Origin of the sequence: Sphingomonas sp. S2M10 (assembly GCF_012650175.1) — a bacterium.
Classification (GTDB): Bacteria; Pseudomonadota; Alphaproteobacteria; order Sphingomonadales; family Sphingomonadaceae; genus Sphingomonas.
Genome location: NZ_JAAILI010000080.1, coordinates 57,205 through 167,661, shown reverse-complemented (window position 1 = coordinate 167,661; position 110,457 = coordinate 57,205). Strand labels below are relative to the sequence as shown.

The 110,457-nt window shown below is 67.9% G+C and carries 118 protein-coding genes, 1 tRNA gene, 2 other RNA genes and 1 pseudogene (2 of these 122 cut by a window edge); 42 read left to right on the top strand and 80 right to left on the bottom strand.

Going from position 1 to position 110,457, the window contains the following annotated elements; genetic code table 11:
• Together S2M10_RS20775 and S2M10_RS22850 are read right to left on the bottom strand one after the other, a co-directional pair.
• On the bottom strand, positions 1-807 hold the 5' portion of the coding sequence (locus tag S2M10_RS20775) for a DUF3526 domain-containing protein (RefSeq protein WP_168847761.1). Its footprint begins 465 nt before the window's first position; only the first 807 of its 1,272 coding nucleotides appear in the window; its start codon is at positions 805-807; the stop codon falls past the left edge of the window.
• Between the two features lie 184 nt (positions 808-991).
• Positions 992-1,363: pseudogene (locus S2M10_RS22850) on the bottom strand (DUF3526 domain-containing protein); the annotation flags it as partial.
• Between S2M10_RS22850 and S2M10_RS22845 the strand changes: the two are divergent.
• Both S2M10_RS22845 and S2M10_RS20765 read left to right on the top strand, forming a co-directional pair.
• Positions 1,319-2,146, top strand: coding sequence for a TonB-dependent receptor (locus S2M10_RS22845; protein WP_247650932.1), 828 nt, complete (start codon positions 1,319-1,321; stop codon positions 2,144-2,146). The pseudogene S2M10_RS22850 and the gene S2M10_RS22845 overlap by 45 nt on opposite strands.
• Positions 2,143-4,059, top strand: coding sequence for a TonB-dependent receptor (locus tag S2M10_RS20765; protein ID WP_168847760.1), 1,917 nt, complete (start codon positions 2,143-2,145; stop codon positions 4,057-4,059). The genes S2M10_RS22845 and S2M10_RS20765 overlap by 4 nt, the downstream gene beginning before the upstream one ends.
• 39 nt (positions 4,060-4,098) lie before the next feature.
• Here the strand turns inward: S2M10_RS20765 and acpA are convergent, their stop codons facing one another.
• Positions 4,099-5,739, bottom strand: a complete 1,641-nt coding sequence (acpA, locus tag S2M10_RS20760; RefSeq protein WP_168847759.1) for an acid phosphatase — start codon at positions 5,737-5,739, stop codon at positions 4,099-4,101.
• 205 nt (positions 5,740-5,944) lie between these two features.
• On the opposite strand from acpA, the gene S2M10_RS20755 reads away from it, so the two are divergent.
• Genes S2M10_RS20755 through S2M10_RS20745 form a run of 3 tightly spaced genes read left to right on the top strand, consistent with a single transcriptional unit; the run spans position 5,945 to position 8,960 of the window.
• Positions 5,945-7,192, top strand: a complete 1,248-nt coding sequence (locus S2M10_RS20755) for a GTP-binding protein (protein WP_348770648.1) — start codon at positions 5,945-5,947, stop codon at positions 7,190-7,192.
• The gene (locus tag S2M10_RS20750; RefSeq protein ID WP_168847758.1) at positions 7,189-7,812 is read left to right on the top strand and encodes a DUF1826 domain-containing protein; all 624 of its coding nucleotides are present in this window, start codon (positions 7,189-7,191) and stop codon (positions 7,810-7,812) included. The genes S2M10_RS20755 and S2M10_RS20750 overlap by 4 nt, the downstream gene beginning before the upstream one ends.
• On the top strand, positions 7,809-8,960 hold the full coding sequence (locus S2M10_RS20745; RefSeq protein WP_168847757.1) for a GTP-binding protein: 1,152 nt from the start codon (positions 7,809-7,811) through the stop codon (positions 8,958-8,960). The genes S2M10_RS20750 and S2M10_RS20745 overlap by 4 nt, the downstream gene beginning before the upstream one ends.
• Before the next feature lie 401 nt (positions 8,961-9,361).
• Here the strand turns inward: S2M10_RS20745 and S2M10_RS20740 are convergent, their stop codons facing one another.
• The 5 genes from S2M10_RS20740 to S2M10_RS20720 form a co-directional block, all read right to left on the bottom strand.
• Complete coding sequence (locus S2M10_RS20740) at positions 9,362-11,518, bottom strand: TonB-dependent receptor (protein WP_168847806.1); 2,157 nt, start codon at positions 11,516-11,518, stop codon at positions 9,362-9,364.
• 229 nt (positions 11,519-11,747) lie between these two features.
• The gene (locus S2M10_RS20735) at positions 11,748-11,954 is read right to left on the bottom strand and encodes a hypothetical protein (RefSeq protein ID WP_168847756.1); all 207 of its coding nucleotides are present in this window, start codon (positions 11,952-11,954) and stop codon (positions 11,748-11,750) included.
• 176 nt (positions 11,955-12,130) lie between these two features.
• Positions 12,131-14,050: a S9 family peptidase gene (locus S2M10_RS20730; protein ID WP_168847755.1), complete on the bottom strand. Its 1,920-nt coding sequence runs from the start codon at positions 14,048-14,050 to the stop codon at positions 12,131-12,133.
• 85 nt (positions 14,051-14,135) lie between these two features.
• A complete protein-coding gene (locus tag S2M10_RS20725) occupies positions 14,136-16,736 on the bottom strand; it encodes a TonB-dependent receptor (protein WP_211091180.1) in 2,601 nt (866 codons plus the stop codon).
• Between the two features lie 311 nt (positions 16,737-17,047).
• Positions 17,048-17,137 (bottom strand) — tRNA-Ser (locus S2M10_RS20720).
• Between the two features lie 215 nt (positions 17,138-17,352).
• Between S2M10_RS20720 and hspQ the strand changes: the two genes are divergently transcribed.
• From hspQ to S2M10_RS20695, 5 genes are all read left to right on the top strand, one after another.
• Entirely contained in the window at positions 17,353-17,733 is a 381-nt protein-coding gene (hspQ, locus tag S2M10_RS20715) for a heat shock protein HspQ (protein WP_168847754.1), read from the top strand.
• Positions 17,734-17,869: 136 nt separating this feature from the next.
• Entirely contained in the window at positions 17,870-18,175 is a 306-nt protein-coding gene (gene rplU / locus S2M10_RS20710) for a 50S ribosomal protein L21 (protein ID WP_084580603.1), read from the top strand.
• A gap of 30 nt (positions 18,176-18,205) precedes the next feature.
• Entirely contained in the window at positions 18,206-18,475 is a 270-nt protein-coding gene (rpmA, locus tag S2M10_RS20705; protein WP_064313800.1) for a 50S ribosomal protein L27, read from the top strand.
• 174 nt (positions 18,476-18,649) lie between these two features.
• Positions 18,650-19,195 carry a GNAT family N-acetyltransferase gene (locus S2M10_RS20700; protein ID WP_168847753.1) on the top strand — a complete coding sequence of 182 codons (546 nt, stop codon included), beginning with the start codon at positions 18,650-18,652 and terminating at the stop codon, positions 19,193-19,195.
• A gap of 96 nt (positions 19,196-19,291) precedes the next feature.
• Positions 19,292-19,879: a helix-turn-helix domain-containing protein gene (locus S2M10_RS20695; RefSeq protein WP_168847752.1), complete on the top strand. Its 588-nt coding sequence runs from the start codon at positions 19,292-19,294 to the stop codon at positions 19,877-19,879.
• A gap of 106 nt (positions 19,880-19,985) precedes the next feature.
• Here S2M10_RS20695 and S2M10_RS20690 read toward each other — a convergent pair whose 3' ends face one another.
• The 9 genes from S2M10_RS20690 to obgE form a co-directional block, all read right to left on the bottom strand.
• Complete coding sequence (locus S2M10_RS20690; protein WP_168847751.1) at positions 19,986-20,843, bottom strand: flagellin; 858 nt, start codon at positions 20,841-20,843, stop codon at positions 19,986-19,988.
• A gap of 258 nt (positions 20,844-21,101) precedes the next feature.
• Positions 21,102-23,066 (bottom strand): ATP-binding protein, encoded by a 1,965-nt coding sequence (locus tag S2M10_RS20685; RefSeq protein WP_168847750.1) that lies wholly within the window; start codon positions 23,064-23,066, stop codon positions 21,102-21,104.
• Between the two features lie 45 nt (positions 23,067-23,111).
• On the bottom strand, positions 23,112-24,314 hold the full coding sequence (locus S2M10_RS20680; protein ID WP_211091179.1) for an aminotransferase class I/II-fold pyridoxal phosphate-dependent enzyme: 1,203 nt from the start codon (positions 24,312-24,314) through the stop codon (positions 23,112-23,114).
• Between the two features lie 5 nt (positions 24,315-24,319).
• On the bottom strand, positions 24,320-24,562 hold the full coding sequence (locus tag S2M10_RS20675) for an acyl carrier protein (RefSeq protein WP_066720263.1): 243 nt from the start codon (positions 24,560-24,562) through the stop codon (positions 24,320-24,322).
• A gap of 83 nt (positions 24,563-24,645) precedes the next feature.
• On the bottom strand, positions 24,646-26,196 hold the full coding sequence (locus tag S2M10_RS20670; RefSeq protein ID WP_168847749.1) for an HAD-IIIC family phosphatase: 1,551 nt from the start codon (positions 26,194-26,196) through the stop codon (positions 24,646-24,648).
• 35 nt (positions 26,197-26,231) lie between these two features.
• Positions 26,232-27,137, bottom strand: a complete 906-nt coding sequence (locus S2M10_RS20665; RefSeq protein WP_168847748.1) for an NAD(P)H-binding protein — start codon at positions 27,135-27,137, stop codon at positions 26,232-26,234.
• A complete protein-coding gene (proB, locus tag S2M10_RS20660) occupies positions 27,134-28,279 on the bottom strand; it encodes a glutamate 5-kinase (protein WP_168847747.1) in 1,146 nt (381 codons plus the stop codon). Before proB ends, S2M10_RS20665 begins: the two co-directional genes overlap by 4 nt.
• Positions 28,280-28,321: 42 nt before the next feature.
• Positions 28,322-29,062, bottom strand: coding sequence for a suppressor of fused domain protein (locus tag S2M10_RS20655; protein WP_168847746.1), 741 nt, complete (start codon positions 29,060-29,062; stop codon positions 28,322-28,324).
• A gap of 51 nt (positions 29,063-29,113) precedes the next feature.
• Positions 29,114-30,169 (bottom strand): GTPase ObgE, encoded by a 1,056-nt coding sequence (obgE, locus tag S2M10_RS20650; protein WP_168847745.1) that lies wholly within the window; start codon positions 30,167-30,169, stop codon positions 29,114-29,116.
• 191 nt (positions 30,170-30,360) lie between these two features.
• On the opposite strand from obgE, the gene lptF reads away from it, so the two are divergent.
• Complete coding sequence (gene lptF, locus S2M10_RS20645; protein ID WP_211091178.1) at positions 30,361-31,572, top strand: LPS export ABC transporter permease LptF; 1,212 nt, start codon at positions 30,361-30,363, stop codon at positions 31,570-31,572.
• Positions 31,569-32,666: an LPS export ABC transporter permease LptG gene (gene lptG / locus S2M10_RS20640; RefSeq protein WP_168847744.1), complete on the top strand. Its 1,098-nt coding sequence runs from the start codon at positions 31,569-31,571 to the stop codon at positions 32,664-32,666. Before lptF ends, lptG begins: the two co-directional genes overlap by 4 nt.
• Positions 32,667-32,720: 54 nt before the next feature.
• Here lptG and S2M10_RS20635 read toward each other — a convergent pair whose 3' ends face one another.
• Both S2M10_RS20635 and S2M10_RS20630 read right to left on the bottom strand, forming a co-directional pair.
• Positions 32,721-33,515, bottom strand: a complete 795-nt coding sequence (locus S2M10_RS20635; protein ID WP_168847743.1) for a polysaccharide deacetylase family protein — start codon at positions 33,513-33,515, stop codon at positions 32,721-32,723.
• Between the two features lie 126 nt (positions 33,516-33,641).
• Complete coding sequence (locus S2M10_RS20630) at positions 33,642-34,748, bottom strand: fatty acid desaturase (protein ID WP_168847742.1); 1,107 nt, start codon at positions 34,746-34,748, stop codon at positions 33,642-33,644.
• A 151-nt stretch (positions 34,749-34,899) separates the two neighbouring features.
• Here S2M10_RS20630 and S2M10_RS20625 point away from each other — a divergent pair, with 151 nt between their 5' ends.
• Positions 34,900-36,057, top strand: coding sequence for a GNAT family N-acetyltransferase (locus S2M10_RS20625; RefSeq protein ID WP_168847741.1), 1,158 nt, complete (start codon positions 34,900-34,902; stop codon positions 36,055-36,057).
• Positions 36,058-36,103: 46 nt separating this feature from the next.
• Here S2M10_RS20625 and S2M10_RS20620 read toward each other — a convergent pair whose 3' ends face one another.
• From S2M10_RS20620 to S2M10_RS20585, 8 genes are all read right to left on the bottom strand, one after another.
• Positions 36,104-36,367: a hypothetical protein gene (locus S2M10_RS20620; RefSeq protein ID WP_168847740.1), complete on the bottom strand. Its 264-nt coding sequence runs from the start codon at positions 36,365-36,367 to the stop codon at positions 36,104-36,106.
• A gap of 95 nt (positions 36,368-36,462) precedes the next feature.
• A complete protein-coding gene (locus tag S2M10_RS20615; protein ID WP_168847739.1) occupies positions 36,463-36,741 on the bottom strand; it encodes a hypothetical protein in 279 nt (92 codons plus the stop codon).
• A 215-nt stretch (positions 36,742-36,956) separates the two neighbouring features.
• Positions 36,957-37,727 (bottom strand): exodeoxyribonuclease III, encoded by a 771-nt coding sequence (xth, locus tag S2M10_RS20610; RefSeq protein ID WP_168847802.1) that lies wholly within the window; start codon positions 37,725-37,727, stop codon positions 36,957-36,959.
• Between the two features lie 10 nt (positions 37,728-37,737).
• Complete coding sequence (erpA, locus tag S2M10_RS20605; protein WP_168847738.1) at positions 37,738-38,082, bottom strand: iron-sulfur cluster insertion protein ErpA; 345 nt, start codon at positions 38,080-38,082, stop codon at positions 37,738-37,740.
• Between the two features lie 49 nt (positions 38,083-38,131).
• The gene (locus S2M10_RS20600) at positions 38,132-39,301 is read right to left on the bottom strand and encodes a M23 family metallopeptidase (RefSeq protein ID WP_168847737.1); all 1,170 of its coding nucleotides are present in this window, start codon (positions 39,299-39,301) and stop codon (positions 38,132-38,134) included.
• A 123-nt stretch (positions 39,302-39,424) separates the two neighbouring features.
• Positions 39,425-40,228, bottom strand: coding sequence for a ferritin-like domain-containing protein (locus S2M10_RS20595; protein ID WP_348770647.1), 804 nt, complete (start codon positions 40,226-40,228; stop codon positions 39,425-39,427).
• Entirely contained in the window at positions 40,225-40,695 is a 471-nt protein-coding gene (locus S2M10_RS20590) for a peroxiredoxin (RefSeq protein WP_168847736.1), read from the bottom strand. The genes S2M10_RS20595 and S2M10_RS20590 overlap by 4 nt, the downstream gene beginning before the upstream one ends.
• A 13-nt stretch (positions 40,696-40,708) precedes the next feature.
• Entirely contained in the window at positions 40,709-43,381 is a 2,673-nt protein-coding gene (locus S2M10_RS20585) for a bifunctional [glutamine synthetase] adenylyltransferase/[glutamine synthetase]-adenylyl-L-tyrosine phosphorylase (RefSeq protein ID WP_168847800.1), read from the bottom strand.
• A 91-nt stretch (positions 43,382-43,472) separates the two neighbouring features.
• Between S2M10_RS20585 and S2M10_RS20580 the strand changes: the two genes are divergently transcribed.
• Positions 43,473-43,664 carry a hypothetical protein gene (locus S2M10_RS20580; RefSeq protein WP_168847735.1) on the top strand — a complete coding sequence of 64 codons (192 nt, stop codon included), beginning with the start codon at positions 43,473-43,475 and terminating at the stop codon, positions 43,662-43,664.
• 3 nt (positions 43,665-43,667) lie between these two features.
• Here S2M10_RS20580 and S2M10_RS20575 read toward each other — a convergent pair whose 3' ends face one another.
• The 3 genes from S2M10_RS20575 to S2M10_RS20565 are packed head-to-tail and all read right to left on the bottom strand — an operon-like array spanning position 43,668 to position 46,272.
• Positions 43,668-44,003 (bottom strand): 2Fe-2S iron-sulfur cluster-binding protein, encoded by a 336-nt coding sequence (locus S2M10_RS20575; RefSeq protein WP_168847734.1) that lies wholly within the window; start codon positions 44,001-44,003, stop codon positions 43,668-43,670.
• A complete protein-coding gene (locus S2M10_RS20570) occupies positions 44,000-45,199 on the bottom strand; it encodes a cysteine desulfurase family protein (RefSeq protein WP_168847733.1) in 1,200 nt (399 codons plus the stop codon). The genes S2M10_RS20575 and S2M10_RS20570 overlap by 4 nt, the downstream gene beginning before the upstream one ends.
• On the bottom strand, positions 45,196-46,272 hold the full coding sequence (locus S2M10_RS20565) for an aminotransferase class V-fold PLP-dependent enzyme (protein ID WP_168847732.1): 1,077 nt from the start codon (positions 46,270-46,272) through the stop codon (positions 45,196-45,198). Before S2M10_RS20565 ends, S2M10_RS20570 begins: the two co-directional genes overlap by 4 nt.
• On the opposite strand from S2M10_RS20565, the gene S2M10_RS20560 reads away from it, so the two are divergent.
• Positions 46,272-47,021, top strand: a complete 750-nt coding sequence (locus S2M10_RS20560; RefSeq protein ID WP_282098069.1) for an alpha/beta hydrolase — start codon at positions 46,272-46,274, stop codon at positions 47,019-47,021. The two genes, S2M10_RS20565 and S2M10_RS20560, sit on opposite strands and share 1 nt — an antisense overlap.
• Before the next feature lie 13 nt (positions 47,022-47,034).
• On the opposite strand, the gene S2M10_RS20555 is transcribed toward S2M10_RS20560, so the two are convergent.
• From S2M10_RS20555 to S2M10_RS20540, 4 genes are all read right to left on the bottom strand, one after another.
• Positions 47,035-47,922: an alpha/beta hydrolase gene (locus S2M10_RS20555; RefSeq protein ID WP_168847731.1), complete on the bottom strand. Its 888-nt coding sequence runs from the start codon at positions 47,920-47,922 to the stop codon at positions 47,035-47,037.
• A gap of 117 nt (positions 47,923-48,039) precedes the next feature.
• The gene (locus tag S2M10_RS20550) at positions 48,040-48,228 is read right to left on the bottom strand and encodes a hypothetical protein (protein WP_168847730.1); all 189 of its coding nucleotides are present in this window, start codon (positions 48,226-48,228) and stop codon (positions 48,040-48,042) included.
• Positions 48,210-48,422, bottom strand: a complete 213-nt coding sequence (locus tag S2M10_RS20545) for a hypothetical protein (protein WP_168847729.1) — start codon at positions 48,420-48,422, stop codon at positions 48,210-48,212. Before S2M10_RS20545 ends, S2M10_RS20550 begins: the two co-directional genes overlap by 19 nt.
• On the bottom strand, positions 48,394-49,362 hold the full coding sequence (locus S2M10_RS20540) for a threonine/serine dehydratase (RefSeq protein ID WP_168847728.1): 969 nt from the start codon (positions 49,360-49,362) through the stop codon (positions 48,394-48,396). Before S2M10_RS20540 ends, S2M10_RS20545 begins: the two co-directional genes overlap by 29 nt.
• 153 nt (positions 49,363-49,515) lie before the next feature.
• Between S2M10_RS20540 and S2M10_RS20535 the strand changes: the two genes are divergently transcribed.
• On the top strand, positions 49,516-50,742 hold the full coding sequence (locus tag S2M10_RS20535; RefSeq protein ID WP_168847727.1) for a type III PLP-dependent enzyme: 1,227 nt from the start codon (positions 49,516-49,518) through the stop codon (positions 50,740-50,742).
• A gap of 197 nt (positions 50,743-50,939) precedes the next feature.
• On the top strand, positions 50,940-52,019 hold the full coding sequence (locus tag S2M10_RS20530) for a deoxyhypusine synthase (protein WP_116470192.1): 1,080 nt from the start codon (positions 50,940-50,942) through the stop codon (positions 52,017-52,019).
• 201 nt (positions 52,020-52,220) lie between these two features.
• Here S2M10_RS20530 and S2M10_RS20525 read toward each other — a convergent pair whose 3' ends face one another.
• The gene (locus S2M10_RS20525; protein WP_168847726.1) at positions 52,221-52,997 is read right to left on the bottom strand and encodes an SDR family oxidoreductase; all 777 of its coding nucleotides are present in this window, start codon (positions 52,995-52,997) and stop codon (positions 52,221-52,223) included.
• Positions 52,998-53,099: 102 nt separating this feature from the next.
• Here S2M10_RS20525 and S2M10_RS20520 point away from each other — a divergent pair, with 102 nt between their 5' ends.
• Positions 53,100-53,501 (top strand): helix-turn-helix domain-containing protein, encoded by a 402-nt coding sequence (locus tag S2M10_RS20520; RefSeq protein ID WP_168847725.1) that lies wholly within the window; start codon positions 53,100-53,102, stop codon positions 53,499-53,501.
• Positions 53,502-53,535: 34 nt separating this feature from the next.
• Here S2M10_RS20520 and S2M10_RS20515 read toward each other — a convergent pair whose 3' ends face one another.
• Entirely contained in the window at positions 53,536-54,555 is a 1,020-nt protein-coding gene (locus S2M10_RS20515) for a hypothetical protein (protein WP_168847724.1), read from the bottom strand.
• Positions 54,556-54,749: 194 nt separating this feature from the next.
• Between S2M10_RS20515 and S2M10_RS20510 the strand changes: the two genes are divergently transcribed.
• Positions 54,750-55,610: an alpha/beta hydrolase gene (locus S2M10_RS20510; RefSeq protein ID WP_168847723.1), complete on the top strand. Its 861-nt coding sequence runs from the start codon at positions 54,750-54,752 to the stop codon at positions 55,608-55,610.
• Positions 55,611-55,670: 60 nt separating this feature from the next.
• On the opposite strand, the gene pspF is transcribed toward S2M10_RS20510, so the two are convergent.
• Positions 55,671-56,717, bottom strand: a complete 1,047-nt coding sequence (gene pspF / locus S2M10_RS20505; RefSeq protein WP_168847722.1) for a phage shock protein operon transcriptional activator — start codon at positions 56,715-56,717, stop codon at positions 55,671-55,673.
• A 404-nt stretch (positions 56,718-57,121) separates the two neighbouring features.
• Between pspF and pspA the strand changes: the two genes are divergently transcribed.
• The 9 genes from pspA (at position 57,122) to S2M10_RS20460 (ending at position 60,681) form a co-directional block, all read left to right on the top strand.
• On the top strand, positions 57,122-57,790 hold the full coding sequence (gene pspA, locus S2M10_RS20500) for a phage shock protein PspA (RefSeq protein WP_168847721.1): 669 nt from the start codon (positions 57,122-57,124) through the stop codon (positions 57,788-57,790).
• 4 nt (positions 57,791-57,794) lie between these two features.
• Complete coding sequence (pspB, locus tag S2M10_RS20495) at positions 57,795-58,067, top strand: envelope stress response membrane protein PspB (RefSeq protein ID WP_168847720.1); 273 nt, start codon at positions 57,795-57,797, stop codon at positions 58,065-58,067.
• Position 58,068: 1 nt separating this feature from the next.
• Positions 58,069-58,440, top strand: coding sequence for an envelope stress response membrane protein PspC (pspC, locus tag S2M10_RS20490; RefSeq protein WP_168847719.1), 372 nt, complete (start codon positions 58,069-58,071; stop codon positions 58,438-58,440).
• A 30-nt stretch (positions 58,441-58,470) separates the two neighbouring features.
• On the top strand, positions 58,471-58,761 hold the full coding sequence (locus tag S2M10_RS20485) for a hypothetical protein (RefSeq protein WP_168847718.1): 291 nt from the start codon (positions 58,471-58,473) through the stop codon (positions 58,759-58,761).
• 11 nt (positions 58,762-58,772) lie between these two features.
• Positions 58,773-59,102, top strand: a complete 330-nt coding sequence (locus tag S2M10_RS20480; RefSeq protein ID WP_211091177.1) for a hypothetical protein — start codon at positions 58,773-58,775, stop codon at positions 59,100-59,102.
• Positions 59,103-59,116: 14 nt separating this feature from the next.
• Positions 59,117-59,383: a hypothetical protein gene (locus S2M10_RS20475; RefSeq protein WP_168847717.1), complete on the top strand. Its 267-nt coding sequence runs from the start codon at positions 59,117-59,119 to the stop codon at positions 59,381-59,383.
• A gap of 196 nt (positions 59,384-59,579) precedes the next feature.
• A complete protein-coding gene (locus tag S2M10_RS20470) occupies positions 59,580-59,855 on the top strand; it encodes a hypothetical protein (RefSeq protein ID WP_168847716.1) in 276 nt (91 codons plus the stop codon).
• Positions 59,856-59,879: 24 nt separating this feature from the next.
• Positions 59,880-60,125 carry a hypothetical protein gene (locus tag S2M10_RS20465; RefSeq protein WP_168847715.1) on the top strand — a complete coding sequence of 82 codons (246 nt, stop codon included), beginning with the start codon at positions 59,880-59,882 and terminating at the stop codon, positions 60,123-60,125.
• A gap of 151 nt (positions 60,126-60,276) precedes the next feature.
• Entirely contained in the window at positions 60,277-60,681 is a 405-nt protein-coding gene (locus S2M10_RS20460) for a SufE family protein (RefSeq protein WP_168847714.1), read from the top strand.
• Between the two features lie 187 nt (positions 60,682-60,868).
• Here the strand turns inward: S2M10_RS20460 and S2M10_RS20455 are convergent, their stop codons facing one another.
• The 10 genes from S2M10_RS20455 to S2M10_RS20410 all read right to left on the bottom strand — a co-directional run bounded on the left by S2M10_RS20455 (position 60,869) and on the right by S2M10_RS20410 (position 68,743).
• Positions 60,869-61,168 (bottom strand): (2Fe-2S) ferredoxin domain-containing protein, encoded by a 300-nt coding sequence (locus S2M10_RS20455; protein WP_168847713.1) that lies wholly within the window; start codon positions 61,166-61,168, stop codon positions 60,869-60,871.
• A complete protein-coding gene (locus S2M10_RS20450; protein WP_168847712.1) occupies positions 61,165-61,701 on the bottom strand; it encodes a J domain-containing protein in 537 nt (178 codons plus the stop codon). Before S2M10_RS20450 ends, S2M10_RS20455 begins: the two co-directional genes overlap by 4 nt.
• 70 nt (positions 61,702-61,771) lie before the next feature.
• Positions 61,772-62,152, bottom strand: an RNA gene (gene rnpB, locus S2M10_RS20445) — RNase P RNA component class A.
• Positions 62,153-62,193: 41 nt separating this feature from the next.
• Complete coding sequence (locus S2M10_RS22840) at positions 62,194-62,763, bottom strand: hypothetical protein (RefSeq protein WP_247650931.1); 570 nt, start codon at positions 62,761-62,763, stop codon at positions 62,194-62,196.
• 87 nt (positions 62,764-62,850) lie between these two features.
• Positions 62,851-63,552: an N-acetylmuramoyl-L-alanine amidase gene (locus S2M10_RS20435; RefSeq protein ID WP_168847711.1), complete on the bottom strand. Its 702-nt coding sequence runs from the start codon at positions 63,550-63,552 to the stop codon at positions 62,851-62,853.
• A 41-nt stretch (positions 63,553-63,593) separates the two neighbouring features.
• Positions 63,594-64,445, bottom strand: coding sequence for a protein-glutamate O-methyltransferase CheR (locus S2M10_RS20430; RefSeq protein WP_211091176.1), 852 nt, complete (start codon positions 64,443-64,445; stop codon positions 63,594-63,596).
• Positions 64,442-65,530, bottom strand: a complete 1,089-nt coding sequence (cheB, locus tag S2M10_RS20425; protein ID WP_348770646.1) for a chemotaxis-specific protein-glutamate methyltransferase CheB — start codon at positions 65,528-65,530, stop codon at positions 64,442-64,444. Before cheB ends, S2M10_RS20430 begins: the two co-directional genes overlap by 4 nt.
• 25 nt (positions 65,531-65,555) lie before the next feature.
• Positions 65,556-65,921: a response regulator gene (locus tag S2M10_RS20420; protein WP_168847710.1), complete on the bottom strand. Its 366-nt coding sequence runs from the start codon at positions 65,919-65,921 to the stop codon at positions 65,556-65,558.
• Positions 65,922-65,996: 75 nt separating this feature from the next.
• Positions 65,997-66,425, bottom strand: a complete 429-nt coding sequence (locus S2M10_RS20415) for a chemotaxis protein CheW (RefSeq protein WP_168847709.1) — start codon at positions 66,423-66,425, stop codon at positions 65,997-65,999.
• Positions 66,425-68,743: a chemotaxis protein CheW gene (locus tag S2M10_RS20410; protein ID WP_168847708.1), complete on the bottom strand. Its 2,319-nt coding sequence runs from the start codon at positions 68,741-68,743 to the stop codon at positions 66,425-66,427. The genes S2M10_RS20415 and S2M10_RS20410 overlap by 1 nt, the downstream gene beginning before the upstream one ends.
• 131 nt (positions 68,744-68,874) lie before the next feature.
• On the opposite strand from S2M10_RS20410, the gene S2M10_RS20405 reads away from it, so the two are divergent.
• The 3 genes from S2M10_RS20405 to arsB are packed head-to-tail and all read left to right on the top strand — an operon-like array spanning position 68,875 to position 70,701.
• Entirely contained in the window at positions 68,875-69,204 is a 330-nt protein-coding gene (locus S2M10_RS20405) for a helix-turn-helix transcriptional regulator (RefSeq protein ID WP_168847707.1), read from the top strand.
• 10 nt (positions 69,205-69,214) lie between these two features.
• Complete coding sequence (gene arsC / locus S2M10_RS20400; protein WP_168847706.1) at positions 69,215-69,643, top strand: arsenate reductase (glutaredoxin); 429 nt, start codon at positions 69,215-69,217, stop codon at positions 69,641-69,643.
• On the top strand, positions 69,643-70,701 hold the full coding sequence (arsB, locus tag S2M10_RS20395) for an ACR3 family arsenite efflux transporter (RefSeq protein ID WP_168847705.1): 1,059 nt from the start codon (positions 69,643-69,645) through the stop codon (positions 70,699-70,701). The genes arsC and arsB overlap by 1 nt, the downstream gene beginning before the upstream one ends.
• Positions 70,702-70,709: 8 nt before the next feature.
• Here arsB and S2M10_RS20390 read toward each other — a convergent pair whose 3' ends face one another.
• Together S2M10_RS20390 and S2M10_RS20385 are read right to left on the bottom strand one after the other, a co-directional pair.
• Positions 70,710-71,354, bottom strand: coding sequence for a histidine phosphotransferase family protein (locus tag S2M10_RS20390; RefSeq protein ID WP_168847704.1), 645 nt, complete (start codon positions 71,352-71,354; stop codon positions 70,710-70,712).
• 233 nt (positions 71,355-71,587) lie between these two features.
• Positions 71,588-71,731, bottom strand: a complete 144-nt coding sequence (locus S2M10_RS20385) for a lmo0937 family membrane protein (RefSeq protein WP_168847703.1) — start codon at positions 71,729-71,731, stop codon at positions 71,588-71,590.
• 139 nt (positions 71,732-71,870) lie between these two features.
• Here S2M10_RS20385 and S2M10_RS20380 point away from each other — a divergent pair, with 139 nt between their 5' ends.
• The 3 genes from S2M10_RS20380 (at position 71,871) to S2M10_RS20370 (ending at position 74,005) form a co-directional block, all read left to right on the top strand.
• Positions 71,871-72,299 carry a hypothetical protein gene (locus S2M10_RS20380; protein ID WP_168847702.1) on the top strand — a complete coding sequence of 143 codons (429 nt, stop codon included), beginning with the start codon at positions 71,871-71,873 and terminating at the stop codon, positions 72,297-72,299.
• A gap of 79 nt (positions 72,300-72,378) precedes the next feature.
• Entirely contained in the window at positions 72,379-73,029 is a 651-nt protein-coding gene (locus S2M10_RS20375) for a DsbA family oxidoreductase (protein WP_168847701.1), read from the top strand.
• Between the two features lie 67 nt (positions 73,030-73,096).
• Positions 73,097-74,005: a hypothetical protein gene (locus S2M10_RS20370; protein WP_168847700.1), complete on the top strand. Its 909-nt coding sequence runs from the start codon at positions 73,097-73,099 to the stop codon at positions 74,003-74,005.
• Positions 74,006-74,017: 12 nt separating this feature from the next.
• On the opposite strand, the gene S2M10_RS20365 is transcribed toward S2M10_RS20370, so the two are convergent.
• Positions 74,018-74,383 carry a M67 family metallopeptidase gene (locus S2M10_RS20365; protein WP_168847699.1) on the bottom strand — a complete coding sequence of 122 codons (366 nt, stop codon included), beginning with the start codon at positions 74,381-74,383 and terminating at the stop codon, positions 74,018-74,020.
• A gap of 54 nt (positions 74,384-74,437) precedes the next feature.
• Here S2M10_RS20365 and S2M10_RS20360 point away from each other — a divergent pair, with 54 nt between their 5' ends.
• The 3 genes from S2M10_RS20360 (at position 74,438) to mtgA (ending at position 77,178) form a co-directional block, all read left to right on the top strand.
• Positions 74,438-75,394: an RluA family pseudouridine synthase gene (locus S2M10_RS20360; protein WP_168847698.1), complete on the top strand. Its 957-nt coding sequence runs from the start codon at positions 74,438-74,440 to the stop codon at positions 75,392-75,394.
• A 60-nt stretch (positions 75,395-75,454) separates the two neighbouring features.
• On the top strand, positions 75,455-76,360 hold the full coding sequence (gene rpoH, locus S2M10_RS20355; RefSeq protein WP_084580488.1) for an RNA polymerase sigma factor RpoH: 906 nt from the start codon (positions 75,455-75,457) through the stop codon (positions 76,358-76,360).
• Positions 76,361-76,509: 149 nt separating this feature from the next.
• Positions 76,510-77,178 carry a monofunctional biosynthetic peptidoglycan transglycosylase gene (gene mtgA / locus S2M10_RS20350; RefSeq protein ID WP_247650942.1) on the top strand — a complete coding sequence of 223 codons (669 nt, stop codon included), beginning with the start codon at positions 76,510-76,512 and terminating at the stop codon, positions 77,176-77,178.
• A gap of 146 nt (positions 77,179-77,324) precedes the next feature.
• On the opposite strand, the gene S2M10_RS20345 is transcribed toward mtgA, so the two are convergent.
• From S2M10_RS20345 to S2M10_RS20315, 8 genes are all read right to left on the bottom strand, one after another.
• A complete protein-coding gene (locus tag S2M10_RS20345; RefSeq protein ID WP_168847696.1) occupies positions 77,325-77,585 on the bottom strand; it encodes a hypothetical protein in 261 nt (86 codons plus the stop codon).
• A gap of 71 nt (positions 77,586-77,656) precedes the next feature.
• A complete protein-coding gene (locus S2M10_RS20340; protein WP_168847695.1) occupies positions 77,657-77,980 on the bottom strand; it encodes a YbaB/EbfC family nucleoid-associated protein in 324 nt (107 codons plus the stop codon).
• Positions 77,977-79,638: a DNA polymerase III subunit gamma/tau gene (locus S2M10_RS20335; protein WP_168847694.1), complete on the bottom strand. Its 1,662-nt coding sequence runs from the start codon at positions 79,636-79,638 to the stop codon at positions 77,977-77,979. The genes S2M10_RS20340 and S2M10_RS20335 overlap by 4 nt, the downstream gene beginning before the upstream one ends.
• Positions 79,639-79,713: 75 nt before the next feature.
• An RNA gene (ffs, locus tag S2M10_RS20330) (signal recognition particle sRNA small type) lies at positions 79,714-79,811 on the bottom strand.
• 50 nt (positions 79,812-79,861) lie between these two features.
• Positions 79,862-79,990, bottom strand: a complete 129-nt coding sequence (locus tag S2M10_RS23035) for a hypothetical protein (RefSeq protein WP_282098068.1) — start codon at positions 79,988-79,990, stop codon at positions 79,862-79,864.
• Between the two features lie 90 nt (positions 79,991-80,080).
• The gene (locus tag S2M10_RS20325; RefSeq protein ID WP_168847693.1) at positions 80,081-80,731 is read right to left on the bottom strand and encodes a sigma-70 family RNA polymerase sigma factor; all 651 of its coding nucleotides are present in this window, start codon (positions 80,729-80,731) and stop codon (positions 80,081-80,083) included.
• A 96-nt stretch (positions 80,732-80,827) separates the two neighbouring features.
• Positions 80,828-80,965: a hypothetical protein gene (locus tag S2M10_RS20320; protein WP_168847692.1), complete on the bottom strand. Its 138-nt coding sequence runs from the start codon at positions 80,963-80,965 to the stop codon at positions 80,828-80,830.
• A 65-nt stretch (positions 80,966-81,030) separates the two neighbouring features.
• A complete protein-coding gene (locus S2M10_RS20315; protein ID WP_168847796.1) occupies positions 81,031-81,828 on the bottom strand; it encodes a response regulator in 798 nt (265 codons plus the stop codon).
• 272 nt (positions 81,829-82,100) lie between these two features.
• Between S2M10_RS20315 and S2M10_RS20310 the strand changes: the two genes are divergently transcribed.
• The 3 genes from S2M10_RS20310 to S2M10_RS20300 all read left to right on the top strand — a co-directional run bounded on the left by S2M10_RS20310 (position 82,101) and on the right by S2M10_RS20300 (position 84,254).
• Positions 82,101-82,271: a NepR family anti-sigma factor gene (locus S2M10_RS20310; RefSeq protein WP_168847795.1), complete on the top strand. Its 171-nt coding sequence runs from the start codon at positions 82,101-82,103 to the stop codon at positions 82,269-82,271.
• 12 nt (positions 82,272-82,283) lie between these two features.
• Positions 82,284-83,852, top strand: a complete 1,569-nt coding sequence (locus tag S2M10_RS20305; RefSeq protein ID WP_168847691.1) for a histidine kinase dimerization/phosphoacceptor domain -containing protein — start codon at positions 82,284-82,286, stop codon at positions 83,850-83,852.
• Positions 83,853-84,119: 267 nt separating this feature from the next.
• Positions 84,120-84,254, top strand: coding sequence for an entericidin A/B family lipoprotein (locus tag S2M10_RS20300; RefSeq protein ID WP_168847690.1), 135 nt, complete (start codon positions 84,120-84,122; stop codon positions 84,252-84,254).
• A 45-nt stretch (positions 84,255-84,299) separates the two neighbouring features.
• On the opposite strand, the gene tatC is transcribed toward S2M10_RS20300, so the two are convergent.
• The 11 genes from tatC to S2M10_RS20245 form a co-directional block, all read right to left on the bottom strand.
• The gene (tatC, locus tag S2M10_RS20295) at positions 84,300-85,082 is read right to left on the bottom strand and encodes a twin-arginine translocase subunit TatC (protein WP_168847689.1); all 783 of its coding nucleotides are present in this window, start codon (positions 85,080-85,082) and stop codon (positions 84,300-84,302) included.
• The gene (tatB, locus tag S2M10_RS20290) at positions 85,079-85,522 is read right to left on the bottom strand and encodes a Sec-independent protein translocase protein TatB (RefSeq protein ID WP_168847688.1); all 444 of its coding nucleotides are present in this window, start codon (positions 85,520-85,522) and stop codon (positions 85,079-85,081) included. Before tatB ends, tatC begins: the two co-directional genes overlap by 4 nt.
• A 112-nt stretch (positions 85,523-85,634) precedes the next feature.
• Complete coding sequence (locus S2M10_RS20285) at positions 85,635-85,868, bottom strand: twin-arginine translocase TatA/TatE family subunit (protein ID WP_168847687.1); 234 nt, start codon at positions 85,866-85,868, stop codon at positions 85,635-85,637.
• A 106-nt stretch (positions 85,869-85,974) separates the two neighbouring features.
• Positions 85,975-86,574, bottom strand: coding sequence for an SMC-Scp complex subunit ScpB (scpB, locus tag S2M10_RS20280; RefSeq protein WP_168847686.1), 600 nt, complete (start codon positions 86,572-86,574; stop codon positions 85,975-85,977).
• Positions 86,571-87,305, bottom strand: a complete 735-nt coding sequence (locus tag S2M10_RS20275; RefSeq protein ID WP_168847685.1) for a ScpA family protein — start codon at positions 87,303-87,305, stop codon at positions 86,571-86,573. Before S2M10_RS20275 ends, scpB begins: the two co-directional genes overlap by 4 nt.
• Before the next feature lie 164 nt (positions 87,306-87,469).
• A complete protein-coding gene (gene nagZ / locus S2M10_RS20270) occupies positions 87,470-88,471 on the bottom strand; it encodes a beta-N-acetylhexosaminidase (protein ID WP_168847684.1) in 1,002 nt (333 codons plus the stop codon).
• 41 nt (positions 88,472-88,512) lie between these two features.
• The gene (locus S2M10_RS20265) at positions 88,513-89,226 is read right to left on the bottom strand and encodes an SPOR domain-containing protein (RefSeq protein ID WP_168847683.1); all 714 of its coding nucleotides are present in this window, start codon (positions 89,224-89,226) and stop codon (positions 88,513-88,515) included.
• Positions 89,226-90,950 (bottom strand): arginine--tRNA ligase, encoded by a 1,725-nt coding sequence (gene argS / locus S2M10_RS20260; RefSeq protein ID WP_168847682.1) that lies wholly within the window; start codon positions 90,948-90,950, stop codon positions 89,226-89,228. The genes S2M10_RS20265 and argS overlap by 1 nt, the downstream gene beginning before the upstream one ends.
• A gap of 269 nt (positions 90,951-91,219) precedes the next feature.
• Positions 91,220-91,966 carry a DUF3658 domain-containing protein gene (locus S2M10_RS20255; RefSeq protein WP_168847681.1) on the bottom strand — a complete coding sequence of 249 codons (747 nt, stop codon included), beginning with the start codon at positions 91,964-91,966 and terminating at the stop codon, positions 91,220-91,222.
• A gap of 102 nt (positions 91,967-92,068) precedes the next feature.
• Positions 92,069-93,223 carry a DUF1501 domain-containing protein gene (locus tag S2M10_RS20250; RefSeq protein WP_211091174.1) on the bottom strand — a complete coding sequence of 385 codons (1,155 nt, stop codon included), beginning with the start codon at positions 93,221-93,223 and terminating at the stop codon, positions 92,069-92,071.
• Positions 93,224-93,227: 4 nt separating this feature from the next.
• Positions 93,228-94,730 carry a DUF1800 domain-containing protein gene (locus S2M10_RS20245; RefSeq protein WP_348770645.1) on the bottom strand — a complete coding sequence of 501 codons (1,503 nt, stop codon included), beginning with the start codon at positions 94,728-94,730 and terminating at the stop codon, positions 93,228-93,230.
• Between the two features lie 239 nt (positions 94,731-94,969).
• Here S2M10_RS20245 and S2M10_RS20240 point away from each other — a divergent pair, with 239 nt between their 5' ends.
• Together S2M10_RS20240 and S2M10_RS20235 are read left to right on the top strand one after the other, a co-directional pair.
• On the top strand, positions 94,970-95,251 hold the full coding sequence (locus S2M10_RS20240) for a hypothetical protein (protein ID WP_168847680.1): 282 nt from the start codon (positions 94,970-94,972) through the stop codon (positions 95,249-95,251).
• 525 nt (positions 95,252-95,776) lie between these two features.
• Positions 95,777-96,592, top strand: a complete 816-nt coding sequence (locus tag S2M10_RS20235) for a TorF family putative porin (protein WP_168847679.1) — start codon at positions 95,777-95,779, stop codon at positions 96,590-96,592.
• Between the two features lie 168 nt (positions 96,593-96,760).
• On the opposite strand, the gene S2M10_RS20230 is transcribed toward S2M10_RS20235, so the two are convergent.
• From S2M10_RS20230 to murD, 11 genes are all read right to left on the bottom strand, one after another.
• The gene (locus S2M10_RS20230; RefSeq protein ID WP_168847678.1) at positions 96,761-97,927 is read right to left on the bottom strand and encodes a deoxyguanosinetriphosphate triphosphohydrolase; all 1,167 of its coding nucleotides are present in this window, start codon (positions 97,925-97,927) and stop codon (positions 96,761-96,763) included.
• A 38-nt stretch (positions 97,928-97,965) separates the two neighbouring features.
• A complete protein-coding gene (locus S2M10_RS20225) occupies positions 97,966-99,642 on the bottom strand; it encodes an SPOR domain-containing protein (RefSeq protein ID WP_168847677.1) in 1,677 nt (558 codons plus the stop codon).
• A gap of 83 nt (positions 99,643-99,725) precedes the next feature.
• On the bottom strand, positions 99,726-101,213 hold the full coding sequence (ftsZ, locus tag S2M10_RS20220) for a cell division protein FtsZ (RefSeq protein ID WP_168847676.1): 1,488 nt from the start codon (positions 101,211-101,213) through the stop codon (positions 99,726-99,728).
• Positions 101,214-101,326: 113 nt separating this feature from the next.
• The gene (gene ftsA / locus S2M10_RS20215; protein WP_168847675.1) at positions 101,327-102,589 is read right to left on the bottom strand and encodes a cell division protein FtsA; all 1,263 of its coding nucleotides are present in this window, start codon (positions 102,587-102,589) and stop codon (positions 101,327-101,329) included.
• Positions 102,589-103,560, bottom strand: a complete 972-nt coding sequence (locus tag S2M10_RS20210) for an FtsQ-type POTRA domain-containing protein (protein WP_168847674.1) — start codon at positions 103,558-103,560, stop codon at positions 102,589-102,591. Before S2M10_RS20210 ends, ftsA begins: the two co-directional genes overlap by 1 nt.
• The gene (locus S2M10_RS20205) at positions 103,557-104,477 is read right to left on the bottom strand and encodes a D-alanine--D-alanine ligase (RefSeq protein ID WP_168847673.1); all 921 of its coding nucleotides are present in this window, start codon (positions 104,475-104,477) and stop codon (positions 103,557-103,559) included. The genes S2M10_RS20210 and S2M10_RS20205 overlap by 4 nt, the downstream gene beginning before the upstream one ends.
• A 169-nt stretch (positions 104,478-104,646) precedes the next feature.
• Entirely contained in the window at positions 104,647-105,528 is an 882-nt protein-coding gene (gene murB / locus S2M10_RS20200; protein ID WP_168847792.1) for a UDP-N-acetylmuramate dehydrogenase, read from the bottom strand.
• Between the two features lie 139 nt (positions 105,529-105,667).
• Positions 105,668-107,080 carry a UDP-N-acetylmuramate--L-alanine ligase gene (gene murC, locus S2M10_RS20195; RefSeq protein ID WP_168847672.1) on the bottom strand — a complete coding sequence of 471 codons (1,413 nt, stop codon included), beginning with the start codon at positions 107,078-107,080 and terminating at the stop codon, positions 105,668-105,670.
• Positions 107,077-108,231, bottom strand: coding sequence for an undecaprenyldiphospho-muramoylpentapeptide beta-N-acetylglucosaminyltransferase (gene murG, locus S2M10_RS20190; RefSeq protein WP_168847671.1), 1,155 nt, complete (start codon positions 108,229-108,231; stop codon positions 107,077-107,079). Before murG ends, murC begins: the two co-directional genes overlap by 4 nt.
• Positions 108,228-109,460: a putative peptidoglycan glycosyltransferase FtsW gene (locus tag S2M10_RS20185; protein ID WP_348770644.1), complete on the bottom strand. Its 1,233-nt coding sequence runs from the start codon at positions 109,458-109,460 to the stop codon at positions 108,228-108,230. The genes murG and S2M10_RS20185 overlap by 4 nt, the downstream gene beginning before the upstream one ends.
• Positions 109,457-110,457, bottom strand: the 3' portion of a protein-coding gene (gene murD, locus S2M10_RS20180; RefSeq protein WP_168847670.1) for a UDP-N-acetylmuramoyl-L-alanine--D-glutamate ligase. The gene runs 412 nt beyond the window's last position; the window shows 1,001 of its 1,413 coding nt (coding positions 413-1,413); its start codon lies off the right edge, out of view; it ends in the stop codon at positions 109,457-109,459. Before murD ends, S2M10_RS20185 begins: the two co-directional genes overlap by 4 nt.

Genomic DNA, 110,457 nt, shown 5'->3' with positions numbered 1-110,457 from the left:
GTTGACCGGGACCGCCTGGTTGATCAGCACATTGGCGAGCGTCGGCACGATCAGCACCAGCACCAGCCAGGCCGCCGCCAGCGTCGCCGCGTTGGCGACCGAGCTCCAGCGCAGCCGGCCGACCAGCGCCGCCAGCGCGATCCAGAACAGCAGATAGGCGGCGATCACCGCCAGCACGAGCAGGACCGTGAATGGTGCGACGCCCTCGATCGCCGCCGCGATCGCGAAGGGCAGCGCCAGCACCGCCCAGAGCAGCACCAGCCGCAACAGGGTCCGTCGGCGCCACAGCGCCGCCCCGCCCCCCGGCAGCGCCTCCAGCGTCCGCTGGCGCCCGGCCTCGCGCTCGCCCGAGACGAGATCGTGGAACAGCGCGATCACGAACAAGGGCGCCAGGAACACCAGCACGAAGGCGAAATCGAACCGGCCGGGCAGCGCCAGCTCGGGGTTGAAGGTGTCGCCGTCATAGATCTGCGCCTCCAGCCCCAGCGCGCGGACGCGCAGGATATAGGGCGCGACGTCGCGCATCCCGAGCGCCGCGAAGGCGAGCGGCGATGGCGCGTCCCAGGTGGGATGGAAGCTGTAATAGGCGGCGCTGCCGGCGTCCTTCTTCTGGTCCACCCAGGCGGCGATGGCGCCGATATCCTCGGCCTGGGCGGCGGGAATGGCGGCGATCGCGGCGCGCTGGCGGGCGACTTCCGCCAGGCCCGCCGCCAGCGCGGCGATGGTCAGCAGCGCGAGCAGCGCGAGGGCGAACAGGGTCAGCCGCTGGCGCAGCAGCAGGCGGAGTTCGTGGAGGAACAGGGTCATCGAAACGCTCCCAGGCGGCGCGTCGCCAGTGCCAGCAGCAGCATGGCGGCGGCGAGCCAGCCGAACAGCGCGGCCAGGCCCGGCAGCGCGGCGCGCGCCCCAGCACGGCGCCGGTCGGCGCGACGAAGGTGAAATCGGGCATCGCCTGCCAGTTGCGCGCGGACACGCGCTTGCGGCGATCGGCACCGGCATCCTCTGCAGTGTCGTCGGCATAGCGCACCGACTCCGCCTGCAGCTGGTTGAGCCGCTGCACCAGCGCATAGCGATAGGCCTCGGCCTGTTCGAGGAAACGGCGGTGCCCGGCGAAATCGGTGCCGGCGGCGGCCATCGACAGGCTGCGCAGCGCGATCGCGGGGCTGAGCACGGCGGCGGTCTCGACGATCGCGTTCTGGCGCGCCTGCGCGGCATAGCTCTGCCCCGCATAGCGATCGAACAGCTCGGAAGTCAGCCGTTCGCCTTCCACAACCTGCTGGAGAAACTGCGTGGCGAAAGCGTCTATGCGCAGGATCTGATGACGCTGGACGAGCGCTTCTCGCTGCTGCTGGGCATCCGCCACGACTGGATCCGGCAGGAGAACATCAACTATCGGTCGAATAGCACCGATCGGCAGTCGCCTTCGGTCATCAGCCCGCGCGCGGCGTTCACCTTCGTGCCGACCAAGGGGGCATCGCTCTATGTCAGCTGGGGGCGCTCGTTCCGCTTCAACCAGGGCGTCGATGCGGCGGCGCGTGCCTTCGCGCCGGAGCGCGGCGCAGCTTGGGAGGGCGGCGTCAAGCTAGCCCTGCTGGGCGACCGGCTGACCAGCACCGTCTCGCTGTTCCGCATCACCAAGGACAATGTGCTGGTGACCGATCCCGCCAATAGCGGCTTCAACATCGCCGCCGGGCGCGCGCGCAGCGAGGGCGTGGAAGGCGACGTGAATGTCGCGCTGGACGACCGGCTGACGCTTACCGCCGTCTATGCCTATACCGATGTCAAGGTGGTGCGCGACAGCCGCCCCGCACTGGTCGGCAGCGGGCTCAGCAACGTTCCGAAGCATAGCGGCGCGCTCTATGCCTTCTGGCAGTCGGACGGCCGCAAGCCGGGCTCGATCGGCATCGGCGGCGGCCTCACCTATGTCGGCGAACGACCGGGCGACGACGTCAACAGCGGCTTCCGGCTGGACAGCTATGTCACCGCCCGCGCCAACCTCTCCTATCAGGTGACCCGCGGCGTGCGAGTACAGCTGGATGCAGAGAACCTGTTCGACCAGGTCTATAGCGAGAGCAGCTACAGCAATGTCTGGATCACGCCGGGCGCGCCGCGCACGATCCGCGCGCGGGTCGTCCTCGGGCTGTGAAGCGTCTGAGGGCGGCGGTCGCCGCACTGGCCGGTGTCTGGGGGACACCGGCCGAGGCGCAGCGCACCGAAGAGAACACCACGCGCGAAGCCGAGGACGGCTTCGGCAAGAGCGTCGGCAGCGAATCGATCGGCATCTATGCCAGCGGCGAGGTGCGCGGGTTCAGCGCCACCGATGCGGGCAACAACCGGATCGAAGGGCTGTACTGGGATCGCCAGGCGACGATCACCTCGGTGATCCAGCGCGGCTCCACCGTACGGCTGGGGCTGGCCGCCTTCGGCTATCCGCTGCCCGCGCCGACGGGCATCGTCGATTATGATCTGCGCCGCACCGGCAAGGACCGGGTGGTGAGCGTACAGCTGAACAGCGGCGACTATCTGGGCACCGATCTCGTCGTCGATGCGGCGCTGCCGGTGACGGAGACGCTCAGCGTCAATGCCGATTTCGGGCTGTACGACGATGAATATGTCAACGGCACCGGCGGCTGGTATGTCAGCTATGGCGGGGTCGCGCGCTGGCGGCCGGCCAGGACCGTCGAGCTCACCGGCTTTTTCGGGCGCTACGACTATGGCGACGAGGAACAGGGGCCGGTGATCTTTCCCGCCGGTGCCGCGCTGCCGGGGCGGGTGGAACGCCGCCTCTATTGGGGCCAGGACTGGGCAGACTGGGCCGGCCATGCGCAGAATGGCGGGCTGATCGCCAAGGCGTCGCTCGGCAAGTGGCAGATCGCCGCCGGCGCATTTCAGAGCCGCTTCACCCGCGACACCTATCACGCGGCCTATTATCGCGACGTGGACGCGCGCGGGATCGGCCGCTCGGTGATGGTCGCCGGGCAGGATCAGGTCGCCGAATCCTGGTCGGGCGAAATCCGCGTCAGCCGCTCCTTCGACGAAGGCAGGCGGCGGCACCAGCTGCTCGGCTCGCTGCGCGGGCGCGACGTGCGGGTCGGCTATGGCGGCTATGCCACGGTCGAGCTCGGCACGGCGCCGATCGGCGTGTCCGATCCGCAGCCGCAGCCCGCCTTCGCCTTCGGCCCGCGCAGCCGGGATCAGGTGCGCCAGACCAGTGCGGCGATCGGCTATGAGCTGCGCTGGGCGGGGCTGGGCGAACTCAATCTCGGCCTGACCCGGAGCGATTATCGCAAGACGATCCGCGTCCCCGGCGCCCTGCCGGCGGGTCAGCACGACCAGCCCTGGCTATGGAACGCCGCGCTGGCGATTACCGCCACCGCGCGGCTCACGCTGTATGGCGCGGCGACGCGCGGGCTGGAGGAAAGCGGGGTCGCGCCCGCCAACGCAGAAAATCGCGGCCAGGCCTTGCCGGCACTCCGCACCCGCCAGATGGAAGCGGGGCTGCGCTACGCCCTTCCCGGCGGCTGGCGGCTCAATGCCGCCGCCTTCGAGATCGCCAAGCCCTATTTCGACATCGACCGCAGCGACGGCGCCTATCGCCAGCTCGGCGATGTGATGCATCGCGGCGTCGAAGGCTCGCTGTCCGGCGCGCCGTTCCCCGGCATGAGCCTCGTCGCGGGCGCGGTGTGGCTGCGCCCGCGCGTCTCGGGCCAGGCGGTGGCGGACGGTCGGCTGGGTGCCAAGCCGATCGGCCGGACCAGCCTGCTCGTCGATGCCAGCGCCGACTATCGCGTGGCGGCGCTGCCGGGCTTCTCGATCGACGGGCGCGTGACGGTGGAGGGCAAGCGCATCGCCAACGCCGCCAACACGCTGTCGCTGCCCGCCCGCGCCGTGATCGACCTGGGCGCGCGCTATCGCACCCGCGTTGCCCGCACCCCGGTGCTGGTCCGCGCGCAGATCCGCAATGTCACGGACAATTTCGCCTGGAAAGTGTCGAGCGGCGGCGGCTTCACGCTGCAGCCGGGGCGACGCGCTACCCTCTCGCTGACCGCGGACTTCTGAGCGGCAGGGGGCGCCCAGGACGCTCCCCTGCCCCTGCCTTCAGCCGAGGGTCAGCGCGCCCGTCAGGTCGCCGGGCGCCGGGCCGCCCGCCGCGACCATCGCCCGCTCGCGCTCGACCAGTCCGGGCAGCGGCACCAGGCCGAAGCGCCGGGTGAGGAACCGGGCGATCGATCCGGTGTCGTAGGTCGTATGATCGACATGGCCGCGCTTGGCGAAGGGCGAGACGATCACCGCCGGGATGCGGGTGCCGGGGCCCCAGCGATCGCCCTTGGGCGGCGGCACATGGTCCCACCAGCCGCCATTTTCGTCGAAGGTGATGACGACCAGCATCTTGTGCCATTGCGGGCTGCGGCGCAGCGCATCGACGATCACCGCGATATGCTGGTCGCCGGCCTCGACGTCCGAATAGCCGGCATGCATGTTGAGATTGCCCTGCGGCTTGTAGAAGCTGACCGCGGGCAGCGTGCCCGCCGCCGCATCGGCAAGGAAATGGTTGGTGCGCGGCGTCTCGCCTTCGCCCGCGTCGCGCAGATGCCTGGCGCGCGCGGCGGTGCCGGGGGCGAACTGCTCGAAATAGTTGAACGGCTGGTGGTGCGGCTGGAAGTTCGGGCGGCTGGGGAAGCTGCCGTCGTTGGCATGGCCGGCGAGCGCCGCCGCCCAGCCGCCGGCATACCAGGCCCAGGAGACGCCCTTGCCCGACAGCCGGTCGCCGATCGTCGCATGGCGCTGCGGCACCATCGTCTTGGCGTCGCTCCAGTCGGCATAGCCGGGCCGATCGGCGTCGAGCTGGTAGGTCGGCGCATAGGGCGGCAACATCGTGTTGACCGACCAGAAATCGGGGCTCAGCGAACTCGGCACGAAATCGGGCGGGCCGTCCATCGCGCTCTTGGGCGAAGTCGGCTCCAGCTTCAGCCGGATGCCCTTGGGATCCTCGACCTCTACTTGGGCGATCCGGCCCTTGGCCGGGCTCTTGTCGGCATTGGGATAATAGGCCGGTTGCGCCGCCACCAGATATTGATGGTTGAGATAGGAGCCGCCGAACGCGCCCATGAAGAAGCGGTCGCACAGCGTGAACTCGCGCGCGATCTGCCACAGGCGCAGCTTGGCCGAGGCCTCGCCATAATGGCCCATCACCAGCGCGCCGCTATCCCCCCAGGCGACGAAGCCATCGTTGCGGCCGCCGTTGATCTGCAGCTGGTTCTGGTAAAAGGCGTGGATCAGGTCGCGCGTCACCACGCCGTGCGGCAGCGGATCGCCCTCCGGCGTCGCCAGCGCGAACGGACCGTTGGCGATTGGCGGCAGATCGTCCGGGCCGATCTTGTAGCGGCGATGCTCGACCACCTGCTCGTCGGGCACCATGCCTTCCCACACCTTGGGCAGCGTCTTCAGCACCGATCCGTCGCGGTCGCGCTGGGCGGTGCGGGCGGGGTGCGCCGCGGCAAGCGGATCGGCGAGCCCGGGAAAGCCGGCGAACAGATTGTTGAAGCTGCGATTTTCGGCATAGATCACGACGACCGTCTCGATCTCCGCCAGCGCCCGCTGGCCGGCCTTGGCCGCGGCGGGTGCCGAGGCCAGCACCCCCGCCAGGCCAGCCGCGCCGAGCAGCGCGCGGCGCTCGGGGTTGTCGATCGCATCGGCGGCCGCGCTTCGCTCGGGCCGTTGGGTCTTGTCGTCACGCATCATCTGCCTCCCGCCATGCCCGCCCGAGCGGGGTTTCCCGCCGGTGGCATCCGTTTGTTACGCTCGTTTGTCGGCTGTCGGGCGCGAGGGTCGCGTGGGTCCCTCCCCGGATCGCGCCCCACCCGTTCCAGCGCCAATCGCCTTGAGCTTTCCCTTAGCCGGATATAGAGATGATACAACATCTCCTTCAATCGAGGACAATCGCGTGCCCAATCCCGTTCCGCCCGCGCCGGAGGCTGCCGCCAAGCTGCCGGTAACCGTGCTCTCCGGCTTCTTGGGTGCCGGCAAGACCACCCTGCTCAACCATATCCTCGCCAATCGCGAGGGGCGCCGGGTGGCGGTGATCGTCAACGACATGTCGGAGGTGAACATCGACGCCGATCTGGTCCGCGGCGGCGAGGCGGCATTGTCGCGCAGCGAGGAAGCGCTGGTCGAGATGACCAATGGCTGCATCTGCTGCACGCTGCGCGACGACCTGCTCCAGGAAGTCCGCGCGCTCGCCGATGCGGGGCGGTTCGACTATCTGGTGATCGAGAGCACCGGCATCTCGGAGCCGCTGCCGGTGGCGAGCACCTTCTCCTTCCGCGACGAGGCGGGCGTGTGCCTGGGCGATGTCGCGCGGCTCGATACCATGGTCACGGTGGTCGACGCGCTCAACCTGCTCAAGGATTATTCGAGCCAGGATTTCCTCGCCGATCGCGGCGAATCGCTGGGCGAAGGCGACACGCGCAGCCTGGTCGGCCTGCTGGTCGAGCAGATCGAGTTCGCCGATGTGGTGATCGTCAACAAGGCGAGCGCCGTCACGCCGGACCAGCTGGCGCTGGTGAAGAAGCTGGTCGCCAGCCTCAACGCCGATGCCCGCATTCTCACCTGCGACCATGGCAAGGTGCCGCTCGACGCGATCCTCGATACCGGCCTGTTCGACGAGGAAAAGGCCGCGCAGCACCCGCTCTGGGCCAAGGAGCTCTACGGCTATGCCAGCCATACGCCCGAGACCGAGCAATATGGCATCGAGAGCTTCGTCTATCGGGCGCGGGCGCCGTTCGATCCGGTGAAATTCTACGCCTTCCTCACCGAGGGCGGGCTGGACGGCGTGGTGCGCGCCAAGGGCCATTTCTGGCTGGCGACCCGCACCGACTGGGTCGGCGAGCTCGCCATCGCCGGCGCGCAGACGATGACCGCGCGGATGGGCCGCTGGTGGGCGGCAGTGCCCAAGCAGCACTGGCCCGACGACGATCGCTTCGAGCGCTTCGTCGCCGGGCATTGGGACCCGATCTGGGGCGATCGCCGCCAGGAACTGGTGTTCATCGGCATCGACATGGACGAGGGCCGCATCCGCCGCGCGCTAGACGCCTGCCTGCTGCCGGTGAAGGCGTTTACGCCCGCGCTGTGGATGGGCCTGCGCGATCCCTTCCCCGCCTGGGGCGAGGCCGTTCCCGAGGCGGCGGAATGATCGTCGCGGCTCCTTTTCGCACCGCAGCATCGGCCATTGCCGTCGAGCGCGGCGATCCCGGTGTGCTGGAGGCCGTGGCGCGGCCGGAGGTGCATCTGGCGGTCTGGAACCGCGCCCTGCCGGCCGCGCTTGCCTGGCTGGCGACGCTCGATTTCGCGAAGATCGACGATCTCGATTTCGAAACCACGCTCGACGCGGCCGAGGCGGAGATCGGGGAGGGGCTCGCCGAAGCCGGCTACCCCGCCGGTGATCGCGCCGAGGCGCTGCTGGACGAAATCCTCGGCCATGCCCGCCGCTTCGCCGCCATTCAGCGGCTCGACGCGGTCAGCATCCGGCTGGAAGTGATCGAAACCGATGCATGCCGGAAATTCCATGCAGACCATGTCACGGCGCGGCTGCTGACCACCTTGGTAGGATCCGGCACGCAGTGGACCCACGGCGCGGCCGATCCCGACCTGCCCGTCCGCCAGCTGCGTACCGGCGATGTCGGCATCTTCAAGGGGCGGCTGGGGGCCGATCCGGTCGGCATCCTGCATCGCTCGCCGCCGATCCTCGACACCGGCGAGACCCGGCTGCTGCTGGCGATCAATCCCGTGCCGGCACCGGGGATGGCGGCATGAACGGACTGGTCGCGGGCGAACAGGCGCTGATCCCGGTCAGCGTGCTCACCGGCTTTCTCGGCAGCGGCAAGACGACGCTGCTCAACCATCTCGTCCGGACGCCCGAATTTCGGCGCGCGCTGGTCATCATCAACGAGTTCGGCGCGGTGAGCCTCGATCATGACCTGATCGCGCGATCGAACGAGGACATGGTGGTGGAGATGATGGGCGGCTGCCTGTGCTGCACCATCCGCGGCGACCTGCGCGCCACGCTGCGCGACGCGCCCTGGCGGTTCGCACGCGAAGGCCGATGCTGGTTCGATCGGGTGGTGATCGAAACCACCGGACTCGCGGATCCTGCTCCGATCCTGCACACGCTGATGACCGATCCGCAGCTGCGCACGCTCTATCGGCTCGACGGGGTGGTGACCACGGTCGACGCGGTCAACGGCATGGCGACGCTCGACACGCAGGACGAGGCGATCCGCCAGGCCGCAGTCGCCGACCGCATCGTGCTGACCAAGATCGATCTACTGTCCGGGGACGCCCGGCGCGAGATCGAGACGCGGCTCCGCACGATCAACCCGGCCGCGCCGATCCTGCCCGTGCTGCAAGGCGTGGTGGAGGCCGATCGGCTTTTCGACGCGGGGCTCTACAATCCCGCGACCAAAGGGCCCGACGTGCAGCGGTGGCTGAACGCGGAAGCCTATGGCGACCGGCACGCCCATCATGGCCATGGGCATCGCCATGATCACGACCATGCGCACGACGTGAACCGCCACGACGACCGCATCCGCGCCACCTGCCTGACCTTCGACGAACCGCTGCGCGCCGAGGCGTTCGAGCGCTGGATCGACATCCTCACCAGCCTGAAGGGGCAGGATATCCTTCGCGTGAAGGGTATCGTGCATCTCGCCGATCATCCCAAGCCGATCGTCGTCCACGGCGTGCAGCACCTGTTCCATCCCCCGGTGGAACTGGACGACTGGCCCTCGGACGACCGGCGGACGCGGCTGGTGTTCATCACCCGCGACATCACCGCGGATCAGCTGCGCGGCACCCTGTCGCTGATGACGATCGGGCTTGAGCGCTTCGGGCTGGGGGGGCTGGTGGAAAGCGTGCCCGCACCTGGCATTCCGGGCGGAAGGATGGGGGTCGGCTGGGCCTGATCAGCGGCCTGCCGCCCCTCCCGCGTGTGCGTGCGGCGGCGAGCGGGATGCCCTGGCTCAAGCGATGCTGGGCACAGCCGCCGCATCCGTTTTCGTTTCTCGAACGACCGTCTCGTTTCCGCAGTCGGTGCACAGCCCCCGAGTTTCGACGATCAGCCGCGTCGGTGCGAAGCCGAGCTGCCGCGCCCGATCGACGAGCCTCGCGGCCAGCGCTGGATCGGGGAGCAGCAGAACGCCTGCCGGCACAGAGAGACGACCGACCGGGGCTGACCAAGGAAAGCGGCTGGGCGGAATATGCCAAGTCGGGCCGTGCGGCCCCCAAGGGTCCGGGATGGCAGCGTTGCGCCGCCGAACACGACGGGCGACAGCGACCGTGCCGCTGTCGCCCGTCACGGGCTTCGTCAGAAGCCGAAGCGCAGGCTTACCCGGATGTCGCGGCCCGCCAGCGGCGCGAAATCCTTGAGGAAGCTCGAATGGCGGCGGGCCGCCACATCGAAGATGTTGTTGGCGCTGACCAGCAGCGTGGTCGGGTTGCTCTTGCCCCACGGGCTGAACGCCACCGATGCGTTGACCATCGTATAGTCGTCGGTCGGCGTCTCGAACGCGGTGACGCGATCCTGCACGAAGACATGCTCCACCTCGGCGCGCGCGGTGAACTGCTCGCCCTGCGCTTCGAGGCCGCCGAGCACGCGCGCCGGCGGGATGCGCGGCACGGGACCCTGATCGACGATCGAGGCGTGCACATAGTCGCCGAGCAGATCGAGGTTCACCCGATAGCCGCGGATCTCGGCAAGCTGGACGGAGGCATCCGCCTCAAAGCCATAATAGCGCGCATCCGCCTGCTGGAACTGGAAGCAGGGCAGATCCGCCTCGCGTCCGCTGGGCGCCGCGGCGCTTTCGCATACCGACTGGTCGACCTGATTCTCGGAGATGTAGTTCGAGAACCAGTTGTAATAGGCCGAGGCATCGAGGTGGAAGCCTTCGCCAACGGCGTGCATCGTCGCTTCGACGCCCCACGACTTTTCCAGCCGGAAGTTCGGGCTGCCCAGCTCATAGGCCTGGGTGCCGGCGTGGGCGCCATTGGCGAACAGTTCCTCGGCCGACGGCGCACGCTCGGTCCGCGACACATTGATGCCGAAGCGGATGCCCGGGCGTACCGCGACGGACCCGCCCAGCGATCCCGAGATCGCATCATAGCTGCGCTTGCCGGAGAAGAAGCGGAGGTCGTCCGACAGGACATCCGAGGTCAGCTCGCTGCGTTCGTAGCGCAGGCCGCCTTCGGCCCGGAACGCGCCGAGATTGACCTGCTGCAGCGTGAACACGCCGAACTGGCCGGTGCGGTTCTTCGGCAGGAATGCCTCTTCGCCCTCCACATCGAAGCGGCGGTTATAATATTGCACACCCGAGGCGCCCTTCCAGCCGCCGCGATCGGCCTGGACGAGTTCGAGGCGGCCTTCCAGACCCTTGTTGTAGAAGGCGGTGCCGACCTCGCCGCTCTCCTCGAGTTCGAAATGGCGGTAGTCGGCATAGCCGGCGCGCAACCGGATGCGATCGAGAAAGCCGCCGCCGGTCTCGACCTCGGCGCGAAGGTCGACGCGGTCCTGCGCCAGATCGAGCCGGGGCGCTTCCTGTTCCTGGCCATATCGGGTCGCATAGCGGACCGGGACGCCATAGAGGCTGTCATAATGGCTGTAGGAAATGCCGAGACTGCCCGTCTCGGTGACGATCGACGCGCCGACGCCGGCGGTCCAGGTCTCGCTCGCCGAATTGGGCAGACGATTGCGGAGCGCGGCGTTGCCCGCGAAATCGATCGCCTCTTCACCTTCTTCGGCATCGGGCGGCGGCAGCTGGCTGGTGGCGAGCGCCTGTGCGCGCGCGCTGCGGGACAGGACGAAGCCCGGGATCTTCAGATCGTCGGTCTTGAGATAGGAGCCGTCGGCATGCAGCACCAGCTTGCCGCCCACCGCGACATCGGCCGCGCCGGCGATCGAGCGCTCGTTCGCGGCGGAGCCATAGTTCGCCATGCCGTTCAGACGATAGCCCTTCTCGGGAACGGACCGCGGAATGCGCGTGTCGATCACGTTGACGACACCGCCGATGGCGGACGATCCGAACAGCAGCGCCGCCGGCCCGCGCAGGATCTCGACGCGGTCGGCGAGCAGCGGATTGATGACCGGGGCATGATCGACCGAGGTATTCGACACGTCGATCGAGCCGATGCCGTCGGTCAGGATGCGGATGCGCTCGCCCTGGAAGCCACGCAGGATCGGCCGCGACGCGGTCGGGCCGAACGAGGTGGCCGAGACGCCCGGCTGGCGCGCGAGCGTTTCGCCGATGCTCGGGCGGAGCTGGCGCTGCAGTTCCTCGCCGGTCACGACCGAGGTGCCCTGCAGCACGTCTTCCTCGCTCTGCTGGAACGGCGCGGTGACGATGATCTCCGGCCCGCGCTGGCCCGCAGCGGCGGTTTCGACCTGCCGATCCCCCGAGGACTGGGCATAAGCCGGCGCGCACAGCGCTGCGGACGCCACGCTGGCGCTGAATAGGATGTTACGCACGATGTTCTCCCTGAAACTTGGGCGTCATCTAAATTTCATGTTGTATCATATCAAGAGCTATATTTATCCTGTGCGGGTGTTGCCGGCGATGTTGGAGCAATCTTTCCGACTGGCACCCCGTCGGCACGTCACGCTGCGACGCCTGGCCGCATCAGACCGTCCCTTTGTCAAAATATACTATCCTCGCATCCGGCATGCTCAGGGTTGGTTCGCATCCAATAGCCTTGAGGGGCTACAGCGGAAATGATGGTGTCGAAATCCGCAAGGCGATGTGGTCCGGCGTGTGCCCTGCCCTGCTTCTGATCTTTTGTTCGTCGGGCGCGTCGGCTCGACCGGACGATCGACCGGCAGCCATCGCCATTACGAGATCCGCCTGTCCAGCCAGGCTATCGATCCGCTGCCCTTTCCGGTGCCGGGTGACGAGCGGCTGGCGCTCCATCAGGCTGTCGGTCCTTGGGCTGGCACCGCAACGGCGATGGGCGGCCCGCTCCCGTCCCCGCCCTCCGACGAACGACGTTCACGACGCGGCGCCCATGATTGCGTCGCCCGATCGGGCGACGCACGCGGCTGGCTGGAGCGCTTACCCGCGCGTCGCCGACACGCGCGCTTGCACGGCTATTGCGCCACCTCCGGCCGAGCTGCGTTCAGATACTTGCCGAACCAGTCGAGCTGACGCTTGCTGATGTCCGCCGCCGCGGTCGGCGCGCAATGGCCCGCATCCGGATAGATCACCAGGCTCACCGGAACGCCCTGGCTTTTCAGCGCCTGATACCATTCCACCGACTGCGTCGGCGGAACCTCGATGTCGCGCTCGCCGACATAGATGAAGGTCGGCGTCTTCGCGCGCTTCACGTGATAGACGGCGGAGACATCCTCATAGGCCTTGTAATCATCGTACACCGACTTCCCGAAAAACGGGATCATCCAGGTGTTGATGCCGTTCGTCCCGTAATAGCTGACCCAGTTCGACAGACCCGCGCCCGCGACGATGGCCTTGAAGCGATCGGTCTGCGTGTTCGCCCACATCGCCATGAACCCGCCATAGGAGCAACCGGTCAGCCCCAGCCGCGCATCGTCGATCGGCGCCACCTTCTCCACGGCATCGATACCGGCGAGGATGTCGCGCAGGTCGCCGCCCCCGAAATCGCGCTTGTTCGCCGCGGTGAAGGCCTCGCCCTGCCCATAGGAACCGCGCGGATTGGGCAGGAAGACATAATAACCCGCATCGGGCAGCACGCTGGACAGACCCTTGGGAAGAAAGCGCGGGGTGCTCGCCGCAGCAGGGCCGCCATGCACGCTGACGATCATCGGTGCCTTGGTGCCGGGCGCCGGCGGCGTCAGCGGCGAGAGCAGCCAACCCTGTGCGGTGTACCCTTCGTTGGTCCAGGTAACGCTCTGCGCGCGGACCGCGGCGGGCTCGGCGTCATTGTCGTGCGTGATCTGCCGCGGCGCGGTTGCGGCGCCGGCATAGATGGCCGGCGCATGGGTGAAATCCTGCACCACGCTCGCCATCGTCGTGCCGCGCTCGTCCCAAGCGATGCGGCCGTCTCCCGCCGAAAGCGTCACCGGCAGGGCGAACAACACCCGCGCCGCGGCGTCCGGCTGCACCGCCACCGCGCCCATCCGGTCACCTTCCAGCATCGCCGCGCGCAGTCCGCCAAGCGTCCAATCCAGGGCGGTATAGGTCCGCCGGGCGCCCTTGGTGATGTCGACCGGATCGCCGCCCGCCATCGGCACGGTGTAGATATCGCCGCCGATCGAGCCGAAATCGCTCATCAACCCGCCGATAAAGGCGATGGTGCGTCCGTCGGGCGAAACACGCGGCATGTTGAGCTGCATCCTCGGCCGGGCGAGGTTGGTGACGGCACCCGTCGTCGCATCGATCCGGCCCAGCGTCGCCACCCACCAGTTCGCGTCGCCATTGCCGAGCGCGGAGGTGACCGCGAACCAGCGCCCGTCCGGCGCCCAGTCATATTCATAGATGTACCGACCGGCCGGTGACAGCGGGGTCACCGCCTGATCTGCGGCGCCGGCGACATCGACGATCGCCAGCTGCTGGGCATCGTCCTTCTCGCCGATTTCGCCGACCTGGCGCGCACCGGCCTGCGCCGCGCCGGTTTCCTTGGTGGCGCCCAGCGTGACGAGCAGCGCGATGCGGCGATCGTCGGGCGAGAAACGCGGGTTCGCCGCAAGGCCCCCGATCGCCGCCACCACGCGCGTCGATGCGCCGCTCGCCACCATCAGGGTCGCGCCCTGCCGGCTGCGATCGCGCGTCACGAAGGCGAGCATGCCGCCGGCATGCGACCAGCTCAGGCCTGAAATGCCGCAGGCCTTGCACGGGTGGTAGGTGCGGAGCACCGCACCGTCGCGAGCCGCGCGGACCACGATCCGCGCTTCCCCCGATGTGTCGCGTTCGACGGCGGCGATCTGCCGCCCCTTCGGGTCGAGTGTCAGGCTGTCATAGCCATGCACCGCCGCCGCCGCCGGGGCGACGCTTGCGAGCAGAGAGACGAGGGCGAGAGGGAGGCGTTTCATGATGTGACCGTATCGCTGACGTGGAAGAAATGGCGCAAGAACAAAGTACGGGTGCGGGCACCGGACCCTGCCGGTCGACTGCGGCTCAGAAGCCGAGACCGAGCCGCACGAATATCGTCCGCCCGTTGAAGCCGAACGGCGAGATCGCGTTATAGGGCTGCGTACCCGCATTGTCGGCACCATTGGTCCCCACCGCCACCGACGCGACCGAGGAGGCGATGTTCTCGTCGGGATAGACATCGAACAGATTCTGGGCACCGGCGCTGAGCCGCAGCGTCCGCGTCGCCTGCCAGGAGAGCTCGAGATCGGTCAGCAGCTCTGCGCCGAAACGCTGGATGATATCCGCATTGGCGCTGGTGGACGAAACCGGCACCAGCCGCACGTCATAGCCGGGGACCAGCGCCGCGATCTGGGCAGGCGTACGATTGGTCAGCGCCACGGTGGAAACCTCGCCATAGCGTGTGTTGGTGAGCGAGACGGCGAACGGGCCGCGCGTATAGGTGAGATCGAGCGTCGCCTTGGTCCGCGGAAGGCTGTCCGAGAAGCGCAGCTGCTGCGTCAGGTCGAACAGCGGCGTGGTCAGGCCCAGCGCGGCGAGCGGCGCGGGGGTGCCGGCAATCCGGTCGAAGCTCGTCTTGTTGTAGTTGCCGGCCAGCGTGCCGCTGAGCACGCCCCCGGCGAGCCGGGTGCGATAGTGCAGCACCACATCCACCCCGCGGGTCTTGGTATCGACGGCATTGGTCAGAAACGAAATTGCGCTGAAATTGCCCTGCCCGCCGGCAGCGAGGAACGCGGTCAGCCGCGCGTCCTGGAACGTCGACGAGATCGCGATCCGGTCGCGCACCTGGATCTGGTAGGCGTCGAGAGTCGCGGTCAGCGCGCCGGCTTCCAGCACCAGCCCCGCGGAGAGATTGCGCGACGTCTCCGGCTTGAGATCGGTCGCACCCGCCAGGCGGGCGGCCGCGCTGTCGACCGCGGCGACGCGAACGATCGCCTGTTGCCCGTTTAGGATCAGCGTGTTGGACGCATTGTACCCCGCCTGGGCGAGCGCCGGGGCACGGAAACCGGTATTGTACGAGGCGCGCGCCGCCAGCCCGCCGACCAGCCCCAGCCGCCCGGCGACCTTGAAGTTGGTCGTGTCGCCGAAATCGGAATAGCGTTCGTGGCGCACGGTGCCCTGGAGAAGCAGCCGGCCGAACAGCGTCTTCTCGGCATCGCCGTAGATCGCCCAGCTATGCCGGCCGAGCGACGCCCGATCGTCGGGGCCGTTGCTGGGGCCCGGCTGCGCGCCGATGATCGCGGGGCGGCCGGCATTGGGCCCGTCGAGGATCGGCACCCCGCCATTGCTGTACCCGGCAGGGTCTCCGGAGAACAGGCGATAGGTCTCCTCGCGATATTCCAGTCCGCCCGCGAGCTTCAGGGGATCGGCGTCGCCGAGCGGGATCTCGCGGGTAAGGTCAAGGTTGCTGGTCCACTGGTAGAAATCCGAGCCCAGGCGGTAGAAGCGGCGCGGCGTGGCAGCACCATAGGAGACGTTGACGCTGTTGTCGTAGTACAGGTCCTGCGTGTTCACGCCGTAGACGGTGGAGAGATCCCAGCCGAAGCCGGCGAGCGCCTCGCTGCGCAGCCCCATCGCCACCGAGAGATTCTCGATCCCGGAATCGAGGGCCGGGCGATATCCGTCGGGGTTGAGCGCGCGGATCGTCTCGTCCTGCCCTGCCCGGCGGAAGAAATATTCGATGTCGCCGTCCAGCCGGCTATAGCCCCCGAACGCATAGACCTCGACCTGATCCGACGCCGGCGCGGCGAAATTGGCGAAGAGCTGGACATTGGTGCTGGGCTGGTCGCCGAAGCGGAACACGTCGCGGTCGATCGTCGCTTCGCGTGGGTCCAGCGTGCCGCTCGACGGGGTCAGCCCGGTCCCCGAGCCATAGTTCCCCGAAATCACGGTCGGCCGACCGGCGGCATTCGTACCGAAATATTGTTGCCGCGTATCCGGCCGGGCGCGGCTGGTGCCTTCGCGCTGCTGGTACGAAGCGGTCAGCCGCAACACGCCCGTATCGGCGACGCGGATGCCGGACGAGATGCTCGCCTCGCCATAGGCGCCGTCCCCGCGCGTCGTGATCCCGCCCGTCGCCTGCGCGCGGGTGCCCACCGAGCGATCGAGGATCAGGTTGATCACCCCCGAGATCGCATCGGATCCATATTGCGCCGAGGCACCGTCCCGCAGCACCTCGGCCCGGGCCAGCGCAAAGGACGGAATGGCGTTGAAGTCGACCGACACGTCACCCCGCCCGATGCCGTTGCTGGTGTTGAGGTCACTCGCGGTATGCCGGCGCTTGCCGTTGACCAGCACCAGCACCTCGCCCGGCCCCAGCCCGCGCAGCGATGGCGGGACGAGATAGTCGCCCACGCCCGATCCCAGCGGGCGCGGCGTGGTGAGGCTGGGCACCGTCACCTTCAGCTGCTGAATCAGGTCGACACGGCCGCTCTGCTGCAACTGCTCGCGCCCGATCGCATCGACCGGGGTCGCCGATCGGGTCGCGCTGCGCCCGCCAAAGCGGCTGCCGGTGACGATGATCGCGTCGCCTTCGGCTTCCTCGGCCGCTGCGCGCTCCTGCGCGAAGGCCGGCATGGAGAGTGCCGCGGGAATCAGGAAGGCCGCACGACGCGCAGAAAGATTCACCAAGGACCCCCTTCAACGTATGATGATATGTTGTATCACCGCGCCTGTGAAGCGCCGAGGGGGGTACGTCAAGTCCGGGGCTATGTATTGAGCGGACGTCGGGAATTTCGGAGATTGGCGGGAAGCGCCGCTATCGGGCGGATCGCATCGGCGACGTGCCTCGGCTGGTGCTGCGGGTCACGCCATCCCCGTTCGCTACCGATGGCGAGTTGGACCGGCGCGTACGCGCGATAGAGGAAGTGCGCGACCTGTTCCGCTGAGCCATGTTTGGCGTTCTTGCGAGGCGCTGGGGCGTGGCCTCGGAAGCCCAATGGCGGAGAGGGAGGGATTCGAACCCTCGGTACGGTTACCCGCACAACGGTTTTCGAGACCGCCCCGATCGACCACTCCGGCACCTCTCCGCATGGGAGGATACGCACCTTCGGGATGGCCCGAACCGCGTACCGGTCGCTGTGAGGCGCGGCCACTAGCGCAAAGCTTTGGGGCCCGCAAGCGGCAAGCTTCAAGTTTTTTCGGGGTGCCGGCATCGCCCTGCTGCAGGACGCGACTTCCCGTATCGGGATCGCGGCGGCGCGGCACCGTTGCCGTACCGACGCCGCACCCCTAGATTGATGCCATGTCAGAAACCAACGGCTCGCTTCTTTCCATCGACTCCGGCACCCCGGTGCCGCCGATCGCCAGCGCGCGCTTCGCCATCGGCGACGTCGTCCGCCACCGCCTGCTCGATTTCCGCGGCGTGATCTTCGACGTAGACCCGGTCTTTGCGAACACCGACGAATGGTATGATTCGATCCCCGTCGACATGCGGCCGGCCAAGGACCAGCCCTTCTACCATCTGCTCGCCGAAAATGCCGAGTCGACCTATATCGCCTATGTCAGCCAGCAGAATCTGGTGGCCGACGACAGCGACGAGCCGGTCGACCATCCCGGAATCAGCGGGCTTTTCGACAGCTTCGCGGCGGGTCGCTACCGGTTGAAGCCGAATCATCGCCACTGAGCGCGGGTGACTCGGAAAATCGCAGTTTCGTCTTGCGGAACGGTTGACAATCCCGCCCCCATCGCATAGCTGCGCCCTTCCTCCTGCCGAGGTGCAACCTTGGCGGGCACATGCATTTGAACCAGAGAAGAGACCGATGTTCGCTATCGTGCGCACGGGCGGCAAGCAGTATCGCGTTGCCGCGGGAGACAAGATCGTCGTCGAGAAGCTCGACGGCGAAGCCGGTTCGTCGGTGACGCTGGGCGACGTCCTGCTGGCCGGCGAAGGCGGCGAGCTGAAGGCTACCGACGGCCTGACCGTTTCTGCCGAAATCGTCGCGCAGGCGAAGGGCGAGAAGGTCATCGTCTTCAAGAAGCGTCGTCGTCACAACTATCGCCGCAAGAACGGCCATCGCCAGCAGCACACGATCCTCAAGATCACTGCCATCGGCGCGGCCCAGTAAGCGACTGACGAGACTCGAGGAGTATAGACAATGGCACATAAGAAGGCAGGCGGCTCGTCCCGCAACGGTCGCGACTCTGCTGGCCGCCGTCTTGGCGTAAAGAAGTTCGGCGGCGAGACGGTTCTCGCCGGCAACATCCTCGTGCGTCAGCGCGGCACCAAATTCTACCCGGGCGTGAACGTGGGCATGGGCAAGGACCATACCCTTTTCGCGCTCGTCGAAGGCCGCGTGTCGTTCAAGGAAGGCAAGCTTGGTCGCAAGTTCTGCTCCGTAGACATGATTGCCGAGGCGGCCGAGTAACATCGGGCGACCGTACGGGTTGCCCACCAGGGCGACCCGGGTTCGGATGAACCAACGCAAAAAGGGAGACGGGTCGCCCCGGTCTCCCTTTTTTATTGCTCCCCTGACACCGCGGCGAAACAGCCATGCCATAGTGGCGTGCGCAGAGAAGCCGCAGGACCGAGGAGAGTGGTCATGTTCGTGCGGACCCAAAGACTCACGTTACGTCCCGGCTGGCCCGAGGACGCCCCCGCCCTTGCCCGGGCGATCGACCATGAGGCCGTCGTGCGCAACCTGTCGCGCGCGCCCTGGCCCTATTCGATCGAAGCGGCCGAGACCTTCCTTGCGCATTGGACCGACACGCGCTTCCTGGTGTTCGAGCATCAGGCGGGCGCGGTGGCACTGATCGGCTGCGTCGGTATCGATCCGGCCGGCAACGAGACGCATGAGCTCGGCTACTGGTTCACACCCGGCGCCTGGGGCAAGGGCTATGCGACCGAGGCGGCGCGCGGCGTGCTGGCCGCGGCCCGCGCGGCAGGCATCCGGCGCGTCACCTCCGGCCACTTTGTCGACAATCCCGCTTCCGGCCGTGTGCTGCGCAAGCTCGGCTTTCGGCCGACCGGACGGGTGGAGCCGATGTGGTCCAAGGGTCGCAACGGCGAAGTCGCCTGCGCGCGGTTCGAGCTGGAACTGGAAGCCGAGGATTGCAGACAGGGTCCGGAGCCCCGGCTCGCGGCGTAAATCGGCTCTCCACCTCCCCGGCATGGCCGGGGAGGCCGCTTCCCCCGCCCGCCAAGCTCGACTAAGCCGTCAACCAATGGACACAAGGCCCACACGTTGACGAGCACGGCGGCGCGCCGGCGCCTCTCCCCGGAAGAATCGCGCGATGCCGCGTTGGAAGCCGCGCGAACGCTGCTGATCGAGGACGGCCCGCAGGCGGTCACGCTCAAGGCGGTGGCCGCGCGGATCGGCCGCACCCATGCCAATCTGCTTCACCATTTCGGCTCGGCCGCCGGCCTGCAAAAGGCGCTGGCGGCGAGCATGGCGGATGCGGTGACCGCCAAGATCGGCGAGGCCGTGCTGCGCGCCCGCAGCGGGGATCATAATCTGCGCGAGGTCGTGGACCTGACCTTCGATGCCTTTGGTCGTGAGGGCGCGGGCGCGCTGGCCAGCTGGATGCTGCTCACCGGCAACCGGGACGCGCTGGACCCCATTCTCGAGGCGATCCATCGCCTGGTCGACCGGATCAGCGAGGGCCAGGACGCGCGCGCGCCGCTGCGCGAGGAGACGCTGCAGCTGACGCTGATGGCGCTGGGCGACGCGCTGCTCGGGGCGCCGATGGCGCGGGCGCTCGGCCTGCCGCGCGACCAGGCGCGCGCGCTGGCGGCGGCGATGCTGCGTCAGCGGATCGACTCCGCCACATAGCGGCGCGGTCGCGGCACGCGCCCGCCAAACGAAAAGAGGCCGGGATGGCATACCATCCCGACCTCCTTGCAAGCCTTTGGCCCCCCAGGGTTGGGGCCTTGGGCTATTAGCGGAACAGCGACGTGATCGTCTGCGGCGCCTGGTTGGCGATCGACAGAGCCTGAACACCGAGCTGCTGCTTGACCTGCAGGGCCTGCAGGCGCGCAGATTCCTTCGCCAGGTCGGCGTCGACAAGGTTGCCGATGCCGCCGTCGATCACGTCCGACAGCTTGCTGGTGAAGGTCGACTGCGCGTCGATCTTGCGCGAAGCCGCACCGAGCGTGCTGAGCGTGGTCTTCAGGTTCGACTGGGTGGTGGTCAGCGTGTCGACCATCGCCTGCGCATCGGCCTGCGAGCTGATGTTGCCGGTCGAAGCGACGGTGATCGTCGAGCCGCCAAGGTCGAGGCCCTGGTTCGCAACGCTGAGCGAGTCCGGGTTCCAGGTGGTGGCCGAGGTCGTGTCCGAGTCCTGCAGCGACTGCAGCGCGGTCACGGTGCCGCCCGAAGCCTTCAGCAGGTTCGTGCCGTTGAAGTCCGACGCGTTGACGATCGTGGTGATCTGGTCGCGCAGCGCGGTGAAGTCCTTGTTCAGCGCGTCACGGGTCGAGGTGTCGATGCCCGCGTCGGCCGCCTGCGTGGCCTTCGCCTTCATCTGGTTCACGATGTCGGAGATCTGCTCGGCGCCGGCAACGGCGACGTCGGTCACGCTCTTGGCGCGGCTGAGCGACGACGAAACCGCCTTGAGGCCGCCCAGGTCGCCACGGAGGCCCTGCGCGATCGTGTACTGTGCCGAGTCGTCCTTGGTCGAGGACACCGCCATGCCGGTGTTGATGCGGCTCTGGGTGGTGGCCAGGTCCTTCTGGGTCGAGGTCAGGCTCTGGAGAGCCGCCATTGCGCCGACGTTCGTGTTAACCGAAAATGCCATTGGAACTTCCTTCTTGGAACTATAGCCGCTTCTGCGGCCAAGGTCGAAACTGCCGATCATAGACAAGGCGCTGTTGCGTCCTGCCCGCCCCCTTTGGACGATCAATCCTTATCATGTTCTTTATGCCAAGATTTTTACTTGGTTACTTTTGCCTTAACGGAGCCCGGCCACGATGACCCGGATCGGACGGCGGCGACATCGCTCGACCACGGCGCCGCGGCCGCAATGCTGCACCCGCGCGGATATTTACCGTCGCTGTTATTCTGCTGCCTGCGCCACCCGCTTCGCCTCGCCGGCCACCGCTTCGCGCACCGCCCGGGACAAGGCCGCCACGGTGAACGGCTTGCGCAGCACCGGGCGGTCGCGCAGTTGCTCGGGACTGGCCTCGCCCGTGAAGCCGGTAACGAACAGCACCGCCGCACCGCGCAGCTGCGCCTCGACCGCCGCGATCATCTCCGGTCCGGTCTGGCCCGGCATCAGCACGTCGGTCATGATCAGATCGAGCGCGGCCATCGCCTCGATCGCGGTCGGCGCGGTCAACGGATCGGCGCAGCCGACTGCGCGGTGCCCGAGTTCGTGCAATGCCGCCAGGGTTGCCGCGAGAACGCGGGGATCGTCCTCGACGACAAGGATGTCATAGGCATCGCCGTTCTTGTCCTCGGCCAGGTCGATCTTCGCCGGCGCCGACGGCGCGCCGGTGACCGCGCCCTTGTAGCGCGGCAGGTAGAGAGTCACGGTGGTCCCCTCGTCCGGCGCCGTCTCGATGGCGATGCCTCCGCCGGACTGGCGAACGAAGCCGAAAATCTGGCTGAGCCCCAACCCGGTCCCCTTGCCCACCGGCTTGGTGGTGAAGAAGGGTTCGAACACGCGCTCCAGCACCTGGGGCGTCATCCCGCAGCCGGTATCGCGCACCGCGACCGAAACATAGTCACCGGCCGCGCACTGCCCAACTTCGTTGGCCTCCAGCCGCGCTTCGCCGGTGACGATCACCAGCGCGCCGCGTCCGTTCATCGCGTCGCGCGCGTTGACCGCGAGGTTCAGCACCGCATTCTCCAGCTGGTGCCGATCGACCCAGATTCGCCACCCCATCCCGCGATCCTGCGCCTCGACGCGAATCGCGTCGCCCAGCGTACGATCGAGCAGATCGCGCATGCCGCGAATCAAGGCTCCGGCATCCACCGCCTCGGGCGCGAGCGATTCGGAGCGCGAAAAGGCGAGCAACTGGCGGGTGAGCGCGGCGGCGCGGTGGGCGCCCTCCATCGCATTGTCGAGGTGACGCGCCGCCTCCTGGGGGTCGCTATGGATCTGGCGGCGCGCCAGTTCCACGCCGCCCAGCACGACCGCCAGCATATTGTTGAAATCATGCGCAATGCCGCCGGTCAGCTGGCCCACCGCGTCCATCTTCTGCGCCTGGCGCAGCTTGGCCTCGGCGCCCTCGCGCTCCCGCGCTTCCTCGCGCAGCTGGGCGGTGGCGGCGGCGACCGCCTCCCGCAGCTGACCGGCGCGCTCGCGTTCCCAGGCGGCATCGGCATCCGCGAGCGCGCGGTCGCCCTGCGCCTCGATCGCCAGCCAGCCGAAGATGACCGCGCCCAGCGCGATCACCAGACCGAAGCCGCTGAGCACGCGCGAGGCATAGCTGCTGTTCTCGATCAATTGCGCCGCAGCCAGGGTGCGGTTGCGCAACAGGCGGCGTTCCTGCTCGACGATATCGTCGAGGATCGCCTCCACCTGCTTGCGCGCCGGGCTTTCGCGGACCTGATAATAGGCGCCGAACGCGTCGCTGTTGCGCTTGAAGGTGGTATAGAGCGCAGTGGCGTCCAGCTCCTTGCCGCGCTCGGCAAAGGCCCGCTGGAGCTGCCGGACCTGCGCGAACAGCGTCGGATTGTCGCCGGTCAGCTGGCGCAGGCGCTGGAGCTGTTCGCCCGCCTTGCCCCATTGATCGGCATATTGCTGGCCGAGATTGCGGTCCGCGCTGACCACGTATCGGCCAAGCGCCGCCTCTGCCGAAGCGATGCCGCCCGACAGCTGGTTGGCACGCAGGATCACTTCGAAACTGTGCTGCTGGAGTGCAATGGCGCGATCGCGCTCCAGATCGGTGCGCTGCTGGATCAGGATCAGCGCGCCGAGCACGAGCACGCCGGCGACCGCCAGTGCACCCAGCAGCACGAGGCGCCAGTTCTTGGCGCGAACCGAACGGTCCAGAGACGGGATCGCTTCGCTCATCCAGCCCCGACTCTAGGCGCTTGGATCGACCGTGAAAAGGGCCGCTTAGGCAATCACCCCGACGGCCTGGCCGGCCGCGCGGAACATGCCCAGCACCCGCTCGATCTGCTCGGGGCGGTGCTCGGCGCAGAGCGAGCAACGCAGCAGGAAAGTGCCGGCCGGAGTCGCCGGCGGGCGCGCCATGTTGACGTACAGGCCGTTCTCCAGCAGCGCCTGCCACATCATTACCGCCTGTTCCTGGTCCTCCAGGATTACCGCGACGATCGCGCTTTCCGGCTTTTCGGTGCCGAGCTTGAAGCCCATTTCGGTGAGGCCGCCGTGCAGCGCGCGGGCGTTTTCCCACAGCCGGGCGCGCTTCTCGTGCGCGGTCATCAGCTTGCGGATAGAGGTCGCCGCGGTCGCCACCACGCTGGGGGGCAGCGAGGCGGTGAAGATATAGGGGCGGCAGGCCAGCCGGATCGCCTCGAACTTGGGGTGATTCGAGATGCAGAAGCCGCCGACGGTGCCGACCGATTTGGAGAAGGTGCCGACGACGAAATCGACGTCCGCTTCGAGCCCCTGGTCCTCGTACACGCCGCGGCCATTGGGGCCGAAAAAGCCCATCGAATGCGCTTCGTCGACCAGCACCATCGCGCCGTGCTTCTTGGCGACGGCGACCATCTCTTTCAGCGGCGCGATGTCGCCGAGCATCGAATAGACGCCCTCCAGCACCACCAGCTTGCCCGCTTCGGCCGGCAGGCGGCCGAGGCGCTTGTCGAGATCGGTCACGTCATTGTGGCGGAAACGGACGATCTCGGCATTGCCCTGCTTGCAGCCGTCATAGATCGAGGCGTGGCTGTCGGCGTCGAGGATGATATACTCGCCCTTGCCGGCCAGCGTCGAGAGCATGCCCAGATTGGCCATATAGCCGGTGGAGAACACGATCGCGCCCGACACGCCGTAGAAGTCGCGCAGCGCCTGCTCGACTTCCATATGGTCGCGGAAAGTGCCGTTGAGCATGCGGCTGCCATTGGTGCCCGAGCCGAACTGGTCGAGCGCGTCCTTGCCGGCCTGGATCACGTCCGGATCGAACGTCATGCCCATATAGTTGTAGGTGCCGAGCAGGATGGTGTCCTTGCCCTTGATCACCGCCTCGGTCGGCGATTTGACCTGCTCCATCACGATCGCGAACGGATCGATCACGCCGCTGTCGAGCAGCGCCTGGCGCTCGGCGATCAGGCCGTCGAACTTGCTCATCAGGTCGGTCATGGCGGTCAGCCCTTGAGCTTCTGCACGGCATCGACCAGCTGGCCGACATTCTCGATCTCGGCCTGCATGTTCATGGTGATGACGATGTCGAACTCGTCCTCGATCGCGGCGACGAAATCCATCACCGTCAGGCTGTCCCATTCGAGATCGCCGGCGAAGGTGGTGGTTTCGGAAAGCGCGACGCCCTTCTTGTTGAAGGGTTCGATCTGCGCGGCGACGATGTCGAAGATTTCTGCACGGTCAGTCATGCGGCCGGTCCTTAGTGGTATCGGTTGCAGGTGCCAAGCGAATGCGGCGAAACCGGGCCCGTGGCGGGGCAGTGCCCCAAAGGTCAGGCGGCCGCCGCTTCGCCGATGCCACCGGTGAGCACGCCATGGACCCACATGTCCATCTGCCCGGCGATCTTCTGCAGCAGGCCGGGGTGGAAATGGGTCACATCAGCCATCTCGTCCTCGCCGTCGAGCAGATCGGCAATGTCGAGGAGGAAGATGCGACCCGGGTTTTCGCGTGCCACCTGCCGCCAGATCGCGTTGAACAGCCGGCAGCGCTCGGGCGAATGATTGAGGCCCAGCCGGTACTTCTCGATCGGCGCATCCTCGGGTGGCAGCACCACCAGCATGCGCAGGTCGTTCTCGATCAGGTGGATGCACAACCGCAGCACGCATTTCTGATAGACGCCGCGTTCCAGCAGGTGCCACTTCCCCGGCCAGCGATTGTCCAGATAATCGATAGTGGCGCCATAGACGAGGAAGGGCGGGAAATGCTGCGCCCTGTAGCTGTCGTCCTCCATCATCGGCAGCGCGAACAGCCGCGGATTATTGTCGAAATCGATGGCGGGTCGATAGCGGCTGTAATGCGCGATCCCGCCCGACTGACAATCGAACATGATGCGGATGCCGGGATCGATCGCGGGCTGGGCCGACAGTTCGGCGCGGATCGCGGCGCGCACCGCGGCCTCGTCGAAGCCGTGATCCTCGATCCAGTCGGGCGTCACCCGGCTGAACCGGCCATCGAGCGCGCTGAAATCGGCGCCGGGCCAGTACACCCGGATCTTGTTCAGCGCAAATTCCTCCAGCCCCATGTGCATCGCGCGGCACGAGAAGGTGAAATGCACGAGGCGCTGCTCGACCCTGTCGTACATGACGAAGCCGACCAGCCCGTAACGGCCATATTTGTCCCAGGCGAAGACCGACCAGCTGTCGTGCCGGGTGACGTTGATGATGTCGCGCTCAAGCTGGGCGGGGTCGACCCGCGACTGGGTATAGTTGAGCTGGTTGGCCCGGTTGATCAGTTCGGCGATGCGCGGCACGAACTCGAGATTGTCCATCAGAAACGGGGCGCAGGCGCAAAGCCCCGAGGCGCGCAGGAACGCCTCGTTGGACTGGCCCGACAAAGCACTGCGGTCACGCTTCTTGGCTTCCAGGATGCGGTACTCGCCGACGCGGCTGCGCGCGCCGGTCTGGAGCGCGAGCAGGCCGGCAAGCTGGTCGTCGGCGTCGGCGGCGGTCGCATCCAGCGTCTGGATCTCCGGCAGCGCGTGGCGCACTTCGGCGAGATTGTGCGGGTTGTCGTCGATGAAAAGGACGTTGACGGGCCGCAACTGCATGTCGGCGATGATTCCGCGGATCGCCTCGGCCTTGGGCGTGAAGGCGATGTGCGGAAAGACGAACTCGTCCCAAAGCCCGAACGCTTCCAGCTGCGCCCGCGCCGCATCGAAATCGTTCTTCGAGCAGATCGAAGAGACCACGCCGCGCGCGTTGAAGGCGCGCAGCATCTCCGCGCGCTGCTCGAACAGCGCGACGGCATCGCCATCGGCGAGCGTGCCCCGCCACAGCGTATCGTCGAGGTCCCAGAGGATGAGCTTGATCGGGGCGGTCCACATGCCCCTTTTATAGGATGGTTAAGCGGCGGCCGGACTCAGAGCAGGCCCTTGGCGCGATACCAGCGCGCGGTCTCCGCCAGCCCGGCCTCGGTCTCCACCTGCGGCGTCCAGAGATTTGCGGGCGCCCGGTGCGCCGGATCGGCCACCCAGTCGGGGTGGCAGAAATAGGACACGCGATCCGGCGTGAGCTTCGCGCGCTTGCCGCGCAGCGCCCGGTCGACATAGGCACCCGCCATCAGCACCGCCCTGGGCAGCGACAGCGCCAGCACGCGCCGCCCAACCGCCCGGCCGATGGCGTGGGCGAAATCCGGATGCGTCCAGCCCCCTCCCCGCCCGTCATCCGGGTCGATCTCGCCGGGGAAACGATCCGCGGCGGCAAGCGCGAGCAGCAGACGGCCGAGATCGCTTACCTCGATCACCGAGATGCGGCCGCCCGGCGGCAGCAGCGCCAACCCGAAACGGGCGACGCGGAACAGCTCCAGCATCTCCAGGTCGCCCGGGCCGTAGATCGCGGGCGGACGGACGATCGTCCAGTCGAGCCCGGATGCCCGAACCAGCTTGTCCGCCTCTCCCTTCGACCAGCCATAGGCGGAAAGCTGCGGCTCGCGGCTGGCGAGCGAGGAAACATGGACGTAGCGCCGCACCCCCGCGCTTTTGGTCGCGGCGAGCATGTTGGCGGTGCCGGTGATGTTGCCGTGCGCGAAGCCCGCGCGATCGGGCGCATTGACCACGCCCGCGACGTGGATCACCGCATCGGCGCCGTTGCACAGCTCCACCAGTGCGGCCGTCGCGTCGAGATCGCCGCGCACCCAGGTCACGCCGCCGCGCGCCGGCTGATCGCGACGGGTGAGCGCGCGGACCTGATGCCCTGCTTCCAGCGCAAGGTCGATCAGCCGCGATCCGACGAAGCCGGTGCCCCCGGTAACAGCAAACACGCTCACAGCAGCGCCATGTGGCTGCGATGGACCAACGCCGACCGGGGGGCATAGCCGAGGATCTCGACCAGTTCCTCGCTCCGCCGACCGACGATGCGGGAGGCGTCGACATGGCCATATTCGGCCAGCCCGCGGGCGAGATGCCTGCCGTCCGGACCCACGACCACGACGAGATCTCCGCGCGCGAAGCGCCCCTCGACGCGGGTGGCACCGGCGGCCAGCAGGCTGCGACCTTCCTTCAGTGCCTGCGCGGCGCCCTCGTCGATGTGAATCGCGCCCTTGGCGGTGAGCCCGCCGCGCAGCCAGGCCTTGCGCGCTGCCGCGCCCTTCTGGCCGAGGAACAGCGTTCCCCGTCGCGTCGCCGCCAGCCGCGCCAGCGGATGGTCGACCCGCCCATCGGCGATGGCGAGGTGCGCGCCCGCGCTCGTCGCGATTCGCGCCGCCTCGATCTTCGAGACCATGCCCCCCGAGCCCATGCCCGAGCCGGACCCGCGATCGGCCATCGCCTCGATCCGCTCGTCGATCACATCGACCAGCTCGATCAGTTGCGCATCGGCATTGGTGTTCGGGTTGGCGGTGTACAGACCGTCCACGTCCGACAGCAGCACCACGCCGTCGGCATTGGCGGCGCTGGCCACGCGCGCGGCCAGCCGGTCGTTGTCGCCGAAGCGGATTTCCTCGGTGGCGACCGAATCATTCTCGTTGATCACCGGCACCACGCCCAGCCGCAGCAGCCGATCGAGCGTCGCGGAGACGTTGAGGTAGCGCCGCCGGTCCTCGAGATCGTCCAGCGTCACCAGCATCTGCGCGGCGGTCATGCCCTGATCGTGGAGCAGCTCGGCCCAGATGCTGGAGAGCGCGATCTGGCCGGTGGCCGCCGCTGCCTGCGCATCCTCCAGGCTCGCCCGGCCGCCCTTGGGCAGCTTGAGCCGCCGTGCGCCGAGCGCGATCGCGCCCGAGGAGACGATGACGAGCTGCTGTCCCTCGCGCGCCCGGGCGCCGAGATCGGCGGCAAGCGCCGCCAGCCAATCGCGGCGGATCTGCCCCTCGGAGTCGACGAGCAGCGAGGATCCCACCTTCACGACCAGCCGGCCGCAGGTCGAAGGGCGGAAACCGATGGCGTCGGCATGGCGGGCGGGCGCGGACATGGCCGCGCTCTTAGCGATCCGGTCCTGCATCTGCCAAGCGGGTCAGACGATGGATTCGCGGTGCAGGTCGCTGCAATGGCCGACCCCGCTCGCCTTGAGCCGCGCCAGCACCGCATCGCGCGTGTCGCTGTCGCCGGCGCGGATCTCGCCCAGCTCGGCCGCCGTGAGCAGCACCACCGGCACCGCCCGCACCGGGCTGAGCGGCATGTCGCCGATCCGGGTGTCGAAATCGGGCTCTGGCGCGCCGATCATCACGCCCAGCACATCATCGGCGGTAAGGAAGTGCGCCGGAAGTCGCGCGGCGATCGCCGCCGAGGCGGAGACATTGGTGAGTTCCAGCGGAATCGGTCCGTGGCGTTCCAGCGGGCGGAGGATGCCACGCTCCTCGGCGACAATCGCGGCGACCCGGCGCAGCACCTCCAGCATCCAGCCGTCGCCGGCGACCTGGGCGGGCGCGCCCTCGCCCGGCCCCTCGACAAAGAGCTCGATTTCGAAGCCGTTGGTGCTGGCGCTTTCGTCGAACGGGTCGGAAAGGCCGTCGGTCGCGAGCAGGATCGCGTTGCCGCGATGGATCAGCCGATAGGCCTCGTGCCCGCCAGGCCATAGCGATCCTGCGGGCGCCGAGGAGAGAATGCGATCGCTGGCCGGCCCGAGCGCGGACCAGAACAGGCCGCGCGCCTCGGCCGAGCGCTCGGCAACGCTGGCGATTTGGCGTGGCGCAGGCCCGTCAACCGCCTGCGCCTTCGCACCAAACAGCCCACGTAACCAGCCGAACGCACCCATCCGCGTCTCTCCCACAAGGAATCAGACGCGAAGCGTTGCCCTAGAAATGCGTCAGAGCGGCGACCATTGAACAGGTTCTTCACCATCTTCGAAGCTTTCGTCGGCCGCACGGTTCTCGTTCGGGCCGATTGCCTCGAGCAACTGGTCCAGCACCCAGTCTACGCCGGTGCCGGACGCGCCGGACAACGGAATGACTTGCGCGCCGCTCGCTTCTTCGAGCTCGGCCGACAATGCGGCGACCAGTTCGTCGTCGAGCGTGTCGATCTTGTTGAGCGCGATCACCACCGGCTTTTCGGACAGGCCGGCGCCATAGGCTTCCAGCTCGTCACGGACGATGCGGTAGCTGGTCGCCACGTCCTCGTCGTTCGCATCGATCAGGTGGAGCAGCACGCGGCACCGCTCGATATGGCCGAGGAAGCGATCGCCGATGCCTGCGCCTTCCGCCGCGCCCGCGATCAGGCCGGGAATGTCGGCCACGACGAACTCGCGCTGCTTGTGCCGCACCACGCCCAGCTGCGGCCGGGTGGTGGTGAAGGCGTAGGCACCCACCTTGGCCTGGGCGTTGGTCACCGCGTTGATGAAGGTCGACTTGCCGGCATTGGGCAGCCCGACCAGCCCGGCATCCGCGAGCAGCTTGAGCCGCAGCCAGACCCAGGCCTCCTCGCTCGGCCAGCCGGTGCCGTGCTGGCGCGGCGCGCGGTTGGTCGAGGTCTTGTAGGTTGCGTTGCCGCGGCCGCCGTCGCCGCCGCGCAGGAAGACGATGCGCTCCCCTTCCTTGGTGAGATCGGCCAGCAGCGTGCGCTCGTCGTCGTCGGCGAGGATCTGGGTGCCGATCGGCACCTTGATCACCAGATCGTCACCGCCGGGACCCGTGCGGTTCGAGCCCGCTCCGCCGCCGCCGCGGGGCGCGCGGAAGTGCTGGGTGTAGCGGAAGTCGATCAGGGTATTCAGGCCGGCGACCGCCTCGAAGACGATGTCGCCGCCCTTGCCGCCGTTGCCGCCATCGGGACCGCCATATTCGATGAACTTCTCGCGGCGGAAGCTCACGGCACCGGGTCCGCCGGCACCCGAACGGACGAAAATCTTGGCTTGATCGAGGAAATGCATCGCGGGCCCATATACGTTCGCCGCGATTCCGTCACCCCCGGCGGTATCGGACCCGCAAAAGCCGTTCTCCGCATGCCACTTTCCGGGTGGCATCGGCGTTCAGCACGGCTATACGCGAGCGGATCGGTTCCGCCCGTTTCCCGTTACGTGAGCGCAAGGATCCAGGCTCTGAAGGACGTTCAGCGAACAGCATGAATTCGATCGATCGCTACATGGCGCGGCTGATCGCGGTGCCGCTGGTCTCCACTCTGATCATCTCCGCGATGCTGCTCGTGCTCGATCGCATGCTGCGGCTCTTCGAGTTCGTCGCGACCGAGGGTGGGCCGGTGAGCGTGGTGTGGCGCATGCTCGCCAACCTGCTGCCCGAATATCTCGGCCTCGGCATCCCGATCGGGCTGATGCTCGGCGTGCTGCTCGCCTTCCGCCGGCTCGCCACCTCGTCGGAGCTCGACGTGCTGCGCGCAGTCGGCGTCAGCTACACCCGCCTGCTGCGCGTGCCGTACATGTACGCGATCGTGCTGGCGGCGGTGAACTTCGCGATCGTCGGCTTCGTCCAGCCCACCTCGCGCTACAATTACGAACAGCTCCGCTTCGAGCTGCGTTCGGGCGCGCTCGGCGCCTCGATCAAGGTCGGCGAATTCACCAGCTTCGGCTCGAAGATGACGCTGCGGATCGAATCGAGCCAGGACGAGGGCCGCGACCTGCGCGGCATCTTCGTCGAGATGACCAACAAGGACGGAACGCCCGTGGCGGTGACCGCGCAAAAGGGCCAGTTCCTCCGCGCCGACGATCCCGACACGATCATCTTCCGCCTCACCAACGGCACCCTGGTCCATTACGACAAGAGTTCGCCGGTGCCGCGGGTGCTGACCTTCACCACCCACAATCTGCCGATTCCGCTCCCCAAATATGAGCAGTTCCGCAAGCGCGGCGACAGCAATATCGAGCGCACCCTGCCCGAGCTGGCGGTGATCGGCCGCAATCGTTCGGCGCCGGAGATCGACCGCGAGACCAGCCGCTCGGCCTTCCACTATCGCATGGCGGAAGTGACGACGATGTTCCTGCTGCCGATGCTGGCGGTGGCGCTGGCGATCCCGCCCAAGCGCTCCACCTCGATGCTCGGCGTGTTCCTGTCGATCCTGATGATCGTCACCTATCACAAGGTGAACGAATATGCGCAGGGCGTGGGCAGCCTGGGGCTGGTGGATCCGATCATCGCCTTGTGGGTACCCTTTTCGATCTTCGCGGGGCTTACCTTCTGGATGTACTATACCGTCGCCTATGTCCCCGGCGGGCAGCCGATCGGCGCGCTGGAGCGCGGCTTCGCCAAGACTGCCAAGCTGATCGGGCGATTGCTGCCGGGCAGCAGGCGACGGCGCCGCAAGGCGGAGGCCGCCCGATGAACCTGCGCGGTCTGTTCCCCTCGCCCACCATCTCGCTGTACATGGCGCGACTGTTCGTGTTCCGCACCTTCGCGCTGCTCGGCGCGCTGGTGCTGGTGCTGACATCGCTGGACCTGCTGACCGAATCCGCCTCGATTCTGGCCCATCCGGGCAACGGCAATGCTGAAATCTGGCGTTACGTCACCCTGCGCGTGCCGCAGATCGTGTCCACCTTCCTGCCTTATTCGGTGCTGGGCGGGGCGATCTTCACGCTCGCCCAGCTCAACCAGAACAGCGAGATCATCGCGCTCAAGTCCGGCGGGCTTTCGGCGCACCAGGTACTCGCGCCGCTGATGCTGTCGGGCCTGATCGTCGCAGGCCTGTCCTTCGCCTTCAACGACCGCATCGTCAGCCGCGCCACCGCGACGCTGGAGCAGTGGAAGAAAGTGGAATTTGCGCCGCTCCCGGTCGATCGCGGCGATCGCGCGAACGTGTGGGTGCAGGCCAGCGGCAACCTGATCAACGTCCAGCAGATCAAGGGCAAGGGCGAAGCCGCGCATCTATACGACATCACCGTCTATCAGCGCACGCGGGGCTCGCTCACGTCCATCCTCACGGCCCGGCACGGCGTGCGCGCCGGCAACGCCTGGCGCGTCGACGGCGTGAAGCGCTTCGACATCGCCGCCGGCACGCTGACGCCGGTAGGCGCCGCCATCATCGGCGAGGGCGTCCGGCCCGACCAGTTCACGCTTGCCCATGTCGATCCCAATTCCAGCTCCTTCGCCGAGCTGCGCGTCGCCATTGACGAGCTCAAGGCGGCCGGGCGTCCTACCAAGGCGCTGGAAGGCTCGCTGTGGCACAAGCTGTCGGGCCCGCTTTCGGCCTTCCTGATGCCGCTGCTGGGCGGCGTATCGGCTTTCGGACTGGCGCGCTCGGGCAAGCTGTTCGTGCGTGTGGTGATCGGGATGGCGTTGGGCTTCCTCTATTTCGTCGCGGACAATTTTGCGCTGGCGATGGGCAATCTCGGCGCCTACCCGCCCTTCCTAGCCGCCTGGGCGCCCTTCCTCCTGTTCCTGATGATCGGCGAGGCGGTGCTGCTGCGGACCGAGGAATAGGCTATTCGGGGCGCGCGTTTTTGCCCATGGTTGAAACGCTCCAGGCGCCTGTGCTCAAGGATTCGCCTTCGCCCAATCGAGCGCCCCTTGCAGCGTGGTTACCCAGACCTCGCCGCGATGCGCCGCCAGCCAGGCGACGAACTTGCGGTGCTCGGCGTCCGGCACCGCCAGATAGTCCCCGCCAACGCCGTGGAACAGCAATACCGCCCAACCGCCGCCCCGCTCGGCCTCCTCCACAAAGGCGATCATGTCCTCGGCCACCGCGCCCTCGCCAAAGCCGCGTGCCGGAAGCCGCATCGGATCCACCTTGGCCACGTTGGCGCGGGCATCCGCCGGCGTATAGAACACGCCGCGCACATAGGTGACCAGGTTCGCCTTTCGGAGATCCTCCAGATAATCGATGCCGCCCGCTTGGCTCTGCCCGCACGGCGTTGCGAGGCCGTGGCGGGTCTTGCCGTCCAGCGCCCGCAGCAAGACGTTCTGCTGCTCGATCTCGCGCAGCATGCTGGCCGGGGTATAGGCCTCGCTTACGAAGCGCGGGTCGGCCGGATAGCTGGCCTTGCTGCAGGGATGAAAGATGGTGTGGTTGGCGAGTTCGTGTCCATCCGCCGCCACGCCGCGCCAACGCTCGACATGCGCCTGCTGGACGTTGGCAAGGAAGAAGGTTCCCTTGAACCCCTCCGCATCCAGCGCGGGGACGACATGATCCAGCTGGGAGGGCAGCGCATCGTCATAGGTGAGCACCACCGCCGCCTTGGCGCCGTTCGGCCAGCGGGTTTGCGCCGTCGCCGGCGGCGTGGCGGCGACCAGCGCGCAAAGCGCCGTCGCCCGCAGGAACATCGCTCGCATCATCCTCTCCCCGTGTCTCGATGATCAGCCTAGCGCCGGGTTCGGACGAGGCAAGATAGCGGTATCAAAAGAAAGGGCCGGCGCACCGCCCGGTGTCCGGCCCTGTTCTGCTAACCCAACCCGCGATTAGCGCTGGCGCAGCGTGCCCTGTGCCAGCTTCACCACCAGCCCGGAGAGCGTCGGATAATTGGCCTTGTGATAGGCCGAGTCCGGGCCCACCGCGGCAGCCAGGCGGCGATGTGCCTCGCCCAGCGCGTGATAGGGCACCGCCGGCAGCAGATGGTGCAGCGCGTGGTAGCGCAGGCCCACCGGCGCCCAGAGATAGGGCAGCACGCCCGGCCCCGGCACATTGACGCTGTCGAGATACTGGGCAGTCACGGTCAGCGGCTCGCCTTCATTCTCCCACAGATGCGCGACCAGCGTGCGGACCTGGTTGATCACCGCCGAGCAGGCGATGATCGCAATATACGCCAGGAAGGCGCGCAGCGGCAGGATGCCCACCACGGTGACGCCGATCAGGGTGATCGCGAAGATGCTCGCGCCCAGTTCCTGCCAGAACCACTGGCGGCGGAACGCGCCTTCGGGCGCGCGGCGCTCGAACGCCGGGTTGATCTGCAGCCCGGAATAGCGCGCTACGACGAGGCGGCGCAGCTTGGGGGAGAAGAGCGACAGCGGCGCAAGCACCGCGAAGCGGATCAGCAGGCCGATCGGCATCAGCACCGAGACCAGCAGGAACAGCGGCAGCGTCCACGGCTTCATCCGCGCGAGCGGCAGATATTCGGGATCCTGATCGGTGCCGTAGCGGGTACGGGCATGGTGGATCGTGTGGATGCCCTCATACATGAAGGACGGCAGCAGCAGCGGCACGCCCACGAACATGTTCCACGCGGTGCGGAAGCCCGGCAGCAGCGCATGCTTGAGATGCGTGATCTCATGGATGAACAGCTCGGCGCGGTACAGCGCGAGCACCGCGACGATGCCGCCGATCACCGCCACCCAGGGCGAGGCCGCGAACATCGCGGTCGCCATGCCGGCATAGCCAACCGCCGCCGAAAGGAAGCAGTCGGTCCAGTACATCGCCTTGTTGGGCGTGTGGAGATCGCGGGTCAGCTCCGCGGCGGCGCGCAGCATCGCGCGGTCGTCGGGCACGCCCGAAAGGCGGATGCGCGCGATCGTCGCCGAGATTTCGGCGTCCGGGGTATCCGGATGATCGAAGGCTAGCGATTGGGTCATGGGTACTGCCATTGGCCTTAGATAGTGGCTACAAGGTGGCATTACAGGGCATTGAGGGGGCGTCTCGTCGCACTGCACGCTGTTCACTTGACAGGCGCCCTCGGACGCAAGACTGCATTGCGCCGTATCAAGAATTTCTGGGGAATTCCGTGTGGCTAGTGCCGATCTCAAGGTCCGGCCCGTTTCGGGCAAGGCCGATATCAAGGCGTTTATCGAGCTTGCCTATCGCCTGAACGGCGACGATCCGAACTGGGTCGCGCCGCTGCGCGATGAAGTGGCGGGAACGATCAGCCCAAGCAAGAATGGCTGGTTCAGCCATGCCGAGGGCCAGCTGTTCCTCGCCGAGCGCGGGGGCAAGGTCGTCGGCCGCATCTCGGCGCATATCGACACGCTGGCGCTGCAGATGCCGCCCGAGCAGGGCTTCGGCCCCGGCACCGGTTTCTGGGGCATGTTCGAGGCGGAGGATGCCGGCGTCGCCGCCGCGGTGATCGCCCATGCCGAGGACTGGCTGCGCGCCAAGGGCATGACCAAGGCGCTCGGCCCGGTGAGCCTGTCGATCTGGGAGGAGCCCGGCCTGCTGGTGAAGGGCCATGACCATCCGCCGACCGTGCTGATGGGCCACCACCCGGCGCGCTACCAGGGGTGGATCGAGGCGCAGGGCTATGGCCCGGCCAAGAAGCTGGTCACCTATGAACTGGACATCAGCAAGGAATTCCCGCCGATCGTGCAGCGCATCGTCGCCGCGGGCGAGAAGAATGCGCGCATCCGCATCCGGGAAGTCGACAAGTCCAAATTCGCCGAGGAAGCGGCGATCATCCTCGCCATCCTCAACGATGCCTGGGGCGATAACTGGGGCTTCGTGCCGCTCACCCAGCCCGAGGTGGACGATGTCGGCAAGAAGCTGAAGCCGCTGGTGTTCAACGATCTGATCCGCATTGCCGAATATGACGGCGAGCCGGTCGCGTTCATGGTCACCCTGCCCGACCTCAACGAGCCGCTGAAGCCCTTGAAGGGTTCGCTCTTTCCGTTCGGCTGGGCGAAGCTGCTGCTGTGGCTGCAGCGGCCCAAGGCGCGGACGATGCGCGTGCCGCTGATGGGCGTGGTGAAGCGGCTGCAGAGCTCGCGCATGGCGAGCCAGCTGGCCTTCATGATGATCGAATATATCCGCCGCGCAGCAGTCTCCAGATACGGCGCGACGCGCGGCGAAATCGGATGGATTCTGGACGACAACCAGGGAATGATCGCGATCGCCGATGCGATCAAAAGCGAGATCAACCGCGAATATCTGATCTACCAGAAGCCGCTCTGACCGACGGTGGCAGCGGGCGGGCCTTCCGCCCGCTGCACGCCGGTACTCAGCGGGTCGCCAGCGGGTCGACGCCGGTTTCCTTGATCCATTCAGCGCGCGTCTTGCACTTGCGCGGCGGCGCGATGCGCGAGCCGGTGATCGCCTGCTGCTGCACGCACACCCGGACCGAACCGGCTTCCGTCGTTGCCGCGGGCTGTACGCGCTTCTCCTTGTCGGGCGCCGCGCTTGCCGGAGCCGTGCCGATGGCGATCAGGGCGCAGGCGCCGAACAGGGTGGCGCCGATGCGAGCGGTACGAGCAACGTTGGTCATGTCTCTTCTCCTGAAAAAGGCGTGCGGGATCGTTCCGCCGCACGCGATGCGGGGGTTGGGTGGTGTATTGCGATGTCAGCGGGTGGTGTGGGCGATCAGTATTCGCGGAAGGGATCGTTGCCTTCGCGGATCCACTCGCCGCGGGTCTTGCACTGCTTGATCTTCTTGGTCGTGCCGTCGCTTGCCTTGCGTTCGACGCACCAGACATGGCGCCGTGCGATCGGGTCCAGCGTGCGAAGGTCCTTCTTCGCGACGGCCTGGGGCTGCTCCGGCTCCGGCGCGGCCTGAGCCGATGCGGCAGCAGCCAGCATCGTTGCGAGCAGCGCGGCGGCAGGAATCAGGCCTAGGATATGGGTGGTGCGATTTGCGCTCATGTCAGGTTCCTGTCTGCTTCGAGGTCCGACGCTCCTTCGCTTTCGCCGGTATCTCAGTATTTTGCAGGAGCCGTGCCAGTTTTCATAATCGCGTAGTTTCAATAGCTTAACAGAATTCATTAAAGTGTCATAGCGCTACAACACGGCGCATTTGACCAAAGCTTGGCGCAAATCACCAAGCCGCCATCGTGATGAGGAGGGTAAGGTGGCTGCGCCTAGCGCAGCGTCACCCAGGTCGGGGCGTGATCGCTCGCCTTTTCGCGGCCGCGATACGCCTTGTCGACGCCCGCGTCGGTGAACCGGTCCGCCGCCTGCGGGCTGAGCAGCAGATGGTCGATGCGGAACCCGGCGTCGCGCTGCCAGGCGCCCGCCTGATAGTCCCAGAAGGTCCACACGCCACCCCTGGGGAAGCGCGTGCGCAGCGCATCGGTCCAACCCTGCGCGAGCAGCATGCGGTAACGCTCGCGCGATTCGGGCTGCATCAGCGCATCCTCGGCCATGGCGCGAACCGAGAAGGTATCGTCGTCATTCGGGATGACGTTGAAATCGCCGGCAAGGATCGCGGGTCGCTCCTCGGCAAGCAGTTCGGCGGCGCGATCGTAGAGCCGCTCCATCCAGCGCAGCTTGTAGTCGAACTTTGGCCCGGGCTGCGGATTGCCGTTCGGCAGATAGAGCCCGCCGATGATCAGATCGCCGACCTCGGCCTCGATATAACGGCTGTGCGCATCCTCGGGATCACCGGCCAGCCCACGCTGGCGCTCGACCGGCTGCTGGCCCCTGGCAAGGATCGCGACGCCGTTGAAGCCCTTTTGCCCGTGCCACACCGCGCCATAGCCCGCCGCCTCGATCGCGGCGACCGGCAGCGTGTCATCGGAGCTCTTCAGCTCCTGCAGACACACGATGTCCGGCTGCTGCTCGGTAAGATACTCGACCAGGCGATCGATCCGCGCCTTGATGCCGTTGACGTTGTAGCTGACGATCTTCAACGGCTTGCGCTCAGATCGAGAAGCTGGTGCCGCAGCCGCAACCGGATGCCGCATTGGGGTTGGTCACCGCGAAATGCGCGCCGCCGAGATTGTCGATGAAATCCACCTGCGCGCCGCGGACAAGATCCAGGCTCACGGCGTCGACCACCAGCCGCACCCCGTCCACTTCCGCGACGCTGTCGTCGGCTTCCACGCCCTCGGCAAGACCGAAGCGATACTGGAAACCCGAACAACCGCCGCCTTCCACCGAAAGCCGGAGGATCGCAGGCTTGGCCTGCTTGGTGGCGATCGCCGCGACGCGCGCCGCAGCGGCGGGCGTCAAGGCGATGGCGGGCTGTTCGAGGGTGGTGGTCATGGGCGTCAGATAATGCGCCGGCGCCCGTCCGGCAATGCGGCGATCGCGCTCAGCGCGGACCGCCCACCGCGCCACCGCTCGTGGGCGCCTGCGCGACATATTCGCCGGACTGGATGAAGGGGATCGGGTTGATCGCGCGGCCGTCCAGGCGGACCTCGTAATGAAGGTGGGTGCCGGTCGATCGGCCGGTCGAGCCCATCAGCCCGATGATCTGGCCGCGACGCACGCGGGTATTGTCCGTCACCAGGATCTTGGACAGATGGCCGTAGCGCGTCTCCAGACCGCGGCCATGGTTGATCTCGACAAGGTTGCCATAGCCGCCCTGGCGGCCGGCATGCGCGACGATGCCGTCGGCCGTGGCATAGACCGGCGTACCCATCTGGCCGGGAATGTCGACGCCGGCATGCATCGCGGCGGTGCCGCGGAACGGATCCGAGCGCACGCCGAACATCGACGTGAACGTCACATGCTGCACCGGCTGCATCGACGGGATCGAGATGGTGCTCGATTCGATCGAATCCAGCTTCTTCCAGGTTTCGAACAGCGAGCGGAACTGCGCATCGGCATCGGCGCCGCTGGCGACCGCCGCATCCTCGTCGCTGACCGGCTCATAAGGCCCGCCCATCGCGACACTGACCTTGACGAAGCGGCTTGGCGCAAGTCCGAGATGGCGAATGCGGGCAGCGGCCTGGCGTACCCGCGCTTCGCCGACCTTCTGCGCCTGCACCGCGAGCGCGACCTGGCGCGCCTCCACCTTGCGCAGCGGCGCGATGATCTCGTCGGTGAGCGCGCTGGTCTGCTTCGGCGCAACAGCGAGATCGGCTTCGAGCACCGAGCGATCGGCCTTGCCGGATACGACCGCGTTCAGCACCGCCTGGCGCTGCTCGATCTTGGCGGCCTGCAGCTTGGCCGCTGCCTTCGCGGCGGCCACCTCGGCCCGCATGCGGGCGACCTCCGCGCGCATTGCTGCGACCTGCGCCTCGGGCGAGCCGGCAACCGGGGCGGTATAGGCGATCGCACCTGCCATTGCCTGCGACATGCCATAGCCGGAGAACAGGACGGTCAGCGTCGCCGCGCTGGCGAACAGCGCCTGTGAGCGACCGCCCACGCTGAAGCGCCGCAACTTGCCGCCTTCCTGCAGAATCACATCGCGGGTGGTGAAGAAGTCCCGGAACTTGCGTGCGAATTCGTCGTTCTTGCGTTCAGACGGTACAGCCATGAGTCCCCGGCGCATTCATGGAAGCGAACACGGAGCGACCCAGCGTTTCACTTCAGGATGATGCGGACGGATTGGGCAGCCCCTGACCTCGCCGTCCCGCTTGGGGACTCTTTTGGAGGATAATCAGCCGGCGGCAAGCGCTTGGTAGTAATCCCGCGTCAAACCGGCTGACTCGCGCGCCGAGTCGTTGAACGGCGGCTTAACGGCCCCCCGAAAATGGGTACGGACAAGATCCTGCCAAGTCGTTTCCGGCACGCAACGAGCGGCCTCGCAGGCCGACTCAAACCAGGTGGTGCCCGCTCGGACATGACGCACTTCGTCGTTGACAATGCGCGTCAAAATCCTGGCGGTGATCCGATCATCGACGGCCTCGAAGCGCTCTATCGTGGCCGGTGTCACGTCCAGCCCACGCGCCTCCAGCACCATTGGCACGATCGCCAGCCGGGCCTTGGCATCATGGGCCGTCTCCGTCGCCGCATCCCATAATCCGTCATGCGCCGGCAGCGCGCCATAGTGACTGCCCAGGCTGCGCAGCCGCCGGTCGAGCAGCGCGAAGTGCATTGCCTCGTCGGCGCCCACCCGCATCCAGTCGTCGGTGAAGCCGGTAGGGAACGCTGCGCCGAAACGGCCGACCAGATCGAAGGCGAGGTCGATCGCGACGAATTCGATATGCGCCAGCGCATGGATCAGCGCGATCCGTCCGCGCTCGGAACCGCCCCGCCCGCGCTTGGGCATGCGATTGGGCGGCAGCAGCTCGGGCGTGGCCGGACGTGCCGGGCGATCGGGCATCGCGACGTCGAAGCGAAAGTCGAGCCGCCCCAGCCGCCAGTCGCGCGCGGCGGCACGCGCCGCCATCACCTTGTCGGTCGGGTCGGCGGCGTCGAGCACCGCCCGCACCGCCTGCCCCACGCTGCGCCGCTCGCTCACCCGAGCGCCCTCGCCGCGTCCAGCACCGCGGCGGCGTGGCCAGGCACCTTCACCTTGCGCCAAGCGCGGACCAGCTTGGCCGAGGAATCGAACAGAAAGGTCGAACGCTCGATCCCCATATATTTCTTGCCGTACATCGACTTCTCGACCCACACGCCCAGCGCCTCCATCAACGCGCCGTCCTCGTCGGTGGCGAGCGGCACGGCGAGGTCGTACTTGGCGGTAAACTTCTGGTGCTTGGCGGGCGGATCCTTGGAGATGCCCAGCACCTGCACGCCGAGCGCGGTGAACTCGGGCATCAGCGCCGTGAAGTCCTGCGCCTCGCGGGTGCAGCCCGAGGTATCGTCCTTGGGATAGAAATAGAGGGCGAACGGCGCGCCCGCGCCCCATGCGGGCAGCGCCAGCGCGCTGCCATCCGCCGCAACCAGTTCGCTGGTGGGGAGCGCGTCGCCTTGCTCGATGCTCATTGCCTGGTCTCCATCAGTTGGGGGCCTGGATCGCGGCCCAGCATTGGCGCACCTCCTGCCGCGTCGCGTCGAGTGTCGCAACCACCGCTTCCCAATCGTTCAGGCCGAGCGCGCGGGCGATCAGCGCGCGGGTGCGCTCGCCCGGCGGCTGCGCATCGGGCGCGACGAGCCGCAGCGTCACCAGCAGCCGGGTAAGGAAATCATGTGCGCCGCGAAGCGCCGGCGGGACGATGCCCTGCGCCGCCAGCGCATCGATTGCCCGCCCCAGCTGCGGATCAAAGCCGGTGCGGTGGCAGAGCTGCTGGACGTGCACCGCGAACTCAAGATCGACCAGCCCGCCGTCGAGCAGCTTGGCATCCAGCGGCCCCGCCGGCGGCTTGTGCGCGGCCATGTCCGCCCGCATCTTGCGGGCATCGGCAAGGATGTCGCGCGCCGGCCGCGCGCCGTGCAGCACCTTGTCGATGATTGCCTGTACCTGCGCGCGCGCCGCAGCCGAGCCGAACACCGGCCGCGCCCGGGTGAGCGCCATGTGCTCCCAGGTCCAGGCGTCCTTCTCCTGATAGCCGGCGAAACCCTCCAGCGAGACGGACAGCGGCCCCTGGGTGCCGGACGGCCGCAGCCGGGTGTCGACTTCGTACAGCGGCCCCGCCGCGGTCGGCACCGACAGCGCCGCGGTCACCCGCTGCGCCAGCCGATTATAATAGGTCACCGCGCCAAGCGGCCGACGCCCGTCGGATTCCGCCGCATAATCGCCGGTGAACAGGTAGATCAGGTCCAGGTCCGAGGCATGGGTGAGCGCCCCGCCCCCCATCCGGCCGAGCGCGAGGATCACCAGTTCGCTGCCAGCGACCGTGCCGTGCTGCCCGGCAAATTCCTCGATCGCGGCGGCTGCCAGAACTTCGATGGCCGCCTCCGCCACCCGTGCATAGCCGGCGGAGACCGCCAATGGGTCGCTGACCCCGGCAACGATCTGCGCGCCGAGCGCAAACCGCTTCTCGTTGACGATGCGGCGGACATGTTCCAGCCGCCACTGATAGTCGGCACCGCGCTCGGCCGCCGCCATCGTCGCGACCAGATCGGGCACCGCGCCCACCGGCGCCAGCGCGCTCGCGTCGATCAGGCCGTCCAGCAGTTCCGCGCGACGGCCGAGCTGTTCGGCCAGCGTCGGCGCGTGGCTCAGGATGGCGCTGAGCAACCGGGTGAGCGCCGGCTGCGCTTCCAGCAGACGGAAGATGTTAACCGCGCTCGGCAGCCGCTTCAGCATGGCATCGAAGCGGGTGATCGCATGCTGCGGATCGGGTGCGCCGCCGAACCCCGCCATCAGCGTCGGCAGCACCGCCTCCAGCGCGCCCTGCGCCGCCGGGCTGCGCAACGCCGGATAGGTGGCGCCGCGCCAACCTTCCACGACGCGGCGGGCCAGGTCGGCATCGGGGAAGCCCGCCTGTGCCAGCCGCTCGCCCAGCAGGTCCGGATCGGTCGGCACGCCGCTGCCGCCGCCCTCGGCCAGCGCATCGTAGATGCGGCCCACCCGCTCGACATGCGGCTGGAGCAGCGCGATCAGCGCCGCGCCGTCCGCTACCCCGTGCAGCCGCGCGACATGATCGAGCGCGGCGGGATCGCTCGGCAGCGTGTGCGTCTGGCGATCGTCGATCATCTGCAGGCGATGCTCGATCGTGCGCAGCAACACATAGGCCTCGTCCAGCGCCGCCGCCTCGCCGGCATCGATCCGCCCGGCGGCAGCGAGCGCGGCAAGCGCGTCGCGGGTTGCGGGCACGCGCAGCGCGGTATCGCGGCCGCCATGGATCAGCTGGTGGATCTGCGCGAAGAACTCCACCTCGCGAATGCCGCCCCGCCCGCGCTTGAGGTCGTAGCCGGGCCCGAAGCGCTGCCCCTGGTGGTGATGGTCGCGGATCCGCCGGGAAATGTCCTGGATCTCGCGAATCGTCCCATAGTCGAGCGCGCGCCGCCATACGAACGGCCGGATCGCATCGAGAAAGCCCTGCCCCAATGCGATGTCGCCCGCCGCCGCCCGTGCACGGATGAAGGCGGCGCGTTCCCAGGGCAGCGCCTGGCTCTCGTAATAGCTGATCGCCGCCTCCGCCGGCAGCGCGATCGGCGTCACCTCGGGGGAGGGACGCAGCCGCAGATCCACGCGCAGCACATAGCCGTCGCCGTCCCGCTGCTGCAGGATTTCCAGCACCCGCCGGCCGATCCGCACCGCCGCCTCCTCGGGTACCTCGCGTGCCCGGCACGGCAGCGTCGCGGGATCGAAGATCAGGATGGGGTCGATGTCCGACGAATAGTTGAGCTCGCGGCTGCCCTGCTTGCCGAGCGCGATCGCCGCAAAGCCGCGCGGTTCCGCCTCCGGGGTGCGTTCACGGATGGCCGCCGTGATCGCGCGGTCGAGCGCGTCGTCGGCGAAGTCGCTCAGCAGCCGGGTGGTACGCCCGAAATCATAGACGCCCGATAGGTCGCCGATCGCTGCGATCAGCGCCAGCCGACGCCGCTGGAGGCGGAGCGCTCGCGGCTCCGCCAGGTCGGCCGCAGGCGCGCCGGCGACCGCGATCGGATCGGCCAGGGCAGCGGCGGGATCCTCGGCGATGTCGTGCTCACGCTGCAATGCCAGGGCGAGGAAGGGAGAATTTTCTGCGATCCGCCGGAGCGCGGAGGAGGATGCGGGATCGATCACGCCGACACCTGTCGTCCAAAAACCGTAAAGCTGCGATGAATTGCAGACATAGCAGGCAACGAATGGGTCACATGACCGTTTTGTGGCCGTGGTTCAGACGGCACCCTCCAAAGCTCAGGCGGCAAGCACGGCGACACCGTATCGCATCGAGGCGCCGCGCGCCTGCGATGGGATCGGGCGTGCGATTGCCGATGCCTACGCCCGCGACCTTGGTTTGCCGCAGGACATGGCGGTGCTCCTCGCCAAGCTGAACGACCGCGATCCGCGCTGCCACTGGTAGGCGTCACCGGCCCTGCATGTCGCGATGCGCGGGCGGCATGCGTACCGTCAACCCGTCCAGTGCCTCGGTAAGGATGATCTGGCAGGCCAGTCGGCTGGTGCGCACCGCGCCCATTGCCAGGTCGAGCATGTCCTCCTCATCGTCGCTCGCAGGCGGCAGGCGCTCGAAATCCTCGGACGCCACGATCACGTGACAGGTGGAGCAGGCCATCTGCCCCTCGCACGTGCCCTCCAGCGGCTGCCCCGCATTCTGCGCAACCTCCAGCAGCCGCGCGCCGGGCGGAGCCTGCACCTCCTGCGCCGCACCGTTACCCGCACCTTCGAACCGCACCCGGATCATGCGTTCACCCGCTGGGCGTCGGCGGCGGCGCAAAGTCGGTCGAGTGCGGTCATCAATTCCTCCTCGGTGGTCATCCGGCCGAAGCCGATACGAATACTGGAACGCGCCTGCACGTCCGAAAGCCCCAGCGCGTGCAGCACATGGCTGGGGCGGCCGGATCCGCTCGCACAGGCCGAGCCGGCGGAAAAGGCGATGTCGCGCAGGTCGGACATCAGCCGCGCGACGTCGAGGCCCTCGCGGTGGAGGTTGAGGTTGCCGTGGTAGCGCTGCGCCGAAGCGCCGTTGAGCTGCCAGCCATTCCTCCCCCTCCCGCTTGGCGAAGGGGCTAGAGGAGGGTGCGTAAGGGTAGCCGGCTGTTCCCGAGCCTCCCCGTCGCACCACCCCCCAATCCCGTCCGCAAGCGGGAGGGGGGATAGTTGGAGTCGCCTCGCCGCCAGTCCGAACAATCGCGCGACATGCGCTGCATCGTCTGCGGCCCGCATCGCGGCGACCTTCGCAGCTGCCCCGAAGCCGGCACAAAGCGCCGGCGAGAGCGTGCCCGACCGCCCCGGCGCCTCTTGCCCGCCGCCATGCAGCAGCGGCGCCAGCGTCACCCCGTCACGCACCCATAGCGCGCCGACGCCCTTGGGCCCGTGGATCTTGTGCGCGGAGATCGCCACCAGATCGCAGGTCGCGGGGATCGGCACCCGGCCATAGCCCTGCACCGCGTCGCACAGGAACAGCGCGCCCGCGGCATGGGCGAGGTCCGCCAGCGCCGCGATCGGCTGGATCACGCCGATCTCGTTGTTGACCAGCATCGCCGCGACCAGCCCGATGCCCGGCACGATTGCGGCCTTTGCGACCGCCAGATCGACCAGCCCGTCTGCACCGACCGGCAGCACGGTCACCGGCCGCCCGCTCGCGGCCGCCGTGTCCAGCACCGCGGCATGTTCGGTGGCAAGGGTGACGATGGGCCCGCCGGTGCCCTTGATCGCCCAGTTGAGCGCCTCCGTAGCCCCGCTGGTGAAGGCCACCCGCCCGCCCGCCGGCAGCAGCGCGGCGACCTGGCCGCGTGCCACTTCCACCGCTGCCTTGGCCGCGCGACCGGGCGCATGCGGGGAGTGCGGGTTGGCATGCTGCGCTTCGAGCCAGGGCAGCATCGCGGCGAGCGCCTGCGGGTCCAGCGGCGTGGTCGCCTGATAGTCGAGATAGATCATGCCGCCCGTGCCCGCGCCTCGGCAAAGGTCGCCCGCCACAATGCGGCGAAGCGGTCCACATCGCCCTCTGTGGTGCTCCGCCCGAAGCTGACCCGCACCACTTCGCGCAGCGCCGGTTCCGCCCATCCCATCGCGGTCAGCACATGGCTCGGCCGCATGCTGCCCGAGGAGCAGGCGCTTCCCGCCGAAACCGCGACGCCGGCAAGGTCGAACCGGATGAGCTGTGCCGCCGAGGATACGCCCGGCATCCGATAGGCGCCGATCAGCGGACTGCGCGGGCTCGCCGCGCCCACCGTTTCGCCGCCGGCCTCGACGATCGCCGCCTCCAGCCGCGTTCGCAGGCGCGCCATTTCGGCCAGATCCTCCGGCACCGCGATCGCCGCCGCATAGCCCAGTGCACCGGGCAAATTCTCCGTCCCGGGCCGATACCCCTTTTCCTGCCCCCCGGTCGGCAGCAGCACGCCCAGATCCCGCACGAGCAGTGCCCCTATCCCGGGCGGCCCGCCGCGCTTGTGGGCGGAAACGGCGACGAGATCGGCGTGACGCAATAGCTCCGCATCCGCACGCGCGGGCATCTGCGCGGCATCGACCAGCAGCAACCCGCCCGCGCCGTGCACCACCTCGGCAATAGCCGCGATCGGCTGGCGTACACCGGTTTCGCTATTGGCCCATTGCACGCAGACCAATGTTCGCCCCGCGCCGTCCAGGGCCGCCGCGAGCGCATCGCGCTGCACGATCCCCTCCGCCGTTACCGGCAGCACCTGCGCCCCCTCGCCCAGCCGCAGCACCGCGTCATGTTCCACCGCCGTGATCAGCCGCCGATCGACGACGCTGCGCGCAAAGGCGATGCCGAGTGATTCGCTCGCGCCGCTGGTCAGCAGCGTTTCGTACGCCCAGCCATACGCCGCCGCGATCCGCCGCCGCGCTTCCTCCAGCGCCGCGCGCGCCGCGCGCCCGTCGCCATGCGGCGAGGAGGGATTCGCCCAGTGCGCCATTCCCTCCACCACCGCCGCCATCGCTTCCGGCAGCATCGGCGTGGTCGCGGCATGATCCAGATAGAGTCGAGCGGCCAATGGCGTTCCAATTGCGTGAAGGGACTGGCTGCCTATATAGCGGCCAAGTTCCAGCGCTCCACCGCGCATCTCCCTATCGAACAGGATCCGCCTTGCCCGAAGTCATTTTCCCCGGACCCGAAGGCCGCCTCGAGGGCCGCTTCGCCCCCGCCCCGCGCCCGCGCGCACCGGTCGCGATGATCCTCCACCCGCATCCGAACGCGGGCGGCACGATGAACAATCGCATCGTCCAGGATCTCTACAAGACCTTCCAGCGCCGGGGCTTCGCGACGCTGCGCTTCAACTTCCGCGGCGTCGGCAAGAGCCAGGGCACCTTCGACAACGGCATCGGCGAACTGTCCGATGCGGCGAGCGCGCTCGACTGGGTGCAGAGCTTCCACCCCGAGGCCTCGTCCACCTGGGTCGCCGGCTTCGGCTTCGGCGCCTGGATCGGCATGCAGCTGCTGATGCGCCGCCCGGAAATCCGGGGCTTCATCTCGGTCGCGCCGCCGGCGAACATGTTCGATTTCACCTTCCTCGCCCCCTGCCCGAGCTCGGGCATCATCATCCAGGGCGAGCAGGACGAGGTGGTCACGCCCGGCGCGGTGCAGAAGCTGGTCGACAAGCTGCGCACCCAGAAGCACATCACCATCCACCACGACACCGTGCCCGGCGCGAACCATTTCTTCGAGCACGAAATGGACCAGCTGATGGGCTCGGTCGACCGCTATCTCGACATGCGGCTCGATCCCAACTGCCCGATCCGCTGAGGATCGGTTCGGCTCAGCGCGGCGCAAAGGTCGCGCTGAGCCAGCGATCGACGACAGCGGTAGCGGGATGGTCCGCTTCGCCAAGCTGGCGGTTCATCGCCACATGGCCGCGCAGACCGCGGCCCTCGAAACCCCGCAGCTCGACCTTCGATCCTTCCGCACGCAGCGCCGCAGCCAGAGCCTCGGACTGGCGCCTGCCGTCCTCGCGCTGCACATGGAGGATCAGGAACGAGAGCACGTTCGGGCCGGCGCTATGGGCGATCGGCGACAGCGCCCGCTGGCGCGCCGGATCGCCGCCGAACGCCTTGGCGTAGATCGGCCGCATCCAGCGCCCGGCCTGAGCCATCTGCGCGGGCACGTCATAGGCGGCCCCGTCCAGCAGCACCACGCCGCGCAACTGGTCGAGCATCAGGTCCCGCCCGTGCATGTAGCGCGGATCGGTGCCGACAAGGGCGGCGAGATGCGCGCCGGCGCTATGCCCCATCAGCACCATGCGGGCGGGATCGAAGCCGAGGTCGCCGGCGTGCGCCACCAGCCAGGCAAGCGCCGTCGCCACGTCCTGCGCCTGCTGCTCCACCGTGGCGCCGGGCACCAGCCGGTAGTTGATCGTCGCAAAGGCATAGCCCTGGCCGGTAAAATGCCGGATCTTGGCCGCCCCCGTCGCATTGTCCGTGCTGCCGTGCTGCCAGCCGCCGCCATGGACGAACACGATCAGCGGCGGGCGCGTTCGGCTCGCGACGGCGGGTGGATGATAATCGAGCGTCTGCTCGGGCAGCGCGCCATAGGCCAGGCCCCGCGTCTGCAAAACGGTGACCGGCGACGGCGACCCCATCTGCGGCTTGGCAAATACGGGCCCTCCGGCGAGGAACAGTCCGGCCACCACCAATACGATCGCACGCATTCTGGCTCTCCTGCGGTCCCGCACATCCTATCGCAGGGACAACGGAAGGGTCGACTCGAAAAAGGTCGCAACCTGTAACGACCCTCGAGGCTTCTTCTGCCGGAATGGGTTGGCGACCTACACCGTCCAGATCATCACGTTGCCGAGGATCACCAGCGCGCAGACCAGCATCAGCACGCCGCGCTGCCGGTCTCCCCGTCGCAACACCGTCACTCCGCCCCAGGCGAGCGCCAGCACCGCCAGCACGGCGATGCTCATCGCCAGCGGGTACAGCCCGGCGAGCCCGCTCAGGTCACCACCGCCCATATCGTCAGCCCCGTGGCCAGGCAGACGACGCCGCCTGCCGCCGCCGCCGCCAGGCGCGGTTCGCTGCGATAGGCGATGCGGAGCGCGAACCAGAGGAAGTGGCCCAGCGCGAGCGTGCCGATGCTAGCGGCGCGGGCGATGGCGCCGCCGATGGGGTTTCCAAGATCATTCCCTGTTCCCGAGCGTTCGCGCATAATCCTCCTGGTCCACGTTACCGCCCGAAACGAGTACCAGCGTTCCGGCTTCCGGCGAAATCCTGCCCGACAGCAGCGCGGCGATTCCCGCCGCACCGCCCGGCTCCACCACCAGCCGGAGCTTCGCGGCGGCCCAGCGCTGCGCGGCCCGGATGTCCGATTCGGTCACGGCGATCCCCGTCGCGCCGCGGCGGGAGAGCACGTCGAAGGTAAGCGAGGAAACGCGCTGGGTCTGCAAAGAATCGCATGCCGTCGGCGGCGGATTGTCCCTCACCGGCTCGATCCACCCCGCCTCGAGGCTGCGGCGCATGTCGTCCCACCCCTCCGGCTCCACCGGCACCACCGCCGCCTCGGGCAGCGCGAGCGCAATCCCGGCCGAGAGCCCGCCGCCGCCGCACGGCACCAGCACCCGCGCCGGGGCTTCCAGCCCTGCGTCCGCCATCTGCTTCGCCGCTTCGATCCCGGCGCTCCCCTGCCCCTCGATGATCCAGGGATCATCGAAGCTCGGCACCAGCGCCGCGCCGCGGGCGTGGGCGAGCTGTTCGGCGATCTTCTCGCGGCTTTCGGTGCGTCGGTCGTAGCGCACCACCTCGGCGCCCAGCGCCAGCGTCGCCTCCAGCTTCACCTTGGGCGCATCGGCCGGCATCACGATCACCGCCGGGATCCCCAGCCGCTTCGCCGCCCAGGCGACGCCCTGTGCATGGTTGCCCGACGAGAAGGCGACCACGCCCTTGTCGCGCACCGCCCCGTCCAATGCGGTCAGCCGGTGCCATGCACCGCGGATCTTGAACGCCCCGACCGGTTGCAGGCTTTCGGCCTTGAACGCGACGGGCACGCCCCGCACTTCCTGAAGGATCAACGGGGTCGGCGGCAGGATCGCCGCGACCTTTGCCGCCGCGTCACGGACCCCCGCCCGGGTCGGCTGTCGCAAAATCGTCACAAAAAGCCCTCGCGGTATAAAAACGGACCCTCGAATCACTTTACACGGGGGTCCGACGCGCATATGTGCGCTCCTCCGCTGCCCCATGGGACTTCCAACCGCAAGGCAGCTTTTCGTCAATGTTTGCCACACGGCATTTGGAGGTCCCTTGAGTTGCACAAGCATCATCGCGCGCTGGGGTTAGCGACCACCCAAACCGGCACCACCCGTGCTGCCGGCATCGCTAAGCTTCGTCCGGTCCAGCCGGTAACGCTCGTCCGCCCGCACGCCGCATCGCGTGCCGCCCGGTTCTTCGCCGAGAAGTTCCCGGGCCGCTCGATGTATGCCGTGAAGGCCAATCCCTCGCCGGATCTCATCAAGATCCTGTGGGAAAGCGGGATCACGCATTTCGACGTCGCATCGATCGCCGAGGTTCGCCTCGTCGCCGGTGTCGCGCCGGAAGCCACCCTGTGCTTCATGCACCCGGTCAAGGCTGAGGAAGCCATTGCCGAGGCGTATTTCGAGTACGGTGTTCGCGTCTTCAGCCTGGACAGCATGGAAGAGCTGGACAAGATCGTGCGCGCCACCAAGGGCGCCACCGATCTCACGCTGTGCGTACGCCTCCGCGTCTCGTCGGATCACTCGAAGCTCAGCCTCGCGTCGAAGTTCGGCGTCGGGCCGGGCGAGAGCAAGGACCTGCTGATCGCGGTTCGCCAGGTGGCCGATGCCCTGGGCATCTGCTTCCATGTCGGCAGCCAGGCGATGTCGCCGGAAGCCTATGCCAATGCGATGGAGCGTGCGCGCATCGCCATCGTCGAGGCGGGCGTCACGGTCGATGTCGTCGATGTCGGCGGCGGGTTCCCGTCCAGCTATCCCGGCATGGAGCCGCCGCCGCTCGAGCGCTATTTCGCGACGATCCACCGCGCCTTCGAAAGCCTGCCGATTTCCTATTCGGCAGAGCTGTGGGCCGAGCCGGGCCGTGCGCTGTGCGCCGAATACAGCTCGCTGATCGTGCGCGTCGAGCGTCGTCGCGGCGATGAGCTGTATATCAACGACGGCGCGTACGGCGCGCTGTTCGATGCGGCGCATATCGGCTGGCGCTTCCCGGTCCGCCTCCTCCGCGAGCCGGATTCGAACGCCAAGGACATGGGCTTCAGCTTCTACGGCCCCACCTGCGACGACATGGATCGCATGGCGGGCCCGTTCGAGCTGCCGGCCGACATCCAGGCAGGCGACTATATCGAGATCGGCATGCTCGGCGCCTATGGTGCGGCGATGCGCACCGGCTTCAACGGCTTCACCGCCGGCGACACGGTGATCGTCGACGACGAGCCGATGGTCTCGCTCTACACCGGCGAAGACGAGGCGGCTGCGATCCCCTCGAACGTCGTCAAGCTGTAACGCTGCCCTCGTAGCGATTGCACGCCCCTCCCGCTTGCGGGAGGGGCTGGGGGTGGGCCCCCGCCCTCCGCATGCCGCATCGTCGGTGGCGAGCGGGCGCCCACCCCCCGGCCCCCTCCCGCACGCGGGAGGGGGAGCAAGAACGGGTTTCCGCGTCCCCTTTGAATGACGGCGGCCATGTGAAAATGGGAGTTCCCATGACCGACAGCCTCACCAAGACCGCGGCGGCCAACGCCCCGATCAACGACACCCGCAAGGCCGAACTGCTTTCGAAGCAGGTCAAGCACATCGACATCAAGAGCTTCGACGCGCGCCCGATCGTCGACGCGATGAGCGACATGAGCTTCACCAGCCGCGACCTCGGCCGCGCGACCAAGATCTACAACGACATGCTGGCGGACAAGGACTGCACGGTCTGCCTGGTGATCGCGGGCTCGACCTCGGCCGGCGGCTGCATGGACCTCTATGCCGATCTGGTGCGCAACAACATGGTCGACGTGATCGTCGCCACCGGCGCGACCATCGTCGACATGGATTTCTTCGAGGGCCTGGGCCACAAGCACTATCAGGCGCTCGAGATCCCCGACGACGACACGCTGCGCTCGCTCTACATCGACCGCATCTACGACACGTACATCGACGAGGAGCAGCTCCAGGACTGCGACTTCACGATCAACAAGATCGCGAACGAGCTGGAGCCGCGCGCCTATTCGAGCCGCGCCTTCATCCGCGAGATGGGCAAGTATCTCTCGGAACACGGCAAGAAGGAAAACAGCCTCGTCAAGCTCGCCTATGAGCATGACGTGCCGATCTTCTGCCCGGCGTTCGTCGACAGCTCGGCCGGCTTCGGCCTCGTCAAGCACCAGGTCGACCAGATGAAGGCCGGCAAGCCGTACCTCATGATCGACGCGGTGGCGGACTTCCGCGAGCTGACCGAGATCAAGATCCAGGCGGGCACCACCGGCCTGCTGATGATCGGCGGCGGCGTGCCGAAGAATTTCATCCAGGACACCGTCGTCTGCGCCGAGATCCTCGGACATGAGGACGTGGAAGTGCACAAGTACGCGGTGCAGATCACCGTCGCCGACGTGCGCGACGGCGCCTGCTCGTCCTCGACGCTGCAGGAAGCCGCCAGCTGGGGCAAGGTGAACACCGGCATCGAGCAGATGGTGTTCGCGGAAGCCGGTTCGGTGATGCCGCTGCTGGCCTCGGACGCGTACCACCGCGGCTACTGGAAGGATCGCGCCAAGCGCGGCTGGGCGAAGCTGTTCGCCTGAGCCTTTCGGGACCGACAAACGAAACGGCCGGGGAGCGATCCCCGGCCGTTTTGCTGTCAGCGGTGGAGGAGCGCGACACCGCGGTCGCACTCCTTAGCCCCTCCCCTTCAGGGGAGGGGTTGGGGTGGGGCTGTGTCTCGCAGAGACCGACAAACGTTCTGGAATCCCTCCACCCCAACCCCTCCTCCCAGGAGGAGGGGCTTAAGACGCGTCCACCGCCTCCCGCGCCGCCTTGGCCATCGCGGTCAGCTGCGCCAGCGTCTCCTCGAACCGCCCCTCGCGCTCGGCGTCGCGGAGGAACTTCACGCGCTCGACCAGCACCTCCTTCGGCGTGGGCGATTGGCCGAACAGCGCCATCACCTCGTCGGCGAAGTCGTCGAGCGGCTGATAGCCCGGGCGCTGGCTCTGCCCCGGCGTCAGCTCGGTCTGCACCGCCGGCGGCGCCAGCTCGATCACCTCGACCTTGTCCGCCAGCACCGCGCGCAGCGACACGGTGTAGCTGTGCATCGCCGCCTTGGTGGCGTTGTAGGTCGGCGTGGTCACCAGCGGCACGAAGGCCAGCCCCGAGGTCACGTTGACGATCGCCGAATCGGGCGTCGCCGCGAGATGCTCGACCAGCGCGTCGATCAGCCGGATCGGGCCGAGCAGGTTGGTGGTGATCGTCGCCTCGGCGTCCGCCAGATCGCGCTTGGTGTCCAGCGCCTCGAATCGCATGATTCCGGCATTGTTGATCACCACGTTGAGCCCCGGATGCGCCGCGAGCAGCCGTTCGGCGAAGTCCGCCACGCCGTCGGCGCTTTCCACGTCGAGCGTCAGCGCATGCAGGTTCGCGCGTCCTTCGCACGCCGCCTCGAGTGCCTCGCGCCGTCGCCCCGCGACGATCACGGTGTTCCCCGCATCGTGAAAGCGGTGCGCGAGCGCCTCGCCGATACCCGAGCCGCCGCCGGTGATCAGGATGGTGTTGCCGCTGGTCTTCATCGAACGCTCCAATGCTGATTGCTGCCGGTGATGTACGCCGCTAGGCTCCGAACGAAAGAAGGCACCCAAAAGATTTATAAGCACCCGAAAGAGAGTGACTCGATGCCCGCCCCCGCCGCCGCACCCCATGGCGACCATGCCGATCTCGACCCGCGCGTCGAGGCATTGGTGACCGAGGTGATCGGCCGCGTCGCCGACAAATGGACGATGCTGATCCTGGAAACGCTGATCGAGCAGGGCGAGCTGCGCTTCACCCAGATCGGCAAGGCGGTGCCGGGCATCAGCCAAAAGATGCTCACCCAGACGCTGCGCCAGATGGAACGCGACGGGCTGGTGCTCCGCACCATCCATCCGGTGATCCCGCCGCGCGTCGAGTATCGCCTCACCGACCTGGGCGGCACGCTGGCCGAGGCGTTCTGCGGCGTCTGGCTCTGGGCGGCAGCCAATCTCGAGCGGATCGAGGCATCGCGCGCGGCGTTCGACCAGCGCGTTGCCAAGCGTTGATCCTACGCGCCGACAGTGAGGCACAGAGCGAGGATCAGGGCTGCTGCTCCAGCCGGGCTACCATTCGCCGCACCGCGTCGATCTGGAAGCCGTGGCGCAGCTGAAAGCCGAACGGCTCGCTATAGCCCCACCAGTCCCAGCAGCCGAGCGGATTGCCGTCGGCGATCGTCGTCTTGTCGACCTGCGGATAGAGGACAATGATCCGGTTGCTGTCTGCCCAGCGATTATAGCCGACGCGCGCATAGATGATGTCGCTGCCCAGGGTGTCGGCGCTCTGCAGGCAACCATGGAAAACCACGTGCACCGCGCAGGCGGCGCCACGCTCCCGGCACGCCGCGGGCACGAAGACGAAGCCCGTCTCCGCCAGCATTGCCGGGCGGCCGCGATACAGCCGCTGGTCGAACGCGATCGGCGCGGCGGACAGCACCGCCGGCGGGCGCGCCTTCAGCCCGTAAATATGGTTCAGGATGGCGTGCGGCTGGTCATAGGGCGCGCCTTCGAAGAAACAGGAAACGACGAAGCTTGGATTGGTCTCGCCGCATTGGCTGCCGACGATCGTGGGGGAGACGAAGGCATGGCTCGCCGGCACCTCGTCGACATAACGCAGCGCCGACGGCGGCACGCTGGCCAGCGCATAGAATTGCCGCACGGACTGCATCACCGCCGGCACGACCACCGAGTCCTTGGTGCCGCTGAACAGGTAGACGCGCTGCCTGGCGATGTTGGCAACCGGATCGATGACTCGATCGCGCGCGAACCCGGTTGCCGCTTCCCAGCTCCGCGCCGCCGACCAGGCGCGATCCATGCAGAACGGCTTGGCCCCGGCGGCGCGAAACACCGCACCGCAATTGTACAGCCCGCCGGCGACGATCCCGACGCCCATCACCTCGCTGGACCACGCGACGGAATATTGCACCGCCATGAAGCCGCCCGAGGAAAGTCCCGAGACGGAGACCTTGGTCCGATCCGCGCCGAGCGCGGGAAGTTCCTGGGCTGTGACAATGGCCGGGCGGCACAGCGCAAGTACCAGCAGCATCAGAAAAAACGCGCGCATCTCCACCCCCTGGTGACCAAGATGATCCGCGCCGCGACGGCTGCGTGCCGTCATCAAGCGCGCGTGCGCCCTTGCCCTGCTTCTACCATGAAGTGCTGCAGCTGCGAAGTGCAAAGCGTTGATCACGGGGCTTGGGTCGGCGCGCAAAGCTCGGTACGCCGCCGGCCGACCTGCGATCAAAACAGGAGTATCCAATGCTGCGCGCGTTGACGTCGCTGGCGCTTGCCGCCGCCACGCTGCCCGCCCTTGCACGGACCGCCGATCTTCCAGATGGCGGCGAGGCGCCGGCCCCGGTCATCGTCTATAGCTATGGCGCGGATCGCAACCAGCGCGCCGAACTGCGCGTGCCCCAGGGCACCGGCCCCTTCCCGGTGGCGGTGCTGCTCCATGGCGGCTGCTGGGATGCGAAAGGCGGCGATCTGCGCGACACCGCTCCGCTCGCGGCGGCGCTGACAGCGCGCGGCATCGCCACCTGGAACATCGAGTATCGGCGGCTCGGCAATGCTGGCGGCGGCTATCCCGGCACCTTCGAGGACGTTGCCGCCGCCACCGACTTCCTGACCGGGCTGGCCGCCGCGCCCGGCATGGCGCTGGACCTGTCCCGCGTGGCGGTGATCGGCCATGATTCGGGCGCGCATCTGGCGCTCTGGCTCGCCGCCCGACCGAAACTGCACGATCCGATCGCCGGCGCGATGACGGTAAAACCGATCACGGTCGTCGCAATCGACGGGGTGGGCTCGCTCATATCCTGGGCAGATCGCGACGCGGCGCTCTGCGGAAGGTCGGTCATCGCGCCGTTCATGGGCGGGTCGCCGCGGGAAAGGGCCGATGCCTATGCGCTGGCCAGCCCGGAGGTCCAGCTGCCGCTCGGCGTCCACCAGATCCTCATCCAGGGCACCTGGCTGGCGATGGACAGCTATGCCCGGTCCGCGCTCGCCTCGGGCGATACGGTGATCAAGCTTGCACCCGGCGGCGCCGATCACGGCAACCTGATCCGCCCGCAGACACCCCAGGGCAAGCAGGTCGCGGATTTCATCGCCGCGCAAGCATTTTAGCCTGCAGAGCTCCCATTATTGCGATACGTTCTCAATAATATTGCAAATGTTTTGCAATAGCTACCCTGCTGCCCCCAGCAGATCGTGCCGACGCAGCGCGTGGCGGAGCTGGTCATAGGTAAGCCCCAGCGCCTCGGCCGTGGCGCGCTGGTTGAAGCGATGTTCCGCCAGCGCCTGCGAGAGCAGCTGCTTCTCGAAGCGCGACACCCGCGTCTTGAAGTCTCCGCCCAGCTCGGCGACGTCGGCGGTCGCTGCCGCGGGAGCAGGCGCTGGGACAGCCGCTGTTTCGGCGGGCTTCTCGATCGGGCTCATCGACGAGGCCATCGGCCGCGGGCGGTAGGGCGAGGCGAAGGGGTCGATCTCGATCCGGTCTATCGGCCCGCCCTGCTCCCAGCGATAGACCGCCCGCTCCACCACGTTGCGCAGTTCGCGGACATTGCCGGGCCAGTCATAGGAGAGCAGTGCGTCCAGCGCGTGCGGCCCCCAGCCCGGCCAGTCCTGCCAGCCGAGCTCGGATGCCATGCGTCTCCCGTAAAAGTCCGCCAACACTTCGACATCGCCGCCGCGGTGGCGGAGCGGCGGCAAGGTCACCACCTCGAAGCTCAGCCGGTCGAGCAGGTCGGCGCGGAAGGTGCCCCGCTCCACCCGATGCGGCAGATGCTCGTTGGTCGCCGCGACGATGCGTACGTCCACGCGCACCGCGCGCGACGAGCCGATCCGCGTGATCTCTCCATATTCCACGGCGCGCAGCAGCCGCTCCTGCGCGCCCATCGAGAGTGTTCCCAATTCGTCGAGGAACAACGTGCCGCCATCGGCTTCCTCGAACCGGCCGGTCCGCGCCTTGGTGGCGCCGGTGAAGGCGCCCGCCTCATGGCCGAACAGCTCCGCCTCGATCAGCGTTTCGGGCAGCGCGGCGCAGTTCATCGTCACCAGGGGCTGGTCCCAGCGCGGGCTGAGGCGATGGAGGCGTTCGGCGACCAGCTCCTTGCCGGTGCCGCGCTCCCCGATCACCAGCACCGGCCGGTCCAGCGCCGCCGCCCGGCTGGCGCGTTCCAGCGCGTCGAGAAAGGCCGAGGATTGGCCGATGACCTGGGTAGTGCGCTCCATTCCCCAAGCTTGGCGAATTTTCCCAACTCTTAGCAAGAGGCATTTTGCGAACTACAATTGTAATCAAACGGGAAGTGACGGTTTTCCGCCATTTTCGAAAACTGGCACGCCTTCTGCAAAGATGGAGGCAAGCCCGATGACGGGCATCCACTTCAACCTACCAAGGTTCAGGAACACGATCATGACCAACCAGATCCACACCCTCCGCAACGCCTTCATCGCGGTTTCCTTCGCCTTCCTCGCCAGCGTGGTTCTCACGGCAGGTGCGGTGGCCCCGGCAATCGCCTGAGGCAGGCACACGAGGTCTGCCCGGCACGACGTTCCCTCGCCGTGCCGGGGCCGCCGGAAGGGCCCCCATCCCTTCCGGCGGCACCCCCAAAGAATATACGAAGGAGCGCAATATCATGGGTATCTTCTCGCGAACCCGCGACATCATCGCCGCCAACGTCACCGATCTGCTCGACAAGGCGGAAGATCCGGCGAAGATGATCCGCATGATCATCCTCGAGATGGAGGAAACGCTGGTCGAGGTTCGCGCCGGTGCAGCTCGCACCATCGCCGATCAGAAGGAAATGCGTCGCCACATCGCCAAGCTCGAGAAGCTCCAGGAGAGCTGGACCGAGAAGGCCGAGCTGGCCCTGTCGAAGGACCGCGAGGACCTCGCCAAGGCGGCGCTGATCGAACGCCAGAAGGCCGCCGACATGTGCGACCAGCTGCAGCAGGAGATCGCCGTGCTCGACGAGACGCTCCGCGCCTCGGAAGAGGACATCAACAAGCTGCAGAACAAGCTGCGCGAAGCGCGCACCCGGCAGAACTCGATCGTCGCCCGCCTGGAAAGCGCGAACAACCGCGCCCGCTTGCGGGAAATGACCAACGGGTCGAAGATGCAGGACGCCTTCTCGCGCTTCGACATCCTGGAACGCCGCGTCGATCTGGCCGAAGGCCGCGCCGATGCGATGGGCCTGGGCGGCAACCCGAAGACGCTCGAAGAGGAAATCGCCGAACTCCGCTCGTCGGAAAAGGTCGATGCCGAACTCGAAGCGCTGAAGGCTCGACTCAACAAGGGAGCCTGATCGCGTGAACGACTTCCTCATCCCGGTCTTCGTCTGCGCCATCCTCTTCCTCGGACTGCCCTGGATCGTCTTCCACTATGTGACCAAGTGGAAGCAGGCCGGGACCATCACCCGGGAAGACGAGAACCTGCTCGACGACCTCTACCGCACGGCGCGCATGCTCGAAGACCGGCTGATGACGGTCGAACGCATCATCGCCGCCGACAACCCCGACTACCGCCCGCTCTCGGCCCAGCGCCCCGAGCAGGTGCCGTACGATCCTTCACGGAGGAACTGAGATGTCCGCTCGCACCAAATTCTATCTCGACAGGCAGAACCGCAAGTTCATGGGCGTCTGCGCCGGCCTGGCGGATTACACCGGGATCGACGTGACCTGGGTGCGAGTGGCCACCGTGCTGCTCACCGTCGCCACCGGCTGGGTAGCCTTGGGGTATTTCGTGATCGCCTGGATCGCGAACCCCAAGCCGGTGGGGCTCTATGACACGCCGGAGGATGAACGCTTCTGGCAGGGCGTCCGCTCGAGCCCCAAGCGCTCCACCGCCGAGGTCCGCTCGAAGTTCCGCGACATCGATCGCCGCCTCGCCGACATCGAGCTGTTCTACACGAGCCGCAATACCCGGCTCGCCGACGAGATCGACAGCCTGCGCTGAGGCGCAGGCGGTCAACAGGGAGGCAAGGCAATGAACTGGGGTGGTCCCGCATTCGTGATCGCACTGGTGGCGATCTCCACCGTCGGGTGGCTGGTCAACAACTGGATCCGTGCCCGGCACGGCTATTCGGTCAGCGACGACTGGGGCAAGAATATTCACAAGAGCGATGCCGAGGCGGCCCGCAAGATCGACCTGCTCGCAGCCGACAACGAACGGCTCGCAGGCCAGATCAGCCGGCTGGAAGACCGGATCGCCGTGCTCGAACGGATCGCCACCGATCCCGCCGAGCGCACCGCCCGCGCCATCGACGCGCTGCGCTGAGGAGACGACCGATGATTGAAGCGCATCTCGCCCCGTTCCTGCCCTGGATCATCCTTTCGGGGATTTCGCTGGGGTTCTTCGGGATCGCCGCGGGGATCCTCAGCCACTGGCTCCGCATCAAGCATGGCTATCCGCTGGAAAATGCCTGGGGGAAGTCGGTCTATCCGCAGCGGAACGACGAGACGGTCGAGCGGGTCAAGCTGCTCAGCCAGGAGAACGCCCAGCTGCGCGCCGAGCTCGGCGCGGTGAAGGACCGGCTCGCCAATGTCGAGCGCATCGTGACCGACGGCGCGCACCAGCTCGATCGCGAGATCGATGCGCTCCGCGGCCGCTCGAACTGAAAGGAACTGTCGCAATGGAACCCGGTCTCCTCATCCCCATCCTCGGCATCAGCTGCGGCCTCGTGGCGATTGTCGGCGGCGTCTTCTTCCGCCCGCTGTTCAAGCTCTGGGAACGTCGCATGGAAATCGACGCGCAGAGGACCGCCGAGAAGGCCGCGCAATATGCTGCCCAGACCGAAAGGCTGGAGCAGCGGGTCCAGGTGCTCGAGCGGATCATCACCGATCGCGGCATGGGTCTGGCCGACGAGATCGAGAAGCTGCGCGATGCGCCGCTGAACTGAAGAAACCTTTCCACCCTCTTCAACGCAAGGAAATTTCGATGATCATCATGCTCGCAGTGCTTGCCGCACTGTGCGGGGGAGCTATTGCCCTCGCCGAAAGCCGCGATCGCCCCCGCCGCCGCGCTCTGCGCCCCGCCCAGGCATCGCCGGCAGGGAACTGAGGCGCCGCGTGCGCCGACTAGGGGAGTAAGGTGCAATGAACCCGTTCGAAATGGTCGTGGCCATCATCGTCGTGATCACGATCGGCAAGGTTCTCCAGGCGCGCTACGGCGGCGTGAAGAGCCGCGACGGCAGGCTGGAGGGGCTGGCAAGCCGCGATCCGGCGGAGAAGTTCGAGGCCGACCGCCTCCGCGACGAGATCCACGCCCTCAAGGAACGCGTCCAGGTGCTGGAGCGCGTGATCACCGACAACGAAACCAGCCTGCGGCTCGATCACGAGATCGAGAAGCTGCGCGACAAGAACCGGATCTGAGCCATGTTTCTGGGAACAAACGCCATGACCAGCGACCCGCAACTCGTCATCACCCTCGCCGTCTCGGGCCTGGCCGGCCTGGGCATGGTCACCGCCGCGGCGCTGTCCGGCTGGCGCGGCTGGCTGGCGCTGAAGCACCGCGAGCTCGCGGAACTCCGCCGCCCGGAGCCCGCCGCCACCATGCCAAGCCCCGCCTCGCGGATCGAGCTGGCCGACCTGAAGGAACGCATCCGCAAGCTGGAAGCGATCGCCGCCGGAGTCGATCTGTGAGCGCGACCACGCAGCCGGACGCGGGCGCCAGCCGCCCCGCCCCGGCGCCGGACCGGACCCCCCGCCCTCGGCTCGGCCTGCGCTACGACGCGCCGACGACCAAGTAAGCACGAGGCTGGAAAAGCGCGCCGGCTCAGGCTAGCGCCGTCCCATGACCAGCCTCGCCGATCTCCAGGAAGAATACGGGTTTCTCGATGCCGACGATCGCTATCGTTTGCTGATCGAACTCGGCAAGTCGCTGGAACCGATGCCCGGCCCGCTCAAGACCGATGCGACGCTGGTACGCGGTTGCTCGGCTTCGGTGTGGGTGTACCCGACGCGACCTGAGGATGGGCGACTGCACTTCCTCGCGGATTCGAACGCCGCGATTACCAAGGGCATCATCGCGCTGGTGCTGCTGACCGTGCAGGACCGCACGCCGGCCGAGATCCTGGCGACCGACATCGAGGGGGGGCTCGCCCCGTTCGACCTGAAGAACCAGCTCAGCTCGAACCGGACCCAGGGCATCCCCAACATGATCGCCCTGATCCGCGAGACGGCGGGGCGCTACGCCTAAGCCCCCTCTCCCTGCCGGGGGAGAGCGCAGGCCGTTCTCTTCAGCACGCTGCATCGTCATCCCCGCGAAGGCGGGGATCCATTGCCGCTGGAAGCGCGCCTCTTTCCCCAAGCGCAAAGGCGAATGGATTTCCGCCTTCGCGGGGATGACGATGGGAGATTGGAGAGGGCGCCGCCGTGGGCGGGGCTCAGGAAAGCCCCAGTTCGCGGCCAACCTCTTCCAGATCCGCGCCCTTCTTCACGATCAGCCATTCGCGTGCCTGCGCGCCGTTGACCACGGTCACCGCGCCGCCGGGGCATACGCCGAGGCATTTGGTCTCGACGACGCCGACCTCGGCCTTGCGCCCCTTGCCGAGCCCGAACTCCTTGCGCAGCGCCTTGGCGAGCGACGTCTTGCCCTTGGGCCCGAACCCGCCGCCGAGCTTCTTCGAGCATTTTCCGCAGACCAGCACCGCATTGCCCCAGTTGGAGGCGACCAATTGCGTCATTGCGGCTTCCACTGGCGCCGGTCCTCGGCGGTCTTGAGCACGTCATACGCCGCCTGGATCGCCTGGAACTGTTTGGCGGCCGCGGCGTCGTTCGGGCGCACGTCCGGGTGATATTCCTTGGCAAGCCGGCGCCAGGCGCCGCGCACCGCATCGAAGCTGGCGTCCACTTCCAGCTCCAGCACTTCCAGCGCCTTCATCTCGTCGCGCGAGCGGCTGCCGTCGCCCGGCCCTGCCCAGCTGTTGGTCGCCGAATGCGCATAGCCATTGGCGGTGCGCCGCTCGTTCGCCTCGCGCTGCGCCGCCTCTTCGGCGGTGAGACCGGCGAAATAGTCCCAATTGCGGTTATACTCGGCGGCATGTTCCTCGCAGAAATACCAGCGCTCGGGATTGTTGGGGGACTTGGGCGCCGGCCGGTCGCCCGGTTTCTCGCACCCGTCGCGGTCGCACAGCCGCACGCGCGCGGCCTCGCGCTCCGAGCCATACTCGCGCCAGCGGGGAAAGCCCCAGTCCATCGATCGCGTGTGTCGCGCCATAGCCCGCCCAAATAGGCATGCGGCAGGGCAAAGGCCAGAGCCCGCCGCACCGCAGCACCTTCTAAAACCGAATGCCAGAGGGTCTGTAAGCCGGGTTCTGTCCACCCCCTTGCGGAGGATAGGCGACCATTCCTCTACGCGACGGATCGCTCCGCCGCTCCAGCAACCAACCCGAACGACGCGCCGGAACGAGGCGCATGTGCCGTCCCTATTCGGTCTTGCTCCCGGTGGGGTTTACCAAGCCGCTTCCGTTGCCGGTCGCGCGGTGCGCTCTTGCCGCACCCTTTCACCCTTGCCCTTACCCCGGCGAACCGGGGCAGTGGGCGGTCTGCTCTCTGTGGCACTTTCCCTGGGGTCACCCCCGGCGGGCATTACCCGCCACCGTCGTTCCGTGGAGCCCGGACTTTCCTCCCCCTGCTTTGCAGCAGGCGGCGGCCGCCCGACCCTCTGGCGAGGTCCGCTCTAGCGGCTTCGCGCCGCTGCGCAAGCGGTTCAGCGCTGCGCGGGAGCAGGGGCGTTCGGCGAAGGCATCGGGTCGCCGGTGGTCACCGTCACCGACTCGATGCCGGGCGCGGGCGCCGCAGCTTGCGGCGACGCCTCGGCACGCGAAGCGGAAGCCTGTTCCGAAGTGGCGGTTTCCCGCACGGCCAACTGCGCGGCCGAATCCTGTGCATCGGGGCGCGCGTCCTGCGCCTGCTTGGCGGCGTCCTGGTCCTTGGCCCGGTCCTTCGCCTTGTCGGCTTCCTGCGCGCGCTGTTCCTCGGGCGGCTCGCTCGGCTCGACCTTTGTCGGTGCCATGGCGGTACCCCAGGCCTGCACTTCGATCCGCCACTGCGTGCTGGTCGTGCCTCCGGCGAGCGCGGCGCGACGATAGTCGGATGCGACGCTCACCACCTTGTCCGCACCGGCGACGCGCGCCACGCGGTGAAGCTCGGCCGTCGCCTCGGCGGCGGTGGGGGCGTTGACGATGCCGATGCCCGGCCCCTTGTCGTCGCCACGAACCAATCCCGTCAGGCGGACATGCACCGGGCCCATCGGTGCCATTGCAGCGCGAATCGACATGCTCACCGTCAGTACCTCCGGCGCGCACCTCACCAGATTCCGCTTATCATTCCGTAACCAATCATGGTTAGCGGAGAGCGATTCGGCTCAGTCGTCGCCCTGCGGGCGGGGCAGCAGCAGCGCGAGCAGGATGCAGCGGCACTCCATGTCGATCTCGCCGTCGATCATCTCCGGGCGGAACCGTCGCTGGAACGCGGTCACCGCCGCCACCGGATCGGTCACGTCATAGCCGAACCGCTCGAGCGCGAGCATGAAGCCGCCATCGGGCCAGCCGGGATCGACCAGGTTGCGCGTCGGCCGGGGCAACGCCAACCGGAGGCGGGCCAGCGCATGCCAGTTGAACAATTCGCCGGGATCCTGCTTGCGCGCCGGCGCCACGTCGGAATGGCCGACCACGTTGCCGCGGGTGATGCCGTGGCGCTCCTTGACGTCCGCAACCAGCGGGATCAGCGATCCCATCTGTTCCGGGGTGAACGGCCGGTAGCCGAACTCGTGGCCCGGATTGACGATCTCGATGCCCACGGACGCCGAGTTGACGTCCTCGATGCCGCGCCAGTGCGCCCGCCCGGCATGCCAGGCGCGTTTGCCTTCGTCGACCAGCCGGAAGATGCGGCCATCCTCCTCGATCAGATAATGCGCCGAGACCTGCGCTTCCGGGTCACGCAACCGGGCCAGCGCAGCCTCGCCGCTCTCCATGCCCGTGTAATGCAGCACGATCATCGAGACGGGGGACAGACGTTCGCCGAAATTGGGCGATGGCGCGTCGTGTATTTCCAGGCCGCTGGTCATGGGTTCTTCTACTGCGCGCATCGGCGCTGGCAATCCGCTGCTTATGCGGACGCGGCCAGCGGGGCATGATCCGGATCGGCGGCGCGGTAGAAGCCGCGGAACGTCTCGCTGGGGGTGAAATGCTCGGTCAGCCCGATCACCGTCTCGCCCGCGCCCAGCACCAGCAGCCCGCCCGGCTGGATCGCGCTCGCCAGTCGGTCGAACACCTGGCGACGGAGCGGGGGCGAGAAGTAGAGCATCACATTGCGGCACAGGATGATGTCGAACTTGCCCGGCGGCGGCGCATCGGCGGTGAGGTTCTGCTGGCGGAACTGGATGCGGCGCACCAGCTCCTGGCGCGCGACCCAGTCGCCCCCCTCGGTATCGAACCACTCGACCATCCGGCGCACCGGCAGCCCGCGCTGGATCTCGAACTGCGAATAGCGGCCGGCCCGGGCGCGGGCGAGCGCGGCGGCGGAAACGTCGGTCGCCACGATCTCCGGCGGCATCGGGAAGGCCGCCGACTTCTCGGCAAACAGCATCGCCAGCGACAGCGGCTCCTGCCCGGTCGAACAGCCGGCGGACCAGATGCGCAGGCGGCGGCTGCCCGCCTCGGCCTGCACCGCGACGGCCGCCGCCGCGATCTGGTCGAGCACCGCGACGTCGCGGAAGAAGCTGGTCTCCTGGTTGAGCAACACGTCCACCACCTGATCCGCGAGTTCGCCGGTCCGCGCGCCGAGCAACTGCCCCACCAGCGCATCAAGGCTCGGCAGGCCGCGCTCGCGCAGCACCGGCTTCAGCGCCGTCTCGATCCGCCATGCGCGGTTGGCGGCGATCTGCTGGCCGGTGCGCTGCTCGAGCAGCGCGCCGATCAGTTGCATCGCCCCGCCGCTGGGCGTCATAGTATCGATCATCGCCCGCTTCCCCTGCCGATCAATCGGCCGATTTCTTCCGGCGGCAGCACCGCGCTTGCCCGTCCCGCCGTCGCCACCGCGCCGGGCATGCCCCACACCACGGAGGTGGCCTGGTCCTGCACCAGCACCTTGGCGCCGGCTTCGACCAGTCGGCCTGCCCCGTCGCAGCCGTCCCGGCCCATGCCGCTCAACACCACGCCCAGCGCGCGGGCGCCGAACACCTCCGCTACGCTGTCGAACATCGGGTCCACCGAGGGCATGCAGCCGCTGCGCGCCCATTCGGTGCTCAATCGGATCGCCGCGCCTTCCGAGGTGCGGACGACCTTCAGATGCGCCTCGCCCGGCGCGATCACGATGCGGCCCGGCCGGATCCGCATCCGATCGGTCGCCACGTCGCAGGGCCGGCTGCCGAGCAGCGCAAGCTGGGTCGCGAAATAGCTCATGAAGCTGGGCGGGAGATGCTGGGTGACCAGGATCGGTTGCTGGAAGCTCGCCGGGATCTGGCGGAACAGCTGGCTGAGCGCGTGAATGCCGCCGGTCGAGGCGCCGATCGCGACGATATGGAAGGGATCGAGCTGGATATGGGCGCCCGCGCTCATCGGACGCGGGGACGGGGCCGCGGCGCATATGACGGCATCCCCCGGCATGTCGAACAGCTTGGCCAGCCGCTCCTCCAGCACCTCGGCGAAGCGGCCGCCGAACGCGCCGACGCCGGGCTTCACCAGCGTATCGGCCGCACCCAGCGCCAGCGCCTGCAGCGTCGTCGCGGCGCCTTCGTCCGCCGAGGAGGACACGATCAGCACCTTCGCACCCTTGCCCGCTGCGACCACGTCGGGCAGCGCGGTGAGGCCGTCGATGCCGGGCATCGCGATGTCGAGCAGGATGATGTCGACCGTCTCGCGCGCGAGATAATCCAGCGCCGCCCGTGCCTCGCTCAACGCGGCGACGACGCGGAAGCGGCGGGTACCCTCGATCATCCGGCTGAGCACCGAACGCGCGACGACCGAATCGTCGACGATCAGCACGCGCCCGGTGGCGGGGCCGTTCGGCGGATCGAGCGGATGGGGGGATGGCAGGCTCGTCACGCGCGCGCGCTCCGGCGGAAGGAGGTCAGGCGACGCCGACGATCTGCAGCTTGCTTTCCAGCGTCTCGCGATCGAACGGCTTCATGACATATTCGTCCGCCCCGGCCTCGATCGCCGCGCGGATATAGGCCATGCCGTTCTCGGTGGTGCAGAACACCACCTTGGGCCGCTGCTCGAGGCCCGAGTTGCGGAGCGCACGCAGGAAGTCCATGCCGCTCATCACCGGCATGTTCCAGTCGAGCAGCACGACGTCGGGCGGTGTCGCCAGGCAGGAATCGAGCGCCTCGCGCCCGTCGCCGGCCTCACGAACTTCGAAGTCGAGGGTTTCGAGGATGTGCCGGGCAACCTTCCGGATCACTTTCGAATCGTCCACGACGAGGCACGTCTTCATGGTCCCTGATCCCCTGGCAGGCGTCTTTGAGATCCGACTTTACGTGCGAAGGTGTAAGCGTCGCGTTAATCGCATTCAGGAAAGCAGCGCGGATGCCGGCACCAGTGCGGCGAGGTCGACGACCAGGATCGGCTCACCACCGCGTTCCACCAGCCCGCGCGCCGCATCGCGCCAGCTGCCTTCCAGCGCGATTCCCCCGGCCAGCGGGCGCAGGTCGAAGGGCGCCACATCCTCCAGCGTATCGACCAGCATCGCATAATGGTGCCCGTCGATCTGCGTGATCACCGCCCGCCGCGCCAGCGTGCAGCCGTTCAGCCCCAGCGCGGCCTCGGTATCCACCACCGTCACCACGCGGCTGCGCAGCGCCGCCAGCCCGCGTACCGCCTTGGCCGCGCGCGGCACCGCCGTCACCTCGCCGATATCCACCACCGATTCGACCTGATCCGAATCGATCGCGACGGTACGGCCTGCCACCTCGGCGATCAGATACAGCTGCTGCGCCATCAGCGTCCTCCCCGCGCGCCGACCCGCGCCTCCAGCGCGAAGAGCAGCCCGGCACGGTCATAACGATAGACGCTGTCGTCGCCCGGCTCGGCCTGCCGCTGGCGGCGCAGGCGCACCACCGGTGCCGCGGGCAGGACCGGCTCCGCCGCGTCGGCGGCCAGCACCACCGTGGGCACCTCGCCCGGTTCGAGCCGCGCTGCCACACGATAGCCCGCGCTCTCCAGCAGCGGCCGCACGAAGGTCGCCAGCCAGCCGTCCTTGTCTCCCGCGAGAAGGCAGAGCGGCGCATCGGCTGCCGCTACCCGATCGACATGCGTGTCGAACACCCACAGCACGTCGAGCACTTCGATCTGCTCGCCCTCGACCAGCGCCACGCCCATCGCCGCGCCCGGCGTCCGTGCGGGCGCGATCTCGGCGGGCAGGGTCACAATCTCGATGGCCTCGTGGATCGCGTAGGCGACTTCGGCATCCTCGTCCTTCAGGCGCAGCACGCTGAGCCGCTCGCGACCATCCGGCGATCCCTGCATCGCCAGCGGCACGATCCTCCCGTCGATCGCCAGGCGATGGCTGCCCGCTGCGAGCTGCACCTGCGCGGCGAAAACCTTCTCCACCCGATCCACCGCCGCCAGCGGCACTGCCCGGCGGACGCCGTCCAGATCGTCGAACAGCAGGGCCGGCAATCCCGGCGCCGCAGCATCGGCGGCCGCATCGCCGAACGCCGCGCTCAGGTCGCGGCTGAAATCTAGCCCGCCCGCCCGCGCCATGCCCGCGCAATCGAGCAGCAGCATCGGCAGGCCCGAATCGGGCAGCGTCTGCCCCGCATAGATCCCCGTCGCCATCACCGCGGGCGAAGCCGGCTTGATCACCAGTTCCTCATTGTCGAGTACCTCGTCGACCGCGAGCGCATAGCTTCCCGCGCCGGCGCCGACGATCACCAGCATCCGCGGCCCGTGCTGCTCGCGGTTGGGGCACAGATCCAGCAGCCCGCCCAGATCGAGCAGCGGCATCCGTCGCTCGCGGACCGTGGCGATGGGCGTGCCGCCCAGCTGGTCGATCCGGATTGCCTCGCCGCGCTCGCTGACGATTTCCTCGATCGACTGGCGCGGGATCGCGAAGCGCTGCCTGCCCGCGCCGACGATGATCGCCGAGATGATCGACAGCGTCAGCGGCACATGGATGGCGATGCGCAGCCCCTTGCCGGGAATGTTGTCCAGCTCCACCCGGCCGCCGATCTGGTCGATGCTCGCCTTCACCACGTCCATGCCGACGCCGCGACCGCTGATTTCGGACACCGTGTCCTTGCTCGACAGGCCGGGATGGAACATCAGCTCCAGCTTGGCGGCGTCGGACAGCGCATGCAGGTCGCGCTCGGTGCGGACGCCGCTGGCGGCCAGCTTCTGGATCAGCCGCTCGACATTCACGCCGCGCCCGTCATCGGCGATCTCGACGATGATCTGGTTGCCCGATTGCCGCGCCGAGACCGACAGTCGCCCGACGTCGCGCTTGCCGGCGGCACGGCGCTCGGCCGGCGCCTCGATGCCATGATCAATCGCGTTGCGGATGATGTGGACCAGCGGATCGCGCATCACCTCGATCATCTCGCGGTCCAGTTCGACGTCGGAGCCGTCGATATGCAGCGCCACCGACTTGCCGAGACCCGCCGCGGTATCGCGCACCATGCGCGGCAGCGGCGAGAAGAGCGCATCGATCTTCTGCATGCGGGTGCGCGTCACGGTATCGCGCATCTCGCCGACGGTGAGCGAAAGCCGCTCCAGCGCCGCTTCCACGGCGGGATCGATGTCCCCCACCCGCAATCGGCGGGCGAGCTCGTTGCGCGCCAGCACCATCTCCGACATGCCGCTCATCATCCGGTCGAGCAGGTCGACGCCGAGCCGTACGCTGCGCGAGGGCGCGCGCTGCGCCACCGGCGACGGCAGGAGGATCTCGTCCGACCCCTCGGCAAGCGCCGCGATCAGCAATTCCTCGCCGCTGTCGTCGAGGGCGGCGCCGGCATCGATCGCCTCGACGATCTCGCCGATCCGGTCCACCACCGCGAGCACCGCGTTGACCAGCGCCCGATCCGGCACCCGCGCGCCGTCGCGCACCTGCGCCAGCACGTCCTCGGCGGCATGCGCCAGCCGCTCCAGCCGGGGCAGGTCGAGAAAGCCGCAGCTGCCCTTCACGGTGTGGACGAAGCGAAAGATGGCATCGAGCCGCGCCCGGTCGTCGGGCTGCGACTCCCAGGCGACGATCTCGCCCGAAAGCGCCTCGAGCGTCTCGCGCGTCTCGGCGATGAAGTCCTGCAGCAGGTCGTCCATGGGGCCCCGGTGGAAATTTCCGGGGCCACCATGGCGGTCGAGGGTTAATTCCGGGTTAGCTGCCGCCGAAAACACATCGGCTTAATCCGATGCATATTGCGGCATCGGATCGCATCGGTTATTACCGATGCATGACCGAGCAGGACGCCCTCGCTGCACTCGCCGCCCTCGCCCACCCGACACGGCTGGCAACCTTTCGACTGCTGGTGCGCCACGCCCCCGATGGCCTCGCCACCGGAGCGCTCGCCGACGCGATCGGGCTGCCCCAGAGCACCTTCTCCACCCATCTTGCCGTGCTTGCGCGTGCCGGTCTCGTGGGCGCCGAGAAGCAGGGACGCCATTTCGTCCAGCGCGCCGATCTCGATCGGCTGCGAAGACTGATGGTGTTCCTCGCCCGCGACTGCTGCGAGGGCCGTGCCGAGCTGTGCGCGCCGCTGCTCACCGATCTCGCCTGCTGCTGAAGGAACCCGCATGACGAGCGATGTCGTGATCTACCACAATCCGGATTGCGGCACCTCGCGCAACGCGCTGGCGATGATCCGCAACGCAGGCATCGAACCGCATGTGATCGAATATCTGAAGACGCCGCCCGCCCGGGCGCTTCTCGTCCAGCTTATCGCCCGCGCCGGGCTCACCCCGCACGACCTGCTGCGCGAGAAGGGCACGCCCCATGCAGCGCTCGGCCTCGACGATAAGGCACTCGGCGACGATGCGCTGCTCGATGCGATGCTGGCGCATCCGATCCTGATCAATCGTCCGCTGGTGGTGACGCCGCTCGGCGTTGCGCTGTGCCGCCCGTCGGAGCGGGTGCTGGATCTGCTGCCCGCGCGTCAGCAGGGCGCCTTCGCCAAGGAAGACGGCGCGCCGGTGATCGACGCATCGGGCGCGCGGATCGGCTGATGGCGACGGCCACGCCCGCACCCGCCCGGCCCGCCATGGGCAGGTTCGAACGCTATCTGTCGCTCTGGGTGGCGCTGTGCATCGTCGCCGGCATCGGGCTGGGCCAGCTGCTGCCCGGCCCCTTCGTCGTCATCGCCGGCGCGGAGCTGGCCAGGGTCAACCTTGTCGTCGCGGCCCTGATCTGGCTGATGATCGTGCCGATGCTGCTCAAGATCGACTTTACCGCGCTCGGCTCGGTGCGACGGCACTGGAAGGGCGTCGCCGTGACGCTGTTCGTCAACTGGGCGGTGAAGCCCTTCTCCATGGCACTGCTCGGCACCTTCTTTCTCGCCCACCTGTTCGCGCCTTTGCTGCCGGCAGGCCAGATCGGCAGTTATGTCGCAGGGCTGATCCTCCTCGCCGCTGCGCCCTGCACCGCGATGGTCTTCGTCTGGTCGAACCTTTGCGACGGCGAGCCGACCTACACGCTTTCCCAGGTCGCGCTCAACGACGTGCTGATGCTGTTCCTGTTCGCGCCGCTGGTCGGGCTGCTGCTCGGCGTCGCTTCGGTCAGCGTGCCCTGGGACACGCTGCTCCTCTCGGTCCTGCTCTATATCGTCATGCCGGTGATCGCGGCGCAGCTTGCGCGTCGGGCAGTGCTGGCGCGTGGCGGTCAGGCCTCACTGGACCGGCTGCTCGGCACGCTTGCGCCGCTCTCGCTCGCCGCCTTGCTGGCGACGCTGGTGCTGCTGTTCGGCTTCCAGGGCGCGGCGATCCTCGCCCAGCCGCTGGTGATCGCGCTGATCGCCGTACCGATACTCGTGCAGGTCTATCTGAACGCAGGCATCGCCTATTGGCTGTCGCGCCGGCTGGGCGTCGCGTGGTGCGTGGCGGCGCCGGCGGCGCTGATCGGTGCGTCCAACTTCTTCGAGCTGGCGGTCGCCGCCGCCATCTCGCTGTTCGGGCTGCGCTCCGGCGCCGCGCTTGCCACCGTGGTCGGGGTATTGGTGGAGGTGCCCGTGATGCTTTCGGTCGTCGCGATCGTGCAGCGCACGCGCGGCTGGTACGAGCGGGGCTGAGGCCGGGCTCAACCGACGGGGAAGGATGCCCCGAACAGCAGCACCTCGGAATCGGGCGGGCTCACCTGCAGCGCGCCGCCATGCTGGACGACCAGCTCATGGGCCAGAAACGCTGCCGCCGCGCGCGGCGTGATCGGCACTTCCTTGCGCCCCCCGGCCAGCGCGCCGCGCAGTTCGGGGTCGAGCACAATGCGCGGACCGTCGGCGCGGATCACGATCTCGATCGTGCCGTCGGTGGTCTCCGCGCCGATGTCGAGCTGGCCGCCGCGGACCAGCGCGTCGCCGCCGATCAGCGCCAGGTTGAGCAGCACCTTGATCGCCTGTTTGGCCATCACCGGCTCCTCGACCATCCAGCCGATCTTCACGCGGTGATTGTCTCCGAACAGCCCCTCCAGCGCGGCCTGCGCCTCGCGCGTGTCCACCGTTTCGCCGAATCCGCCGGCGGCGCCAAAGGCCAGACGGAAGAACTTCAGCTTGTTGGCGCTGGCCCGCGCGCTTTCCGCCAGCAGTTCCAGGCAGCGGGCGCGCATTTCCGGATCATGTTCGTCCGCAAGCAGTTCCAGGCCGTTGTTGAGCGCTCCGACCGGGCTCAACAAGTCATGGCACAGGCGCGAACAAAGCAGACTCGCGAATTCGGTAGGGCTGATATTCAAGTGTTGGGCTCCAGCTGTGACTCCCCTTTGGCGCAGCCGACAGGAAGCTGCAAGCATCGTGGCGGCGCCGATGCAGGATCGGAGGCGGTCGCCGGACGAAACGGGATCGCATGCTGCTGGTGCGCCGGCACGCGCCGGATCACCGCGCTTGCTGGAAGGGTGGGAAAGGGTCGTTCGAAGGCAAAATGGCGGGGCGGCGCCCGGCGGACCTTCACGGCCCGCCGGGCGCGGCTTCAGACTCTACGCCCGGTGAAGAGCTGGACCAGACCGATCACCAGCGCGATTACCAGCAGGATGTGAATGATGCCGCCGGCAATGTGGAACGAGAAGCCCAGCAGCCACAGCACGATCAGAATTACGACAAGCGTCCAAAGCATCACATCACTCCCAGAAGATTGGCGATCCTAACGAGAGACGCGGCGCAAACGTTCCGGATCGGCTTGACGACCACTCGTCCCTTGCCTTGAAGCGGCCGCAGGCGCATTTGAAGGTGTCGGGCAGTACCGGGCCACACGCATGTATTTTCCCCTGCTTCTGATGCTCGCCGCAGCACCGGCGGAGTTGGCCTGCGATCTCGGTCCGGAGGCGGTGGTCGTGTACCGGTTCGCCGATCTGCCGCCCGCCGTCATCACCGAAGCGCGGCGCGGCTTTGCCGTTGGCGGTATCGCCGAGGCAAGCGCACCCTACAACGCGACCGATGTGATACGCGCGGGGCTGCCCCAGCGTCAGTTCGTGCGCGGGTACGGGGTGGGCCGATACTGGATCATCTGGTTCGAGCAGGGCGGCTTCGTGAGCGGGCGGCGGACGGTCGCGCTGCGCCGCGTGGACACGCGCAGGGGGGAAGCTGCACGCTATCTTATGGAGCCGGGCACGGTGTTCGCCGGGGACGCCTGCGCGGCCAGCCGGGCGATCCTTGCCGGGGTTCGCAGCGGCTTGGCCTATTAGTCGGGCCGGCGCGCCGCTTTCTGCTTTACGCCACCGCCAAGTTGCGCCCACCTTGTCCCGCCAAATCACAGGACCCGCCATGCCCCGCAAAATGACCATCGATTTCGTGTCCGACATCGTGTGCCCGTGGTGCGTGATCGGCCTCAAGGGTCTGGAGGAGGCACTGGCCCGCGCCGCCGACGTGGTGACGGCGGAGATCCGCTTCCACCCGTTCGAGCTCAACCCCGCCATGGCGCCCGAGGGCGAGAACATCGTGGAGCATATCGGCCGAAAATATGGCGCGACGCCCGAACAGTCCGCCGCCACCCGCGCAATGATCCGCGAACGCGCCGCCGCGCTGGGCTTCACCATGGCGATGGGCGACGACTCCCGCATCTACAACACCTTCGATGCGCACCGCCTGCTCCACTGGGCCGGTCTGGCGGGCGACCAGCGGGCACTCAAGCTCGCGCTGTTCACCGCTTATTTCACCGAGGGGAAGAATCCGGGCGAGCGCGCCGTGCTGTTGACCGCCGCCGAGAAGGCCGGGCTGGACGTTGCCGAGGCCGCGCGCGTGCTGGACGAGGGCGCCTGTGCCGACGAGGTGCGGTCCGAAGAAGCGCTATGGCAATCGCGCGGCATCCAGTCGGTCCCCGCCATCGTCGTCGATCAACGCTATCTGATTTCCGGCGGGCAGCCCCCGGAGGCTTTCGAGCAGGCGCTGCGCCAGATCGCGACGGAACCGGCCTGAAACGGCACGCCCAGAATTTGTTACGGAATCGAATTGTTCCCCGTGAAAGCGCCGTGCTAGTGCGCGATTGATACGATGGGGGTCGAACACGGTGCTGCAGGCGGCGACAACGAATCCGGAACGGCTGCCTTCCCGGTGGATCGAGATCGCAGCGCATCCCCAGTTCGGTATCGCGGCGCGACAATTCGCCGCCAACATGCTCGCCATCGCCTATGAAGACAGGACCCTGGCAGCGGTTTTCAAAGATGCCGGCCATTATGTCGCGGCGATGTCCGCCGCCTATCTCGACACGCGCGGCGGCCTGACGCTTACGCGGCTGCGGCAGATCTGCGCCGCGACGGGCCTGCTGACCGCGAACCGCGCCGGCGCGCTGATCGATTTCATGCTGCACATCGGCCTGCTCGAGGCCGCACCGGATCAGGGATACCGCACCACCACCGCCTTTCAGAAGGCGTGGTGCCGGCACCTCCAGGCGGCGCTGGCACCCGCCGCGCTCCTCGATGCCGATCTTGCCCCTTTTCCGGCCGCGCTCGACGATCCCGCGTTGTACCAGCAATTCCTGGGTATCCAGGCCAGCCGCCTCTATGCGCTGGCGAGCGGGCCCGATCCCTTCCCGAGCCTGCGCGCCTCCTTCCTCCATCCCCTGGCCGGATGCGCCATCCTCCACACCCTGGCGCTGGCCTGTACCGACGATCGCTTTGTGCCGATCGAGAGCGCCACGGTGCCGCTCGCCGGCCTGGCGCGCCGCTTCGCCGTGTCGCAGCCGCATGTTCGACGCCTGCTCAAGCGCGCGGAGGCCAATCGCCTGCTTGTCCATCTCGGCCCGAGCCGCCGCGCCTTCCACCCTGACGGCTTCCCCACGATCCGCTACCATTATGCCGCGCATCTGGCCGAGCTGATCGATAGCGGCAGGCTGGTCTTGCGCAGCATGGCCGAGGCGCAAGCCGCACCGATACCCGAACTCGCCGATGCCTGACGGCGGGCGCGGCTAGACCGGCGTCCACGCTTCGGCAGCGAACCGATCCCACAAACCGGCCTCGCCCGCCCGCCAGCAGGTGATGTCCGCGCCCCCGACGATCATCCACAGCTTGCCGTCGGGCGCGGCCATCGCCGCATCGGTGCGCGACGGGGTCGGATCCCCGCTCGGATGCGAGTGCCAATAGCCGAGCACCTTCGGCCCGCCCGCCCTTTCGGCCCGCAGCGCCGCGAACAATGCCGCAGGATCGATCTCGAACCGGATCTCGGGCGCATCGGAAACGTTTGCACACTCGGTGAAGCGCTCGATCCTTGTTCCGGCCCCCAGCAGCAGCCCGCACGCCTCGCACGGCGCGGCGATCGCCGACGCTTTTTTCATACCGGTCAGTATGGATCTTGAAATCGTAACGCCCATGCCCATTTCGGGTAAAACATGAATCAGGGGGTTTCCATCTTAGAAGCGCGGATTGCGGACGAGGCGCATGGCTGGCGGCTGGACCGTGCCTTGACCGACGCGCTGCCCACGCTGTCGCGCGAGCGCGTGAAGGCGCTGATCTCCTCCGGTGCGGTCACGGGCCCGGATGGCAAGCTCGCGCGCGACCCCGCGCGCAAGGCGCCCGGCGGTGCCGTCTTCCAGGTTGTCGTGCCCGATCCCACGCCCGCGCACAACGAGGCGCAGGACATTCCACTCAACGTGGTGTTCGAAGACGAGCATCTGATCGTGATCGACAAGCCGGCGGGTCTCGTCGTCCACCCTGCGGCGGGCAATCTCGACGGCACGCTGGTGAATGCGCTGCTGCATCACTGCGCCGGCCAGCTTTCCGGCATCGGCGGGGTGGCACGGCCCGGCATCGTCCACCGGATCGACAAGGACACGTCGGGCCTGATGGTCGCCGCCAAGACCGATCCTGCGCATGTCGGCCTCGCCGCGCAGTTCAAGGCGCATTCCATCGACCGACGGTACCGGGCGATCGCCAGCGGCAGGCTGCGGCTGGCGGAAGGAACGGTAAACGCCCCGCTCGCCCGCTCGCCAAGCAACCGCAAGAAGATCGCGGTCTGTGCCGAGGGTCATGGCAAGCATGCGACTACCCATTGGCGCAGAATTCGCGAACTTCGGGACGCAAGTCTCGTAGAATGCAGGCTGGAGACCGGCCGTACCCACCAGGTGCGCGTCCACATGGCGTCGATCGGTCACCCGCTGGTCGGGGACCCTCTATATGGAAGTATGCGTTCCACCCATCGCGGACTTCTGGCAAGCTTGGGTTTCCAGCGCCAGGCCTTGCATGCGGCACGTCTCGGGTTCATCCACCCGATCAAAAGTAACGCTTTGGCGTTCGATAGCGAAATGCCTGCAGACATGCAGGAACTGTTCAACCAGCTTCTCGTATGAGTTTTGGGCGTTCGAGTCCCCGCGTTCGGACCGGCACCCGTTGGAAAGGGAGAAACGATCATGGCTAGCGGCAGCAACGTCCCAGCGACGATACCCGCGCTCGGCGGCGAGGCGAGCCTCAATCGCTATCTGGCCGAGATCAAGAAATTTCCGATCCTGAGCCCCGAGCAGGAATATATGCTCGCCAAGCGCTTTCAGGAGCATGGCGACACCGATGCGGCGGCGCAGCTGGTCACCTCGCATCTGCGCCTCGTGGCCAAGATCGCGATGGGCTATCGCGGCTATGGCCTGCCCGTGTCGGAGCTGATCTCCGAGGGCAATATCGGCCTGATGCAGGGCGTGAAGAAGTTCGAGCCCGATCGCGGCTTCCGCCTCGCCACCTACGCGATGTGGTGGATCCGCGCTTCGATCCAGGAATTCATCCTCCGCTCGTGGAGCCTCGTGAAGATGGGCACCACCGCCGCGCAGAAGAAGCTGTTCTTCAACCTGCGCCGGATGAAGGCCAAGCTCGATGCGTTCGAGGACGGCGACCTCAGCCCGGAGAACCTCGCCAAGATCGCCACCGATCTGGGCGTGACCGAAGAAGAGGTCACCTCGATGAACCGCCGCATGGCGATGGGCGGAGATACCTCGCTCAACGTGCCGATGCGCGAGGACGGCGAGAGCCAGTGGCAGGACTGGCTGGCCGATGAAGGCCCGCTGCAGGACGAGGCCGTTGCCGACGCGCAGGAGGCGGACGTCCGCCACGACATGCTCGTCTCAGCGATGGAAGACCTCAACGAGCGCGAGAAGCACATCCTCACCGAGCGTCGCCTGACCGACGATCCCAAGACGCTTGAGGAACTGAGCCAGGTCTATGGCGTGTCGCGCGAGCGCGTCCGCCAGATCGAGGTGCGTGCGTTCGAGAAGCTGCAAAAGGCGATGATGCGCCTCGCAGGCGATCGCCGCCTGCTCGCCACCCACTGATCGGCCCCGCGGTTCCTGCCAGGTGATTGCAGGAACCGCCCCGGCTGGGGCATGGCGGGTGCGTGACGAAGAATCGCGCCCGCCCCTCGCCCCGCCCATCCTCGCGCCGAGGCGCCTCGACCCGGCCCCGCAAGCCCTGGTGGCGTCGGCTGATCGTGCTGGGGTTCCGGCTCGTGTTCGGCTTCGTGCTGTTGTCGCTGTTGATGGTGACGGTATACCGGTTCGTGCCGCCGCCGATTACCTGGACGATGATCGGCGACGTGTTCGCCGGGCACGGCGTGACCAAGGACTGGATGCCGCTCAGCCGCATCGACCCGAGCATGGCCCGCGCGGTCATCGCCGCCGAGGACTCGCGCTTCTGCCAGCACAACGGCTTCGACTTCGCGGCGATCGAGAAGGCCTATCAGCGCAACGCCCAGGGAACCCACAAGATTCGCGGCGGCTCGACGATCAGCCAGCAGACGGCCAAGAACGTGTTCCTGTGGCAAGGCGGCGGCTATTTCCGGAAGGGCCTGGAAGCCTGGTTCACCGTGCTGATCGAGAATATCTGGGGCAAGCGGCGGATCATGGAGGTGTACCTCAACGTCGCCGAGACCGGCATCGGCACCTATGGCGTGAACGCCGGCGCCGAGCGCTACTTCCACCATGATGCATCGCGGCTCTCGGACCGCGAGGCGGCGCTGATCGCCGCGGTGCTGCCGCTGCCCAAGAAGCGCGCGGCGATCGACCCGCGCGGGTTCACGCGGCGCTACGGCAACAAGATCAATGCGCGGATCAATGTGGTGGCGGGGAACGGGCTGGATCGCTGCCTGAAGTGATCTGCAAGCCGGTCACCCTCACCCTTCCGCCGCTTCGCGGCTCCCTCCCTCTCCCAAAGGGAGAGGGATTTTAGCGCCCTCTCCCTTTGGGAGAGGGAGGGGACCCGCCGCCGAAGGCGGTGGGGAGGGTGAGGGTGGCGCGCTCGTTACTTCGCCGCGTCCTTCGCCGCGTCGCCGACATCCTTCGCGGCATCGCCGACGCTGCTCGCAGCGCTGGTCACCGCATCGGTCTTGGCGTTCTCGCGTGCGTTCTGGTTGAACAGGTAGAAGGCACCGATCACCACCGCGATCAGCACCGCCAGCCCGATCAGCGCCATGCCGGCCCCGCCGCCGCTGCGGCGCTCGATCACCGTGGTGTGGGTCGCGCGGTCGGTCGCCACGCCGTCTTCAACGATACGTTCGGCCATGATCGTCTCTCCTCGGTTACACTGGCGACAGCAACCGAGGGGACGAACTTATGGTTCCCTAAGCCATTGTCTCAGAACGGGAGCTTGAAGCCCGGCGGCAGCGGCAGGCCGCTGGTCATCTTGCTCATCGCTTCGGACGAGGCCGCATCGGCCTTGACCCGCGCATCGTTGAACGCGGCGACCAGCAGGTCCTCCAGCATCGCCTTCTCGGCGACGTTGACCAGCGAATCGTCGATCGCGATGCCGATGATGCGGCCCTTGGCGCTGGCCTTCACCTTGACCAGCCCGCCGCCCGACACGCCTTCGACCTCGACATTGTCGAGGCTCGCCTGCGCCTTGGTGAGTTCGGCCTGCACATTCTGTGCCATGGCCATGATGTCTTCGAGGCTCTTCATCCGTCACTCCCGGTCTTGGTCCAGCCGATCAGCTCGGCATCAGGAAAAGCGTGCATCGCGGCGGCGACGATCGGCGAGGCGAGCACGGCCTCACGCTCGGCCGCTTCCGCCGCAGCCTGTTCCTCGCGCAGCGTCCGCGCGGTGGCGCCGTCGACGAGGGTGATCTTCCAGTGCACGCCGGTGCTGTCCTTGAGCGCCCCGCCCAATTCGCGCACGAAATCCTGCGGCAGCGGCCGCGCCGCGCCGAAATCGATCTCGCTGCCCTCGAAGCGCACCGGCCGCATGTAATCGCGGACGAACATCGCCAGCTGAAGGCGACGATGTTCCTCCAGATGCTCGGCAAGTTCGCTGAGGTTGGTCGGCAGGACCGGCCCGGTTTCCTGCACCGTGGCGGGTGCCGGCGCGGTCGGCGCGGCAGGCGCAGCGGCGGAAGGCACGCCCGAAGGCACCGCGATGCTGCCGCTGAGTATCTGCTTCGCCAGCTCGCCCGGATCGGGCAGCTGCGCCGCATGGATCACCCGCAGCAGCGCCATCTCGGTCGCCTCGATCGGCAGCGCCGCCTTGGCGACTTCGTCATGCCCGCGCAGCAGCAGCTGCCACAGCCGGTGGAGCGCCGGGAAGGACAGCCGGCTCGCCCAGCCCTCCATCGCCTCGCGCTCCTCAGTCGACTGGCCGGAGAGGCGGTGCGTGCCGAGCTTGACCAGCGTCACGCCGTGCACCGTCTCCAGCAGCGCCCGCAGCACCGCCAGCGGATCGACGCCCAGATCATATTGCGCCCGCAACCCCGCCAGCGCCTGCTGCGCCTGGCCTTCGACCAGCGTGCCGAACAGCGCCCGGTTCGCGCCGCGATCGGACAGGCCGAGCATCTGGCGCACCGCCTCCGCCTTCACGCCCTCGCCTTCCAGCCCCGCATGCGCGATCGCCTGGTCGAGGATCGAGAGGCCGTCGCGCGCCGATCCTTCCGCCGCGCGGGCGACCAGCGCCAGCGCCTCGGGCTCAGCCTCCACCTGCTCGGCCGCGCACACCTTGGCGAAATGCTCGGCGAGCAGCTCGGCTGGAATGCGGCGCAGGTCGAAGCGCTGGCAGCGCGACAGCACCGTCACCGGCACCTTGTTCACCTCCGTCGTGGCGAACAGGAATTTCACATGCCCCGGCGGCTCCTCCAGCGTCTTCAGAAGCGCGTTGAACGCGTTCTTCGACAGCATGTGGACTTCGTCGATGATGTAGATCTTGTAGCGCGCCGAAACCGCCGCATAGCGCGATGCCTCGATGATCTCGCGCACGTCGTCGACGCCGGTGTGGCTGGCGGCGTCCATTTCGATCACGTCGATATGGCGCCCCTCGGCGATCGCGCGGCAGGGCTCGCAGACCCCGCACGGATCGATCGTCGGGCCGCCCTGCCCGTCCGGGCCGATGCAGTTGAGCGCCTTGGCGATCAGCCGGGCGGTAGAGGTCTTGCCCACCCCGCGCACGCCGGTCAGCAGAAAGGCATGCGCCAGCCGATCGCGGCGGATCGCGTTGCCGAGCGTGGTGACCATCGCATCCTGGCCGATCAGCGCGCTGAACGTCTGCGGCCGATATTTGCGCGCGAGCACGCGATAGGCTTCGGCCTTTACGGGCTGCGGAGGTTCGTCGAGGCCAAGCAGGGAATCGGACATCGCCGCCTATCTAGGCATCCGCAGACGATTTGTCGAAGCGCCAGGCGCGCTGGCCTGTGGATAGCGATGTAGAGGATGGGTGGGAGCCGGAACGACCCGGGACGAAATCGTTACGGCTGCTTCCTTCCGGACCTGACCGGGTTGGCGACGATCCCGTCCGCCCGACTCCCGCGGCGCATATGGGCGAAGCCGCTGCGGGTGGCAAGGGGCGATTTCCGCACGCTCAACCGGTCACCTGGAACAGCTTCCACAGCACAAGCGACAACATGCTCAGCAGTGCGACGAGTGCAACGACACTGGCAGCGGTCGGACCGAAGCCTGATTGACGATGATGCGAACGATCGAGACGCATGAAAACCTGCCCTCCTTCAACGAAGAGCAGGTTTTCATGATGTGCATCGGTCGACGATTGGGAATGTCCACAGGCGCGTGGACGCAGGCGTCAGCGTTCGCGGCTGAGATCGTCCACTTCGCCCATGATGGTGTCGAGCGCGGTGCGCCCGTCCTCGTTGAGCGCGGTCGAGCGGCGCGAGGGCAACTGCCCTTCGGACATCAGCGCTTCCAGCGCGACGCGGCCACGCGCAACGCGGCTCTTGATGGTGCCCACCGCCACCTGGCAGATCTCGGCAGCTTCCTCATAGGCGAAACCACCGGCGCCGACGAGGATCAGTGCCTCGCGCTGCGGCTGGGGCAGGTGCAGCAGCGCACGCTGCATGTCCGCCAGCTCGACATGGCGATCCTGGCTCGCCGGTGCCGCCAGCAGCCGATCGGCGACGAGATCGTCCCACTCGCCCTTGAAACGCGCGCGGCGCATCTGGCTGAGATAGAGGTTGCGCAGGATGATGAAGGTCCAGGCGCGCATGTTGGTACCGGCCTGGAACCGCTTGCGCGCAGCCCACGCCTTGAGCAGCGTTTCCTGCACCAGATCGTCTGCGAGATCACGGCTGCCCGACAGCGAGCGCCCGAAGGCGCGCAGATGCGGGATAACCTGTGCCAGCTGCGTCTTGAACTCGGGATCCGACAGCGAAACATGTTCCACCGGGGCCGCGTTTGCGCCCGGCTCGTCGTGATCCGTGTGGGTAGCTTCCGTCATGCAATCCCGTTCGTTAGCGCGCTGGGCGTCGCGGTTCGTTGTCAAGCTGGGGTCCAACGGCTTGATGTCAAGCATCACGCTTTGCAGCATTTTCCGTCAAACCAACAAGATAACAGCAAAAATCACAATGACCAGCAACGTGCCGATGATCAGCACGTAGCGCGCCACCCCGGGAGTCGCGCCGGCGCGGGCACGATCGGTGGTGAGATGGGCGGGTTCATCTTGCTCAGCCATGATGTGCTAAACCCCCGAGAACCGTTTTAGCTCCGTACCGGAGGGAACCCGCCCGTATTTTCCGCTCAGGCGGGGACGGTCGCCTCGTCGAAGAACAGCGCCTGGCTGATCGTCGCCTTCACCGTTTCGCGCTGGAACGGCTTGGTGATCAGGAAGGTCGGCTCAGGGCGCTCGCCGGTGAGCAGACGCTCGGGGAAGGCGGTGATGAAGATCACCGGCACCGCGAATTCGGCGAGGATGTCCTTCACCGCATCGATGCCCGAGCTGTCATCCGCCAGCTGGATGTCGGCGAGCACCAGGCCCGGCCGGTCTTCCATCGCAAGTGCCACGGCTTCGTCGCGGGTGACGGCCACGCCGGTCACGTCATGGCCCAGGTCGCGGACGATCTGCTCGAGATCCATCGCGATCAGCGGCTCGTCCTCGATGATCATCACGCGGGTGCGGGTCTGGCGCTCGATCTCGGTCACCGCCTCGGCGACCAGCTCGGAAACGCGGGCGGTCTCCTCGCCGATCAGATAGGCGGCGTCCTCGGGCGGGAAACCTTCCACCGTCGTCAGCAGCAGCGCCTGCCGCGACAGCGGGGTCAGCCGCGCGAGCCGCTTGCGCGCGATCGACTCCGCATCCGTCCCCTGCTCGACCGCATCGATGCTGTCGTCCCACTGGCTCGACTGCCAGATCACCTGGAAGGTGCGGTACAGGCCCAGCCGCGCATCGACATCGCGGGGGAACTGATCCGGGGCCTCCACGATCGCTTCCAGAGCGGCGCGGACATAGCGGTCGCCTTCGGCCTGGTTGCCGGTGAGCGCACGGGCATAGCGACGCAGGAGCGGAAGGTGCGGCGCGAGTTGCTGACCAAGCGACATGAGCTGTGTATTCTCCATCAGGTTCGGGAGCCTTTGTCGCCCCCGACGGGCCGTATTTCAATTGATTCCGTCACCCGAAGAAGCCCCTCCCCGGATTTCGCATCGAACGTGGAACAATCGAGGTGCTCTTTGGTTTCATCGACCGGACCGCGTGAATGGTTGCAGCGACGCTGGGTGCTTGCACTCGGCGTCGTTCGCGGTATTCGCGGTAGCGGTCACATCGTTCATACGTCCGGGTGTCCGGACATTTCCGGACCCTTAGGGGGGAATTGGTGCATTCCGCTAAAGATGATCAGGGCAAGCAGCCGCAGCCGGAGCAGGGAGGCAACAAGAAGCCGCGTCCCAATCCCGATGTCGGAGACGTATTGCGCCGCGCATATGACGAAACGCTGAACGAATCCGTCCCGGACGATCTGCTCGACCTCTTGAAGAAGCTCGATTAAACGAATCCGCGCATGAACTCGCCGGATTCCCCACTCCGCGGCCGAGGCTTCTCGGCGGCGCTCGGACGGTTGCCTACCGGCGCCAAGGTCTTCCTGATTCTGGTCGGCGCGTTGCTGCCGCTCGCGCTGATCGCGCTGTTCACCACGCTGCAGACGACGCGGAGCGCCGATGACGAGGCGCGCGAGCGGCTCAGCGTCACCGCGCAGGAGAGCGCGGGCAATCTCGAAAACCTGCTGGCGAACCATGTCGCGCAGCTCGGGGAGGCGCTCGCCGCCCTTGAACGCAATCCCGACGATGCCCCCAGCTGTACCCGCCTCGCCGGGACCTACGCTGCGCAGGGCCAGGCCCATTTCGTCGTTCGCGACGGTCGCGGGCGCACCTTGTGCGGCCGGCCGTTCGAGCAGGCGGGATTGCTCGATTCGCCGCGCGGCGACGTGGCGGCGCGGATCGTCCCCGGCGGCCTGTTGCTGCGAATCAGCGGCGGCGACGGCGCCACCGCCACCGCCTATTACCCGCGCGACCTGCTCGCCGGCCTGGCACGCCCGAGCGGCTTCGTCCCGGAATATGGCGCGGCGCTGATCGGCCGCGGCGACCGGCTGACCCTTCGCGCGCTCAAGGACAATGGCCCGCTCGATCGCGGCAAGAGCCTGCGCAGCAACTTGGGCGTGGACGATCTCGCGCTCGAAACCACTATGCCCGGCGCGCCCATCACCTCGCCACTGGTAATCGCAACGGTGCTGCTGGTCGTGATGTGGATCGCCGCTGCCGGAATCGGCTGGTTCGTCGTAGACATCCTGCTGATCCGCCCGCTCCGCCAGCTGCGCAGTGCCGTCGCCAACTATCAGCCGGGAGACGTGATCGACACCGAGCGGCTCGGGCCCATCCCGGCGCAGGAGATCCGCGAGCTGGGCGACACGTTCAGCGATATCAGCCGAACCGTGCAGGCGCACGAGGCCGATCTTGCAAAGGGCCTGGTGCAGCAGACCCGCCTCACCCGCGAGGTCCACCACCGGGTGAAGAACAATCTTCAGGTCATCTCCAGCCTGATCAACTTCCATGCGCGTGCCGCCAAGGGGCAGGAGGCGGCCAACGCCTATGCCTCGATCCAGCGGCGGGTCGACGCGCTCGCGGTGGTGCATCGCCACCATTACGCCGAAATGGAGGAGAATCGCGGGCTGGAACTTCGCTCGGTGATCGGCGAGCTCGCCGCCAATCTGCGCGCGACCGCCCCGGAACAGGCGCGCGGTCTCGGCATCACGCTCGAGGTCGAATCGCTGCTCGTCACGCAGGACACCGCCATCGCGGTCGCGTTCCTGCTGACCGAGATGATCGAGCTGGCGATCACCTGCAACGAATCCGCCCAGATCCGGATTTCGATGAAAGCGCCGGAAAACGGCGATCGCGCGGTGGTGCGGGTATCCTCGCCCGCGCTGGTCGGCGGTCCCACCTTCGAGGGGCTGGTCGAAAAGCGCTATGGTCGCGTGCTGATGGGCCTCGCCCGCCAGCTGCGCACCCAGCTCCACCATGATCCGCTGGTCGGCGCCTACGAAACCACGATCGCGATTACCGGGCGCTTCTAAAAAAGTGCGAGGGGTGCCGGAACCAGCCGGCCAAGTCCGCGTTTTGAAGTTCGGATAGTGACCTTTTGCCCCCCCGCTCTCGCTATCCACGACATGGGCCCGGAAGCGTCTACCCTCCCCCCCCCGGTGGCGCTTCCGGGCCTACTACGTTCCAGCACCATCGCTTTAGACCCATGTGTCGCCCCAAGGGGTGCGAAGCAGGAACGTTTCCATCCCCGCAGCATTGAAGCTCCCGTCCCGTTCAACGGGGAAAGAAGGAGATGTTCTATGCGTACACTTATCGCCTGCGCCGCACTTGCCGGCACGCTGCTGATCGCCGCCTGCAACACCGTCGAAGGCGTTGGCAAGGACGTATCCTCGGCGGGCGACACCGTCGCCAACACGGCCGACAAGTCGAAGTAAGGATTTCGGCGCGCCCCTGCCGCTTTCCCGCGGCGGGGGCGTCGCTCATTCAGCGGTCTGGGTCTCGCCGTCGATCTCGGCCGCCGCGCTGCGCTCGCGCCGCCGCCGGGTGAAGTAGATCGCTACCAGCGACAGGAAATACAGCCCGACCAGCGGACCCGCCAGCAGCAGCTGCGAGCCGATGTCCGGCGGCGTCAGCACCGCGGCGATCGCAACCGCGGCGACGATGGCATAGCGCCATGCGCCCTTCAGCTGCTCATAGGTGACGATGCCGGCATGTTCGAGCAGCATCAGCAGCACCGGCAGCAGGAACGAGATCCCGAAGCCGAAAATGAACTGCATGATGAACTTGAGATAGTTGTTCACATCCGGCAGCGCGGTCTGCTCCACCCCGCCCAGATTGCCCTGGAAGCCGAGCAGGAACTTCAGGGCCACCGGTATCGCGACATAATAGGCCATTGCCGCGCCGGCGATGAACAGGATCGGCGTTGCCAGCAGGAACGGCAGCAGCGCCTGCTTCTCGCGGCGGTACAGGCCCGGCGCGACGAACTGCCACAGCTGGTTGGCGATGATCGGGAAGGCGATCATCAGCCCTGCGAAAAACGCGACCTTCACCTCGACCAGGAAGCCGCCGAAAATGTCGGTGTTGATGATCCTCGCCTGCCCGGCGGTCTTCAACGGCGCCACCAGGAAGCCCAGGATGCCGCGCGCGAAATAGAGGCTGCCGCCGAACGCGACGAGCAGCGACACGATCGACCAGATCAGTCGCCGGCGGAGCTCGATCAGATGATCGAGCAGCGGTGCCTGGCTATCGTCGATCTCGCTCACGGCCGCACCTCGCCTGCGGGCGGCACGGGCCGGGCTTCGCTTTGCGCCGGTTGGGGGGCGGATACCGTCTCGGGCACGGGATCGGGATGGATATCGGGTTTCGGCGTCATCACCGGGGCGTGATCTTCCTGGTCCGCGCCCTGCTGCGGCTGGTGCTCGATCGCGGCGGGAGCCGCATGCGCGTCCGGCGCGGCGAGCGGCTGCGGCGGATATTGCCGCATGATCCGCTCATTTTCCGCCGCCCACTGCTTCTCCAGCTCGGCCAGTTCGGCCTCGCGCACCATCGAGTCGAGCCCCGAGCGGAACTGGCGGGCGACGCCGCGCGCCTTGCCCATCCATTTGCCGACGAAATGCATCGCCCGCGGCAGATCCTTCGGGCCGATGAACACCAGGGCTACGATGGCCACGAGCAAAAACTCGCTGGGCGCGATATCGAACATTCTTTCGGCGTATCCACTCGCACGGCATGTGCCGGATCCTCCGGCACGCTGCGATCAACCTTCGGGCGACCAACCTTCGGGGGCCCGGCCGTGGCCGGTGCCCGCAACGGGTTTAGCGCTGCTCCTCGCGGGCGCGCTCGGCTTCCGGGGTATAGCCGGGTTCCGGCGCGGCCTTGCCCTCGATGCGGGACGGCGGCGTCGTGCTGTCGTCTTCGGCCATGCCCTTCTTGAAGCTCTTGATGCCCTTGGCGACGTCACCCATCATGTTGGAGAAACGGCCGCCGCCCAGCAGCAGGATGGCGATGATGCCGACGACCAGCCAGTGCATCAGGCTGAAGCTACCCATGAGAATTCTCCTTGATATCGAGACCTATCTAAGGCCCGCGGCCCCCAACGGCAACGGTTGATCGCCCGACGCTGCCGTACACAGCGCCGAACGGAAGGTGACGCCTCTATTCCTCATCCGTGACAGTTTCGCGTTCCGACGCCGCCTCGGCCGCATCCAGCTGTTCCAATGCGAGATCCACGGGATCGAGCAGCCCCGCCGCCTTGAGGTCCTCGATGCCGGGCAGGTCGCGCCGGCTGGCCAGTCCGAAATGGCTGAGGAAACCCGCCGTCGTCGCGTACATCAGCGGCCGCCCTGGCACTTCGCGCCTGCCGGCCGGGCGCACCCAGCCGGCTTCCATCAGCACGTCGATCGTGCCCTTGGAGATCTGCACGCCGCGGATCGCCTCGATCTCGGCGCGGGTGACCGGCTCGTGATAGGCGATGATCGCCAGCGTCTCGATGCCGGCGCGGCTGAGCTTTCGGCTATCCTCGCGGTCGCGGCGGAGCAGATGGGCGAGATCGGCGGCGGTCTGGAAATGCCAGCGATCGCCGCGGCGGACCAGCTCGATCCCACGCCCGGCATAGTGGTCGCCGAGCGCCGCCAGCGCCGCGCGGATGTCGACCTCGGGGCCGACGTAGGCGCGGATCTCGTCGACGCTCATCGGCGCCTCGGACGCGAACAGCACCGCCTCCACCGCGCGGACCGGATCGCCCGGATCGATCATTGCGGGATCGCCTTGAGGTAGAGCGGCGCGAACGGCGCGTCCTGCCGGATCTCCAGGCGCCCCTGCCGCGCCAGCTCCAGCGCCGCGACGAAGGACGAGGCAAGCGCCGAGCGGCGATAGAGGTCGCTGGCGCCCTCGGGCAGGAAGCTCTCGATCGCGCTCCACTCGATCCGCGTGCCGAGCTGGGCGGAGAGCCGCGCCAGCGCCGCCTCCAGCGTCATCACGTCCCGGTGGGCGACGACGTGCATGACGGGCCGGGTGCGCGCGCTGATCCGGCCATAGGCGGCGATCAGGTCGTAGATCTCCACTTCCCATCGGGCCTGGCGCTGGACGCGCAGCCCCTCCGGCGCGCCGCGCGGGAAAACGTCGCGCCCCATCCGGTCGCGCGCGACCAGCCGCGCGCCCGCCTCGCGCATCGCGCTCAGCCGTTCGAGCCGGAGCTGGAGACGCAGCGCCAGTTCCTCCGGGCTCGGGCTTTCGGCGGGGTTGCGGGGGAGCAGCAGCGCGGACTTCAGGTACGCGAGCCACGCCGCCATGACGAGGTAATCGGCGGCCAGCTCCAGCCGCAGCGCGCGCGCGGCATGGACATAGGCGAGATATTGCTCGACCAGCTCGAGGATCGAGATCTGGCGAAGATCCACCTTCTGCGTGCGCGCCAGCGCCAGCAGCAGGTCGAGCGGGCCTTCCCAGCCCTCGACCTCGATCTTCAGAATGTCGTCGCCCCCGTCCACGGGGTGGTCATATGAGGGAGAGCCCCACCAAGCAATTCCGCACTTCTAAGCCCCTCCCCTTCAGGGGAGGGGTTGGGGGTGGGGCCGTGTCTCGCAGAGACCGAGAGAGGTTCTGGAATCCCTCCACCCCAACCCCTCCTCCAAGGAGGAGGGGCTAGAAGGGGTCACACCCCCAGCAGCGCATCCCGCTTGGCCAGCAGTTCGGCGAGCGGCACGTCCTCCGCCGCGCCGATCGATCCCATTGCCCGCCCCAGCCGCTCGAGGCACACCGCCGGCGCATCGCCGATCCGCCCGGCGATCTCGACCATCTCCGGCATCCGCGCCCAGCAATCGAGCACCACGTCGCAGCCTGCCGCCAGTGCGCGTTCGGCCTTTTCGCCCGCGGTGCCCGAAAGCGCCTTCATGTCGATATCGTCGGTGAGCAACAGCCCGTCAAAGCCGATCCGCCCGCGGATGATCTCGCGGATCACCGTCGGCGAAAGCGTTGCTGGCAGTTCGGCATCCCAGGCCTCGAACACGATATGCGCGGTCATGCCGATCGGCGCGGAGGCCAGCCGCTGGAACGGCAGCAGGTCCGTCGCCAGTTCTTCGGCGCTCGCCGACACCCTCGGCAGTTCGAGATGGCTGTCGACCGTCGCCCGGCCATGCCCCGGCATATGCTTGATCACGCCCGCGACGCCGCCCCGCCGCAGCCCGTCGAGCAGCGCCCGGCCGAGTGCCGCCACCCGCATCGGATCGCGCCCGAATGCGCGGTCGCCGATCGCCGGGGTGCCGCCCTCGACGGCCACGTCGAGCATCGGCGCGAGGTTCACGTTCACCCCCGCCGCGCGCAGGATGGCGGCAAGCGCCTGGCCATTGGCCCGCGCCGCCTCGATCGCCGAGATCGGCGCGCGCTCGTACAGCGCATCGAAGGCCGCGCCGGTCGGGAAGGCCGGCCAGACCGGCGGCTGCATCCGGGAGACGCGGCCGCCCTCCTGGTCGATCGTGATCGGCAGGTCGTCGCGCCCGTGCAAGCTACGCAGCTCGTCGGTGAGCGCGCGCATCTGCTCGGGATCCACGCAATTGCGCTTGAACAGGATGTAGCCGAGCGGCGCCGCCTCGCGGAAAAAGGCGCGTTCGTCGTCGGTAAGCGTCGGGCCGGACAGGCCGAAGATCACGGGCTTCATGGGCGCAGGCCTAGCCGATCCGCCCTCGCCCGCAACCCCTCTTAGCTCGCGACGAAGCAGTTCTCGCCGGCGACCTTGAGCTTGCCGCAGATTTCGCGCGCCTGGCCGTTGCTGCCGGCATTCACCCGCAGGCGGTAGACGGTCTTGCCGTCCTCGGTCGCGAACGGCACCACCAGCTTGCCGAGCGGGGCGAGATAGGCGAACCGCTTCGACATCCGCGTCCAGGCGATGTTCGCCGCGCCCTCGCTGGGGAAGGCCCCCAGCTGCACCAGCGCCCCCGAGCCTTCGCCCGGCCCACTGGCCGCCGCCGGCTTGGGCCGGGGCGTGGACTTGACCAGCGTCGGCGCGGGCAGCGCGATCGTCGCGCTGCTGCTCGCCTTGGGGCCGGTCTGCGGCGTCGGGCGCGGCTTCTGCCCCTCGACCGGCGCCTCGGGCAGCGCGCCGACATTGATGCCCGCCTCGCTCGGCCCGCCCTGGCTGGTGCGGAAGACGATATCGCCCTCCCCGTCGACGCGCATGCCGCCCGGCTGGTCCGGCCGGACCTTGTAGGGCTCGGCCGGCGCCGCGATCAGCGCGCCGTTGCCGTCGCGCGCGGCCTGGTGCTTGAGCCAGTAATAGACGCCGCCTGCCGCCCCCAGCACGAGCAGCGCGAGGAAGACCGTGACGAACACGCGGCCCTGCCGCGGTTCCGCATAGGCTTCCTCCACCGTCTCCAGCCAGGGGAGCCGCTCGTTGTCGTCATACCGGCCGGGCATCACATCTCCTCGACCGCCTCCACGCCCATCAGCGCGAGGCCGTTGCGGATGACCTGCTGGATCGAGCGGCCGAAGAACAGCCGCGCGCGGGTCAGCGCCGGCTGCTCCGCGATCAGGAAACGCCGATCGGCAGAGTCGTTGCCCATATTGTACAGCGCGTGGAATTCCGCCGCCAGATCATAGAGATAGAAGGCGATCCGGTGCGGCTCGCGGGCGCTGGCCGCCGCTTCCACCACGCGCGGGAACTGCGCGGCGAGCTTCGCCACGGCCAGTTCGCGGCCATCAAGCAGCGACAGGTCCGCCGCCTCGTCCAGGCTGATGCCTGCCTCGGCCGCGCGGCGATGCACCGATGCCACCCGGGCATGGGCGTATTGCACGTAGAAGACGGGGTTTTCCTTGGACGTCTCCAGGACCTTGGCGAAGTCGAAGTCCATCTGGGCATCGGCCTTGCGGGTGAGCATGGTGAAGCGCACCACGTCCTTGCCTACTTCGCGCACCACATCCGCCAGCGTCACGAAGTTGCCCGCGCGCTTGGACATCTTCACCGGCTCGCCGGCACGCAGCAGGCGGACCATCTGGACCAGCTTGACGTCGAAGCGGGTCTCACCGCTGGTCAGCGCCTGCACCGCCGCGACGATCCGCTTCACCGTGCCGGCATGGTCGGCGCCCCAGATGTCGATCAGCTGGTCGGCCGACTGCGCCTTCTGGAAGTGATAGGCGAGATCGGCGCCGAAATAGGTCCATTGGCCGTTCGACTTCTTGATCGGGCGATCCTGATCATCCCCGAACTGCGTCGAGCGGAACAGCGGCAGCTCCACCGGCTCCCAATCCTCGGGCGTCTCGCCCTTGGGGGCCTCGAGCACGCCGTCATAGACGAGGCCGCGCTCGCGCAGCCACGCCTCGGCCTGTTCGGGCTTGCCGGCGGCCTGCAGCTCGGCCTCGGACGAGAACAGGTCGTGATGGATGCCGAGCAGCGCCAGATCGTCCTTGATCATGACGAGCATCGCCGCGACCGCGGTCTTGCGGAACAGCGCCAGCCATTCGCTCTCGGGCGCGTCGATATATTTGTCGCCATAGTCGGCGGCGAGCTGCGCGCCGACCGGCTTCAGATAGTCGCCCGGATACAGGCCCTCGGGGATCTCGATCGTGGCGCCCAGCGCCTCGCGGTAGCGCAGATGCGCCGAGCGGGCGAGTACGTCGACCTGGCCGCCGGCGTCGTTGACATAATATTCGCGGATGACCTTGTGGCCGACATATTCGAGCAGGCTCGCCAGCGCATCGCCCACCACCGCGCCGCGGCAATGGCCCATGTGCATCGGGCCGGTCGGGTTGGCCGAGACGTACTCGACGTTGACCGTCGTCCCCGCGCCCAGCGACGAGCGGCCATAGTCGGCGCCTGCGCGCAGGATCTCGGCGACTTCGCCGCGCCAGCTGTCTTCGTGCAGCGTCAGGTTGATGAAGCCGGGGCCGGCGACCGACACGGCGGCGACCTCATCCAGCTTCTCCAGCTCGGCGACCAGCTTCTCGGCGAGCGCGCGCGGATTGGTGCCGGCGGGCTTGGCGAGCACCATCGCGGCATTGGTGGCGAGATCGCCATGGCTCGGATCGCGCGGCGGCTCGACCGTGATCGCACGTCGCTCCAGCCCCGCAGGCAGATCGCCGGCGAGGACGAGCGCATCCAGAGCCAGATTCAGATGCGCGGCGAAACGAGCATAAAGCGTCATTGAGCAATCCAATGGGGAATGGGAGCGGCGGCTGTAGCGCAGTGGCGCGGCGCCGTCATCCCTATTGGGAGTACCGATCCTCTCCTGCAAGGGGAGGTGGCAGGCCTAAGGCCTGACGGAGGGGTATCACGGGTCGGGGCTGGGGTGCGCCGCAAGCGTGTACAATCCTCCCCTCGCGCTCCAACTCCACGTCCCCTCGTGGGAGAGGATCGGAAGCGCGCGCCAGCTATTCTAGCCCAGAGCGTATAGCACGGCAGAGTCTGCCAAAGTCATTGGGGCAGCCTCATTTCGCAGCGAGCCATATGACCCAGATCTCCCCGCCATCCCAATATTCCCGCTTCAGCAAGATCGGTGAGCCGAGCGGCCAGGACTAGATCACCTGTTTGAAAGATGCCGCTGACATGAAAGTCGGAAAGCACACCAGCGACGATTCTCGCCATCTTTTGCCATTCGGGCGTGGTGTGCCCAAGCAAGGCTTGGTCGAAATATTCGATGGGCGCCGACACCAACCCGTTCCGCCCCAAGACGCGTAGCGGAGCATCCTCCGCTTGAAGTTTCTTCCATGCGGCCAAGCTGCTTGCGCGCCTTGCAAACGTCCACAGTTCTGCCCGGTCGATATGTTTGCTCATGTCGTCGGGGCCGAGCAGGTTGAGGCCTGACACCTCCAGCACGAGGCATTCCCTGCCTCCCATATGCGACAGCCACCACAAGAAGCCCGCGACACTTTGCGCGCTATCTGGAGAAACCCAAGCGATGGGCGGCTTGTACGCTTCCATCGAAGCGCTCAAGACCGGCAAGCTCTCCAGGGAGACTCTCTGCCAATCTGAATAGCCCAACACAGCCTCGACCCATCGACCACGGTCTATCGCATCATCCGATGCTATGGGACCAAAACTGAAATCATCATACGGCGCGACAACAATCCCGTCGCGACTGGCCACCTTCAAAGACTGTTGCAGAGTGGCCGCTGCGGAACGACCGAAAACGACGTGAAGCTGAGTGTCTCTCGAAGCCATTTTATCAGCCTAACGAACGAGCGCTGAAACTGCCACCTTCCGTCGTCAGCTGCCGATCAAATCGAAGGCTTGGGCTTGCCAGCCATGCCGGAACAATACCCCCTACCCCCTTACCAACCCCTCCATCCCCGCCGCCGTGGTCATCGCCGGGAACAGCGCCTTCGCCGTCCGCGACGAGGGCAGCGCGAAGTGGCTGGAGACCGCGCTCGCGATCAGCACGTCGAGCGCGGTGGTAGGCTTGAGGTCCCGCCCCTCGTACAGCGCCGCATCGCCCAGTCCCGGCCAGTCGGCCTGGACCCGGCCGCCCTGCACCGCGCCGCCGAGCAGCATCGCGACCGAGCCGGTGCCGTGATCGGTGCCGCCGGTGCCGTTGGCCTTCACCGTCCGGCCGAACTCGGTCGCCACCACCACCAGCGTATGGTCCCAATGCGGCCCCAGCCCCGCCTTCAGCGCCGCGACCATCGCGTCGAGGCCCTTGAGCTGCCCGCCCAGCCGTCCGCGCTGGCCCGAATGCGTGTCCCAGCCGCCGGTCTCGATCATCGCGATCCGCGCACCGCCCGGCGCCGACAGCAGCTTGGCCGCCAGCGCGCCGGTATCCGCCGCGCGCTTGCCGCCGTCGCCGGCGAGATCGCCGGTGAGCGCCCGCGTCCCCATCGCCTCCTGCCACAGCGGGTGGAGCTGCTTGTCGCCCGCGTACATCGCGGTTACCCGCGCGAGCAGATCGTCCGAGGCGTCGGGCAGCGAAGAGGGCGCATAGCTCGCCACCTCCACGGGCCCGCGCAGCGCCATCGGCACGGTCGCGGCCAGCGCGATCGCCTTGTCGCCTTGGGGCAACAGGCGGAGCAGCCGGTTCATCCAGCCGTCCTTGAGCTGATAGGCCGAGACGCCGCCGGTCTCGAGCACATTCTGCCCGTCGAAATGCGAGCGGTCGCGGTAGGGCGAGGCGACGGCGTGGACGAACAGCGCCTGTTTCGCCTGGTAGAGCCCGAGCAGCCCCGGCATCGCCGGATGCAGCGCGAACATGCCGTCCAGCCTGGGCGCGCTGGCGAAATCGGCGGCAAGGTCGCCGCGCGCGCCGGCATAGGCGGGGTCGCCCACCGGTGCGACGATGCCCAGCCCGTCGGCCGCGCCGCGCTGGAGGAGGAAGACGAAGCGGCGCTCGGTCGGTGCGGCGGCGAAGGCCATCCGCGCACCCAGCGGCGAGACCATCAGCGCGGTGGCGCCGGCGGCGAGCAAGTGACGACGATGCAGCATCATGACGCTATCTCCGCAGGAACTCGGGCGCGACCAGCAGCAGTGCGACCCCCTGGCTGTTGCTTTCCGCCCGCGCGATCGCCTGGGCGGTCGCGGGGCTGAGCGCCTCCGGGAACAGCGCGGCGGCGCGGGCGCGCGGGTCGATCTGGTCGCGGGTGCGCTGGGCGATCCGCTCGGCGGCTTCCACCCGGCGCAGCACCGCGTCCGGCCCGGCCCAGGCGGCGGTCACATCGTCCCACCCGGCGGGCGAGCCCGGCTTCCACACCGGCTGGCCGAGCTGGACCATCAGCCCCGGCACCGCGTTCGGCTGGAGCTGCTCGGTGCCGACCGCGCGCAGGGCGGAGATCGACCATTCCCAGGGCGACTTGAACTTGACCGGGGCCGGCGCCCAGCATTCGGGCGACGCGATCAGCGTGCGGTAGAGGCTCGGCAGGTCGCCGCCGGTCCTGCGGAAATCCGCCTCCAACCGCGCGACCAGCTTCGGCGGCGGGTCGTCGCCGGCGAAATGGCGGGCGAGCTTGGTGGCGATATGTCGCGCGGTGGCGGGATGCGTCGCGAGATGGTCGAGCACCGCCGCCGCCTGCGCCTCCCCGGCCTGCGCCCATGGCTTGCCGAGGATCGTGCGCGTGCCGGGCTCGTGCAGCGCGTTGGCATAGACGAAGTCGCCCGGCCGCCCGGTGCCGCCGGCGAACTTCGCCACCGGGCCGCGCCCGAAGCCCGCGATGGTCCAGCCGGTCAGCGCGCGGGCGAACTCGGTCACATCGGCCTGGCTATAGCCGGTGCGGACGCCGAGGGTGTGCAGCTCCAGGATCTCGCGCGCGAGATTCTCGTTGAGGCCCAGCGACCGCCGCACCTTCGGGCGGTTGGCCGCGCGCACCGCCAGCGGGCTGTTGGGCCCCACCGACGCCGCCTGGTCGAGGAACAGCAGCATCGCCGGATGGCGCTCCACCGCCAACAGCATGTCGCGGAAGCTGCCCATCACATGCGGCCGGATCGCCTCGAACTCGAAGGCACCGGCGAGGTTGGTCACCGCCATCTTGTCGATCGAGACGGCGAAGTGATTGGCCCAGAAATGCACCAGCCGCTCGGCGAAGGGCGCGGGCGACTGGATCGCGGCGAGGGCCCGCGCGGTGACGGCGCCGTTGTAGACCGCGCGGGTCTGCTGGCCGAACTGCTTGCGATACGTCGCGGCCCGATCGTCCATCGCCTGCGCCACAGGCGGCGGCGCGGCCATCGGCGCCGTCGCACCGGCCGGTGCAGCGGCCATCGCGACCGGCGTCGGCGGCGGCGCGGCGCCGGCCGCCGCTTTCCGCAATTGCCCGAGGCGTTCGCGATAGTCCGCGAATTGCGCAACCAGCGTTCCGCTGGGGGGCTGACTGGCCAGCACCGGCGGCGCGGGCGCGTACCGGCCGAGTTGCTGCTCCAGCCAGGCGCGCGGATCGGCGCCAGGATCCTCGCCCGGGCGGGCGCCCAGGCCGAAACGGTTCAACGCGATACTCTTGTCCGCCACGGGCGAAACCTCCGCACTGTCGAAGCCTTGCTAACCGTCGAGTGTCGCAGAAGTTTGCCAGGCTTAACGGCTCATCGCATCGGCGCACGGTTCGTCCCGCAGCCGGACGATTGCGCCGCGTGCAATCAAGACCCCCGCGCTTTGCGGTTGCCGAATCTGCTGCACCGCAACATTTTGTCTATCAAGAACATACGAAGGATGCCGATCTGGCTCTTTTGGACCCACGAAGGAGAAAGATCGTGACCCGTTTCACCATCGCACTCGCCGCTACCCTGTTCGCCGCTGCGCCTGCTTTCGCTGCCGACAACGTTGCCACCCGCAGCTTCACCCGCGACGGCGTGACCTATGTCTACACCTCGACCCCCAAGGGTGACGCGCAGGTCCTGGAAGGCGTCGCCAAGCCGGGCAACCAGAAGTTCCGCCTTGTCGTCCGCAACGGCTGGGTCGATGGCAACGCCGCCGGCGCCCGCGTGTCGTTCCGCGTGCCCAAGGTGACCAAGGTGCAGGTCGCGTCGCGCTAAGCGCCGTATCCCGCACGACCGTCTCGAAAGGCCCCGCGCTCGCCTAGCGATTGCGGGGCTTTTTCGTGCTCGACGCGGGCCGCCGGCGGATCTCAATCCCCTGCCCGATCTAGAAACGAGTGGCCCCGCAGCTGCCGGGGCAACTGCGGGGCTTTCCGTTCTGGGGGGACGGAAATCAAACTCGGTAGGCGGCGCCGGCGCGCTGCTGCCCGCCCGTGAGGCTTCGGGCCGCGGCGCGGCAACCTGCTGTGCGGTGCCCGGCTGCTTCATGGCAGCGGCGCCGATCACCGCGGCATCTCTCTCGCAAACACCTGTAGCCGATCGCCTTTGCCCCTCACTTGCGCGGTTGTAACGAAAGATTGCGAGCGAGCCCCTTCGCCACGAGCAACATTTCCTTACAATCCAGCCATAAAATGGACATGCTGCAACGCAAATATAGGGAAGGAGCGCCAGTCCCGTCCTCGAGAATGGGTCGCCGCGCCGACGCAGGTTGGAACATCACTCGACACCGAGAGGGAATGTTCCATGAAGATTCGTCTTGCCGCCGCAGCCCTGCTCGGCCTCTCCTCGCCCGCATTCGCGCAGGAAACCGATGCGCCCAAGCCCGTGACCGTCTCCGGCAGCGTTGCGCTTGTATCGGACTACCGTTTCCGCGGCGTTTCGCAGACCGACAAGGAAATGGCTGTGCAGGGCGGTCTCACCGTCACGCATGAAAGCGGCCTGTACGGCGCGGTCTGGGGGTCGAACCTGGCTGGTTGGGGCACCTTCGGCGGCGCCAACATGGAGCTGGACCTGGTCGGCGGCTACAAGCTGCCGATCGGCGGCGGCGCCGCGCTCGACGTGGGCGTTACCTGGTACATGTATCCGGGCGGCGCGTCCAAGACCGACTTCGCCGAGCCCTATGTGAAGCTGAGCGGCAGCCTGGGCCCGGTCTCGGCGCTCGCCGGGGTCGCCTATGCCCCGTCGCAACAGGCGCTCGGCAACTGGAGCAACACGCCCGAGAGCCGCGAGGGCGACAAGGAAGACAATCTCTATCTCTGGGGCGACATCAGCACCGCGGTGCCGAAGACGCCGATCACGCTCAAGGCGCATCTCGGCTATTCGGACGGCAACCCCGGCCTGGGCCCCAACGGCACCAGCGTCGCGCCGACCGGCAGCTACGCGGACTGGCTGGTCGGCGCGGATCTCGCCCTGGGCAAGGTCGTGCTCGGCGTCGCCTATGTCGACACCAGCATCACCAAGCGCGAGAGCGAATATCTGCTGCCCAACTTCTCCAGCACCAAGGACGGTTCGACCATCGCCGGCAGCCAGGTGGTGTTCTCGGTCAGCGCGGCGTTCTAACGCAGACGCACATCAAGAGCGTATCCTCTCCCCTCGGGGGGAGGATACGCCGCCGCTGTGAGGGGTGATCGCGCGCGGAGCGCGACGGCGGGGTGCCCGGCTGCAGTGATGACCGCCACGCAGGCGGCGCCACCCCGCCACCTCCCCCTTCGGCGTGAAACCTCTACCCTAAAATCCTTCGGGCAGGTCGATCGTCCCGCAGACCTCACGGTAGCGGGCGATCGCATATCGATCGGTCATGCCCGCGATGAAATCGGCGATATGGCGGCTGCGCCAGGGCTCTTCCGCCGGCAGCGCCTCGCGCCATTCGGCGGGCATCAGCCCCGGATCGCCGGCATAGGCCGCGAACAGCCCGGATACGACCTGCCGCGCCGATGCCGCCGCCGCCAGCTGGCTCGGGTGGTGGTAGAGATTCGCGTACATGAACCGCTTCAGCCCGCGCTCGGCATCGCGCATCGCGGGCGAGAAGCCCGCCAGGCAGCGGCCCGCCCGCCGGACATCGTCCACCGTCTCCACACCCGCCTCCGCGATCCGCGCCCTGGTCTCGGCGATGAAGTCGTTGACCATCAGCCCGATCTGCGACCGGATCAGTTCGCCGGTCAGCCGCTTGGGTCCCACCTCCGGGAAACGGGCCTGGGCGTCGTCCCACGCCGCCCGGATCATCGGCACGGCCATGATCTGGTCGAGCGTCAGCAGCCCGGCGCGCAGGCCGTCATCGATGTCGTGATTGTCATAGGCAATGTCGTCGGCGATGGCCGCGACCTGCGCCTCCAGCGACGGCCAGCTGTCCAGCTCCAGCGGAAACGCTCCGTCGGCTGCCGCCAGCGCCCATTGCGGCGCGTGAATCGGGCCATTGTGCTTGGCCAGGCCTTCCAGCGTGTCCCAGGTCAGGTTCAGGCCGTTCCACATGGGATAGGGGCTGTCCAGCAAGGTCAGCGTGCGCAGGGTGTGGCCGTTGTGGTCGAACCCGCCCCGGCCGGCGAGCGCCACTTCCAACGCATCCTCGCCGGCATGGCCGAAGGGAGGATGGCCGATGTCGTGCGCCAGGCACAGGGCCTCGGTGAGATCCTCGTTCAGCCCCAGGGCGCGGGCGATCGCGCGGCCGATCTGCGCAACCTCCAGGCTGTGCGTGAGGCGCACGCGGAAATGATCGCCGTCGGGCGCCAGGAACACCTGTGTCTTGTGGCGCAGCCGGCGGAAACTGATCGAATGGATGATGCGATCGCGGTCGCGCTGGAAGGCGTCGCGCGGGCCGCGAACGCCGCCCCCTTCTTCGGGGTGGAGGCGCCCGCGCGTCTGGCCGGGCATACAGGCCCAGGGGGAAAGCTGTTTCACCGCTGCCCCCTAGCCCAGCCAGAACCGCTTGCGAAGGCTCAAGGCGCGATCTTGCTGACCTTCTGCCCCGCCTCGCTGGTAACCACAAAGGCCGAGACACCCTCTCCGGCCAGCTTGTTGACGAAGGCCTGCGCCTCGCCGCTGGTCTTGAACGGCCCGGTGACGATGCGATTGGTCGCCTTGAACGGCATCCACCAGCCGCCACGCGCCTTGAGGAGCTTGGGCGATTTGGCCGCGACGCCCTTCCAGGCGCGGTCGACGGTCGATTCATTCGCGCCGCTGGCGACCTGCACCCAGACCCGCTCGGGATCTGCCTTTTTGGGATCCGGCTTCTTTGGCTCGGGCTTTCTGCCCTTTACCGGCTTGGCATCCGCCTCGTCCTCCGGCTTCGCGCCCTTGCGCGCGCCCGGCTTGGCCGGCTTGCTTTCGGCCTCGTCCTCGGCCCTGGCGCCGCGCTTGGGTGCGGGCTTGGCCGGCGTGGCATCCTCCTCGGCGGCGACGACCGGGCGCTTGGGCTCCGGCTTGGCGCGGACGGTGACGGTCGGCTTCGGCGCCGGCGCGACGCTGGCGCGCTCCGGCGCGCGCTCGCTGGCAGGCACTTCGATATTGGCGATGATCGAGGAGAGCGGCGATCCCGCGGAGGCGACGCGGCGGACGTCGGGCTGGGATGCCGAGGTCGGCTGGACGATCGGACGGGGTGCGGGCGCCGGCTGCGGCAGGGGCGCCGGCTGCCAGGTCGGCTGCGCCGCGGGTTGGCTCGGTACCGTCCGGGCTGCCGGCGCCACGTCCGCCTTGGCGACTTGCACCGGCGCGGCCTTCGGCGTCGAGGCGACGCGCCGTCCGCGCGCATCGGTGCGGACCGGCGCGGAGGTCACGGGTACCGGCTGCGCCTGCGCGATCTGCACCGGCGCCGGACCGGTATAGACCGGCAACGAGGGTGCCGTCCGCGCATCCGCCAGTCGCGCCGGTGTCGGCGAAAGCTCGCCGAAATGGACCGCGAAGGCGCGATCGGCCGGCCCCAGCGTCGCGATGCGCCGGAAAAAGGGCAGCAGGTTCCTTCCCGCCGCGCCCGGCAACACCGTCGCCGCGATCTTCTCGGCACCTGCCAGATCACCGTTCATCGCCAGGATGAAGGCGCGATCTCGCCATGCCGCGCGATCCTGCGCGCGCAGCAGCGGGTCGAGCGCGCGCTCTGCTTCGATGCGGCTGCCGCTGATGCCCAGCGACAAGGCGTACCGCCGCACCACCTCGTCCTCGCGCCGGGTGGCCAGCGCCAGCTTGTAGTCACGCTGGGCGAGCAACGGCTGGCCGAGCAGATCATAGGCAAAGCCGCGATCGGCGGCGAACTCGCGCGCGTCGACGCCCTGCGCTTCCGCGCGCTGGAACAACCGCAGCGCCTCGCCCGGCCGCTCCTGCCGAACGAGCACCGCCGCGCGATTGCTGGCGATGCGCGGATTGGTCGCCTCGACGCTTTCGGCCCGCTGCAGCAGCGCCAGCGCCCCGGTCAGGTCGCCCAGCCGCGTGCTCAGCCGCGCCGCGGCCAGCAGCGCCTCCACGTCGCGCGGGTTTTCGGCGAGCACGCGCATCTGCGTGGCCAGCGCGTCCGCGTCGGGATTGTGCGCCTGGACGATCTCGCCCTGCGCCCATACCGGCGACGCGCCGAGGAGCAGCGCCGACGCGAACGCGCCGATGCCGAGATGTTTCTTGCTGATCATGTCGGGCTAACCGCTAATGCCGCGGCGCTGAACCGCCGCTGACGGGGAATGGGTGGCTCGGCGAACCGTGCCACCCATGCGCCTTACTGGTTGTTCTGGCTGCGCAGGAAGCGCGGAATGTCCAGCGGATCCTTGTCTTCTTCCTCGGCGGCCTTGGTGCCGCGCGAGGCGGAGGCCATGCGCTCGAACAGCGTGCCGCCGGTCTTGGGACGCGGCCGCGTATCGGCATCGTCATCGCCGCCGGTCAGCCAGCGGCGACGGCCGGCCGGTGCCTCGGCTGCGGGCGCAGACGCCGGCACGGGCGTTGCGGTCGGCGCCGGCGGCACCAGCGCCTCGGTGCCGAGCAGCAGTTCGTCCGAGGCCGGGGCCGGCGGGGTCGGCTCGGGAGCCGGAGCGGGTGCGGCAGCGACGGGTTCGGGCGCAGGCGCGACCGGCGCGGGGGCCGGCGCTTCCTCGACGACAGGGGCCGGCGCAGGCTCGGGCGCGGCGGCTGCCGGCGCGGGGTTCACGACCGGCTCGGGCGCGGGCGCGGCAGTGGTGCGACGCGGGGTGGAGAAGGAGAAGACGCGCGGCTGCTCGACCGGCGCGGCCGGGCGGTTCTCGACATTCGCATCGATGCCGGTGGCGACCACCGACACGCGGATGCGGCCCTCCAGTTCCGGGTTGAACGCCGAACCCCAGATGATGTTAGCGTCGGGATCGACGAGCTCGCGGATATGGTTCGCGGCTTCGTCGACCTCGAGCAGGCGCATGTCCTCGCCGCCGGTGATCGAGACGATCACGCCCTTGGCGCCGTTCATCGAAACGCCGTCGAGCAGCGGGTTGGCGATCGCCTTCTGTGCGGCGATCAGCGCGCGGTCGTCGCCGTCCGCCTCGCCGGTGCCCATCATCGCCTTGCCCATCTCCTGCATCACCGAACGGACGTCGGCGAAGTCGAGGTTGATCAGGCCCGGCATCACCATCAGGTCGGTGATGCCGCGCACGCCCTGCTGCAGCACCTCGTCGGCCATCTCGAACGCTTCCTTGAAGGTCGTGTTCGCATTGGCGATCAGGAACAGGTTCTGGTTCGGGATGACAATCAGGGTGTCGACATATTTCTGCAGTTCCTCGATGCCCGCCTCGGCCGACTGGGCACGACGCTTGCCTTCGAAGGCGAAGGGCTTGGTCACCACACCCACGGTCAGGATGCCCATGTCGCGCGCCGCCTTGGCGATCACCGGCGCCGCACCGGTGCCGGTGCCGCCGCCCATGCCCGCCGCGATGAAGCACATGTGCGCGCCCTCGAGCGACTGCTGCACCTGCTCGATCGTCTCCTCGGCCGCCGCACGGCCGATTTCCGGCCGCGAACCCGCGCCCAACCCTTGCGTGATCTTCGCGCCGAGCTGGATGCGCTGGGGGGCGACCGACTGCTTGAGCGCCTGCGCATCGGTGTTGGCGACCAGGAACTCGACGCCCTGCACCTCGGCGCGGATCATGTTGGCGATGGCATTGCCGCCGGCGCCGCCAACCCCGATCACCGCGATCTTCGGCGTCAGTTCGTCCACGTCGGGCGGAAGGAAATCGATACTCATTCTATGGTCTCCCGTGGCAGCGCATCGGCGGCACTGCGCAACCTGATATTCTCTGATGCACGAAGCGAAGCGACGACTCTAGTCACCACTAGCACCCCGGCGGACGCTTTTCCCTAATAATTCGCGCGGAACGCCGCGATCAACCGCTGGAACAGCGCGCCCGGGCTTGCCCGGGTGACGAGCTGGTGCCGGCTGGGCTCCAGCGTGCGCAGGTCGATCGGATCGGCCGCGGCGAACTGGGTAAGTCCCGCCAGCGTCGAGAAGGCAGGCCCCGCATGCGCATTGGGCATCGCCAGCAACCCGCGCGGTCGACCGACGCGCACCGCATTGCCCAGTGCCTGTTGCGCATAGTCCGCAATCCCGGCCAGCTCGGCACCGCCGCCGGTCAGCACGATCTGGCGGCCCACCGGCTCCTGAAAGTTGAGCTTCTTCAGTTCCTTCTGGATCTCCGCCACGATCCGCTCCAGCCGCTGCCGGATGACCGTGTTCAGCGCCGCCTTGGTGATCCGCGGCCCCTCGATCCCCTCCTCGGCCGTTGCCGGCGCGACGTCGATCGTCTCGCGGTTGTCGCGCGGGGAGAGATTGGCCGAGCCGTGGAAGCATTTGGTCCGCTCCGCCCAGGCACGCGCGGTGCCGAAAGCGGCGGCGATGTCGTCGGTGATGTCGGCCGAGCCCATCGGGATCGAGGCCAGCCCGGCGAGCACGCCCTGCGCGAATACCGAGACATTGGTCACGCCCGCACCGATCTCGACCAGCGCCACGCCCAGCTCGCGCTCTTCCTCGGTGAGGCAGGCAAGCCCGGTCGCCACCGGCGCCGCGATGATCGAGCGCACCTCCAGATGCGCCGAGCGCACGCACAGGTCGAGGTTGCGCACCGGCGAGCCGTCGGTGGTGACGACATGCACGTCGACGCCCAGCCGATCGGCATGCAGCCCCAGCGGACGCTTGACGCCGCCGAGACCATCCACCGTGTAGCGGGTCGGCTGCGCGTGGAGCACCATCCGCCCCTGCGGGTCGATCGCGCCGCGCCCCGCCTTGAGCAGATCGTCGATATCCGCCTGCTCGACCCTATGGCCGCCCAGGTCCGCCTCGACCTTGACGACGCTGGAGACCAGCCCGCCCGCCGAGAAGCTGACCCAGACATCCTCGATGTTGAAGCCGGCGATGCGCTCGGCCTGCTCCACCGCCTCGCGGATCGCGATCTCGGTGGCGTGCATGTCGGCGACATAGCCGCGCTTGACGCCCCGGCTCTCGCGCTGGCCGGTGCCGAGCACGATCAGATTGCCCTCGTCGGTCCGCTGCGCGATCAACGCCGAGACCTTCGACGATCCCACGTCGAGCGCGGTAATCAACCCTTCCGGCGCTGTCTTCGCCATCAGCCTTCCCCCGTGCCGGTGCCCGCCGGCGGCGTCGTTGTCGTCGCAGGCATGGTCGGTAGTGTTGTCGCCGGCGCCGCGGAAATCGGCGGCGGCGGTTCGATCACGCCCTGCCTGCGCACAACCAACTTGTTTGCAACGCGCATGTCAAACCCGCGATTGCCGTGGCTCAGCAGCCGCTGCGTGCTGTCGATCGCCACGAAGGTCTTGAGCGCGGCGATCGCTTCCGCCTCGCCCTCGGGCAGCTGCAGTTTCTCGCCCGACGTAAAATACATGTCCCAGCGCCGGTTGCCGACCCAGCTCATCGCCTTGACCAGCGGCTTGAGGCCCGGCTGTGTCTCCAGCAGGTGCTTGCGCGCCGCCTCCTGGGTATTGGCACCCTCGCCAATCAGCAGCGGCAGATCGGGCATGGCGTCGGGCGACACCGGCTCCAGCGGCACGCCGGAGGGATCGATCAGCAGCAGCTGGCCATGGTTCTGCCAGACCGCCGCAGGGGTTCGCTCCTCGATGGCGATGTGCAGCGTGCCCGGCAGCCGGCGCGAGACGCGCGCATCCTTCACCCAGGGAAATTTGAGCAGCCGCTGCCGCACGTCCTCCAGGCTGACCAGCGGCATCGCCCGCGAGTCCTGGTCGAGCACCTGCTCATAGACGGTCGCGCGGTCCATCCGCTTGAGCCCGTCGATCTGGATCTCGTCGACCTTGAGGCCGGCGTCACCCACCGCCTGCGCGATGCCCACACCGATCATCTGCGGCACGCCCGCGAGGATGCCGATCGTCAGCACGACCGCGCCGACCGCGCCGACGATGCTCCAGGTGGTGACCTTGTGCAGCGTCTCCGGGCTCATCGGCAGGCCGGCGATCGCCTGGTCGAGCACGCCCGCCCGCTGCGGCCGGCGCGCAGTGCCGCGCGGCTTCGGCTTCTCGCCGCGCCTTGTGGTCGCGCGCTGCGCTTGGGCGGGCCTGCGGCTCACAATGCCTCCTCGACGATCCGTTGCACGAGACTAGCATAGTCGATGCCCAGATGGCGCGCCTGTTCGGGCACCAGGCTGAGCGGAGTCATGCCGGGCTGGGTGTTCACTTCCAGCAGAAAGAGCCCGTCGACACCCTGCGTGTCGTCCCAGCGGAAATCGGCGCGCGAGGCGCCCTTGCAGCCGAGCAGCCGGTGCGCATCGAGCGCGATTCGCTTGCACGCCTCGGCGACGTCGTCCGGGATCTGCGCCGGGAAGACGTGTTCCGTCAGGCCATCAGTGTATTTGGACTCATAGTCGTAGAACCCGCTCTTGGGCTTGAGCTCGGTGACGCCCAGCGCCTGGTCGCCCAGCACCGCGGTGGTCAGCTCGCGGCCGCGGATAAAGGGCTCGGCGAGCAGCTCGTCGAATTCCTGCCAGGGTCCGCGCGCATCCGGGTGGATCGGGTTGCCGACATTGCTTTCGGCGGTGACGATCGCCACGCCTACCGAGGAGCCTTCGTTGACCGGCTTCAGCACATAGGGGCGCGGCAGCGGGTCCTGCCGGTACAGCTCGTCGCGCGACACCATCCGCCCGCCGGGCATCGGGATGCCGTGCGGCACCAGCGCCTGCTTGGTCAGCTGCTTGTCGATCGCGATTACCGAGGTGACCATGCCCGAGTGGGTATAGCGGATGCCCATCAGGTCGAGCATGCCCTGGACGCTGCCATCCTCGCCCGGCGTGCCGTGGAGGGCGTTGAACACCACGTCCGGCTTGGCCTCGGCGAGCGTCGCGGCGACGTTCCGATCGAGATCGATCCGGGTCACGCGGTGGCCAAGGCTCTCCAGCGCATCCGCAACGCCGTTGCCCGACATCAGCGAAACCTCGCGCTCGGCCGACCAGCCGCCCATCAGCACGGCGATGTGGAGGGGGGTCACCACCGGGTGCCTGCCTGACCTGCCACCCCAGCCGTCATCCCCGCGAAGGCGGGGATCCATTGGTGGAGAGGCATCGGCTCCTGCCGCGAACGCACAGGCGAATGGATCCCCGCCTTCGCGGGGATGACGGCGGTGGTGGAGACGGGCCGTTCAGCGCCGCCGGTACGCATCTTCACTTCGCCACTCCCACGCGCTGAATCTCCCATTCCAGTTCGACGCCCGACTGCGCCTTCACGCGCGCGCGGACGTCTTCGCCCAGCGCCTCGATATCGGCGCTGGTCGCTTCCCCCAGGTTGAGGAGGAAGTTGCAATGCTTCTCGCTCACCTGCGCGTCGCCGCGACGCAGGCCCCGGCAGCCGGCCGCGTCGACCAGCGCCCAGGCCTTGTGCCCTTCCGGGTTCTTGAAGGTCGAGCCGCCGGTCTTCGAGCGCAGCGGCTGCGATTCCTCGCGCGCGGCGGCGATGCGGTCCATTTCGGCTTGGATGTCGTCCGAAGGCTTGGGGAAGCCGCGGAAGGTCGCACTGACCACGATCGCGCCCTCGGGCAGGCTGCTGTGGCGATAGGTGTAGCCGAGATCGGCATTGGCCAGCACCCGCCGCTCGCCGGAGCGGAGCACGACCTCGCACTCCACCAGAATGTCGCAGGTCTCGCGACCATAGGCGCCGCCGTTCATCCGCACGAAGCCGCCGACGGTGCCGGGAATCGAGCGCAGGAACTCCACGCCGCCAATGCCCCAGTCGCGCGCCTTGGACGATACGAGGATGCCCGAGGCGCCGCCGCCGCAGCGCAGGGTGGTGTCGTCAAGCTGTTCGACGCTCGCAAAGGCCTTGCCGAGGCGGATCACCACGCCCGGCACGCCGCCGTCGCGGACGATCATGTTCGAGCCGAGGCCGAGGCCCATCACCGGCGTGGCCGGATCAAGCGCGGCGAGGAAGCTGGCGAGGTCGTCGGCATCGGCCGGCTCGAACAGCCACTCCGCCGCACCGCCGCTCTTGAACCATACCAGCGGCGCAAGCGGGGCGTTGGGGGTGAGTTTTCCACGGACGGGAGGCAGCGTCACTTAAGCCCCTCCCCTTCAGGGGAGGGGTTGGGGTGGGGCAGTGTCTCGCAGAGACCAACAGAGGTTCTGGCATCCCTCCACCCCCAAACCCCTCCTCCCAGGAGGAGGGGCTTAAGAAGAAGAACCGCCAAGCTCACGCATCCCCCCGCGCAGCCGCGATCGCAGGAGCCAGGCCCGCCGCCCATTTGGTGATGTCGCCCGCGCCGAGGCATACCACCATGTCGCCCTCGCGCACCACGCCGCTCAGCGCATTCGCCAGCGCGGTCGCATCGGTCGTCGCCGCCACCGCGCGATGCCCGCGCCGCGAGACCTGCTCGACCAGCGCATCGGCATGGACGCCCTCGATCGGCGCCTCGCCCGCCGGATAGACGGGGGCCACATACACCATGTCGGCGTCGTTGAACGCCTGGGCGAACTCGTCCATCAGATTGCCCAGCCGCGAATAGCGGTGCGGCTGCACCACTGCGATCACCCGGCCGCGGGTGCTCTCGCGCGCCGCCGCCAGCACCGCGCGGATCTCCACCGGGTGATGCCCGTAATCGTCGATGATCGAAGCGCCCGCGACCTCGCCCACCTTGGTGAAGCGCCGCTTGACCCCGCCGAACTTCGCAAAGCCCTGCTGGATCGTCGCATCGGGAATGCCCAGCTCCAGCGCCACGCCGATCGCCGCCAGCGCGTTCTGGACATTGTGGCGGCCGGGCATCGGCAGCTCGATATTCTCGATCGAGCGAGTTGATCCGTCGCGGTGCCGGATGATCACCTCGAAGCGATTGCCCCCGGCATGCGGGGTGACGTTCACGCCGCGCACATCGGCGCTCGCCGCGAAGCCATAGGTCACGATCCGCCGGTCGCGGACGCGCGGGATGATCGCCTGCACTTCCGGATGGTCGAGGCACAGCAACGCCGCGCCGTAGAAGGGGACGTTCTCGACGAACTCGACGAACGCTGCCTTCACCCGGTCGAACGAGCCATAATGGTCGAGATGCTCGGGATCGATATTGGTGACGATCGCGAAGGTGCCGTCGAGCCGCAGGAAGCTGCCGTCGCTCTCATCGGCCTCGACGATCATCCAGTCGCCCTCGCCCAGCCGGGCGTTGGAGCCGTACTGGTTGATGATCCCGCCGTTGATCACGGTCGGGTCGACCCCGCCGGCATCGAGGAGTGCTGCGACCATCGAGGTGGTCGTCGTCTTGCCGTGGGTGCCCGCCACCGCGATGGTCGACTTCAGCCGCATCAGCTCGGCGAGCATCTCGGCGCGACGGACCACCGGGATGCGGTTCTGATAGGCGGCTTCCACCTCGGGATTGGTCCGCACGATCGCGGTGGAGACCACCACCACGGCCGCCTCGCCCAGATTCTCGGCGGCATGGCCGATCGTCACCGGGATTCCGCGGTCGCGCAGTCCCTGCACGACGTAGGAGTCCGCCACGTCCGAGCCCTGCACCTTGTAGCCGAGATTGTGCATCACCTCGGCAATGCCCGACATGCCGATGCCGCCGATGCCGACGAAGTGAATGGTACCGATGTCGGTGGCGACGCCCTTCATGCGTAAGCAGGCCTTCCGTTCTTGTTGGCTTTCTGCACCTTCCCCACGGGGGCTCGGGGTGCGTGGATCGATTCGACGAGGTCCGCCAGGTCGCGCACCGCATCGGGCCGTCCGACGCCGCGCGCGCGCGCTGCCGCATTCTCCAGCGCCTTGGTGTCGAGCCCCAGCTTCTGCATCTGCTTGGCGAGCTCGGGCGCGGTGAAGGCGCGCTGCGGGATGGTCCGCGCGCCGCCCGCCTCGGTGATCTCGCGGGCGTTGGCGGTCTGGTGATCGTCGGTGGCGCTGGGCAGCGGCACCAGGATCGCCGGACGCCCGGCGGCGGTCAGCTCGGCGATGGTCGAGGCCCCTGCCCGCGCGATCACCAGATGCGCCCAGGCGAGCCGCTCGGGCATGTCGGGCAGATAGGTCGCGACCTCGGCCGGAATCTCGTGTTCCTGATATTTGGCGCGGACCATCTCGATGTCCTCGATGCGCGCCTGGTGCGTCACCTGCAGCCGGCGGCGGAAATGCACCGGCAGCAGCGCGAGCCCGTCGGGGACCACCTGGCTGAGGATCGACGCGCCCTGGCTGCCGCCGGTCACCAGCACGCGGAACAGCCCGTCTTCCTCCAGCATCGGATAGGGCTTGGCGCGCAGCGCCAGCACCGCCTCGCGCACCGGATTGCCGGTGAGATGGGTCTTGGCTTCCCAGCCGGGCTTCATCCGCTCGACCTTGTCATAGGAGGTGGCGATCGCCGCCACCCGCCCGGCAACCAGCCGGTTGACCCGGCCCAGCACCGCGTTCTGCTCGTGGATCACGGTCGGAATGCGCGCGCTGAACGCCGCCGAGAGCGCCGGGAAGGCCGGATAGCCGCCGAAGCCGATCACCGCGGCGGGACGCAGCTGCTTGTACAGCTTCCGCGCCATCGCCCGCCCGGCCAGCATCTGCCGCGCTGCCTTCAGATACCCGATCGGCCCGCCACCCAGCCGCCCGGCGGGAAGCACATGCGTCTCGACGCCCTCGAACAGGCCGGGGAAGCGCACGCCGCGCTCGTCGCTGACCAGCGCCACCTGATGCCCGCGCCGTGCGAGCTCCACCGCCAAGGCAGCCGCGGGCACCATGTGCCCGCCGGTGCCACCGGCAGCGAGGACATAACTACGGCGTTCGGTCATGCGGCTTTGCTCCAGCGGCCGGTATAGGGGGAGCGCTTCAGATACGGGTTTCGTCGCGTGAAAGCGAGCAGCAGGCCATAGCCGATCGAAAGCGCGATCATCGACGAGCCGCCATAGCTGATGAACGGCAGCGTCATGCCCTTCGATGGCGCGATGCCGGTGTTCACCGCCATGTTGATCAGTGCCTGCACGCCGAACTGCGAGGCAAGCCCCGCGGCGGCGAGCAGCCGGAACGGATCCTCCTCGTCGAGCAGCTTCATCAGCACGCGCACGACGATGGCGAGATAGAGCAGCACGATCACCGCGCAGGCGATCAGCCCGAACTCCTCGCCGATCACCGAGAAGATATAGTCCGTATGCGCCTCGGGCAGGCGGAACTTGATCTGACCGCTGCCCGGCCCGGCGCCGAACAGCCCGCCGGCGGTCAGCGTGTCGTGCGCCATTTCCACCTGGTAGCGATCGGCGAGCGCGGCTTCCTTGGTGGGAAACAGGAAATTGTCGATGCGGGTGCGCGCGGTGCCGTAAAACAGATAGGCCGCGACCACCCCCGCCACCGCCATGCCGCCCAGGCTCGCGATCGCGGCGGGCGAGATGCCGGAGAGCATCAGCAGGATCACCCATATCGTGCCGAACAGGATGGTCTGGCCGAAATCGGGCTGGAGCATCAGCAGCACCGCGATCAGCGCAGTGATCGCGCCGGTGACGATCATCACCGGCAGCTCGGGATCCTTGGCCCGGAACGACAGGATCCAGGCGGTCGAGACGATGAACAGCGGCTTGAGGAACTCCGACGGCTGCAGGTCGGAAATGCCCAGGCTGATCCAACGCTTGGCGCCGTTCACCTCATGCCCGATGATCGGCAGCAGCACCATCAGCCCGAGGAACACCAGCGCGCCGGCAAGCGACAGCCGCCGCGCCGCAGCGACCGGCAGCATCGACACGATGATCAGCACCGGCACGCAGACGCACACCCACATCAGCTGGCGCCAGAAATAGTACATCGGCTGGACGATATGCGCGGCATCCGAATAGCGCCGCGCGGTCGCGGGCGAGGCGGCGGCCACCGCCACCAGCCCGATCGCGATCAGGAGCAACGGCAGGAACAGCAGCACGCGGTCCACTTCCCAGAACCACATGCCCGCGCGCGACTTGCTGGCGCGGCTCAATTGGTTGGAGATGCGCGGTAGGCCGCCCTTGTTCTCGTCCGCGTCTCCCGGCTGGCGGCTCACCCGAGCGACTCCACCGCGGCACGGAAGGCATCGCCGCGCGCCTCGAAATCGCGGAACTGGTCGAACGAGGCGCAGGCCGGGGAGAGCAGCACGGCATCGCCCGGCTGGGCGGCGGCAGCGGCGGCGCGGACGGCGGCGTCCAGCGTGCCGGATTGCTCGACGGGCATCTCGCCTTCGAGCAGCCGGGCGAACAGCGGTCCGGCTTCGCCGATGGTATAGGCACGAATGACATGGCCGAAGCCGGGGCGGCATGCCTCGAGGCTGTCGGTCTTGGCGACGCCGCCGAGGATCCAGTGGATGCGCGGGAATGCCGCGAGCGCGGGCGCGGTCGATTCCGGGTTGGTCGCCTTGCTGTCGTTGACGAACAGCACGCCGTTGCGGCTGGCGATCCGCTCCATGCGGTGCGGCAGGCCGGGGAAGCTCTCCAGCCCCCTGTCGATCGCGGCCCTGTCGATGCCCAGCGCCTCGCAGGCGGCGATCGCGGCGAGCGCATTCTGCGCGTTGTGCGGCCCCTGCAGCGCCGGCCAGTGTGACTGGTCCATGCACACGCCGGGGGCGATCTTGGTCACGTCCTCGCTGCGGCCGGAGAGCGCGACCTGCCGGGCGATGGTCGCCGAGGCGTCGTCGCCGAGGCCGATGATCGCGGCATGGCCCTTGCTCTGCATCGCGAACAGCCGCGCCTTGGAGGCGGCATAACCCTCGAAGCCCTCATAGCGGTCGAGATGGTCGGGGGTGATGTTGAGCAGCACCGCGACGTCGCAGTCGAGGCTTTGGGTAAGGTCGATCTGGTAGCTCGACAGCTCCAGCACATAGACGCCGCCCTCGGGGAGCGGCTCCTGCCCGAGGATCGGCAGGCCGATATTGCCGCCGAGCCGCGTGGGAATGCCCGCGGTCTCGATAATGTGGTGGATCAGCGCGGTGGTGGTCGACTTGCCGTTGGTGCCGGTGATGCCGACCACGCGATGCGCGGGGAGATCGGCCCGCGCCTGTGCGAACA

Coding starts and splice junctions, on each gene's coding strand:
- S2M10_RS20730 (WP_168847755.1), bottom strand. CDS start 14,050: ATGAAACGCCTCCCTCTCGCCCTCGTCTCTCTGCTCGCAAGCGTCGCC.
- S2M10_RS20340 (WP_168847695.1), bottom strand. CDS start 77,980: ATGAAGAGCCTCGAAGACATCATGGCCATGGCACAGAATGTGCAGGCC.
- S2M10_RS20685 (WP_168847750.1), bottom strand. CDS start 23,066: ATGAGCGAAGCGATCCCGTCTCTGGACCGTTCGGTTCGCGCCAAGAAC.
- S2M10_RS20435 (WP_168847711.1), bottom strand. CDS start 63,552: ATGACCAGCGGCCTGGAAATACACGACGCGCCATCGCCCAATTTCGGC.
- S2M10_RS20670 (WP_168847749.1), bottom strand. CDS start 26,196: ATGTGGACCGCCCCGATCAAGCTCATCCTCTGGGACCTCGACGATACG.
- S2M10_RS20545 (WP_168847729.1), bottom strand. CDS start 48,422: ATGCGCGAACGCTCGGGAACAGGGAATGATCTTGGAAACCCCATCGGC.
- S2M10_RS20235 (WP_168847679.1), top strand. CDS start 95,777: ATGAAGATTCGTCTTGCCGCCGCAGCCCTGCTCGGCCTCTCCTCGCCC.
- ftsZ (WP_168847676.1), bottom strand. CDS start 101,213: ATGAGTATCGATTTCCTTCCGCCCGACGTGGACGAACTGACGCCGAAG.
- murG (WP_168847671.1), bottom strand. CDS start 108,231: ATGACCGAACGCCGTAGTTATGTCCTCGCTGCCGGTGGCACCGGCGGG.
- lptF (WP_211091178.1), top strand. CDS start 30,361: ATGAATTCGATCGATCGCTACATGGCGCGGCTGATCGCGGTGCCGCTG.
- murC (WP_168847672.1), bottom strand. CDS start 107,080: ATGAAGGGCGTCGCCACCGACATCGGTACCATTCACTTCGTCGGCATC.
- S2M10_RS23035 (WP_282098068.1), bottom strand. CDS start 79,990: ATGCGTCTCGATCGTTCGCATCATCGTCAATCAGGCTTCGGTCCGACC.
- S2M10_RS20620 (WP_168847740.1), bottom strand. CDS start 36,367: ATGACCAACGTTGCTCGTACCGCTCGCATCGGCGCCACCCTGTTCGGC.
- S2M10_RS20335 (WP_168847694.1), bottom strand. CDS start 79,638: ATGTCCGATTCCCTGCTTGGCCTCGACGAACCTCCGCAGCCCGTAAAG.
- erpA (WP_168847738.1), bottom strand. CDS start 38,082: ATGACCACCACCCTCGAACAGCCCGCCATCGCCTTGACGCCCGCCGCT.
- S2M10_RS20480 (WP_211091177.1), top strand. CDS start 58,773: ATGATTGAAGCGCATCTCGCCCCGTTCCTGCCCTGGATCATCCTTTCG.
- S2M10_RS20470 (WP_168847716.1), top strand. CDS start 59,580: ATGAACCCGTTCGAAATGGTCGTGGCCATCATCGTCGTGATCACGATC.
- S2M10_RS20600 (WP_168847737.1), bottom strand. CDS start 39,301: ATGGCTGTACCGTCTGAACGCAAGAACGACGAATTCGCACGCAAGTTC.
- S2M10_RS20675 (WP_066720263.1), bottom strand. CDS start 24,562: ATGACTGACCGTGCAGAAATCTTCGACATCGTCGCCGCGCAGATCGAA.
- hspQ (WP_168847754.1), top strand. CDS start 17,353: ATGTCAGAAACCAACGGCTCGCTTCTTTCCATCGACTCCGGCACCCCG.
- S2M10_RS20430 (WP_211091176.1), bottom strand. CDS start 64,445: ATGATCGATACTATGACGCCCAGCGGCGGGGCGATGCAACTGATCGGC.
- S2M10_RS20345 (WP_168847696.1), bottom strand. CDS start 77,585: ATGGCCGAACGTATCGTTGAAGACGGCGTGGCGACCGACCGCGCGACC.
- S2M10_RS20385 (WP_168847703.1), bottom strand. CDS start 71,731: ATGCTTTGGACGCTTGTCGTAATTCTGATCGTGCTGTGGCTGCTGGGC.
- S2M10_RS20460 (WP_168847714.1), top strand. CDS start 60,277: ATGACCAGCCTCGCCGATCTCCAGGAAGAATACGGGTTTCTCGATGCC.
- rplU (WP_084580603.1), top strand. CDS start 17,870: ATGTTCGCTATCGTGCGCACGGGCGGCAAGCAGTATCGCGTTGCCGCG.
- S2M10_RS20465 (WP_168847715.1), top strand. CDS start 59,880: ATGACCAGCGACCCGCAACTCGTCATCACCCTCGCCGTCTCGGGCCTG.
- S2M10_RS20575 (WP_168847734.1), bottom strand. CDS start 44,003: ATGATCCGGGTGCGGTTCGAAGGTGCGGGTAACGGTGCGGCGCAGGAG.
- S2M10_RS20515 (WP_168847724.1), bottom strand. CDS start 54,555: ATGCGCGCGTTTTTTCTGATGCTGCTGGTACTTGCGCTGTGCCGCCCG.
- S2M10_RS20635 (WP_168847743.1), bottom strand. CDS start 33,515: ATGCGAGCGATGTTCCTGCGGGCGACGGCGCTTTGCGCGCTGGTCGCC.
- S2M10_RS20410 (WP_168847708.1), bottom strand. CDS start 68,743: ATGGACGACCTGCTGCAGGACTTCATCGCCGAGACGCGCGAGACGCTC.
- S2M10_RS20380 (WP_168847702.1), top strand. CDS start 71,871: ATGTATTTTCCCCTGCTTCTGATGCTCGCCGCAGCACCGGCGGAGTTG.
- argS (WP_168847682.1), bottom strand. CDS start 90,950: ATGACGCTTTATGCTCGTTTCGCCGCGCATCTGAATCTGGCTCTGGAT.
- lptG (WP_168847744.1), top strand. CDS start 31,569: ATGAACCTGCGCGGTCTGTTCCCCTCGCCCACCATCTCGCTGTACATG.
- pspC (WP_168847719.1), top strand. CDS start 58,069: ATGTCCGCTCGCACCAAATTCTATCTCGACAGGCAGAACCGCAAGTTC.
- S2M10_RS20680 (WP_211091179.1), bottom strand. CDS start 24,314: ATGACCGACCTGATGAGCAAGTTCGACGGCCTGATCGCCGAGCGCCAG.
- S2M10_RS20415 (WP_168847709.1), bottom strand. CDS start 66,425: ATGGCGCAGCAGCTGTATCTGATCGCCGAGGTGGCAGGCCGTACCGTC.
- S2M10_RS20475 (WP_168847717.1), top strand. CDS start 59,117: ATGGAACCCGGTCTCCTCATCCCCATCCTCGGCATCAGCTGCGGCCTC.
- S2M10_RS20265 (WP_168847683.1), bottom strand. CDS start 89,226: ATGCCCGGCCGGTATGACGACAACGAGCGGCTCCCCTGGCTGGAGACG.
- pspF (WP_168847722.1), bottom strand. CDS start 56,717: ATGGAGCGCACTACCCAGGTCATCGGCCAATCCTCGGCCTTTCTCGAC.
- tatB (WP_168847688.1), bottom strand. CDS start 85,522: ATGTTCGATATCGCGCCCAGCGAGTTTTTGCTCGTGGCCATCGTAGCC.
- S2M10_RS20510 (WP_168847723.1), top strand. CDS start 54,750: ATGCTGCGCGCGTTGACGTCGCTGGCGCTTGCCGCCGCCACGCTGCCC.
- S2M10_RS20320 (WP_168847692.1), bottom strand. CDS start 80,965: ATGGCTGAGCAAGATGAACCCGCCCATCTCACCACCGATCGTGCCCGC.
- S2M10_RS20420 (WP_168847710.1), bottom strand. CDS start 65,921: ATGAAGACGTGCCTCGTCGTGGACGATTCGAAAGTGATCCGGAAGGTT.
- obgE (WP_168847745.1), bottom strand. CDS start 30,169: ATGCATTTCCTCGATCAAGCCAAGATTTTCGTCCGTTCGGGTGCCGGC.
- S2M10_RS20315 (WP_168847796.1), bottom strand. CDS start 81,828: ATGTCGCTTGGTCAGCAACTCGCGCCGCACCTTCCGCTCCTGCGTCGC.
- S2M10_RS20450 (WP_168847712.1), bottom strand. CDS start 61,701: ATGGCGCGACACACGCGATCGATGGACTGGGGCTTTCCCCGCTGGCGC.
- S2M10_RS20285 (WP_168847687.1), bottom strand. CDS start 85,868: ATGGGTAGCTTCAGCCTGATGCACTGGCTGGTCGTCGGCATCATCGCC.
- S2M10_RS20520 (WP_168847725.1), top strand. CDS start 53,100: ATGCCCGCCCCCGCCGCCGCACCCCATGGCGACCATGCCGATCTCGAC.
- S2M10_RS20735 (WP_168847756.1), bottom strand. CDS start 11,954: ATGGAGCGCCAGCCGCTCGTCACCCGGCACCGGAAAGGGCAGCGGATC.
- S2M10_RS20300 (WP_168847690.1), top strand. CDS start 84,120: ATGCGTACACTTATCGCCTGCGCCGCACTTGCCGGCACGCTGCTGATC.
- S2M10_RS20745 (WP_168847757.1), top strand. CDS start 7,809: ATGAACGGACTGGTCGCGGGCGAACAGGCGCTGATCCCGGTCAGCGTG.
- S2M10_RS20525 (WP_168847726.1), bottom strand. CDS start 52,997: ATGAAGACCAGCGGCAACACCATCCTGATCACCGGCGGCGGCTCGGGT.
- S2M10_RS20375 (WP_168847701.1), top strand. CDS start 72,379: ATGCCCCGCAAAATGACCATCGATTTCGTGTCCGACATCGTGTGCCCG.
- pspA (WP_168847721.1), top strand. CDS start 57,122: ATGGGTATCTTCTCGCGAACCCGCGACATCATCGCCGCCAACGTCACC.
- S2M10_RS20555 (WP_168847731.1), bottom strand. CDS start 47,922: ATGCGTGCGATCGTATTGGTGGTGGCCGGACTGTTCCTCGCCGGAGGG.
- S2M10_RS20655 (WP_168847746.1), bottom strand. CDS start 29,062: ATGGGTGCGTTCGGCTGGTTACGTGGGCTGTTTGGTGCGAAGGCGCAG.
- rpmA (WP_064313800.1), top strand. CDS start 18,206: ATGGCACATAAGAAGGCAGGCGGCTCGTCCCGCAACGGTCGCGACTCT.
- S2M10_RS20615 (WP_168847739.1), bottom strand. CDS start 36,741: ATGAGCGCAAATCGCACCACCCATATCCTAGGCCTGATTCCTGCCGCC.
- S2M10_RS20560 (WP_282098069.1), top strand. CDS start 46,272: ATGGCGTTCCAATTGCGTGAAGGGACTGGCTGCCTATATAGCGGCCAA.
- S2M10_RS20750 (WP_168847758.1), top strand. CDS start 7,189: ATGATCGTCGCGGCTCCTTTTCGCACCGCAGCATCGGCCATTGCCGTC.
- ftsA (WP_168847675.1), bottom strand. CDS start 102,589: ATGGCGAAGACAGCGCCGGAAGGGTTGATTACCGCGCTCGACGTGGGA.
- S2M10_RS20225 (WP_168847677.1), bottom strand. CDS start 99,642: ATGATCAGCAAGAAACATCTCGGCATCGGCGCGTTCGCGTCGGCGCTG.
- acpA (WP_168847759.1), bottom strand. CDS start 5,739: ATGCGTGACGACAAGACCCAACGGCCCGAGCGAAGCGCGGCCGCCGAT.
- S2M10_RS20325 (WP_168847693.1), bottom strand. CDS start 80,731: ATGACGGAAGCTACCCACACGGATCACGACGAGCCGGGCGCAAACGCG.
- S2M10_RS20550 (WP_168847730.1), bottom strand. CDS start 48,228: ATGGGCGGTGGTGACCTGAGCGGGCTCGCCGGGCTGTACCCGCTGGCG.
- S2M10_RS22845 (WP_247650932.1), top strand. CDS start 1,319: ATGACGCTGGACGAGCGCTTCTCGCTGCTGCTGGGCATCCGCCACGAC.
- S2M10_RS20690 (WP_168847751.1), bottom strand. CDS start 20,843: ATGGCATTTTCGGTTAACACGAACGTCGGCGCAATGGCGGCTCTCCAG.
- S2M10_RS20365 (WP_168847699.1), bottom strand. CDS start 74,383: ATGAAAAAAGCGTCGGCGATCGCCGCGCCGTGCGAGGCGTGCGGGCTG.
- S2M10_RS20405 (WP_168847707.1), top strand. CDS start 68,875: ATGACCGAGCAGGACGCCCTCGCTGCACTCGCCGCCCTCGCCCACCCG.
- proB (WP_168847747.1), bottom strand. CDS start 28,279: ATGTCCGCGCCCGCCCGCCATGCCGACGCCATCGGTTTCCGCCCTTCG.
- S2M10_RS22840 (WP_247650931.1), bottom strand. CDS start 62,763: ATGTCGATTCGCGCTGCAATGGCACCGATGGGCCCGGTGCATGTCCGC.
- S2M10_RS20485 (WP_168847718.1), top strand. CDS start 58,471: ATGAACTGGGGTGGTCCCGCATTCGTGATCGCACTGGTGGCGATCTCC.
- S2M10_RS20455 (WP_168847713.1), bottom strand. CDS start 61,168: ATGACGCAATTGGTCGCCTCCAACTGGGGCAATGCGGTGCTGGTCTGC.
- S2M10_RS20700 (WP_168847753.1), top strand. CDS start 18,650: ATGTTCGTGCGGACCCAAAGACTCACGTTACGTCCCGGCTGGCCCGAG.
- S2M10_RS20530 (WP_116470192.1), top strand. CDS start 50,940: ATGACCGACAGCCTCACCAAGACCGCGGCGGCCAACGCCCCGATCAAC.
- S2M10_RS20305 (WP_168847691.1), top strand. CDS start 82,284: ATGAACTCGCCGGATTCCCCACTCCGCGGCCGAGGCTTCTCGGCGGCG.
- arsB (WP_168847705.1), top strand. CDS start 69,643: ATGGCGACGGCCACGCCCGCACCCGCCCGGCCCGCCATGGGCAGGTTC.
- scpB (WP_168847686.1), bottom strand. CDS start 86,574: ATGATCGATCCGGGCGATCCGGTCCGCGCGGTGGAGGCGGTGCTGTTC.
- rpoH (WP_084580488.1), top strand. CDS start 75,455: ATGGCTAGCGGCAGCAACGTCCCAGCGACGATACCCGCGCTCGGCGGC.
- S2M10_RS20255 (WP_168847681.1), bottom strand. CDS start 91,966: ATGGCTTCGAGAGACACTCAGCTTCACGTCGTTTTCGGTCGTTCCGCA.
- S2M10_RS20250 (WP_211091174.1), bottom strand. CDS start 93,223: ATGATGCTGCATCGTCGTCACTTGCTCGCCGCCGGCGCCACCGCGCTG.
- S2M10_RS20570 (WP_168847733.1), bottom strand. CDS start 45,199: ATGATCTATCTCGACTATCAGGCGACCACGCCGCTGGACCCGCAGGCG.
- S2M10_RS20630 (WP_168847742.1), bottom strand. CDS start 34,748: ATGACCCAATCGCTAGCCTTCGATCATCCGGATACCCCGGACGCCGAA.
- arsC (WP_168847706.1), top strand. CDS start 69,215: ATGACGAGCGATGTCGTGATCTACCACAATCCGGATTGCGGCACCTCG.
- nagZ (WP_168847684.1), bottom strand. CDS start 88,471: ATGAAGCCCGTGATCTTCGGCCTGTCCGGCCCGACGCTTACCGACGAC.
- S2M10_RS20360 (WP_168847698.1), top strand. CDS start 74,438: ATGAATCAGGGGGTTTCCATCTTAGAAGCGCGGATTGCGGACGAGGCG.
- S2M10_RS20590 (WP_168847736.1), bottom strand. CDS start 40,695: ATGAGCATCGAGCAAGGCGACGCGCTCCCCACCAGCGAACTGGTTGCG.